Annotated in this window: 109 protein-coding genes and 3 pseudogenes (2 of these 112 only partly in view); 89 read left to right on the plus strand and 23 right to left on the minus strand. The window is 71.2% G+C overall.

Annotated features, from left to right (window positions below):
* Nucleotides 1–1,026: the 3' portion of a signal recognition particle-docking protein FtsY gene (ftsY, locus tag K338_RS0103695; protein WP_022916833.1), read on the plus strand. 186 nt of this gene lie to the left of the window's left edge; only the last 1,026 of its 1,212 coding nucleotides appear in the window; the start codon falls outside the window, past its left edge; its stop codon occupies nt 1,024–1,026.
* A 28-nt stretch (nt 1,027–1,054) separates the two neighbouring features.
* Here the strand turns inward: ftsY and K338_RS0103700 are convergent, their stop codons facing one another.
* Entirely contained in the window at nt 1,055–1,816 is a 762-nt protein-coding gene (locus K338_RS0103700; protein ID WP_169579512.1) for a hypothetical protein, read from the minus strand.
* 25 nt (nt 1,817–1,841) lie between these two features.
* On the opposite strand from K338_RS0103700, the pseudogene K338_RS25940 reads away from it, so the two are divergent.
* The 23 genes and pseudogenes from K338_RS25940 to K338_RS24280 form a co-directional block, all read left to right on the plus strand.
* Nucleotides 1,842–1,916: pseudogene (locus K338_RS25940) on the plus strand (P-II family nitrogen regulator); the annotation flags it as partial.
* Between the two features lie 203 nt (nt 1,917–2,119).
* The gene (ffh, locus tag K338_RS0103710; RefSeq protein ID WP_022916836.1) at nt 2,120–3,715 is read left to right on the plus strand and encodes a signal recognition particle protein; all 1,596 of its coding nucleotides are present in this window, start codon (nt 2,120–2,122) and stop codon (nt 3,713–3,715) included.
* A 4-nt stretch (nt 3,716–3,719) separates the two neighbouring features.
* On the plus strand, nt 3,720–4,853 hold the full coding sequence (locus K338_RS20310; protein ID WP_022916837.1) for an amidohydrolase family protein: 1,134 nt from the start codon (nt 3,720–3,722) through the stop codon (nt 4,851–4,853).
* Nucleotides 4,854–5,047: 194 nt separating this feature from the next.
* Nucleotides 5,048–5,407 carry a GntR family transcriptional regulator gene (locus tag K338_RS0103720; protein ID WP_022916838.1) on the plus strand — a complete coding sequence of 120 codons (360 nt, stop codon included), beginning with the start codon at nt 5,048–5,050 and terminating at the stop codon, nt 5,405–5,407.
* On the plus strand, nt 5,404–6,309 hold the full coding sequence (locus tag K338_RS0103725; RefSeq protein WP_022916839.1) for an ATP-binding cassette domain-containing protein: 906 nt from the start codon (nt 5,404–5,406) through the stop codon (nt 6,307–6,309). Before K338_RS0103720 ends, K338_RS0103725 begins: the two co-directional genes overlap by 4 nt.
* Nucleotides 6,306–7,100, plus strand: a complete 795-nt coding sequence (locus tag K338_RS0103730) for a hypothetical protein (RefSeq protein ID WP_022916840.1) — start codon at nt 6,306–6,308, stop codon at nt 7,098–7,100. The genes K338_RS0103725 and K338_RS0103730 overlap by 4 nt, the downstream gene beginning before the upstream one ends.
* Before the next feature lie 2 nt (nt 7,101–7,102).
* Nucleotides 7,103–8,020 (plus strand): ABC transporter ATP-binding protein, encoded by a 918-nt coding sequence (locus tag K338_RS0103735; RefSeq protein WP_022916841.1) that lies wholly within the window; start codon nt 7,103–7,105, stop codon nt 8,018–8,020.
* Nucleotides 8,017–8,787: an ABC transporter permease gene (locus K338_RS0103740; RefSeq protein WP_022916842.1), complete on the plus strand. Its 771-nt coding sequence runs from the start codon at nt 8,017–8,019 to the stop codon at nt 8,785–8,787. Before K338_RS0103735 ends, K338_RS0103740 begins: the two co-directional genes overlap by 4 nt.
* A gap of 100 nt (nt 8,788–8,887) precedes the next feature.
* Entirely contained in the window at nt 8,888–9,835 is a 948-nt protein-coding gene (locus tag K338_RS25945) for a hypothetical protein (RefSeq protein ID WP_022916843.1), read from the plus strand.
* Nucleotides 9,832–10,083 carry a sulfurtransferase TusA family protein gene (locus K338_RS20315; RefSeq protein ID WP_022916844.1) on the plus strand — a complete coding sequence of 84 codons (252 nt, stop codon included), beginning with the start codon at nt 9,832–9,834 and terminating at the stop codon, nt 10,081–10,083. The genes K338_RS25945 and K338_RS20315 overlap by 4 nt, the downstream gene beginning before the upstream one ends.
* 340 nt (nt 10,084–10,423) lie before the next feature.
* Complete coding sequence (gene rpsP / locus K338_RS20320; protein ID WP_022916845.1) at nt 10,424–10,927, plus strand: 30S ribosomal protein S16; 504 nt, start codon at nt 10,424–10,426, stop codon at nt 10,925–10,927.
* A complete protein-coding gene (locus K338_RS0103760) occupies nt 10,927–11,166 on the plus strand; it encodes an RNA-binding protein (protein WP_027286397.1) in 240 nt (79 codons plus the stop codon). Before rpsP ends, K338_RS0103760 begins: the two co-directional genes overlap by 1 nt.
* A gap of 86 nt (nt 11,167–11,252) precedes the next feature.
* A complete protein-coding gene (rimM, locus tag K338_RS20325; RefSeq protein WP_022916847.1) occupies nt 11,253–11,804 on the plus strand; it encodes a ribosome maturation factor RimM in 552 nt (183 codons plus the stop codon).
* Nucleotides 11,801–13,057, plus strand: a complete 1,257-nt coding sequence (trmD, locus tag K338_RS26550; protein WP_022916848.1) for a tRNA (guanosine(37)-N1)-methyltransferase TrmD — start codon at nt 11,801–11,803, stop codon at nt 13,055–13,057. The genes rimM and trmD overlap by 4 nt, the downstream gene beginning before the upstream one ends.
* A 169-nt stretch (nt 13,058–13,226) precedes the next feature.
* Entirely contained in the window at nt 13,227–13,583 is a 357-nt protein-coding gene (rplS, locus tag K338_RS0103775) for a 50S ribosomal protein L19 (RefSeq protein ID WP_022916849.1), read from the plus strand.
* Nucleotides 13,584–13,659: 76 nt separating this feature from the next.
* The gene (gene lepB / locus K338_RS20330; RefSeq protein ID WP_022916850.1) at nt 13,660–14,487 is read left to right on the plus strand and encodes a signal peptidase I; all 828 of its coding nucleotides are present in this window, start codon (nt 13,660–13,662) and stop codon (nt 14,485–14,487) included.
* A complete protein-coding gene (locus K338_RS20335) occupies nt 14,484–15,284 on the plus strand; it encodes a ribonuclease HII (RefSeq protein ID WP_022916851.1) in 801 nt (266 codons plus the stop codon). The genes lepB and K338_RS20335 overlap by 4 nt, the downstream gene beginning before the upstream one ends.
* Before the next feature lie 88 nt (nt 15,285–15,372).
* On the plus strand, nt 15,373–15,678 hold the full coding sequence (locus tag K338_RS0103790; protein WP_022916852.1) for a DUF2469 domain-containing protein: 306 nt from the start codon (nt 15,373–15,375) through the stop codon (nt 15,676–15,678).
* Between the two features lie 210 nt (nt 15,679–15,888).
* Nucleotides 15,889–16,245: a YraN family protein gene (locus K338_RS0103795; RefSeq protein WP_022916853.1), complete on the plus strand. Its 357-nt coding sequence runs from the start codon at nt 15,889–15,891 to the stop codon at nt 16,243–16,245.
* Between the two features lie 16 nt (nt 16,246–16,261).
* A complete protein-coding gene (locus K338_RS0103800; protein WP_027286398.1) occupies nt 16,262–17,803 on the plus strand; it encodes a YifB family Mg chelatase-like AAA ATPase in 1,542 nt (513 codons plus the stop codon).
* Entirely contained in the window at nt 17,796–18,959 is a 1,164-nt protein-coding gene (dprA, locus tag K338_RS0103805) for a DNA-processing protein DprA (protein ID WP_022916855.1), read from the plus strand. The genes K338_RS0103800 and dprA overlap by 8 nt, the downstream gene beginning before the upstream one ends.
* Nucleotides 18,960–19,085: 126 nt before the next feature.
* On the plus strand, nt 19,086–20,036 hold the full coding sequence (locus K338_RS0103810) for a tyrosine recombinase XerC (RefSeq protein ID WP_022916856.1): 951 nt from the start codon (nt 19,086–19,088) through the stop codon (nt 20,034–20,036).
* Between the two features lie 99 nt (nt 20,037–20,135).
* On the plus strand, nt 20,136–20,927 hold the full coding sequence (locus tag K338_RS24280) for a class I SAM-dependent methyltransferase (protein ID WP_022916857.1): 792 nt from the start codon (nt 20,136–20,138) through the stop codon (nt 20,925–20,927).
* A gap of 10 nt (nt 20,928–20,937) precedes the next feature.
* On the opposite strand, the gene K338_RS0103820 is transcribed toward K338_RS24280, so the two are convergent.
* Nucleotides 20,938–21,540, minus strand: a complete 603-nt coding sequence (locus K338_RS0103820) for a M23 family metallopeptidase (protein WP_022916858.1) — start codon at nt 21,538–21,540, stop codon at nt 20,938–20,940.
* Between the two features lie 365 nt (nt 21,541–21,905).
* Between K338_RS0103820 and rpsB the strand changes: the two genes are divergently transcribed.
* The 9 genes from rpsB (at nt 21,906) to K338_RS0103865 (ending at nt 30,560) form a co-directional block, all read left to right on the plus strand.
* A complete protein-coding gene (gene rpsB, locus K338_RS0103825; protein ID WP_022916859.1) occupies nt 21,906–22,952 on the plus strand; it encodes a 30S ribosomal protein S2 in 1,047 nt (348 codons plus the stop codon).
* A gap of 29 nt (nt 22,953–22,981) precedes the next feature.
* Nucleotides 22,982–23,821 (plus strand): translation elongation factor Ts, encoded by an 840-nt coding sequence (gene tsf, locus K338_RS0103830; protein WP_022916860.1) that lies wholly within the window; start codon nt 22,982–22,984, stop codon nt 23,819–23,821.
* 144 nt (nt 23,822–23,965) lie between these two features.
* A complete protein-coding gene (gene pyrH / locus K338_RS0103835) occupies nt 23,966–24,721 on the plus strand; it encodes a UMP kinase (RefSeq protein ID WP_022916861.1) in 756 nt (251 codons plus the stop codon).
* Nucleotides 24,718–25,275, plus strand: coding sequence for a ribosome recycling factor (gene frr, locus K338_RS0103840; protein ID WP_022916862.1), 558 nt, complete (start codon nt 24,718–24,720; stop codon nt 25,273–25,275). The genes pyrH and frr overlap by 4 nt, the downstream gene beginning before the upstream one ends.
* Before the next feature lie 8 nt (nt 25,276–25,283).
* On the plus strand, nt 25,284–26,321 hold the full coding sequence (locus tag K338_RS0103845) for a phosphatidate cytidylyltransferase (RefSeq protein ID WP_022916863.1): 1,038 nt from the start codon (nt 25,284–25,286) through the stop codon (nt 26,319–26,321).
* 17 nt (nt 26,322–26,338) lie between these two features.
* Complete coding sequence (rlmN, locus tag K338_RS0103850) at nt 26,339–27,490, plus strand: dual-specificity RNA methyltransferase RlmN (protein ID WP_022916864.1); 1,152 nt, start codon at nt 26,339–26,341, stop codon at nt 27,488–27,490.
* A gap of 53 nt (nt 27,491–27,543) precedes the next feature.
* Entirely contained in the window at nt 27,544–28,089 is a 546-nt protein-coding gene (locus tag K338_RS0103855) for a DivIVA domain-containing protein (protein WP_022916865.1), read from the plus strand.
* Between the two features lie 103 nt (nt 28,090–28,192).
* Nucleotides 28,193–29,545, plus strand: coding sequence for a M50 family metallopeptidase (locus K338_RS0103860; RefSeq protein ID WP_022916866.1), 1,353 nt, complete (start codon nt 28,193–28,195; stop codon nt 29,543–29,545).
* Nucleotides 29,546–29,678: 133 nt separating this feature from the next.
* Complete coding sequence (locus tag K338_RS0103865; protein ID WP_022916867.1) at nt 29,679–30,560, plus strand: GNAT family N-acetyltransferase; 882 nt, start codon at nt 29,679–29,681, stop codon at nt 30,558–30,560.
* 51 nt (nt 30,561–30,611) lie between these two features.
* Here K338_RS0103865 and K338_RS0103870 read toward each other — a convergent pair whose 3' ends face one another.
* Nucleotides 30,612–31,490 carry an Fpg/Nei family DNA glycosylase gene (locus K338_RS0103870; protein WP_027286402.1) on the minus strand — a complete coding sequence of 293 codons (879 nt, stop codon included), beginning with the start codon at nt 31,488–31,490 and terminating at the stop codon, nt 30,612–30,614.
* Nucleotides 31,491–31,577: 87 nt separating this feature from the next.
* On the opposite strand from K338_RS0103870, the gene K338_RS0103875 reads away from it, so the two are divergent.
* Nucleotides 31,578–33,350, plus strand: coding sequence for a proline--tRNA ligase (locus K338_RS0103875; protein ID WP_245542890.1), 1,773 nt, complete (start codon nt 31,578–31,580; stop codon nt 33,348–33,350).
* A gap of 38 nt (nt 33,351–33,388) precedes the next feature.
* Here the strand turns inward: K338_RS0103875 and K338_RS0103880 are convergent, their stop codons facing one another.
* The gene (locus tag K338_RS0103880; RefSeq protein WP_022916870.1) at nt 33,389–34,387 is read right to left on the minus strand and encodes a DUF4439 domain-containing protein; all 999 of its coding nucleotides are present in this window, start codon (nt 34,385–34,387) and stop codon (nt 33,389–33,391) included.
* A gap of 77 nt (nt 34,388–34,464) precedes the next feature.
* Here K338_RS0103880 and K338_RS0103885 point away from each other — a divergent pair, with 77 nt between their 5' ends.
* From K338_RS0103885 to dapB, 11 genes are all read left to right on the plus strand, one after another.
* Nucleotides 34,465–34,959, plus strand: a complete 495-nt coding sequence (locus K338_RS0103885) for a ribosome maturation factor RimP (protein ID WP_022916871.1) — start codon at nt 34,465–34,467, stop codon at nt 34,957–34,959.
* An 11-nt stretch (nt 34,960–34,970) separates the two neighbouring features.
* Nucleotides 34,971–35,993: a transcription termination factor NusA gene (gene nusA / locus K338_RS0103890; RefSeq protein WP_022916872.1), complete on the plus strand. Its 1,023-nt coding sequence runs from the start codon at nt 34,971–34,973 to the stop codon at nt 35,991–35,993.
* 195 nt (nt 35,994–36,188) lie between these two features.
* On the plus strand, nt 36,189–36,539 hold the full coding sequence (locus K338_RS20345; RefSeq protein WP_022916873.1) for a YlxR family protein: 351 nt from the start codon (nt 36,189–36,191) through the stop codon (nt 36,537–36,539).
* A 56-nt stretch (nt 36,540–36,595) separates the two neighbouring features.
* Nucleotides 36,596–39,409 (plus strand): translation initiation factor IF-2, encoded by a 2,814-nt coding sequence (gene infB, locus K338_RS0103900; protein WP_022916874.1) that lies wholly within the window; start codon nt 36,596–36,598, stop codon nt 39,407–39,409.
* Nucleotides 39,410–39,543: 134 nt separating this feature from the next.
* Nucleotides 39,544–40,047, plus strand: a complete 504-nt coding sequence (gene rbfA, locus K338_RS0103905) for a 30S ribosome-binding factor RbfA (protein WP_022916875.1) — start codon at nt 39,544–39,546, stop codon at nt 40,045–40,047.
* Nucleotides 40,028–40,942 (plus strand): tRNA pseudouridine(55) synthase TruB, encoded by a 915-nt coding sequence (truB, locus tag K338_RS0103910; protein WP_022916876.1) that lies wholly within the window; start codon nt 40,028–40,030, stop codon nt 40,940–40,942. Before rbfA ends, truB begins: the two co-directional genes overlap by 20 nt.
* Nucleotides 40,943–41,250: 308 nt before the next feature.
* On the plus strand, nt 41,251–42,231 hold the full coding sequence (locus K338_RS20350) for a bifunctional riboflavin kinase/FAD synthetase (protein ID WP_022916877.1): 981 nt from the start codon (nt 41,251–41,253) through the stop codon (nt 42,229–42,231).
* A gap of 149 nt (nt 42,232–42,380) precedes the next feature.
* On the plus strand, nt 42,381–42,650 hold the full coding sequence (rpsO, locus tag K338_RS0103920) for a 30S ribosomal protein S15 (protein WP_022916878.1): 270 nt from the start codon (nt 42,381–42,383) through the stop codon (nt 42,648–42,650).
* A 236-nt stretch (nt 42,651–42,886) separates the two neighbouring features.
* Nucleotides 42,887–45,103, plus strand: a complete 2,217-nt coding sequence (locus tag K338_RS0103925; protein WP_022916879.1) for a polyribonucleotide nucleotidyltransferase — start codon at nt 42,887–42,889, stop codon at nt 45,101–45,103.
* A gap of 6 nt (nt 45,104–45,109) precedes the next feature.
* Entirely contained in the window at nt 45,110–46,489 is a 1,380-nt protein-coding gene (locus K338_RS0103930; RefSeq protein ID WP_022916880.1) for a M16 family metallopeptidase, read from the plus strand.
* A gap of 43 nt (nt 46,490–46,532) precedes the next feature.
* Nucleotides 46,533–47,297 carry a 4-hydroxy-tetrahydrodipicolinate reductase gene (gene dapB, locus K338_RS0103935; RefSeq protein ID WP_022916881.1) on the plus strand — a complete coding sequence of 255 codons (765 nt, stop codon included), beginning with the start codon at nt 46,533–46,535 and terminating at the stop codon, nt 47,295–47,297.
* A 63-nt stretch (nt 47,298–47,360) separates the two neighbouring features.
* On the opposite strand, the gene K338_RS0103940 is transcribed toward dapB, so the two are convergent.
* On the minus strand, nt 47,361–47,906 hold the full coding sequence (locus K338_RS0103940; RefSeq protein ID WP_022916882.1) for a GNAT family N-acetyltransferase: 546 nt from the start codon (nt 47,904–47,906) through the stop codon (nt 47,361–47,363).
* A 102-nt stretch (nt 47,907–48,008) separates the two neighbouring features.
* Here K338_RS0103940 and dapA point away from each other — a divergent pair, with 102 nt between their 5' ends.
* Both dapA and K338_RS0103950 read left to right on the plus strand, forming a co-directional pair.
* Entirely contained in the window at nt 48,009–48,929 is a 921-nt protein-coding gene (gene dapA, locus K338_RS0103945; RefSeq protein ID WP_022916883.1) for a 4-hydroxy-tetrahydrodipicolinate synthase, read from the plus strand.
* Nucleotides 48,926–50,611: a ribonuclease J gene (locus tag K338_RS0103950; protein ID WP_022916884.1), complete on the plus strand. Its 1,686-nt coding sequence runs from the start codon at nt 48,926–48,928 to the stop codon at nt 50,609–50,611. Before dapA ends, K338_RS0103950 begins: the two co-directional genes overlap by 4 nt.
* Here the strand turns inward: K338_RS0103950 and K338_RS0103955 are convergent.
* Nucleotides 50,586–51,155, minus strand: coding sequence for a TetR/AcrR family transcriptional regulator (locus K338_RS0103955; protein WP_022916885.1), 570 nt, complete (start codon nt 51,153–51,155; stop codon nt 50,586–50,588). The two genes, K338_RS0103950 and K338_RS0103955, sit on opposite strands and share 26 nt — an antisense overlap.
* Nucleotides 51,156–51,281: 126 nt before the next feature.
* Between K338_RS0103955 and K338_RS0103960 the strand changes: the two genes are divergently transcribed.
* The 5 genes from K338_RS0103960 to K338_RS0103980 all read left to right on the plus strand — a co-directional run bounded on the left by K338_RS0103960 (nt 51,282) and on the right by K338_RS0103980 (nt 56,368).
* On the plus strand, nt 51,282–51,692 hold the full coding sequence (locus K338_RS0103960; RefSeq protein ID WP_022916886.1) for a hypothetical protein: 411 nt from the start codon (nt 51,282–51,284) through the stop codon (nt 51,690–51,692).
* Between the two features lie 297 nt (nt 51,693–51,989).
* Nucleotides 51,990–54,470 (plus strand): FtsK/SpoIIIE family DNA translocase, encoded by a 2,481-nt coding sequence (locus K338_RS0103965; RefSeq protein ID WP_245542892.1) that lies wholly within the window; start codon nt 51,990–51,992, stop codon nt 54,468–54,470.
* Nucleotides 54,471–54,666: 196 nt separating this feature from the next.
* Nucleotides 54,667–55,293 carry a CDP-diacylglycerol--glycerol-3-phosphate 3-phosphatidyltransferase gene (gene pgsA / locus K338_RS0103970; protein ID WP_022916888.1) on the plus strand — a complete coding sequence of 209 codons (627 nt, stop codon included), beginning with the start codon at nt 54,667–54,669 and terminating at the stop codon, nt 55,291–55,293.
* Nucleotides 55,290–55,787: a CinA family protein gene (locus tag K338_RS20355; RefSeq protein ID WP_022916889.1), complete on the plus strand. Its 498-nt coding sequence runs from the start codon at nt 55,290–55,292 to the stop codon at nt 55,785–55,787. The genes pgsA and K338_RS20355 overlap by 4 nt, the downstream gene beginning before the upstream one ends.
* Nucleotides 55,788–56,056: 269 nt before the next feature.
* Nucleotides 56,057–56,368 (plus strand): helix-turn-helix domain-containing protein, encoded by a 312-nt coding sequence (locus K338_RS0103980; RefSeq protein ID WP_027286406.1) that lies wholly within the window; start codon nt 56,057–56,059, stop codon nt 56,366–56,368.
* A gap of 6 nt (nt 56,369–56,374) precedes the next feature.
* Here K338_RS0103980 and K338_RS0103985 read toward each other — a convergent pair whose 3' ends face one another.
* Nucleotides 56,375–57,166, minus strand: a complete 792-nt coding sequence (locus K338_RS0103985) for an Fpg/Nei family DNA glycosylase (RefSeq protein ID WP_022916891.1) — start codon at nt 57,164–57,166, stop codon at nt 56,375–56,377.
* A 3-nt stretch (nt 57,167–57,169) separates the two neighbouring features.
* On the minus strand, nt 57,170–61,960 hold the full coding sequence (locus K338_RS0103990) for a DEAD/DEAH box helicase (protein ID WP_022916892.1): 4,791 nt from the start codon (nt 61,958–61,960) through the stop codon (nt 57,170–57,172).
* A gap of 61 nt (nt 61,961–62,021) precedes the next feature.
* Between K338_RS0103990 and K338_RS0103995 the strand changes: the two genes are divergently transcribed.
* The 8 genes and pseudogenes from K338_RS0103995 to K338_RS20365 all read left to right on the plus strand — a co-directional run bounded on the left by K338_RS0103995 (nt 62,022) and on the right by K338_RS20365 (nt 67,997).
* Nucleotides 62,022–62,246: a DUF3046 domain-containing protein gene (locus K338_RS0103995; RefSeq protein ID WP_027286408.1), complete on the plus strand. Its 225-nt coding sequence runs from the start codon at nt 62,022–62,024 to the stop codon at nt 62,244–62,246.
* A gap of 75 nt (nt 62,247–62,321) precedes the next feature.
* Nucleotides 62,322–63,242: an ABC transporter ATP-binding protein gene (locus tag K338_RS0104000; RefSeq protein WP_022916894.1), complete on the plus strand. Its 921-nt coding sequence runs from the start codon at nt 62,322–62,324 to the stop codon at nt 63,240–63,242.
* Entirely contained in the window at nt 63,239–64,084 is an 846-nt protein-coding gene (locus tag K338_RS0104005) for an ABC transporter permease (RefSeq protein WP_022916895.1), read from the plus strand. The genes K338_RS0104000 and K338_RS0104005 overlap by 4 nt, the downstream gene beginning before the upstream one ends.
* A 1-nt stretch (nt 64,085) precedes the next feature.
* Complete coding sequence (locus tag K338_RS0104010; protein ID WP_245542884.1) at nt 64,086–64,898, plus strand: ABC transporter permease; 813 nt, start codon at nt 64,086–64,088, stop codon at nt 64,896–64,898.
* A 275-nt stretch (nt 64,899–65,173) separates the two neighbouring features.
* A pseudogene (gene recA, locus K338_RS26350) lies at nt 65,174–66,022 on the plus strand (recombinase RecA); the annotation flags it as partial.
* Between the two features lie 45 nt (nt 66,023–66,067).
* Nucleotides 66,068–66,643 (plus strand): annotated as a pseudogene (locus K338_RS26355) (LAGLIDADG endonuclease); the annotation flags it as partial.
* A 171-nt stretch (nt 66,644–66,814) separates the two neighbouring features.
* Entirely contained in the window at nt 66,815–67,312 is a 498-nt protein-coding gene (locus K338_RS26360; RefSeq protein WP_277049386.1) for a hypothetical protein, read from the plus strand.
* Nucleotides 67,313–67,412: 100 nt separating this feature from the next.
* Nucleotides 67,413–67,997, plus strand: a complete 585-nt coding sequence (locus K338_RS20365; RefSeq protein WP_022916898.1) for a regulatory protein RecX — start codon at nt 67,413–67,415, stop codon at nt 67,995–67,997.
* Here K338_RS20365 and K338_RS20370 read toward each other — a convergent pair whose 3' ends face one another.
* From K338_RS20370 to K338_RS0104040, 4 genes are all read right to left on the minus strand, one after another.
* Nucleotides 67,998–68,906 carry an amino acid ABC transporter permease gene (locus K338_RS20370; protein ID WP_022916899.1) on the minus strand — a complete coding sequence of 303 codons (909 nt, stop codon included), beginning with the start codon at nt 68,904–68,906 and terminating at the stop codon, nt 67,998–68,000.
* Nucleotides 68,903–69,577, minus strand: a complete 675-nt coding sequence (locus tag K338_RS0104030; RefSeq protein ID WP_022916900.1) for an amino acid ABC transporter permease — start codon at nt 69,575–69,577, stop codon at nt 68,903–68,905. Before K338_RS0104030 ends, K338_RS20370 begins: the two co-directional genes overlap by 4 nt.
* 160 nt (nt 69,578–69,737) lie before the next feature.
* Entirely contained in the window at nt 69,738–70,631 is an 894-nt protein-coding gene (locus K338_RS0104035) for a glutamate ABC transporter substrate-binding protein (RefSeq protein ID WP_022916901.1), read from the minus strand.
* 52 nt (nt 70,632–70,683) lie between these two features.
* Nucleotides 70,684–71,481: an amino acid ABC transporter ATP-binding protein gene (locus K338_RS0104040; protein ID WP_022916902.1), complete on the minus strand. Its 798-nt coding sequence runs from the start codon at nt 71,479–71,481 to the stop codon at nt 70,684–70,686.
* A 63-nt stretch (nt 71,482–71,544) separates the two neighbouring features.
* Here K338_RS0104040 and miaB point away from each other — a divergent pair, with 63 nt between their 5' ends.
* From miaB to K338_RS0104055, 3 genes are all read left to right on the plus strand, one after another.
* A complete protein-coding gene (gene miaB / locus K338_RS0104045) occupies nt 71,545–73,110 on the plus strand; it encodes a tRNA (N6-isopentenyl adenosine(37)-C2)-methylthiotransferase MiaB (RefSeq protein ID WP_022916903.1) in 1,566 nt (521 codons plus the stop codon).
* A gap of 7 nt (nt 73,111–73,117) precedes the next feature.
* On the plus strand, nt 73,118–73,960 hold the full coding sequence (locus K338_RS20375; protein ID WP_084480571.1) for a helix-turn-helix domain-containing protein: 843 nt from the start codon (nt 73,118–73,120) through the stop codon (nt 73,958–73,960).
* A gap of 111 nt (nt 73,961–74,071) precedes the next feature.
* Entirely contained in the window at nt 74,072–74,566 is a 495-nt protein-coding gene (locus K338_RS0104055) for a VOC family protein (RefSeq protein WP_022916905.1), read from the plus strand.
* 63 nt (nt 74,567–74,629) lie between these two features.
* Here the strand turns inward: K338_RS0104055 and K338_RS0104060 are convergent, their stop codons facing one another.
* On the minus strand, nt 74,630–74,992 hold the full coding sequence (locus K338_RS0104060; protein WP_022916906.1) for a type II toxin-antitoxin system VapC family toxin: 363 nt from the start codon (nt 74,990–74,992) through the stop codon (nt 74,630–74,632).
* Nucleotides 74,989–75,234, minus strand: a complete 246-nt coding sequence (locus K338_RS0104065; protein WP_022916907.1) for an AbrB/MazE/SpoVT family DNA-binding domain-containing protein — start codon at nt 75,232–75,234, stop codon at nt 74,989–74,991. Before K338_RS0104065 ends, K338_RS0104060 begins: the two co-directional genes overlap by 4 nt.
* Before the next feature lie 80 nt (nt 75,235–75,314).
* On the opposite strand from K338_RS0104065, the gene miaA reads away from it, so the two are divergent.
* Nucleotides 75,315–76,226, plus strand: a complete 912-nt coding sequence (miaA, locus tag K338_RS0104070) for a tRNA (adenosine(37)-N6)-dimethylallyltransferase MiaA (protein ID WP_022916908.1) — start codon at nt 75,315–75,317, stop codon at nt 76,224–76,226.
* Entirely contained in the window at nt 76,223–77,125 is a 903-nt protein-coding gene (gene dapF, locus K338_RS0104075; RefSeq protein WP_022916909.1) for a diaminopimelate epimerase, read from the plus strand. The genes miaA and dapF overlap by 4 nt, the downstream gene beginning before the upstream one ends.
* 27 nt (nt 77,126–77,152) lie before the next feature.
* Here the strand turns inward: dapF and K338_RS0104080 are convergent, their stop codons facing one another.
* A complete protein-coding gene (locus K338_RS0104080; protein ID WP_022916910.1) occupies nt 77,153–77,764 on the minus strand; it encodes a class I SAM-dependent methyltransferase in 612 nt (203 codons plus the stop codon).
* A 107-nt stretch (nt 77,765–77,871) separates the two neighbouring features.
* Here K338_RS0104080 and hflX point away from each other — a divergent pair, with 107 nt between their 5' ends.
* Nucleotides 77,872–79,371 (plus strand): GTPase HflX, encoded by a 1,500-nt coding sequence (gene hflX / locus K338_RS0104085; RefSeq protein WP_022916911.1) that lies wholly within the window; start codon nt 77,872–77,874, stop codon nt 79,369–79,371.
* A gap of 148 nt (nt 79,372–79,519) precedes the next feature.
* Nucleotides 79,520–81,514 carry an ATP-dependent DNA helicase gene (locus K338_RS20380; protein ID WP_084480599.1) on the plus strand — a complete coding sequence of 665 codons (1,995 nt, stop codon included), beginning with the start codon at nt 79,520–79,522 and terminating at the stop codon, nt 81,512–81,514.
* On the opposite strand, the gene lexA is transcribed toward K338_RS20380, so the two are convergent.
* Nucleotides 81,492–82,187, minus strand: coding sequence for a transcriptional repressor LexA (gene lexA, locus K338_RS0104095; RefSeq protein WP_027286414.1), 696 nt, complete (start codon nt 82,185–82,187; stop codon nt 81,492–81,494). The genes K338_RS20380 and lexA overlap by 23 nt on opposite strands.
* Nucleotides 82,188–82,390: 203 nt before the next feature.
* Between lexA and K338_RS24285 the strand changes: the two genes are divergently transcribed.
* Together K338_RS24285 and nrdR are read left to right on the plus strand one after the other, a co-directional pair.
* The gene (locus K338_RS24285; protein ID WP_022916914.1) at nt 82,391–82,867 is read left to right on the plus strand and encodes a LysM peptidoglycan-binding domain-containing protein; all 477 of its coding nucleotides are present in this window, start codon (nt 82,391–82,393) and stop codon (nt 82,865–82,867) included.
* A gap of 140 nt (nt 82,868–83,007) precedes the next feature.
* On the plus strand, nt 83,008–83,475 hold the full coding sequence (gene nrdR, locus K338_RS0104105; protein WP_022916915.1) for a transcriptional regulator NrdR: 468 nt from the start codon (nt 83,008–83,010) through the stop codon (nt 83,473–83,475).
* A gap of 58 nt (nt 83,476–83,533) precedes the next feature.
* Here nrdR and mgrA read toward each other — a convergent pair whose 3' ends face one another.
* Nucleotides 83,534–84,583 (minus strand): L-glyceraldehyde 3-phosphate reductase, encoded by a 1,050-nt coding sequence (gene mgrA / locus K338_RS0104110; RefSeq protein ID WP_022916916.1) that lies wholly within the window; start codon nt 84,581–84,583, stop codon nt 83,534–83,536.
* Nucleotides 84,584–84,644: 61 nt separating this feature from the next.
* Between mgrA and pip the strand changes: the two genes are divergently transcribed.
* Both pip and K338_RS0104120 read left to right on the plus strand, forming a co-directional pair.
* Nucleotides 84,645–85,640 carry a prolyl aminopeptidase gene (pip, locus tag K338_RS0104115; RefSeq protein ID WP_022916917.1) on the plus strand — a complete coding sequence of 332 codons (996 nt, stop codon included), beginning with the start codon at nt 84,645–84,647 and terminating at the stop codon, nt 85,638–85,640.
* 103 nt (nt 85,641–85,743) lie between these two features.
* Nucleotides 85,744–85,923 (plus strand): DUF5302 domain-containing protein, encoded by a 180-nt coding sequence (locus K338_RS0104120; RefSeq protein WP_022916918.1) that lies wholly within the window; start codon nt 85,744–85,746, stop codon nt 85,921–85,923.
* A gap of 37 nt (nt 85,924–85,960) precedes the next feature.
* Here K338_RS0104120 and serA read toward each other — a convergent pair whose 3' ends face one another.
* Nucleotides 85,961–87,208, minus strand: a complete 1,248-nt coding sequence (gene serA / locus K338_RS0104125) for a phosphoglycerate dehydrogenase (RefSeq protein WP_277049389.1) — start codon at nt 87,206–87,208, stop codon at nt 85,961–85,963.
* Between the two features lie 12 nt (nt 87,209–87,220).
* Nucleotides 87,221–89,491: a HelD family protein gene (locus K338_RS0104130; RefSeq protein ID WP_245542885.1), complete on the minus strand. Its 2,271-nt coding sequence runs from the start codon at nt 89,489–89,491 to the stop codon at nt 87,221–87,223.
* 193 nt (nt 89,492–89,684) lie between these two features.
* On the opposite strand from K338_RS0104130, the gene K338_RS0104135 reads away from it, so the two are divergent.
* Entirely contained in the window at nt 89,685–90,611 is a 927-nt protein-coding gene (locus tag K338_RS0104135; RefSeq protein WP_022916921.1) for a proteasome assembly chaperone family protein, read from the plus strand.
* A 310-nt stretch (nt 90,612–90,921) separates the two neighbouring features.
* Nucleotides 90,922–91,125, plus strand: coding sequence for a cold-shock protein (locus tag K338_RS0104140; RefSeq protein ID WP_027286417.1), 204 nt, complete (start codon nt 90,922–90,924; stop codon nt 91,123–91,125).
* Between the two features lie 96 nt (nt 91,126–91,221).
* Here K338_RS0104140 and K338_RS20390 read toward each other — a convergent pair whose 3' ends face one another.
* Nucleotides 91,222–92,031 carry a spermidine synthase gene (locus tag K338_RS20390; protein ID WP_022916923.1) on the minus strand — a complete coding sequence of 270 codons (810 nt, stop codon included), beginning with the start codon at nt 92,029–92,031 and terminating at the stop codon, nt 91,222–91,224.
* Between the two features lie 129 nt (nt 92,032–92,160).
* On the opposite strand from K338_RS20390, the gene K338_RS20395 reads away from it, so the two are divergent.
* From K338_RS20395 to K338_RS0104160, 3 genes are all read left to right on the plus strand, one after another.
* The gene (locus K338_RS20395) at nt 92,161–92,556 is read left to right on the plus strand and encodes an SAV_6107 family HEPN domain-containing protein (protein ID WP_022916924.1); all 396 of its coding nucleotides are present in this window, start codon (nt 92,161–92,163) and stop codon (nt 92,554–92,556) included.
* A gap of 71 nt (nt 92,557–92,627) precedes the next feature.
* A complete protein-coding gene (gene dinB / locus K338_RS20400; RefSeq protein WP_022916925.1) occupies nt 92,628–93,875 on the plus strand; it encodes a DNA polymerase IV in 1,248 nt (415 codons plus the stop codon).
* 51 nt (nt 93,876–93,926) lie between these two features.
* Complete coding sequence (locus K338_RS0104160; RefSeq protein ID WP_022916926.1) at nt 93,927–94,304, plus strand: DUF3040 domain-containing protein; 378 nt, start codon at nt 93,927–93,929, stop codon at nt 94,302–94,304.
* Between the two features lie 23 nt (nt 94,305–94,327).
* Here the strand turns inward: K338_RS0104160 and K338_RS0104165 are convergent, their stop codons facing one another.
* Genes K338_RS0104165 through K338_RS0104175 form a run of 3 tightly spaced genes read right to left on the minus strand, consistent with a single transcriptional unit; the run spans nt 94,328 to nt 98,724 of the window.
* Entirely contained in the window at nt 94,328–96,529 is a 2,202-nt protein-coding gene (locus tag K338_RS0104165; RefSeq protein ID WP_157612202.1) for a transglutaminase TgpA family protein, read from the minus strand.
* Nucleotides 96,526–97,638: a DUF58 domain-containing protein gene (locus tag K338_RS24290; protein ID WP_022916928.1), complete on the minus strand. Its 1,113-nt coding sequence runs from the start codon at nt 97,636–97,638 to the stop codon at nt 96,526–96,528. Before K338_RS24290 ends, K338_RS0104165 begins: the two co-directional genes overlap by 4 nt.
* A 15-nt stretch (nt 97,639–97,653) precedes the next feature.
* Nucleotides 97,654–98,724 (minus strand): AAA family ATPase, encoded by a 1,071-nt coding sequence (locus K338_RS0104175; RefSeq protein WP_084480574.1) that lies wholly within the window; start codon nt 98,722–98,724, stop codon nt 97,654–97,656.
* A gap of 207 nt (nt 98,725–98,931) precedes the next feature.
* On the opposite strand from K338_RS0104175, the gene mraZ reads away from it, so the two are divergent.
* From mraZ to ftsZ, 13 genes are all read left to right on the plus strand, one after another.
* Nucleotides 98,932–99,360, plus strand: a complete 429-nt coding sequence (gene mraZ / locus K338_RS0104180) for a division/cell wall cluster transcriptional repressor MraZ (RefSeq protein ID WP_022916930.1) — start codon at nt 98,932–98,934, stop codon at nt 99,358–99,360.
* A gap of 200 nt (nt 99,361–99,560) precedes the next feature.
* Nucleotides 99,561–100,535 carry a 16S rRNA (cytosine(1402)-N(4))-methyltransferase RsmH gene (gene rsmH, locus K338_RS0104185; RefSeq protein WP_022916931.1) on the plus strand — a complete coding sequence of 325 codons (975 nt, stop codon included), beginning with the start codon at nt 99,561–99,563 and terminating at the stop codon, nt 100,533–100,535.
* Entirely contained in the window at nt 100,532–100,927 is a 396-nt protein-coding gene (gene ftsL / locus K338_RS20410; RefSeq protein ID WP_040652724.1) for a cell division protein FtsL, read from the plus strand. The genes rsmH and ftsL overlap by 4 nt, the downstream gene beginning before the upstream one ends.
* A 16-nt stretch (nt 100,928–100,943) precedes the next feature.
* The gene (locus tag K338_RS20415; RefSeq protein ID WP_051154660.1) at nt 100,944–102,713 is read left to right on the plus strand and encodes a peptidoglycan D,D-transpeptidase FtsI family protein; all 1,770 of its coding nucleotides are present in this window, start codon (nt 100,944–100,946) and stop codon (nt 102,711–102,713) included.
* The gene (locus K338_RS0104195; protein ID WP_245542886.1) at nt 102,703–104,274 is read left to right on the plus strand and encodes a UDP-N-acetylmuramoyl-L-alanyl-D-glutamate--2,6-diaminopimelate ligase; all 1,572 of its coding nucleotides are present in this window, start codon (nt 102,703–102,705) and stop codon (nt 104,272–104,274) included. The genes K338_RS20415 and K338_RS0104195 overlap by 11 nt, the downstream gene beginning before the upstream one ends.
* On the plus strand, nt 104,271–105,689 hold the full coding sequence (locus tag K338_RS0104200) for a UDP-N-acetylmuramoyl-tripeptide--D-alanyl-D-alanine ligase (RefSeq protein WP_022916933.1): 1,419 nt from the start codon (nt 104,271–104,273) through the stop codon (nt 105,687–105,689). Before K338_RS0104195 ends, K338_RS0104200 begins: the two co-directional genes overlap by 4 nt.
* A complete protein-coding gene (gene mraY, locus K338_RS0104205; RefSeq protein WP_022916934.1) occupies nt 105,686–106,780 on the plus strand; it encodes a phospho-N-acetylmuramoyl-pentapeptide-transferase in 1,095 nt (364 codons plus the stop codon). Before K338_RS0104200 ends, mraY begins: the two co-directional genes overlap by 4 nt.
* Nucleotides 106,780–108,264, plus strand: coding sequence for a UDP-N-acetylmuramoyl-L-alanine--D-glutamate ligase (gene murD, locus K338_RS0104210; RefSeq protein ID WP_022916935.1), 1,485 nt, complete (start codon nt 106,780–106,782; stop codon nt 108,262–108,264). The genes mraY and murD overlap by 1 nt, the downstream gene beginning before the upstream one ends.
* Nucleotides 108,261–109,565 carry an FtsW/RodA/SpoVE family cell cycle protein gene (locus K338_RS0104215; protein WP_022916936.1) on the plus strand — a complete coding sequence of 435 codons (1,305 nt, stop codon included), beginning with the start codon at nt 108,261–108,263 and terminating at the stop codon, nt 109,563–109,565. Before murD ends, K338_RS0104215 begins: the two co-directional genes overlap by 4 nt.
* Nucleotides 109,558–110,676 carry an undecaprenyldiphospho-muramoylpentapeptide beta-N-acetylglucosaminyltransferase gene (gene murG, locus K338_RS0104220; protein ID WP_027286421.1) on the plus strand — a complete coding sequence of 373 codons (1,119 nt, stop codon included), beginning with the start codon at nt 109,558–109,560 and terminating at the stop codon, nt 110,674–110,676. The genes K338_RS0104215 and murG overlap by 8 nt, the downstream gene beginning before the upstream one ends.
* Nucleotides 110,676–112,076 carry a UDP-N-acetylmuramate--L-alanine ligase gene (murC, locus tag K338_RS0104225; RefSeq protein WP_040652726.1) on the plus strand — a complete coding sequence of 467 codons (1,401 nt, stop codon included), beginning with the start codon at nt 110,676–110,678 and terminating at the stop codon, nt 112,074–112,076. The genes murG and murC overlap by 1 nt, the downstream gene beginning before the upstream one ends.
* The gene (locus K338_RS20420; protein ID WP_022916937.1) at nt 112,073–113,086 is read left to right on the plus strand and encodes a cell division protein FtsQ/DivIB; all 1,014 of its coding nucleotides are present in this window, start codon (nt 112,073–112,075) and stop codon (nt 113,084–113,086) included. The genes murC and K338_RS20420 overlap by 4 nt, the downstream gene beginning before the upstream one ends.
* Before the next feature lie 183 nt (nt 113,087–113,269).
* On the plus strand, nt 113,270–113,281 hold the beginning of the coding sequence (gene ftsZ, locus K338_RS0104235) for a cell division protein FtsZ (protein ID WP_022916938.1). The gene runs 1,251 nt beyond the window's last position; 12 of the gene's 1,263 nt are visible here — the first part of the coding sequence; its start codon is at nt 113,270–113,272; its stop codon lies off the right edge, out of view.

Here is a 113,281-nt window from a genome sequence, read left to right on the forward strand (position 1 = left end):
CCGGGCCCAACAGCCCCGGCCGCACCAGGGGAGGAGGCACCGGCCACCGCTAGCCCGGTGGAGACCGCCCCGGCGGTGGAGCAGCCGGAGTCCGCCGCCGGCCGGATGGTGCGGCTGCGCGCTCGGCTGGCCCGCTCCGGTGCGCTCGGTGCCACGCTGCTGAACCTGCTCTCCCGCGGCGACCTGACCGAGTCGGACTGGGAGGAGATCGAGGAGACCCTGCTGCTCGCGGACGTCGGCGCGGGCCCCACCGACGAGCTGATGGAGGCGCTGCGCACCAAGGTGAAGGTGCTCGGCACCTCCGACCCCGCACAGGTGCGAGCGATGGTGCGCGAGGAGCTGCTCACCTTGGTGAACCCGGAGCTGGACCGGCGTCTGGCCGCCAGCCCAGTGGTCGGCGACGACGGCGAACCCCACCCGGCCACCATCCTCATGGTCGGGGTGAACGGCACCGGCAAGACCACCACGGTGGGCAAGCTCGCCCGGCTGCTGGTGGCCGAGGACCGGGACGTGCTCCTCGGTGCCGCGGACACCTTCCGCGCGGCGGCCGCCGACCAGCTGGCCACCTGGGGGCAACGGGTCGGGGTCGAGGTGGTGCGCTCCGAGCGGGAGGGTGCCGACCCAGCCTCGGTGGCCTTCGACGCGGTCAAGACCGGCCGGGAGTCGGGTGTGGACGTGGTGATCGTGGACACCGCCGGGCGGTTGCAGAACAAGGCCGGTCTGATGGACCAGCTCGGCAAGATCCGCCGGGTCGTCTCCCGCGGGGCCCCGGTCTCGGAGGTGCTGCTGGTGCTGGACGCTACCACCGGGCAGAACGGCATGCGCCAGGCGCAGGTGTTCGCCGAGGCGGTAGAGATCACCGGCATCGTGCTCACCAAGCTCGATGGCACCGCCAAGGGCGGCATCGTCGTCTCCGTACAGCGTGAGCTGGGGGTTCCGGTGAAGTTCGTCGGACTGGGGGAGGGGCCGGACGACCTCGCCCCGTTCGACCCGGAGGCGTTCGTGGACGCGCTGCTGGAGAGCTGAACCGAGCCGGCGCGGCTGCCGGCTGTGCTCAGCGACCCCGGGGGCTGGGCGCCGGCAGCGGCGTGCCGTAGGGCAGACCGAGCGCCAGGTTGCGCTGGTTCGCGAGCAGCTCGAGCAGCCGTACCGGGTCGATCTCCAGCACGCCGATCGGGATCGAGACGGTTTCGTCCCGGAGCACCTCTCTGCGCACCACCAGGTGCAGCTGCTGGCGGTCGATGTACGCCGCGGCGAGGTCCCGCCAGGCCACGGTGCGGTGTGGCCGCGTCCGGGTGATGCCCTCGGGGCCGATCGTGAGCGTCGCACCACCGATGCGGTAGCGCACCCAGAACAGCAGGGCGCCCAGGGCGATCACCACGCAGCCGCCGATGAGCATCTCCACGTCCCGTTCGGTCCCGGCAACCAGTGCGACCAACCCGCCGAGGAGCACCATCACCGTGGCGAGGACCGGGATCAGTACCCGGGTCCAGGCCCGCTGGCTGCTCATGTGGATCCGGCCGCCGCGGTGCACGGCGCCCGGTGGGAAGCCGTCCAGCTGCCCGCGGGTTCGCTGCTCGGCGTGGTCGGCTCGCTCTGCCGCGGGCATCGTCCGGCGCGCCCAGACCAGCCCGGTCACGCCGAGCAGCAGCAGCCCGGCCGCGACCACCGCCGCCGGCACGGCGATCTGCCCGGAGTAGCTCCACCGGCGCAGCGTGGCGCCGAGCAGGACGATGCCGATCGTGGCGAGCGCCACGGCGAGGGTCCCGACGACGCGTCGTCGCCGGGTCCGAGGTGCACGGTGCAGATGGGGCATCGGCGTAGCCTACCCAGGCCGGCGACTGACGGTCAGCGAAGCGAGCGGGTATGGCCAGCAGAAGGGTCATACCGAGGTCTACCGGGGTGCGGAGTACGCGGCGCGCCGTGGTCCGAGCCCTATGGAGCTGCTGCGCTCCGGACCGACCCAAGTCCCGCTCTGGGAAGGTCTCGACCGGGTCGGTGTGGTGACCGGCTGGATCCCGGAGCGGGCGGGCCTGGTGCACACCCTGACGGCCAGCACCCTGGCGTGGTGCAGATATCCTGGGCGGAGCACCTGACCGACTGCCTGAGGATTCTCCCAGTGTTCGCCAGCCTCTCTGATCGACTCTCGGCCACGTTCAAGTCCCTGCGGGGCAAGGGCCGGCTGTCCGAGTCCGACATCGAGACCACGGTCTCCCAGATCCGGCGCGCGCTGCTGGATGCGGACGTCGCCGTGCCCGCCGTGCGGGCATTCACCGCCGCCGTGCGCGAGCGCGCTTCCTCGGTGGAGGTGTCCCAGGCGCTGAACCCGGCCCAGCAGATCGTCAAGATCGTGCACGAGCAGCTGGTCGAGATCCTCGGCGGCGACTCCCGGGCGCTCACCTTTGCCAAGCACCCGCCCACGGTGATCCTGCTCGCCGGTCTGCAGGGTGCCGGTAAGACCACGTTGGCCGGCAAGCTCGGTGCCTGGCTGAAGGAGCAGGGGCACACCCCGCTGCTGGTGGCTGCCGACCTGCAGCGCCCGAACGCGGTCACCCAGCTGCAAGTGGTCGGCGAGCGGGCCGGGGTGCCGGTCTGGGCGCCGGAGCCTGGTAACGGGGTCGGTGACCCGGTGGCCACGGCGCGCTCCGGGGTGGACCGGGCTCGCGAGCAGTACCACGACGTGGTGGTGGTGGACACCGCCGGCCGTCTCGGTGTGGACGCGGAGATGATGCAGCAGGCGATCGACATCCGGGACGCGGTCAGCCCGGACGAGATCCTGTTCGTCGTCGACGCGATGATCGGTCAGGACGCGGTCACCACAGCGCAGGCGTTCGCCGAGGGGGTCGGCTTCACCGGGGTGGTGCTGTCCAAGCTCGACGGCGATGCTCGCGGTGGTGCGGCCCTCTCCATCCGTACGGTCACCGGGGCACCGGTGCTGTTCGCCTCCACCGGGGAGAAGCTCGCCGACTTCGAGCGGTTCCACCCGGACCGGATGGCCTCCCGCATCCTGGACATGGGCGACATGCTCACGCTGATCGAGCAGGCGGAGAAGGCGTTCGACGAGGACCAGGCCGCTGACATCGCCAACAAGATCGCCGGCGACGGGGACCTCACCCTGCAGGACTTCCTGCAGCAGATGCAGCAGATGAAGAAGCTCGGCCCGATGAAGAAGATGCTCGAGATGCTGCCCGGGATGGGGCAGATGCGCGAGGAGCTGGAGAACTTCGACGAGTCCGAGGTCACCCGCATCGAGGCGATGGTGCAGTCGATGACGCCCGCCGAGCGGACCAACCCGAAGATCATCAACGGTTCCCGGCGCTCCCGCATCGCCCGTGGTTCGGGCACCACGGTCAGCGAGATCAACGGGCTGCTGGAGCGGTTCGAGCAGGCGAAGACGATGATGCGCTCGATGGCCCGCGGCGGCGGCGGGATGCCCGGGATGGGCGGGATGCCCGGGATGGCTGGCCTGCCCGGGATGGGGGCGATGCCCGGCAGCGGGAAGAAGTCCAAGGGGCGGATGGCGCCGCCGAAGAAGAAGAAGGGCAAGTCCGGCAATCCGGCCAAGCGCGCCCAGCAGGAGCGGGAGGCCGCGGAGCGGGCCGCCCGGGCTGCGAAGGCGCCGAGCGGTTCCTCCTTCGGGCTGTCCGGTCATGAGGACGTGGACCCGGCGTCGCTGAACCTGCCGGCTGGGTTCGAGAAGTTCCTCGGCCGCTGAGCTGATGGTCGCCGCTGCCACGTGGCACCTCACCGGGTGCGTGCTGGCTGATGTGGCGGCTCCTGCTGGCGGGGCCGAGCCGGGTGGCAGCGTGCAGGAGCTGCCCGAGGTGTGGGTGCACCAGGGCCGGTTCACGTTCACCGACCCGGGCCTGGACGCGCACGAGCTGACCGGGTACGTGCTGCCCGGCCTGGTGGACGTGCACTGCCACATCGGCCTGGGCACCCAGGGGGCGGTGGACCAGGACACGTCCCTGGCGCAGGCTCGCGCCGACCTGGAAGCCGGCACCCTGCTGGTGCGCGATGCCGGATCCCCGGCGGACACCCGCTGGCTGGAAGGGCGCAGCGACGCGCCCACGATCCTGCGCGCCGGGCACCACCTGGCCCGCCCGAAGCGGTACCTGCGCTACTACGCCCGCGAGCTGGACGACGTCGCCGATCTGCCCGAGGCGATGGCCGAGGAGGCAGGTCGCGGCGACGGCTGGGTGAAGATCGTCGGCGACTGGATCGACCGCGCGCGGGGCGCTGACAGCGTGCTCGAGCCGCTCTGGCCGCTCGAGCAGGTGCGCGCCGGGGTGGCTGCCGCGCACGAGCACGGCGCCCGGGTCACCGTGCACACCTTCGAGACCGAGACCTCTGGGCAGATGCTCCAGGCGGGGGTGGACTGTATCGAGCACGGCACGGGGATGACCGCCGCGCAGATCGAGCAGGCCGCCGCAGCCAGGGTGCCGGTGGTGCCCACGCTGCTGCAGGTCGCCCGGTTCGATGCGATCGCCGACCAGGGCGCCGTGAAGTTCCCGCAGTACGCCGCGCAGATGCGCACCATGCACGCTCGCCGCTACCAGCAGGTGCGGGACTTCTACGAGGCCGGGGTGCCGCTGCTGCTCGGTACCGACGCTGGCGGCACGATCCCGCACGGCAAGCTGGCCGCCGAGGCGGCCGAGCTGGTCCGTGCCGGGGTGCCGGTGGCCGAGGTGGTCGCCGCTGCGAGCTGGCGGGCCAGGGACTATCTCGGTGTACCCGGCATCGCCGAGGGTGCAGCTGCGGACCTGGTCGTGTACACCGAGGATCCGCGGGAGAACATCGGCGTGCTCGCCCACCCGGCGGCAGTGCTACGCGCCGGCGTGCGCGTGCGCTGAGCCCTGCGGCGGCCCACCACCCGGCACCGTGCGCCGGCGATGCCTGCTGCGCCGAGGCGATACCCGAGAGCACGTCCGGGCGCAGCAGGTATCGCCTGGATCGATTCACGACGGCGGGGCGTGCGGGGGCTGTTGACGCTCGCCTGGTTCTATGGTTCATTAGTCCAGTAATGAACCAGTGAACGGAGGTCGGCATGTTCGACGGGCGCGACCCGATCTACGTGCAGATCGCTGACCAGATCAAGGCCGACGTCATCGCTGGCCGGCTCCGCGAAGGGGACCAGGTCATGTCCACCACCCAGTACGCGCAGACCTACCGGATCAACCCGGCCACTGCGGCGAAAGCGTTCGCCGAGCTCGTCGACGACCAGGTGCTCTACAAGCGCCGGGGGGTCGGCATGTTCGTGGCTGACGGCGCCACGACGCGGCTGCGCGGCAGCGGTCGCAAGGAGTTCTTCACCGACCGCCTCGACCCCGTCCTCGCCGAGGCTCGCGACCTGGGCATCAGCGTCGCGGACATCCTCGCCCACATCCACGCCACGGAGGAACGATGACCACCCCGACCGCCAGCCCGCCGGAGGTCCGGCTGCGGCAGGTGACCGCCAGCTATGGCTCCACCACGGCCCTGGACACCGTCGACGTGACGTTCCCGGCGGGGGCGATCACCGGTCTGCTCGGCCGGAACGGCTCCGGCAAGACCACCATGCTCTCCCTGGTCGCCTCGTTGCGCCGGCCGAACGCCGGAGCGGTGCTCGTCGACGGACAGGACCCGTTCGAGGACGAGGCACTGATGGAGCAGGTCTGCCTGATCCGGGAGTCCGGAGACGTGCTGGAGGACGAGAAGGTCGCCGTCAACCTGCGCTACGCCGCGGACTCCCGGCCCACCTGGGACGCGGAGCTCGCCGGGCGGGTGATGGAGACCTTCCAGATCGATCCGACGAAGACCGTCCGTCGACTCTCCCGCGGGCAGCGTTCGGCGTTCGGCACCGTGCTCGGCCTCGCCTCCCGGGCGCCGGTGACCATGCTCGACGAGGTCTACCTCGGCATGGACGCTCCGTCCCGGTACGCCTTCTACGACCTGCTGCTGGAGGACTACCTCGCCCACCCGCGCACCATCATCCTCTCCAGCCACCTGATCGTGGAGATCGAGAACCTGCTCGAGCACGTCGTCATCCTCGACCGTGGCCGGGTGCTGGTCGCCGAGGAGGCGGAGGACCTGCGCACCCAGGGGCTGCAGGTCACCGGTCGAGGCGCGGACCTGGACGCGTTGCTGCCGACGCTGGCCGGTGTCACCGTGCTGGCCACCCGCACGCTCGGGCCGACCCGCCAGGCCACTCTCACCGGCCAGCCCGAGCTGCTCCGGGCCGCCGAGTCCGAGCTGCGCGCGGCCGGGATGGAGATAGGCGGAATCGACCTGCAAGACCTGTTCGTCCACCTCACCGGGAGGGCTGCATGAGCTCCGACGCCACCACTCAGGCTGCGCTGAGCGGCACGGTCAGCGGTGCTGGCCGCTGGTTCGGACGTCCGAACCCGCACCGGCCGCAGTGGCGCCGCACGCTGCGCTGGCTGCTCGGCATGCAGGCCTACCTCGGGCTCTGGTTCTGGGCCATCATCCTGCTGCTCGAGGTGATCGCGGTGACCATCGCTGCCCAGCTCGGGCCGGTGCAGGTCTCGATGTTCCAGTTCGCCACCCACGGTGCGCTCTGGTTCCCGTTCTCGATGATGATCATCATCTCCGCGGCGACGATCACCACGCACGTGGCCCAGGGCCGCACCCGCCGCTCGTTCATCCAGGCCAGCCTGGTCACCGCGCTCGTCGTGGCGATCGTCTACGGCGCCATCATGACGGCGGGACTCGCCCTGGAAGGGGTGGTCTACGACGCGTTCGGGTGGACCCAGGCCCACGTCTCCGAAGCGGTCGCCGGTGCCGAGCCGTCCGTGCCCTGGCGGGAGCCGGTCGCCCTGACCCTGCTCACCTACACCACCCGCACCGGTGGCGGCGCGATCGCCGGGCTGCTGGTCGGGGTCACCTACTACCGGTACCGGGCCTGGCGCGGCACCGCCCTGCTCCTGGTCACCGCCCTGCCGGCGCTCGCCGCACAGGAGTCGATCAGCGGGCTGCTGCGCGAACAGGTCCACAACGAGCTGCTGGTCACCAGCCTGGTGTCGCTCGTCCTGATCGTCCTCGGCGCGTTCGCCTACCACCTGCTCACCCGTGCCCTGCCCATCAACCTGCCTAGGAGCTGATCATGCCTGTCCTCGAAGCCCGCCACCTGCGCAAGGCCTACGGCAGCACGCTCGCCGTCGACGATGTCAGCCTGACCCTCGAGGAGGGGCAGATCGTTGCCGTCCTCGGACCCAACGGGGCCGGCAAGACCACCACGGTGGAGATGATCGCCGGGCTGCGTCAGGCCGACGCCGGCACCGTGCGCGTCCTCGGTCTGGATCCGCAGGCCGACCCGCACGCGGTACGGGAACAGCTCGGTATGCAGCTGCAGGCCGCCCGGCTGCCGGGGCGGATCACGGTGGCCGAGGCCGTGCAGCTGTACGCGTCGTTCTACACCGACCCTGCCGACCCGGCCGAGCTGCTCGAGCTGCTCGGCCTGACCGGCAAGGTCGACACGAAGTTCAAGGACCTCTCCGGTGGGCAGCAGCAACGTCTGTCCATCGCCCTGGCCCTGGTCGGCCGCCCGAAGATCGCCATCCTGGACGAGCTCACCACCGGGCTGGACCCGCACGCCCGCCGGGAGGTGTGGCAGCTGATCGAGTCCGTACGCGGCTCGGGCGTGAGCATCCTGCTGGTCACCCACTTCATGGAGGAGGCCGAACGGCTCGCGGACCGCGTGGTGATCGTCGACGAGGGACGTGTGGTAGCCCAGGGCAGCCCCACTGAGCTGACCGCCCGGGCAGAGGGTGACTACGCCTTCCAGATGCAGTTCGCCGAGCAGCTACCGGCCGAGCTGGTCGAGTCGCTGCGCAGGCTGCCGGAGGTCACCGACCTGACGATCGGTGACCACGGCTGCACGGTGACCGGGCTGCCCATGGCGCTGCCCGCCGTCGTCGGCCGGCTCGGCGCGGCCGACCGTGTCCCGACCGACATCCACACCATGACCCGCTCGCTGGAGGACGTGTTCGTCCAGCTGACCTCGGAGGTACCCGTACCATGACCGTCCTGTCCCCACTGTCCCGCGGTACCGGTGCGCTGGTGCGCAACGAGACCCGGTTGTTCCTGCGCGACGGTGGCTCCCTGTTCTTCGCGCTCGTGTTCCCCGCAGTCCTGCTGATCGGCGTCGGGCTCGCGATTCCCGGGATGGACGAGCGCATCCCAGCAGGCGCTGGCGCGGGCCTACCGATGATCGCGTTCATGATCCCCCCGGTGCTCGCTGCCGCAGTGGCCACCCCCTCGCTGTCCACTGTGCCCGCCACGATCGCCGCGTACCGCGAGCAAGGTGTGCTCACCCGGCTGTCCACCACGCCGATGCGTCCGGCCGGCGTGCTGGTCGCCCAGCTGGTGGTCGGTGTGGCGGCCTTCCTGGTGGCCACGGTGCTGGCACTGGCCGTGGGGGCGCTGGTGTTCACCATCCCGGTGCCGCAGCAGCCTCTCCTGGTGGTTGTCGCGGTGCTTCTCGGTGCGGTCGCGATGTTCTCGGTCGGGATGATCATCGCTGCGCGGGCCACGAAGGCTGCCACGGCGCAGGGGGTCGGCATGCTGGTCTACTTCCCGATGCTGTTCTTCGCCGGGCTGTGGACCCCCGGACCGGTGATGCCGGACGCGGTCGCGGCAGTGGCCACCTGGACCCCGCTCGGCGCCGCGAGCCAGGCGATCTCAGCCGGCTGGCTCGGTGGTGGCACCCCGTGGCTGCAGCTCGCGGTGCTGGTCGGCTACACCGTGATCGGGATCGCGATCTCCGCACGGGTCTTCCGCTGGAGCTGAGTCGCCCGGCCCGCCGACCCCCGCTGCGCGGGGGACTACCGCCCGCGCCGCCGACCCGGTATTTTATAACAGAGGGTTGTGAATAAAAGGAGGTAGGTCGGTGAGCGAGTCGATCGGGCACCTCGGCGTGCGGGACGGCGCCCGGGTGCAGACGCTGCAGGTCGTGGTCAAGGAAGAGACGCCGTTCCTGCCGAAGGTCGCGTTCGTGCTGATCTCGCTGGCCTCCCTCGGTGGGGCGGTCTTCACCGGCCTGGGGCTCGGTGTCGCCCCCGCCGGTCTGGGGCTGCGGTGGCTGACGTTGTGGTCCCTGGCGCTGGCGGGCGGATTCCTCCTCTGGCGGCTGGTCTACCTGCGCAGCACCGAGCCCGGGGTGGACCAGTCGCGGCTGGAGGCGCTGAACCACACCGCACTGGCCCGTGCGGACCGGGTAGCGCGCATGGTCGCGGTGCTCGTGCTCGCCGGTGCGGCCGGTGCGTTCGTGGTGCCGCACCTGGACGGGGCGCCGCTGCAGCGCGGCCTGCTGGTGGCCGGGTCCGTGCTGCTGGCCGGGCTGCTGGCCCTCGGCGTGCAGCGGCGAACGGTGGCGGCAGCGGCCCTGACCGTCGTCGCGCTGCTCCTGCTCGGCTGGGCGATCACCGACGCCGGAACCGGCTGGCCCCTGCTGCTGCGGGCGCTGCACCTGACCGCCTTCGCACTCTGGCTGGGCGGCGCGCTCTGGAACATCGCAGTGGCGATGCCGGCCGGGCGGCAGCACGCGAACGTGCCGGCCGTGCTGGCCGGTGCCAAGCAGCTGGACCGGTTCCGCTGGGTGGTGCGGTTCGCGCTGCCCACGATCATCGTCACCGGGCTGGTGATGGCCGGGGCGTTCCGTGCCTTGCCACTGGACTGGTGGACGTCCTTCCCCGGTGTGCTGATCCCGCTCAAGGTGCTCGCGATCGTCGCGCTGGTGGTGGTGTTCATCACCTGTCCGCTGTTCCGGCACTGCTCGCCGGTACAGGGCGTGTGCAACGTCGATGACCTGGACCGCTCGGAGAGGACGGAGCCGTGACTGGTGAGCGGGTGCTGCTGGACAACCGCCGCACCCCGTGCGCCGTCGGGCTGATCCGCGCGGACGAGACGATCGGCGACCTGGCGCCGGGCACGGTGCTGGAGATCTGGAGCAAGGACCGGTTCGCGCCGATGGAGATCCCGCTGTGGGCCGAACGTGACGGCCACCGGGTGCACCTGCGTGGCCGTGCCGGATGGTGGCCGCTGCGCTACTTCGTCTTCGAGGTCACCAGGGGCGCACGTGGGTGACGGCGCTCGCGACGGGTGCCCCGGGCTGCCCGGAGCACCTCGGCCCACTCCGACGGCCAGGTCATGTTCGCTGGATCCCCGGTGGCCCGATCGGCGGGACGTCGATCCGCCAGCCGGACCATAGCCACCGGCGTCGGGCGTCTGCGCACCCAACGTGTCCGAGCGCACGTCCGGTGCGGGTTGGGGTCGCAGGCCCGGACCTGGCATACTGTGCTGCTGTACTCAGCCCAGGCGGGACCCTCTCACCTGCCGGGACTGGACCCAGGACGCCGCCGGTGCCACACCCCACCAGGTCTCGCGCGCGTGTCCACCCCGAACAAGCTCAGGAGTGTCCACCACAGTGGCAGTCAAGATCCGTCTCAAGCGCCTCGGCAAGATCCGGGCGCCGTACTACCGAGTTGTCGTCGCTGACTCGCGCACCAAGCGTGACGGTCGCGTGATCGAGGAGATCGGCAAGTACCACCCCACCGAGGAGCCCTCGCTCATCGACATCGACGGCGAGCGCGCCCGGTACTGGCTGGGCGTCGGCGCCCAGCCGAGCGACCAGGTCCTCGCCCTGCTGAAGGTGACCGGCGACTGGCAGGCTCATCTGGGCCTCGACGGCGCCGAGGGCACCCTCAAGCGCAAGGAGACCGCCGAGGACGCTGCCGCGGAGGCGATCAAGGCCGCCGAGGCCGACGCCGAGCTGCGCAAGGCCAAGGCCGCCGAGGCCAAGGCTGCTGCGGAGGCAGAGGCTGCCACGGAGGAGGCTGACGAGGGCGCCGCTGGCGAGACCGAGTCCACGGACACCGAGGCTGCTGCCGAGGAGACCGAGGACGCCGAGTCGAGCGAAAAGTCTGAATGATGCTCGCCGACGCGCTGGAGCACCTGGTCCGTGGCATCGTCGACCATCCGGACGACGTGCAGATCCGGTCCAAGTCGCTGCGCCGCGGTGACCTGCTCGAGGTCCGGGTCAACCCCAGCGACCTCGGTCGGGTGATCGGCCGCTCCGGCCGCACCGCTCGGGCGCTGCGGACCGTGGTCGGTGCACTGGCCACCGACGGCCCGGTGCGCGTGGACGTGGTGGACGTCGACCGGCGCTGACCGGCGAGAACGATGAGTCGAGCGCAGGTCCGCTCCCGCGGGAGCGGACCTGCGCTCGGTTCGTCCCAGAGACCCAGGGGGAACAGGTGAACCAGCCCAGCGGTGACGAGGAGGTCTACCTGCGCGTGGCCACCATCGGCGCGCCGCGCGGACTGGCCGGGCAGGTGCGCCTGCGGCTGCACACCGACGACCCACGTACCCGGCTGGCCACCGGGACGCTGCTGAGCACCGAGCCGGCCGCCGTCGGGCCGCTGCAGGTGGCCAGCATCCGGCAGGTGCAGCAGCACTGGTACGCCACCTTCGCCGGCATCACCGACCGGACCGGCGCCGAAGCGCTGCGCGGTGTGGTGCTGCTCGCCGCACCGGACGAGAGCGAGCCGGAGGCCTGGTACCCGCACCAGCTGGCCGGGCTACGCGCCGAACGCGCCGACGGCACCCTGCTGGGCAGCATCGACGGCGTGCAGCACCTGCCCGCCCAGGACGCCCTGGTGCTGCACGAGGTCGGCGGTCAGCGCACCCTGGTGCCGTTCGTCACCGCGATCGTTCCGGTGGTGGACGTCCCGGGCGGCCGGGTGGTGCTCGACCCGCCGACCGGGCTGCTCGCCAGCGACCCTGACGAGCGCGGCGGGCAGCGATGACCGGCCGGATCGACGTCGTCACGATCTTCCCTGGCTACCTCGCCCCGCTCGAGCTCAGCCTGGTCGGCAAGGCCCGCGCCGCCGGGCTGCTCACCGTGGACGTGCACGACCTGCGGGACTGGACCACAGACGCCCACCGCACCGTGGACGACACCCCGTTCGGCGGCGGTGCCGGGATGGTGATGCGTCCGGACGTGTGGGGCCGCGCGCTGGACGAGGTGCTCGCCGCCGGCGCGGACGCCAGCCGCACCGTGCTCGTGCCCACCCCCGCCGGAGAACCCTTCACCCAGGCGATGGCCGAGGAGCTCGCCCTGCTGCTGTGCGCCGGCGGCCAGCTGGCCCTTGCCTGCGGACGCTACGAGGGCATCGACGCCCGCGTCGCCGAGCACTACCAGGGCACCGGTGAGGTCACCGTGCGGGAGGTGTCCATCGGCGACTACGTGCTGAACGGCGGAGAGGTCGCCGCCCTGGTGATCATCGAGGCGGTCGCCCGGCTGCTGCCCGGGGTGATCGGCAACCCGGACTCCCTGGTGGAGGAGTCGCACGGCTCCGCCGGGCTGCTGGAGTACCCGGTGTACACCAAACCCCCGGGCTGGCGCGGGCTGGACGTGCCCGAGGTGCTGCTCTCCGGCGACCACGGCCGTATCGCCCGCTGGCGCCGCCGCCGCGCCGTGGACCGCACCGCCGCCCGCCGCCCCGACCTGATCGACGCCCTCGGCCCGGCGCAGGTGCGCCCCGCCCGTGCTGCGGACGCCGAGGCGCTGGCCGAGGTGGCGGGCCGCACCTTCCCGCTGGCCTGCCCGGCCTCGGTGCCCGCAGCGGACGCCGCCGCGTTCGTGGCCGAGCAGCTGAGTGCGGAGATGTTCCGCCGCTACCTGCGCGACCGTCGCCGGCACGTGCTGGTGGCCGAGCTGGCCGGCGCCATCGTCGGGTACACGATGCTGGCGGTCGGTGCGCCGGAGGACGAGCAGGTGCGCGCCGCTGCCCCCGGCGCGGGTGCTGAGCTGAGCAAGTGCTACACGCTCGAGGGCTTCCACGGCCGCGGGGTGTCCGGGGCACTGCTGGCCGAGACGCTCGACCTGGCCGCACGGCTCCGGGTGGACACGCTGTGGCTCGGGGTGAACCAGGCGAACGAGCGCGCCCAGCGGTTCTACCGCAAGCACGGCTTCCAGCGGGTGGGGGAGCGTACCTTCACCGTGGGCTCGCGCACCGAGCACGACTACGTGATGGCGCGCACACTCGTCCGCCCCTGATTTCACCGGCCCGCACCGGTGTGGCAGACTGGGCCAGTCATGCCGGGCGCTCACCGCCTCTGCCACAGGGGAGCGGGATCTACAGCCCAGGCCTGACCCTCGACTCGAAGGCGGCGCACGCCGCCCGGACTAGCGCGGGTGACCTGTGGCAGCCGTGGGAAGGTACACGATGAACATCCTGGACAACGTCGACGCCGCTTCGCTGCGTGAGGACATCCCGGACTTCCGGCCCGGTGACACTGTGAAGGTGCACGTGAAGGTCATCGAGGGCAACCGGTCCCGGATCCAGATCTTCCAGGGTGTCGTCCTGGCCCGCTCCGGCGGTGGCGTGCGCGAGACCTTCACGGTCCGCAAGGCCTCCTTCGGTGTCGGTGTGGAGCGTACCTTCCCGCTGCACTCGCCCACCGTGGACCACATCGAGGTCGCCAGCCGGGGCGTGGTCCGCCGCGCCAAGCTCTACTACCTGCGCGACCGGCACGGCAAGGCTGCCAAGATCCGCGAGCGCCGCGAGACCGCCGCGAAGTGATCACCGGCTCGGGACCGCCGGTCCCGAGCCGCACGAGCACACTGGGCGTGAGCCCGCGCGAGGAGGACGGGGTGACATGGCGGCTGGCGACGAGCACGAGGACAGCCAGTCCGCCAGTGCTCGTGCGGACGACGTGAGCGAGCAGACGGGCCGGGCCCGTTCGGAGGACGCCGCCGCACCCGGCTCCTCGACACCAGAGGCCGGCGAGGCGACCAGCGCGTCGGCCAGCGCGAAGAACCGCCGCCGGCGGCACCCGATCCGCGCGTTCCTGCGAGAGAGCGTGATCGTGGTGGTCTGCGCGCTGGTGCTCTCCCTGGTCATCAAGACATTCCTCGCCCAGGCCTTCTACATCCCGAGCGTCTCGATGGAACCGACCCTGATGGTCGGGGACCGGCTCGTGGTGAACAAGCTGGTGCCGCAGGTGATGGACATCGACCGCGGTGATGTGGTGGTCTTCCTCGACCCCGGCGGCTGGCTGGACACCCCACCGCACGAGCTGAACGCTGCCGAGCAGGTGCTCACCTGGATCGGGCTGCTGCCCGAGCACGCCGACGAGCACGTGATCAAGCGGGTGATCGGCACCGGCGGCGACCATGTGGTCTGCTGCACCGCCGAAGGGCTGATCACCGTGAACGGGGAACCGATCGAGGAACCGTATCTCGTGCCCGGTGCAGTTCCGAGCGAGAGACCGTTCGACGTCACCGTGCCGGAGAGCCACCTGTTCGTGCTCGGCGACAACCGGCCGCGCTCCGCAGACTCCCGGGCACATGCCGGCGCAGTGGGCCGCGGGTTCGTCCCGGTGCGTAATGTGGTGGGCAGAGCATTCGTCATCACCTGGCCACTGGACCGCATCACATGGCTGAGCAACCCCACCGAGACCTTCGCCGACGTCCCCGACCCGTGAGACCGCCCACCCGCGCGCTGGAGCGTGAGCTGCTCGCTGCCGGGCACTCGCTCGTGGCCGGGATGGACGAGGTCGGTCGCGGGGCCCTGGCCGGGCCGGTGAGCGTCGGTGCCGTTGTCGTGGACGCGACCACCGGGCGGATGCCGGCCGGGCTGCGGGACTCCAAGCTGCTCACGCCGGAGGTGCGGCAGAAGCTGCAGGCACCGATCCGTCGCTGGTGCGTCGGTGGTGCGGTGGGGCACGCCGAGCCGGCCGAGATCGACCGGCTGGGCATCATCGCCGCCCTGCGGCTCGCCGGTACCCGTGCGCTGACCGCGCTCTCCGAGAACGGTCTGCTGCCGCCGGTGGTCATCCTGGACGGCTCCCACGACTGGCTCACCGCTCCCGGGTCGACGACGGCGCCGGGCCTGTTCGAAGGACCGTTGCCACCCGTGGTGCGTACGCAGGTCAAGGCCGACCTGCGGTGTGCAGTCGTGGCCGCCGCGAGCGTGCTCGCCAAGTGCGAGCGGGACGCGATGATGGTCGCCCGGCACGAGGACTACCCGGTCTTCGGCTGGGCGCAGAACAAGGGCTACTCCGCTCCGGACCACCTCGCCGCACTGCGTGAGCACGGCCCGTGCGAGCTGCACCGGCGCAGCTGGTCGTTGCCCACCGGTGCACCGGAGGAGCTGGACGAACCCGACGAGCATCCGGCACTGCTGCAGGAGGCTGGGGACGTGCTGGCCCAGGGGAGCACCGAGCTGGTGCTGGGCGAGCTGGAGGTCGGGGTCGCCGACGGCGGCACCGGTCGGCACTGACCCACCGGGCCCGGTGCGCCGGTCTGTCTCTGCCGCCGAGCCGGCCGACCTGCGACCCGCACCTGGCGCTGCGGTGCATCATGGAGGGGTGAGTAGTGAGGACCTGGAGAACTACGAGACCGACATGGAGCTCGCGCTGTACCGCGAGTACCGCGACGTGGTCAGCCTGTTCTCCTACGTGGTGGAGACCGAGCGGCGCTTCTACCTGGCCAACCACGTGGACCTGCAGGTGCGCTCGGCCGGCGGAGAGGTGTTCTTCGAGCTCACCCTGGCGGACGCGTGGGTGTGGGACGTCTACCGCTCCGCACGGTTCGTGAAGTCGGTCCGGGTGGTGACGTTCAAGGACGTGAACGTCGAGGAGCTGGCCAAGCCGGAGCTCGACCTGCCCAGCTGACGCACCTGTCCCAGCTGACGCACGTGGCCCGACCCGACTGACGCAGCCGGCCGCCAACTGCGGCCGGCCGGGCTGCGGCCGAGCGGACGAGCCGGGACGGTCCCCACGGCGGATGGGCTCCGCCGTCGTGCCCCGGTTTCCACAGGGGGCCCTACCCGCTCCGACGAGCCGTGCGCGCACTGCCGCAGGATCACCACAGGAGGTGATCCGATGGCCGCCAAGGACGACCTCGGTCGCACCGGGGAAGAGCTTGCCCGCCGCTGGTTGGAACGTCGTGGCTGCACGGTGCTGGACCGCAACTGGCGCTGCCGGACCGGGGAGATCGACCTGGTCGCCCAGGACGGTGACGATCTCGTCGTCGTGGAGGTGAAGACCCGGCGCAGCCTGCGCACCGGCCACCCGGCCGAGGCGGTGACCCCGCGCAAGCTCGCCCGGCTGCGGCTGCTCGCGGGGCTGTGGCTGGCCGAGCACGAGGTACGAGCTGCCGGGTTGCGGGTGGACGTGGTCGCCGTCTGGCTGCCCCGCGGTGGCCCGGCCAGGATCGACCATCGGCAGGGGGTGGCCTGAGGTGACCGGTCAGCCGCTGCGCGCCGCCCGCGCACTGTCCGTGGCCGTGGTGGGGCTCGAAGGGTTGCTGGTGGAGGTGGAGTCCGCGTTGCACCAGGGGCTGCCCGGTGTGCAGCTGATCGGCCTGCCGGACACTGCTGCCGCGGAGGCCCGCGAACGGGTCCGCGCCGCCGTGATCGCCACCGGGCTGACCTGGCCCAGCCTGCGCCTCGTGGTCAACCTTCGCCCCGCGGACGTACGCAAGTCCGGTTCGGCCTTCGACGTCGCCGTAGCGGTCGCAGTGCTGCTCGCCGCCGGCCTGGCCACCGACCGGCGTGCCGAGAACCGGGTGCACCTCGGCGAGCTCGGCCTGGACGGCACAGTGCACCCGGTGCACGGAGTGCTGCCGGCGGTCGCTGCCGCCGTGGCGGCGGGGCACCCCGAGGTGGTGGTCCCCAGCGAGAACGTGCCTGAGGCCGAGCTGGTGCCCGGCGCCCGGGTCACCGGGGTGCGGCACCTGAGCGAGGTGGCGCACGGCTACGGCGCCGAAGGGGTGCGGATGCTGCAGCCGGTCGCACTGGAACGCAGCACCCCGGCGCCGGTCGCCGAACCCGCCGCCAAGGACCTGGCCGACGTGATCGGTCAGGAACAGGCCCGGCACGCCCTGGAGGTCGCCGCCGCCGGTGGCCACCACCTGTTCCTGTCCGGCCCACCGGGAGCCGGAAAGTCGATGCTCGCCGCCCGGCTGCCCAGTCTGCTCCCAGACCTGGACGATGCCGCCGCTGTAGAAGTCACCACCGTGCACTCCGTGGCCGGCACCTACCGGTCCAGCAGCGGACTCATCCGCAGGCCCCCGTACGAAGCACCGCACCACACCGCCAGCAAGGCCGCCATCATCGGCGGCGGCAGCCGTACCCTGCAGCCCGGTGCCGTGGTGCGTGCACACCGCGGGGTCCTGCTGCTCGACGAAGCCGCAGAGTTTCCCAGGACGGTGCTGGACACGTTGCGCCAACCGATCGAGGAGGGGCAGGTGGTGCTGGCGCGAGCCAGCCAGCGGGCCATCTTCCCGTGCCGGGTGCAGCTCGTGCTGGCCGCCAACCCGTGCCCGTGCGGCTGGGCCAGCGGGAAGGCGCTGCGCTGCCGATGCACCCCGAAAGCGTTGCGGGACTACGCCGGCAAGCTCTCCGGACCGCTGCTGGACCGGGTGGACATCCGGGTGGACGTGGCGGCGGTGCCGCGGGCCCAGCTGCTCAGCAGCCGGAGGGGCGAAACCAGCGCCACGGTCGCCGCCCGGGTGGCTGCCGCCCGCGCCGCACAGGCCGAGCGGTGGAAAGACACCCCGTGGCGCACCAACGCCGAGGTGGATGGGCCCTGGTTGCGGGACTACACCGGCCGCATCGACCCGCACCTGCTCACCCCGTTGAAACGGGTGGCCGACACCCCCGAGCTGAGCATGCGCGGGGTGGACCGGGTCGTCCGGGTCGCGTGGACCCTGGCCGACCTGCACGGGCTGGAACACCCCGGGCCCGCCGAGCTCGGCGCCGCCCTGACGCTGAGGAATCGAGACCTTGATGCCTGACGACATCCCCTTCGACATCGCCGACGACCGGCTCGCCCGCGCCGCCTGGTCCCGACTCGCCGAACCCCGCGACGCAGAGGCCGGAGCCCTGCTCCAGGCGCTGGGCGCGGGTCCCGCGCTGGACTGGCTCGTGCGCGCCGCCAGAACCTGGGTCGACCCACCGGTGCTGGCAGCTGGCGCCCGCTGGCACACGGCGGCCCAGCGCTGGATCCCCCGTCTGGCCACCCTGGACCCGGTGCGGGAGCTGCAGGTGCTCACCCGTCGTGGTGGACGCCTCATCATCCCCTCCGACCCGGACTGGCCGGACGCCCTGGCCGACCTGGGCACCGACACCCCACCCTGCCTGTGGCTGCTCGGCGACGTGGACGTGCTGGCGCCGGTCGCGGTGGCCGTCGTGGGTTCTCGCGCCTGCAGCCCCTACGGTGCAGAGACCACCGGTGCGATCACCAGCGAGCTGGCTGCCGAGGGGGTGGCCATCGTCTCTGGTGGCGCATTCGGTGTGGACGCCGCCGCGCACCGCACCACCCTCGCCGGGGACGGTATGCCGGTTGCCGTGATGGCCGGCGGGCTGGACCGGTACTACCCGACGGGCAATGCTGCGCTGCTGGCCGAGGTGGCCCGGTGCGGTGCTGTGCTCTCCGAGGTGCCGCCGGGCAGCTCCCCGATGCGGCACCGGTTCCTGTCCCGGAACCGGCTGATCGCGGCACTCGCCGAGGTGGTCCTGGTGGTGGAGGCGTCCTGGCGGTCCGGGGCGCTGAACACTGCCGGACACGCCGCCGACCTGGGCCGCACCGTGGCTGCCGTACCAGGTCCGGTGACATCCTCCACGTCCGCCGGGTGCCACCGGCTGATCCGGGAGGGCGCTGTGTGCGTCACAGACGCGGCCGAGGTGCTCGAGCTGCTGCGGCCGATGGACGCAGCCGGCGGGCCCGCGCCACCGCCGGTCGCCGCCGGCCTCCTGGACGGCCTGGACCCCGCGCAGGCGATCGTGCTGGACGCACTCCCGGCACGTGCCGGCGCCGAGCTCGCCAGCCTGGTGCGCAGCAGCGGGCTCGCGGAGGGAGAGGTGCGCTCCGCGCTCGGGTTCCTCGAGCTGGCCGGCCGGGTGGAACGGGACGGTGTGCGCTGGCGCCGGGCCCGGCGCAGCGCCGCCTGACCCCAGGTTCGCGAACGTTCTGGTTTGCGGCCGCTGAACCGATTCACGTCGCGAACCAGAGCGTTCGGGACAGGGGAAGCTGCCTGCCTCCGCCTCGTGTGCCCCAGCTCGTGCCACCCTGGGGCCATGACCCGGGCAGAGGAGCAGCGTGACGCTGGGCTGCTGGACGCCTTCGCCGGCCACCTGGCCCTCCAGCGCGGACTGTCCGAGCACACTGTGCGCGCCTACTGCGGGGACGTGCTCACCCTCCTCGCGCTCCTGCCGCACGGCCCGGACGGGAACGCACCCGCCGACCTCGGCGCCCTCACCCTGGCCACGCTGCGCCGCTGGCTGGCCCAGGAGTCCGGCCGCGGACTGGCCCGAGCCACCCTGGCCCGACGGGTCGCAGCGGTGCGCTGCTTCACCGCCTGGGCCCAGCGCACCGGCCGGATCGCCACCGACCCCGGCGGGCGGCTGCTCTCCCCCGGGCCGGATGCCACCGTGCCGCAGGTGCTCACCGCCGAGGAGGCCGCCGCCGTGATGGACACCGCCCGGGAGCAGGCCGCCGCAGCAGGCACGCCCGCAGCCCGGGCGAGGGCAACCCGGGACTGGGCGGTGCTGGAGCTGTTGTATGCGACCGGGGTGCGCGTCGCCGAGCTGGTCGGTGCCGACGTGGGCGACGTGAACCTCGCCGAACGGCTGCTGCGGGTGCTGGGCAAGGGGGACAAGGAACGCATGGTGCCCTTCGGACGCCCGGCGAGCGACGCCGTCGAGCAGTGGCTGGCCGCACGCCACCACCTGCTCCCGCAGCAGACCAGCGACCCCGGAGCCCTGTTCCTCGGCGCCCGCGGCGGTCGGCTCGGGGCCCGCCAGGTGCGCGACCTTGTCCACCGCAGCACCGCACTCGCCGGCGTGCGCGACCTCGCCCCGCACGGACTGCGCCACTCGGTCGCCACCCACCTGCTCGACGGCGGGTCGGACCTGCGCTCGGTGCAGGAGGTGCTCGGGCATGCCTCGCTGTCCACCACCCAGCGGTACACGCACGTGTCCACCGAACGGCTCCGGTCCGCCTTCACCCAGGCCCATCCCCGCGCCTGACGGGTAGTCCGCCCGTGCCTCCGGGGCTGCACCGCAGGTGCTCCTGACCCGGCACAGGTCAGGGGTGCAGGCCACCGGCGGCTGGCTTAGGCTGGAGGCATGGCAACGATGCCCGCATGCTCCCCGGACGCGGCGGCTCGCTACGACCGGACCGCCGAGCCGCTGATGGCCCCGTTCGCTGCCGTGCTCGTAGACGCGGCCCAGGTCCGGCCCGAGGCAGCGGTGCTCGATCTCATCTGTGGTCCGGGGTTCGCCGCCCGGATCGCTGCCGAACGGGCCGGACCGATGGGCACTGTGGTGGGCGTGGACCACGACCCGGCCATGCTGGAAGTGGCCTCTGGCCATGGCGCCGGGTACGCGATCGAATGGCTGCAGGCGGCACCAGACCACCTGCCGCTGACCACCGACAGCATGGACGTGGTGGTCAGCCTGCACGGCATCGGCGCCCTGCGTGAGCCGCGTCCGGTGCTGACCGAGGCCCGTCGCGTGGTACGCGAGACCGGCTCCTTCGCGGCCACCGTGTGGTCACCGGTGGAAGCCAACCCGTACCTCGCGGCACACCAGCGCGCACTGGGAGAGGTGGGCGCCCAGGGTGGCCTGCAGGCGCTGCAGGACGCCACCGGGTACGGCAGCGACGAGCTGATCCACGACCTGCGCGGAGCCGGCTGGCACGAACCGGTCAGCCGCGAGGTCACCCTGCGCGTGCGACTGGCCGGGACCACGGCGGCCGCAGCAGAGCGGCTCCGCGGCATGCCGTGGGGTGCCCGGCTCACCCCGGACGAAGCTCTGGCAGCGGCCCGGTCGGTGCTCACCGCACTGAGCGAGTTCGCCGAGGCGGACGGGTCGTTGGTGGTGCCCTTCCGTGCCCAGCTGATGCATGCCTATCCCTGAGCCGCCCCGCTCAGCCTGGTGGATAGAGCCGGATCCTCACCTCCTGACCGACCAGCAGCAGCGGGTCGAGGTAGCGGTCTGTCCCCGTACGCAGACCCCAGTGCAGGCAGGCGGTCGCGCAGTGCGCTCCCGTGTCCACCAGCTGCCCGAGCACCGTTCCCGTCTCGACGGCGTCCCCCGCCTGGACCTGCGCCGTCACCGGCTCATAGGTGGTGCGCAGCCCACCGTCGTGCTGGATGGACACCACCGGCCGGCCGGCGACCTGCCCGGCGAAGACGACTGTGCCCGGCCCGGCTGCCCGCACCCGCGCTCCGGCCACGGCAGCCAGGTCCACTCCCCGGTGCCCGGGCAGCCACGGCTTTGGCGGTGGGTCGAAGACCTGCACCACCTGGGGCGGGTCGCCGGCCACCGGCCAGTCGTAGCCGGTGGCGGCGGGAGCATCAGCGGGTGGCGACAGCCACACCTGCCGCTCGATAGGGCCTAGCCCGGCGGTGGCACCGAGCGACCCCGCAGCCGCACCGACAGCCGGGCCGGTCAGCCCGGTCAGCACAGCCAGGGCGAGCACGACGCGAGCGGCTCGCCGCCCAGCAGAGGGTGGTAGGGCGGGTTCCATCCATCGAGTCCAGCAGAGGTGTGCGGGCACCCCGGGGCGACCCCGGGAGGGGGTGTGGACGACGAGGCATCGGCCGACCACCAGGTCCGCACCGGCCGCGCTCGCCAGCGGCTGCACCACTGCGATCCGGTACCATGTGCACTGCAGGTGGTGTGTCTTCGGGCATCCCGCCTGACATCGCGTGCGCACCGCCGGGGAACCCCGGGATCCTGCGGCGAGGTCCGGCACCTGGTGCCGGTGCCGTAGGTCGTGCGCACCAGGCATGGGCAGCGCCGGTACGGGCCGCCCAGAACACCAACCGAATCCGCCCGCGCCTGGTCGTGGGCACGAGCGTGTGGGCTTGCCCACACCAGGAAGGACGAGCCATGGCCGTCGTCACCATGCGCCAGCTCCTCGAGAGCGGCGTGCACTTCGGGCACCAGACCCGGCGCTGGAACCCGAAGATGAAGCGCTTCATCTTCACCGAGCGCAACGGTATCTACATCATCGACCTGCAGCAGTCCCTGCAGGACATCGACCGTGCGTACGAGTTCGTCAAGGAGACGGTCGCCCACGGCGGCACCATCCTGTTCATCGGCACCAAGAAGCAGGCCCAGGAGGCCGTCGCCGAGCAGGCCACCCGCGTGGGCATGCCGTACGTGAACCAGCGTTGGCTGGGCGGCATGCTGACCAACTTCGGCACCGTGAGCCGCCGCCTGCAGCGGCTCAAGGAGCTCGAGGAGGTCGACTTCGACGACGTCGCCGCCAGCGGGTACACCAAGAAGGAGCTGCTCATGCAGCGCCGGGAGCGGGACAAGCTGGCCCGCACCCTGGGCGGGATCCGGGACATGGCCAAGCTGCCCTCCGCCGTCTGGGTGGTGGACACCAAGAAGGAGCACCTGGCCGTCGCGGAGGCGCGCAAGCTGAACATCCCGGTCGTGGCGATCCTGGACACCAACTGCGACCCGGACGAGGTGGACTACCCGATCCCGGGCAACGACGACGCGATCCGTGCCGTCAGCCTGCTCACCCGCGTGGTCGCCGACGGCGCCGCTGAAGGTCTGGTCGCCCGCCACGGTGGTGGCGGCGCCGCTGGCAGCAGCGACGCCGAGCCGCTGGCCGAGTGGGAGCGAGAGCTGCTCGCGACCCACGAGCAGGAGAAGGCTGCTGCCGCGCCCGCCGGTGCGGAGAGCGCCTCGGGCGCAGAAGCCGTCCCGGCTGCCGAGGCTCCCGCCACCGACGCCGCCGCTGATGCCGCTGCCGCGGTCTCCCCGGCCGCAGCCGACGCCCCCGCCGCCGGCTCTGCACCGGCCGCAGAGGAGCCCGCCGCCGAGGCGGCAGCCGAGGCTGCTGCGGAGAGCCCGGCCACCGAGGCCCCGGCCCAGCCCGCTGCCGAGGCAGGGGCCAAGGACGCCGAGACCGCGCAGGACTGACCACCACCCGATCTGCGAGAGGATCATTGATGGCGAACTACACCGCCGCTGACATCAAGGCACTGCGCGAGCGCACCGGCGCCGGCATGCTCGACGTGAAGAAGGCCCTCGACGAGGCCGACGGCGACCAGGCCAAGGCCCTGGAGATCATCCGGGTCAAGGGCCTGAAGGGTGTGAGCAAGCGCGAGGCCCGTTCCGCCTCCGACGGCCTGGTGGCCAGCTCCATCACCGCCGACGGCGCCGGCCAGGTCGGTGTGCTGGTCGAGGTGAACTCCGAGACCGACTTCGTGGCGAAGAACCAGGTGTTCACCACGCTGGCCGACCAGGTCGTGGCCGCCGCTGTCACCTCCGGTGCGACCGACACCGAGGCGCTGCTCGCTGCCGAGGTCGAGGGCAGCACCGTGGCATCGCTCGTCGAGGACGCCGCCGCCACCCTGGGTGAGAAGATCGTGGTCCGCCGCGTCGCCCGGGTTGCCGGTGAGAAGGTGAGCGAGTACCTGCACCGCACCAACAAGGACCTGCCCCCGCAGGTCGGTGTGCTGGTGGCCAGCGACGAAGCGGGTGCTGCAGTGGCCCGCGACGTGGCGATGCACATCGCCGCGTTCTCCCCGACCTACCTCAGCCGTGAGGACGTCCCGGCGGAGAAGGTCGCCGACGAGCGCCGGATCGCCGAGGAGACCGCCCGGAACGAGAACAAGCCGGAGAAGGCGCTCCCGAAGATCGTCGAGGGTCGGCTGAACGGCTTCTTCAAGGAGGTCGTGCTGCTCGACCAGCCGTTCGCGAAGGACCCGAAGAAGACGGTCGGTCAGATCGTCACCGAGGCCGGCGGCACGCTCACCGGCTTCGCCCGGTTCCGCGTGGGCGCCTGAGCCGCGAGGCACCCTGGTGTGGCTCCGGTCCCGCGCGGACCGGGGCCACACCCGTACCATCACCATCAGCGGCGTGGCCGGCAGCGGTCACGCGCACCGGGTGCGCACGCACCCTGCCGTCCGCACCACTCTGGGAGGAAGCCGATGACCACTGCATCACCCGGCGCGCGCCGCGTCCTGCTCAAGCTCTCCGGTGAGGTCTTCGGCGGCGGCTCGGTCGGCCTCGACCCGGACGTCGTCGCCGCGATCGCCAAGGAGATCGCCACCGCCGTGCACTCCGGCGTGCAGGTGGCGATCGTGGTCGGCGGCGGAAACTTCTTCCGCGGCGCCGAGCTCTCCCAGCGCGGCCTGGACCGCGCCCGGGCGGACTACATGGGCATGCTCGGCACAGTGATGAACTGTCTGGCGCTGCAGGACTTCCTGGAGAAGGCGTCGGTGAACACCCGGGTGCAGACTGCGATCACCATGGGACAGGTCGCCGAGCCGTACATCCCGCTGCGCGCCATCCGGCACCTGGAGAAGGGCCGGGCGGTGGTGTTCGGCGCTGGCGCCGGCATGCCCTACTTCTCCACCGACACCGTGGCGATCCAACGTGCCCTGGAGACGCACTGCGACGAGGTGCTGGTCGGCAAGAACGGTGTCGACGGCGTCTACACCGCAGACCCGCGCACCGACCCGACCGCAGTGCGCATCGACCACCTCACCTTCGAGGAAGCCATCCGGCGCGACCTGCGCGTGGTGGACTCCACCGCACTGGCGCTGTGCCGGGACAACGACCTGACCATGCGGGTCTTCGGCATGGGCACCCCCGGTAACGTCGCCGGAGCGCTCCAAGGTGAGAAGATCGGAACTATCGTGACGTCCCAGCCAGTCCCCGAACCCACCAAGGAGCAAGCGTGATCGACGACACCCTTCTCGAAGCCGAGGAGAAGATGGACAAGGCCGTCGAGGTGGCCCGTGAGGACTTCGCCGGGATCCGCTCCGGGCGTGCCAACGCCGGCATGTTCGAGAAGATCGAGGTGGACTACTACGGCGCGCCCACCCCGCTGCAGCAGCTCGCCTCGATCACCATCCAGGAGGCCCGCACGGTGCTCATCGGCCCCTACGACAAGGGGGCGATGACCACGATCGAGAAGGCACTGCGGGAGTCCGACCTCGGGGTCAACCCTGGTAACGACGGCAACGTGATCCGCGTGGTGCTGCCCACCCTCACCGAGGAGCGCCGGCGTGACTATGTCAAGCTCGCCAAGACGAAGGGGGAGGACGCGCGCGTCTCCGTGCGCAACATCCGCCGCCGCGCCAAGGAGGAGCTGGACCGGATCGCCAAGGACGGCGAAGCCGGTGAGGACGAGGTCGCCCGTGCGCAGACCGAGCTGGACGGTCTGACCAAGAAGCACACCGACATCATCGACTCTCTGCTCGCCGGCAAGGAGAAAGAGCTCCTCGAGGTCTGAGGCGCCCCATGCCCGCTGACACCCCTAGCTCCGAGCCCGGTCCGGGCGGCACCGCTCCGGCGACCTCTCGCCGGGCTCGTCGGGCGGCAGAGCGGGCGGCCCAGCTGGAGGCCGAGCTGGCCGCTGAGCAGGAGGTGGTCAGCACCGGCCAGCTGCCGCTCGGCGAGGCGGAGCTGCCCGCCCAGCCGGCCGAGCAGGCCGAGCCGCGCGAGCTGCTCACCGAACCAGGAGCCACCTCACGTGCGGGTCGGAACCTCCCGGTGGCGATCGCGGTCGGCCTCGGTCTGGGCGCTGCGCTGCTCGCATCGTTGTTCTTCCGCAAAGAGATCTTTCTCGCCCTGGCGGTGCTGGTCTGCATCGGCGGTCTGTGGGAGCTGGACCGCGGCCTACGCACCCGGGACATCCGGCTGCCGCTGCTGCCGCTGGCGGTGGGCACTGTCGGCATGCTCGTCTCCGCCTACACCGCCGGCATCGAAGCGCTGCTGGTGGCGTTCGTGCTCACCGCGGGCGGGGTGTTCGTCTGGCGGGTGGTCGACGGCGGCGGAGTGGCGGCGCTGCGCGAGGCCACCACCGGTATCTTCGCCGCCGCCTACATCCCGTTCCTCGCCGGCTTCCTGACCATCATGCTCTCCGCCGACGACGGCCAGTGGCGGGTGCTCATGCTCATCGCCCTGGTGGTGGCCAACGACACCGGCGGCTACACCGCAGGCGTGCTGTTCGGCCGGCACCCGATGGCACCCAGCGTCAGCCCGAAGAAGTCCTGGGAAGGAGCCGTCGGTTCGCTCGTGCTGGCCGTCGCAGTCGGTATCGGGTTCGCACTCTGGCGCCTGGACCTGGACTGGTGGGCCGGTGCGCTGCTCGGGGTGGCAGCCGTGATCGGCGCAGTCTTCGGTGACCTGGCCGAGTCGATGCTCAAACGGGACCTGGGCATCAAGGACATGGGCACCCTGCTGCCCGGCCACGGCGGCATCCTGGACCGGGTGGACTCCATCCTGCTGGCGGCCCCGGTGGTGTTCGCCCTGATGCTCGTGCTGGCACCGACATGAGCGAGAATGGCCCCACGATGACTTCTCAGCCCCAGGTCCTGCCCGGCCATGCGCCAGACGCCGGATCCCGCCCGCAGCTGTCCTTCGCCGTCCCGCGCCGCGGGAAGCCGCCGCGGCACCTGGCCGACCTGACCCTGCCCGAGCGGGCCGAGGTGCTCGCCGAGCTCGGCGAACCCGGCTACCGGGCCAAGCAGCTGTCCACGCACTACTTCGCCCACCTCTCCCGCGAAGCGGCCGACATGACGGACATCCCGGTCACCTCCCGGGCGCAGATGACCGACCTGCTGCTGCCCGACCTGCTCCGCGAGCACCGCCGGCTCACCTCCGACGACGGTGCCACGATCAAGACGTTGTGGACGCTGTTCGACGACGTCAAGGTGGAGTCGGTGCTGATGGCCTACCCGGGCCGGGCCACTCTGTGCGTCTCCAGCCAGGCCGGCTGCGGGATGGCCTGCCCGTTCTGCGCCACCGGCCAGCAGGGTCTCACCCGGAACCTGTCCACCGGCGAGGTGATCGAGCAGGTGCGTCGTTCGGCGGTGATGTGTCGTGACGGCGAGCTGGCCGGCGGCCAGCGGCGGCTGACGAACGTGGTGTTCATGGGCATGGGGGAGCCGCTGGCGAACTACAAGACGGTGATCGGCGCGGTGCGTCGGATGGTCGGGCCACCGCCCGAGGGGCTGGGCATGTCCGCCCGACACATCACCGTCTCCACGGTCGGGCTGGTGCCGGCGATCCGCAAGCTCACCGCCGAGGCCATCCCGGTCACGCTGGCGCTGTCCCTGCACGCCCCGGACGACGAGCTGCGATCGGAGCTGGTGCCGATCAACACCCGCTGGTCGGTGGCCGAGGCGCTGGACGCAGCCCGGGCCTACTTCGACGCCACCGGGCGCCGGGTGAGCATCGAGTACGCGCTGATCAAGGACATGAACGACCACGCCTGGCGGGCGGACCTGCTCGCCACCGAGCTCCTCGAGCGGGGCAGCGGCTGGGTGCACGTGAACCCGATCCCGCTCAACCCGACCCCGGGCTCGATCTGGACAGCGAGCGAGAAGGACGTGGAAGCGGAGTTCGTGGCACGCTTGCGTGCTGCGGGCATCCCCACCACTGTGCGGGACACCCGCGGCAGCGACATCGCCGGCGCGTGCGGGCAGCTCGCCGCCCAGGAGTAGCGGCGGCACCGTGGCCGCGCACAGAGTCGGACCGATCGAGAGGACGAGGGCGGATGGCAGACCTGTTCCCCACAGTCAAGGGCTGGGGCAGTGGGTATGACCGGCAGGAGGTCGAAGACTTCTTCGACCGCGCCCGCTCTGCCTACGAGGACGGCTCCGAGGACATGGACGCCGGGGACGTACGTGCCGTCGCCTTCGAGCTGACCCGCGGCGGGTACGACCCTGCTGCCGTGGACGCGGCGCTGGACCGGCTGGAGGCGGCGTTCGTGCAACGTCGCCGTGCCGACCACATCGCCGCCCACGGTCAGGAGCACTGGATGGAGCAGGTCGCCGAACGGGCCACCACGCTCTACCCGCGGCTGGTGCGGCCCACAGGTGAACGCTTCGCGCCCCCGCGCCGCGGCCGAGGATACGAGGCGGCGGCGGTGGACGCAGTGCTCGACAAGCTCGTGGACTACTTCGACGCCGGCGCCCCGCTGACCGCCAGCCAGGTCCGGGCGGTGACGTTCCCAGCCGCGCGCGGCTCGCGTGCCTATGCCGAGGGGCCGGTGGACGCGTTCCTGGACCGCGCGGTGGACGTGCTGCTGGCAGTCGAATGACCCCCACGGTCACCCTCCTGGGACCGACCGGGTCGATGGGGCCGCACGGGCCGGGCAGCGGGCCCAGGTGCCTGTCAGGAACGCGACGTACTCTGGAGAGGTCATGGACTTCTTGGTAGGCGTGCTGATCGTCGCGGTGGGACTGATCCTGTCCATCGCGCTGCACGAGCTCGGGCACCTGCTGCCGGCGAAGCTGTTCAAGGTGAAGGTCTCCCAGTACTTCGTCGGCTTCGGCAAGACGCTGTGGTCCACGCACCGTGGTGGCACCGAGTACGGCATCAAGATGCTGCCGCTGGGTGGGTACGTCCGCATGGTGGGGATGTTCCCGCCGGGCCGGGACGAGCGCAGCGAGGACGCCCAGGCGGAGGACCGGATCCGGCGCACCGGCCTGCGGGGGCTGACCACAGCGCTGATCGAGGACACGCGCGCCGCCTCCGGTGCGGAGATCGCCGACGAGATTCGCCCAGGTGAGGACAAGAAGCCGTTCTACGAGCTGACCACACCGCGAAAGCTCACCGTGATGTTCGGTGGCCCGGTGGTGAACCTGATCATCTCTGCCGTGCTGTTCGCGATCATCCTCACCGGATTCGGTGTGGCCACCCCGTCCAACCGGCTCGGCACGGTCGCCGAGTGCGTCCTGCCGGCCACTGCCGATCGCGACTGCACCGCCACCGACCCGGTCTCCCCGGCCGCGCAGGCCGGTCTGCAGCCGGGGGACCGGATCGTGGCCTGGGACGGCCAACCGGTGGACTCCTGGGCGGACCTGACCGCCGGTATCGAGGCCACCGGCACCGAAGCGGTCCCGGTGCAGGTGGAGCGGGACGGGCAGACGCTCACCCTGACCGTCACCCCGGAGCTGTCCGAGCGACCGCAGGTGCGCGACGGGCAGTACGTGCTCGACGAGAGCGGCGACCCGGTGCTCTCCGAGCAGCCGTACGTGGGCATCGGTGCCAGCTACGAGCTCTACCAGCAGCCGCTCAGTGAGGTGCCGGGGTTCGTGGGCAACGTGCTGGTGGCCACTGTGGACGTGGTGCTGCACCTGCCGCAGCGGCTGGTCTCGATCACGCGGTCCACGTTCAGCGGGGGTGAACGGGACCCCGGCGTGGTGGGGCTGATCGGCGTGGGCCGGTACGCCGGTGAGATCGCCTCGATCGATGCCGACCAGTACGGGATGACCGAGCGAGCCGCCGACCTGCTCTCCCTGCTCGCATCGCTGAACATGGCGTTGTTCGTGTTCAACATGATCCCGCTGCTGCCGCTCGACGGCGGGCACATCGCCGGGGCCCTGTTCGAGGGCGCCCGTCGGCGGCTCGCCCAGCTGTTCGGCAGGCCGGATCCTGGGCACGCGGACACCGCCAAGCTGATGCCGTTGACCTATGTGGTGCTCGTGGTGCTGGTCGGGATGAGCCTGATGCTGGCCGTGGCCGACATCGTCAACCCGGTCACGCTCACCTGACCGAGCGTCTCGGCCCGTGCCCGACCTCGCAGCGGGCCACCGGGACATCTCGGGGCAGACCGGCACCGGTACGATGCCGGTCCGATGACCGCGACCGTCTCCGGACCGCCGTTGGGTGCGGCACAATCGCAGCATGCCGTCTTGGCCCCGCCACACCCGGAGCACCCCTCCAGCACCTGCGCTGGAGGTCCAGGACGCGCGCAGCCTGCGGGCGACCGACATCCGGGCGTTCTGCCTGCAGGCGCCGGTGGAGGCCGCGCTGCTCGGTGAGCACGTCGAGGCGCTGGGCCGGTACGCCTTCTACGGGGACCAGCTGTGGTGCCTGGTCAGTGGCGGACGGCTGGAAGGCCTGTGCTGGACCGGCGGGAACGTGGTGCCCTACCGGCTGCCGCCCGGCGGCGCGGAGCTGATCGCCGAGCGGCTCCGGTCCCGTCGACGGCGCTACTCCTCGATCGTGGGTCCTGCGCAGGACGTGCTCGGCCTCTGGTCGCACCTCGAGCAGGGGGCACCGGCACCACGGGAGGTGCGCGCCGACCAGCCGTCGCTGACCATCACCGGCACCCCGCTGGTGGAGCCGAACCCGCTGGTACGGCTCTCCGACCGGGCCGACCTGGACGTGCTGCTGCGAGCCTGTGTGGCGATGTTCACCGAAGAGGTCGGCTACTCGCCGCTGGACTCCGGCAGCGGGTACGAACGGCGGGTGCGGGCGCTGGTGGAGTCCGGGCGGTCCCTGTCCTGGGTGGCGGACACCGATCATGGGCGAGAAGTGATCTTCAAGGCCGAGCTGGGCACCGTAGCGCTCGGGGTGACCCAGGTGCAGGGGGTGTGGGTGAACCCGCGCTACCGCGGCCGGGGCTACGCGGCTGCCGGAATGGCCGCAGTGGTGGCGTATGCACAACAGCACGTGGCACCGGTGGTCTCGTTGTATGTGAACGCCTACAACACCGCGGCCCTCGCGGTCTACCGCAAGGTCGGGTTCCACCAGGTGGGCACCTTCGCCACCATCTTGTTCTGACGCTCCAGTCTGTCCGGCCCAGCTCGCCCGCTTCTTCGCGTGAACCGGGAATCAGCGCAGCAGACGCGACATCCGCCGGTCGGCGAGCAGCTTTCCACCGGTCTGGCAGCTGGGGCAGTACTGCAGCGCGGAGTCTGCGAAGGACACCTGCGCCACTGTGTCCCCGCATACTGGGCAGGGCTCGCCGGCTCGCCCGTGCACGGCCATCCCGGCCCGCTTGGCGTCCTTCAGCTCCGCCGCCGGTCGGCCCGCGGCGGCCTGCACAGCACGCTGCAGCACGGCGACGATCGCCTCGTGCAGCACCCCCACGTCGTCATCGGTGAGCGCGCTGGCCAGCAGGTAGGGGCTCATCCTCGCCGCATGCAGGATCTCGTCGCTGTAGGCGTTGCCGATCCCGGCCAGCACCGACTGGTCGCGCAGCACCCCCTTGAGACGGGTGCGCCGCCCGGCCAGGATGCTGGCGAGCGCCTCGACGGTGAACGCTGGATCGAGCGGGTCTGGGCCGAGCGTGGCCACCATGGGCACAGCGTCCGGGTCGCGCACGAGGTGCACGGCGAGCCTCTTCTTCGTCCCGGCCTCGGTGAGGTCGAAGCCGGAGCCGTCGTCGAAACCGACCCGCAGCGCGATCGGGGATCGTCCCGGCCGCAGCTGGGTCTTCGGCAGCTCCTCGTACCAGCGCAGCCACCCGGCGCGGGCGAGATGGAAGACCAGGTGCGCTGCGCCGTCACCGGACATCGGATCCGTGACCAGATCGAGCCACTTGCCGTGCCGGCGGGCCCCACGCACGGTGGCGCCGAGCAGGTCCTCCAGCGGTGGGTCGTAGGTCTTCAATGCCTGGATCGAGCCCAGCCGCGCCACGCTGATCCGCCGACCGGTGGCCCGGCCGGCGAGGAAGTCTACGAGCCCCTGCACCTCGGGCATCTCCGGCATGCGGTCCAGTGTGGCCCGCACCGTGCCTGCGCGCCAGCCTCGCCCACGCGCGCAGGCGACGGATAGACTCGCCGGGTGCTGATGCGGATGTCGACCCTGTTCCTGCGGACGCTGCGCGAAGACCCGGCCGACGCCGAGCTCGCCAGCCACCGCCTCCTCGTGCGCGCCGGCTACATCCGGCGCGCCGCCCCCGGGATCTACACCTGGCTGCCGCTGGGGTTGCGGGTGCTAGGCAAGATCGAGCAGGTCGTGCGCGAGGAGATGACCGCCACCGGCGCCCAGGAGGTGCACTTCCCGGCGCTGCTGCCGCGCGAGCCGTACGAGTCCACCGGCCGGTGGTCGGACTACGGTCCGAACCTGTTCCGGCTGCGGGACCGGCGGGAGAACGACTACCTGCTCGCGCCCACGCACGAGGAGATGTTCACCCTCCTGGTCAAGGACCTGTACTCCTCCTACAAGGACCTGCCGCTCACGCTCTTCCAGATCCAGACCAAGTACCGGGACGAGGCCCGGCCCCGGGCGGGTCTGCTGCGCGGACGCGAGTTCATCATGAAGGACGCCTACTCCTTCGACATCGACGACGATGGTTTGGACCGCTCCTACCAGCGTCAGCGGGACGCCTACGAACGCATCTTCACCCGGCTCGGACTGGACTATGTGATCGTCGCCGCCACCTCCGGGGCGATGGGCGGATCCCGGTCGGAGGAGTTCCTCTTCCCCACACCGGCGGGGGAGGACACGTTCGTGCGCTCCCCGGGCGGCTACGCCGCGAACGTCGAGGCGGCCCAGTCGGCGGTGCCGGAACCGGTGGACGCCACCGGCCTGCCCCCTGCTGAGGTCCGGCACACCCCTGACTCCACCACGATCGAGACGCTGGTGGCTGCTGCGAACGAGCTCTACCCGCGCCCCGAGGGCCCCTGGACGGCTGCCGACACCCTGAAGAACGTGGTGCTCGCCCTCACCCACCCGGACGGCCAGGAGGAGCTGGTGGTGGTCGGGCTGCCCGGCGACCGCGAAGTGGACCTGGCGCGGCTGGCCGGTGCGCTGGAGCCGATCGAGGTGGCACCGGCCACCGACGAGCAGATCGCCACCCGTCCCGAGCTGGTCAAGGGCTACATCGGTCCGGCGGCGGTCGGCCCGAACACCGCTGCCGGCGACGGCCCCGACCGCACGGCGCTGCGCTACCTGCTGGACCCCCGGGTGGTGCCGGGCACCAGCTGGATCACCGGTGCCGACGAGGTGGACAAGCACGTCTTCGGCCTGGTCGCCGGACGGGACTTCACCGCTGACGGCACGATCGAGGCCGCGGAGGTGCACCCCGGCGACCCGGCCCCGGACGGGTCCGGCCCGCTGGAGCTGGCGCGCGGGATCGAGATCGGGCACGTATTCGCCCTCGGCCGCAAGTACGCCGATGCGCTCGGCCTGAGCGTGCTGGACGTGAACGGCAAGGCCACCACGGTCACGATGGGCTCCTACGGCATCGGCGTCTCCCGAGCGCTGGCGGCCGTGGCGGAGAACACCTGCGACGAGCTCGGCCTGTCCTGGCCGCTGGCGCTGGCCCCCTACCACGTGCACGTGCTGGCCACCGGCAAGGACCAGACCGTGTTCGACACTGCGGAGCAGCTCGCCACCGAGCTGGAGGCGGCCGGTGTCGAGGTGCTCTACGACGACCGGGTCAAGGTCTCCGCCGGGGTGAAGTTCGCCGATGCCGAGCTGCTCGGCATGCCACTGGCGCTGGTCGTGGGCCGGTCGCTGGCCGACGGGTTGGTGGAGATCCGCCACCGCAGCAGCGGGGAGCGGGAGGAGGTGGCCCCGGAGGCTGCCGTCGCGCGGCTGGTCGAGCTGGTCCGCGCCGGCTGACCTGCCGCTGTGGCCCGAGCACCGCTGCGCTGTTGGCCTCAGTCGGTCTGCAGGCCCGGGAACGCCACGTCTGCCGGGAGCGGCGCCAGCGCTGCTGCGGCCCGGGCCTGGGTGAGCAGCAGCGTCCGGTCGCCTGGGGCAGCGGGGGACACGAGCGCCAACCAGCCGGGCAGCAGCTCGCTCTGCCAGGTCACGATCGTCTCGCTCAGATCATCGCCGACGGCGTAGCTCGCCCGCCGAGGGTCCTCCGCCGTGCCGTCGTAGCCACCCAGGACGGCCACCTGCTCCGCCAGGTCCCGGTTCTGCGCAGCACGCGCCACGGCCTGCGAGCGTTGCTCACCGTCGCTGCGTGCGGCCTGCACCTCGTAGGCGTACCCGAGACCGTCCAACGTGCGGCACAACGGTGCCGAGGCCGCGGTGAGCTCGGTGGGCAGCTCGGTCGCGGACTCCGCCGGGGCGGGGGCGTCGGTACCCAGGGCATGGGACAACCGGGCCAGGGCGCCGTCCCGGTACACCGCGATCGAGGCGAGCAGGGTAGCGGTGTCGCCGTCCCAGACCGGGTCGCCGACGGACTCCTGCACCTGGGCCGCGGCCTCCTCCAGCGCGGTCAGCACGTCCTGCGGTGTCGCCGTCGGCTGCGGAGCTGGGGTCGGGCTGGGATCGTCGGGCCGGGGCGGTGGGGTCCACAGCCCACCGAGTGCCGCCAGCTGCTGCTCGCTGGCGGTGGCCAGCGCCTCGAGCTCGGCGGCAACGTCCGGTCCGTCGGCCTGCGGGGCGCTCTGCCCGGTAGCCTCCTCGCCGCGGGCAGCCCGGGCGAGGGAGACCAGCGTCGCGGTCTGCTCGGCGAGCGCCGCGCGGGCCTGCTCGGTGGCATCGGGGGTGGGGACAGCAGGTGGAGGGGTGTCCAGGCGGACCGAGCAACCGGTCAGTGCCAGCACCAGCACCAGCACAGCGATCGCGGCGGTCGGCAGGCCGGCAGCGGCGGAGCGAGGGGCGGTGGCGCGAGCGTTGCGGTCGACCAGCATGGAGAAGCGCACGCGTTGATCGTGCCATGGACTGCGGCCTAGGCTGTACCAGACGCGGTGACCCGACAACTTCACAAGGAGATCAACCGATGAGTCCGACCCCTGGGCCCGATGCGCTCGGTACCGAGGTGCACCAGATCCTGGAACCGGTGGTGGCCGAGGCCGGCCTGTATCTCGAAGCGGTGCACGTGGGTGGACCCTCCCGGCGTCGACTCGTGCGTGTCACCGTCGACCTGCCGGACGGGCCCGGTGGGGTGTCCTCCGACCGGTTGGCGGAGGTGTCCCGCGCGGTGTCCAGCAGGCTCGACGATGCTGAGGATCTCCTTGCTGGTTCCTACCTGCTCGAGGTCTCCACCCCCGGGGTGGACCGCCCGCTGAAGACCCCCCGCCACTTCCGCCGCGCCCAGGGCCGGTTGGTGACGATCACCACGACGACCAGCACCGCCACCGGTCGGATCCGCGAGGTCACTGACGCCGAGGTGGTGCTCGTCGACGGATCGGGTAGCGTCAGCGTGCCGCTGTCACAGGTGGTGCGAGGCCGGATCGACGTGGAGCTCAAACCCGTCGACGACGCCCAGGACTGAGAGGAACCGGCATGGACATCGACATGACCACGCTGCGGATGATCGAGCAGGAGCGCGACATCTCCCTGGACACGCTGGTCAGCGCGATCGAGCAGGCCCTGCTCTCCGCCTACCACCGGACCGAGGGCGCCTACAGCAACGCGCGTGTGGAGCTGGACCGGCGTAGCGGGCACGTGAGCGTCTACGCACGCGAGGTGCTCACCGAGGCGGACGGACCCACCCCGGCCGAGCTCGGCCCGGAGTTCGACGACACCCCCGCCGACTTCGGCCGGATCGCCACCGCCACCGCCCGCCAGGTGATCCTGCAACGGCTGCGGGACGCGGAGGACGACCAGGTCATCGGTCAGTACCGCGACAAGCAGGACGAGGTGGTGGCCGGGGTGATCCAGCAGGGTCCGGACCCGCGTGTCGTGCTCATCGACCTCGGCGGTGTGGAGGCTGTGCTGCCAGCGCACGAACAGGTCCCCACCGAGACCTACACCCACGGTGAACGCATCCGCGCCTACGTGCTGGATGTGGTCCGCGGGGCGAAGGGCCCCAGCATCACCGTCTCCCGCACCCACCCGAACCTGGTACGCCGGTTGTTCGCGCTCGAGGTGCCGGAGGTCGCCGACGGCAGCGTGGAGATCACCGCGCTCGCCCGGGAAGCAGGGCACCGGACCAAGATGGCGGTCCGCTCGACCGTGGCCGGCCTGGGTGCCAAAGGGGCATGCATCGGCCCGATGGGACAGCGGGTACGGGCAGTCATGGCCGAGCTGCGCGGGGAGAAGATCGACATCGTCGACCACAGTGAGGACCCGGCCACGTTCGTGGCCAACGCCCTCTCCCCGGCACGGGTGAGCAGTGTGCAGGTCGTCGACGAGGCCACCCGGTCGGCCCGGGTGATCGTGCCCGACTACCAGCTCTCCCTGGCGATCGGCAAAGAAGGACAGAACGCCCGCCTGGCTGCCCGGCTGACCGGCTGGCGCATCGACATCCGCCCGGACACCGCCGTCGACGAGCCGGTGACGGCGCCAGCCGTGCCCGGCGACTGACCCCGGTCGCAGGGCACGCTGGTGAACGCCGGTCATCCGGCCCCCGCCCGGGGAGTAACCTCGCCCACGTCGCCGCGCCATCGAGCGTCACCAGGGCCGCGAGTAGTATAGTTTTTCCTTGGGTCACCGGCCCAAGCAGCCCACCGCGGGTCATCGACCCGTGGTCCGCCCGGGAATCGACGAGAGATCGCAGAGATGACGAGCTCCACCGCCGCTCCTGTGCGTACCTGTGTGGGGTGCCGGGCACGAGACTCACGGTCCAGCCTGGTTCGCCTCGTGGTGGATCGGTCGGTCCCGGCAGCGGCCGTGATCGTCGATCCAGACGGCGGCGCACCCGGCAGGGGAGCGTGGTTGCACCCGCAACTGCACTGCCTGGAACGCGCCATCACCCGCCGGGCCCTGGCCCGGGCGCTGCGAGTACCGGCCCCGGTCGAGCACTCGGCGGTGGTGGAGTGGTTCGACCAGAACACCACGCACGAACCGTTGGTCATCGAACAAGAGAGCGGGTCAGAAGCCGATGGGCACCCGATGAGCACCCTGCGATGAACACGCATCACTAGGACGGTCCTCCCTGCCTCGGGACGGGCCGAGACAGGAGAGTTGTGGCAAAAGTCCGCGTCCACGAGCTCGCGAAAGAGCTTGGCGTCGACAGCAAGACCGTGATGGCGAAGCTGAACGAGCTCGGTGAGTTCGTGAAGTCTGCGTCGTCGACCATCGAACCGCCGGTCCAGCGCCGGCTGCGGGAAGCGATCCCCGCCAAGACGGAGGCCGAGGAGGCCCCTGCGCAGAAGGCTGCCCCGAAGAAGGCCGCCGCGAGCGGGCCGAAGCCTGCCCCGAAGAAGCCTGCCGAGCCGGCTGCAGACCAGAAGCCGAAGGCTCCTGCCCCGGCGCCCGAGCAGCCGAAGCCCGGCCCGCAGAAGGCAGCCGAACCGGCCACACCCGAGGCACCGGCGGCCAAGTCCGACCCGCCGAGCCAGGACCGACCCACACCGACCCCGCCGAAGCCCGGTGCACGTCCCGGGCCCCGACCCGGTGCCGGCACCGCCCGTCCGGGGAACAACCCGTTCGCCTCCTCTCAGGGGATGCCGCGACCGGGTGCCCCCCGCCCCGGTCAGGGCCGCGGCGGCGCTCAGGGCCGACCCGGTGGCGGTGGCCCGCGTCCGGGGAACAACCCGTTCGCCTCCTCCCAAGGCATGCCACGGCCCGGCGGCCCACGCCCAGGCGGTCAGACCCGCTCTGGTGCGGGCGGTGGCCCCCGTCCCGGCGGCGGTCAGGGACGGTCCGGCAGCGGAGCTGCGGGACCGCGTCCAGGCGGTGTGCGGCCCACACCGGGAATGATGCCCGGACGCAGCTCGGTCGGCCGGCCCGGCGCCCCCACCCGCGGCGGTGGTGGTGGCCGCGGCCGCGGTGGCGGCGGTGGCGGCGGCTTCGGTCCGCGCCCCGGCGGTGGCTTCGGTGGCCGTGGTCGCGGTGGCCGTGGTAGCACGCAGGGCGCCTTCGGGCGCGCCGGTGGCCGCCCGGTGCGAGGCCGGAAGTCCAAGCGCGCGAAGCGGCAAGAGTTCGAGCAGCAGTCCGCTCCGTCGATCGGCGGCGTGCAGGTTCCCCGCGGGGACGGCAACACCGTCATCCGGATCCGCGCTGGCGCCTCGCTGGCGGACTTCGGTGACCGGATCGATGCGAACCCTGCGAGCCTGGTCACCGTGCTCTTCCACCTCGGAGAGATGGCCACGGCGACGCAGTCGCTGGACGAGGACACGTTCCAGACCCTGGGCGCCGAGCTCGGCTACGTGATCGAGATCGTCTCCCCGGAGGACGAGGACCGCGAGCTGCTGGAGTCCTTCGACATCGACCTGGCCGCTGAGGAAGCCGCCGAGTCGGACGAGGACCGGACGCCACGGCCGCCGGTGGTGACCGTGATGGGTCACGTCGACCACGGGAAGACCCGGCTGCTGGACGCGATCCGCAGCACGGACGTGGTCGCCGGCGAGGCCGGTGGTATCACCCAGCACATCGGCGCCTACCAGGTGCGTGCTGAGCACGAGGGCGACGAGCGCGCCATCACCTTCATCGACACCCCGGGACACGAAGCGTTCACCGCGATGCGTGCCCGTGGCGCCGACGTCACCGATATCGCGATCCTCGTGGTGGCCGCGGACGACGGGGTGATGCCGCAGACCATCGAGGCGCTGAACCACGCCCAGTCGGCGGACGTGCCGGTCGTGGTCGCGGTCAACAAGGTGGACAAGCCGGAGGCCAACCCGGACAAGATCCGCCAGCAGCTCACCGAGTACAACCTGGTGGCTGAGGAGTACGGCGGCGAGACCATGTTCGTGGACGTCTCAGCCACCCAGCGTCAGGGCATCGAGGACCTCCTCGAGGCTGTGCTGCTGACCGCGGACGCGGCTCTGGAGCTGCAGGCGAACCCGGACAAGGACGCACGCGGGGTGGCCATCGAGGCGAACCTGGACAAGGGCCGTGGTGCGGTGGCGACCGTGCTGGTCCAGTCCGGAACCCTGCACGTCGGGGACGCGATCGTGGCCGGCACTGCGCACGGACGGGTGCGTGCGATGTTCGACGAGCATGGCGGCACCCTCACCGAGGCGGGCCCTGCCCGTCCGGTCCAGGTGCTCGGCCTCACGTCCGTCCCGCGCGCCGGTGACACCTTCCTGGTGGCCCCGGACGATCGCACCGCCCGCCAGATCGCGGACAAGCGAGAGGCCGCTGAACGGGCCGCCACCCTGGCCAAGCGGCGCAAGCGGATCTCCCTGGAGGAGTTCACGCAGGCGCTCGAGCAGGGCAAGGTGGAGACCCTCAACCTGGTCCTCAAGGGCGATGTGTCCGGTGCCGTCGAGGCACTCGAGGACGCACTGCTGAAGATCGACGTGGGCGAGGAGGTCGACCTGCGGATCATCCACCGCGGTGTCGGTGCGATCACGCAGAACGACGTGAACCTGGCCACGGTGGACAACGCCGTGATCATCGGCTTCAACGTGCGTCCTGCGGAGCGGGTCGCCGAGATCGCCGACCGCGAGGGTGTGGAGATCAAGTACTACTCGGTCATCTACTCCGCGATCGACGACATCGAGAGCGCCCTCAAGGGCATGCTCAAGCCCGAGTTCGAAGAGGTCCAGCTCGGCACCGCGGAGATCCGTCAGGTGTTCCGGTCCTCGAAGTTCGGCAACATCGCCGGTTCGATCGTGCGTTCGGGCACCATCCGCCGCAACAGCAAGGCACGCTTGCTGCGCGACGGCGTGGTCGTCGCGGACGACCTGACCGTCTCCTCGCTGCGGCGGGAGAAGGACGATGTCACCGAGGTCCGTGAGGGCTTCGAGTGCGGTATCAGCCTCGGTCACCGGGACATCACCGAAGGCGACGTCATCGAGACGTTCGAGATGCGCGAGAAGCCGCGCGACTGACGTCTCCCACCACTCGCGCGGGGCAGCACCCCAGGGTCTGTCCCGCGCGAGCCTGGTACCAGGAACCACCAGCGGCACCTGGGTGCCGCACCCATGCAGGTGGCGCTGCCACCCCCAGCAGACGAGGACTCTCCATGGCCGACTCTCCGCGCGCCCGCAAGCTGGCCGACGCGATCCAGCAGATCGTGGCCACGATGCTGGACACCAAGATCAAGGACCCGCGGCTCGGGTTCGTGACCGTGACCGACGTGCGGGTGACCGGCGACCTGCAGCACGCCACAGTGTTCTACACCGTGCTCGGCGACGAGGATGAACGCGTCTCCTCCGCTGCCGCGCTCGCGTCCGCGAAGGGACTGATCCGCTCCGAGGTGGGGCGGCGCACCGGCGTGCGACTCACCCCGACGCTCGAGTTCGTCCCGGACGCGCTGCCGGAGACCGCCGCCCACCTGGAGGACGCACTCCGCAGGGCGGCAGCCGACGACGCGGCTCTGGCCGCCCGGCGTGCCGGTGCTGCCTACGCCGGCGAGGCCGACCCGTACCGGCGGTCGGCCGAGCCCGACGCGGAGAGCGCGGCCGACCCAGCCGGCGCTGCCAACAGCAGCGGATCCGACGAGGACGATGACCACCCGCAGCACTGACGTGCGCCGGGACGGACTGGTCCTGGTGGACAAGCCCGCCGGCTGGACGAGCCACGACGTGGTCGCCCGGATGCGGCGGCTGGCCGGGACCCGCAAGGTCGGCCACGCAGGAACGCTGGACCCGATGGCTACCGGTCTGCTCGTGCTCGGTGTGAACCGCGCCACCCGCTTGCTCACCTACCTGGTCGGTGCGGACAAGACCTACACCGCGACCGTGCGGCTGGGCCAGGAGACGATCACCGACGACGCCGAGGGGGAGGTCACCCGCTCCCGGGGGACCGGCGACCAGGGCGACCTGACCGCCCGGGTGGGCTCCGCCGTCGCGGACCTGACCGGAGCCATCCAGCAGGTGCCCAGCGCGGTCAGCGCCATCAAGGTGGACGGACAGCGTTCCTACGCCCGGGTGCGCGCCGGTCAGGACGTGGCGCTACCGGCCCGACCGGTCACCGTGCACTCCCTCGACATCTGCGCCACCCGTCCCGCCCTCGCGGCCGATGGCACCTCGGTGCTGGACGTGGACGTGCGGGTGGCGTGCTCCTCCGGCACCTATGTGCGCGCGCTGGCCCGCGACCTGGGCGAGACCCTCGGCACCGGTGGGCACCTGACCGTGCTGCGCCGGCACCGGGTCGGCCCGTTCGACGTCGCAGCAGCCCGCACGCTCTGCCAGCATGCCGACCAGCTGGAGCTGGTCAGCGTCACCGAGGTGCTCCGCGCCGCTTTCCCGGCTCGGGTGCTGGACGAGGACGAGGCCCGTGCTGTGCGCTACGGGCAGCGACTCGGCCCGAGCGGCCGGGACGAGGTGGTGGCCGCGTTCGACCCGGCCGGGCAGGGTATCGCGCTGCTCACCGACGAGGTCGGCCGGGCCCGCCCGGTCCTGGTGCTGGACCCGGCCTGACAGCGGCCCACCCGCTGCCACCTGCCGGTACCATCAGGGCCAGCACCGGGAGGCGAGGGGGAGCGCAGGCTTCGGGGACCGCAGACGAGCGCATCGCCGAGCTGCTCGCCGACACCCAGCCTGCCCCGACCGAGGACCCGGAGGATCCCGCGACGTTCGCGGCGAACCGCCGCGTGGAGATCGGCTACTCCGGCTGACATCGGCGGACTCACCGAGAGGCAAGTTCGCGCGATCGGTGGCGCAGTGGCACTCTTGGCAGCGGCTGCGCCACCGGCACGCGGCCGGAGGACGAGGAGATCGGAGCGTAGGTGCAACGCTGGTACGGGCTCGAGCAGGTTCCCGCCGACCTGGCTGGCAGCGTCGTCACCATCGGCAACTTCGACGGTGTGCACCTCGGCCACCAGGCAGTGCTCGCCGAGGTGATCGCCACCGCCCGTGAGCTCGACGTCCCCGCGGTCGCGCTCACCTTCGACCCGCACCCCGCACAGGTGCACCGGCCGCAGGACGCCCCCGAGCTGCTCACCGGGCTCGCGGACCGGTTGGACCTGCTGGCGCAGACCGGGCTGGACGCCACCCTGGTGGTGGAGTACACCCTCGAGTTCGCCGCTCAGGATCCAGAGGAGTTCGTCCGTCGCTACCTCGTCGGGGCGCTGGCCGTGCGGGCTGTGGTGGTCGGCCAGGACGTGCGGTTCGGCGCTGACAACTCCGGCGACCGGGCCACCATGACCGAGCTCGGCCGCCGCTGGGGCTTCGAGGTGCGCATCGCTGCCGACGTGGGTGAGGACACCGCCCGCCGGTGGTCCTCCACCTGGGTGCGGGAGCTGCTCGCGGGTGGGGACTGCGCCGGCGCCACCCGGGTGCTCGGCCGGCCGCACCGGATGCGCGGGCAGGTGGTGCACGGGGAGGCGCGTGGCCGGCTGCTCGGCTTCCCGACGGCGAACCTCGCCACCACTGCGACCGGCACCATCCCCGCAGACGGGGTGTACGCGGGGTGGTTGGTGCGTGCCGACCAGGCCGAGCCGGTGCGGATGCCCGCCGCGATCTCCATCGGCACCAACCCGACGTTCGACGGACAGGTGCGTCAGGTGGAGGCCCATGTGCTCGGCCGCACGGACCTGGACCTGTACGAGCAGGAGGTCGTGGTCGAGTTCGTCCGGCGGTTGCGCCCCACGCTCCGGTTCGACGGGGTGGAGCCACTGGTGGCGCAGATGCGCCAGGACGTGCTCGATGCCGCCGATGCCCTCGGTGTGGACCGGCCCACGGTGCTGCCGGCGCTGGGTCAGCCCTGAGGTCGGCGACCCAGGTCACACCATGGCGCCGACCGGAAGATCACGGGGCGGTGGTAACCTGGTGCAGCCGTCAGATCGGCCGCGGATGCGTCATGCCCGGGTGGACATGCCCCGGTGCTCCGCGCAACGACATCACTGAAGGAGAACCGTTGGCCCTCGAGTCCACCGTCAAGCAGCAGATCATCGCCGAGTACGCCACGCACGAGGGCGACACCGGATCCCCTGAGGTCCAGGTGGCCCTGCTCACGCAGCGCATCAAGGGCCTCACCGAGCACTTCAAGGAGCACCAGCACGACCACCACTCGCGTCGTGGGCTGCTGCTCCTGGTCGGCCAGCGCCGTCGTCTGCTCAAGCACCTGCGGGAGACCGACATCGAGCGCTACCGCTCGCTGATCGACCGTCTCGGCCTGCGCCGCTGACCTGACCGCCGGCTCGGACCCCTAGGTCCGGGCCGGTTCGTCATGCAGGTGCAGGACCCCGGGCGGACCAACCAGGCCGACCCGGCTGACAACTTCATCGCACAACTGCACACCGTTTTCCTACCCACAGCCGCGGACGCCGATGGTCCTCGGTAGTGGCCTCCGGACCAGCACCGGTCCGTGGGCCTCGATCGATGACCGCCGGGCCGCGACGAGATCACCAAAGGAGGGCACCCGTGGAGGGTCCCGAGATCAAGTTCGCCGAAGCCGTCATCGACAACGGTTCCTTCGGCACCCGTACCGTCCGGTTCGAGACCGGTCGGATCGCCAAGCAGGCCTCCGGTTCGGCCGTGGCCTACCTGGACGAGGACACCATGGTCCTGTCCACCACCACCGCCGGCAAGCACCCGAAGGACCACTTCGACTTCTTCCCGCTCACCGTCGACGTCGAAGAGCGCCAGTACGCGGCCGGGAAGATCCCGGGTTCGTTCTTCCGCCGGGAGGGACGCCCGTCCACGGAGGCCATCCTGGCCTGCCGCCTGATCGACCGCCCGCTGCGCCCGCTGTTCGTCAAGGGCCTGCGCAACGAGGTGCAGGTGGTGGAGACCGTGCTGGCCATCCACCCCGACGACGCCTACGACGTGCTCGCCATCAACGGGGCATCGATGTCCACCCAGATCTCCGGCCTGCCGTTCTCCGGTCCGGTAGGGGCCACCCGCATCGCCCTGGTGGACGGGCAGTGGGTCGCCTTCCCGCGCTACAGCGAGCTGGAGCGTGCGGTGTTCGCCATGGTCGTCGCAGGGCGTGTGGTGCCCGGTGAGGACGGCACCGAGGACGTCGCCATCGCGATGATCGAGGCCGAGGCCACGGACCACGCCTGGACGCTGATCAAGGACCAGGGCGTGACCGCCCCCACCGAAGAGGTCGTCGCCCAGGGCTTGGAGGCGTCGAAGAAGTTCATCCGTGTGCTCGTCGAGGCCCAGCGTGAGCTGGCCGGGCAGACCGCCAAGGACGTGCAGGAGTTCCCGCTCTTCCCGGACTACGCCGACGACGCCTACGCCGCTGTGGAGGCGGACGTCGCCGAGAGCCTCAACGAAGCACTGTCCATCGCCGGCAAGGCCGAGCGCGAGGCTCGTATGGACGAGATCAAGGACCAGATGCTCGGGGCTCTGCAGGAGGGCTTCGACGGCCGGGAGAAGGAGCTGTCGGCCGCCTACCGTGCCGTGACCAAGAAGCTGATCCGCAAGCGCATCCTCACCGACTCCTTCCGTATCGACGGTCGCGGCCTGCGGGACATCCGCCCGCTGTCCGCCGAGGTGGAGGTCATCCCGCGGGTGCACGGCTCGGCACTGTTCGAGCGTGGTGAGACCCAGATCCTGGGCGTGACCACGCTGAACATGCTGAAGATGGAGCAGCAGCTGGACACCCTCTCCCCGCAGACCCGCAAGCGGTACATGCACAACTACAACTTCCCGCCCTACTCCACCGGAGAGACCGGCCGGGTGGGCAGCCCGAAGCGCCGCGAGGTCGGCCACGGTGCCCTCGCCGAACGCGCCCTGCTGCCGGTCCTGCCGGGCCGCGAGGAGTTCCCGTACGCGATCCGCCAGGTCTCCGAGGCCCTCGGCTCCAACGGGTCCACCTCGATGGGTTCGGTGTGCGCCTCCACCCTGTCGCTGCTGAACGCCGGTGTGCCGCTGCGCGCCCCGGTCGCCGGTATCGCCATGGGTCTGGTCTCGGACACCATTGACGGGAAGACCGAGTATGCGGCCCTGACCGACATCCTCGGTGCCGAGGACGCCTTCGGCGACATGGACTTCAAGGTCGCTGGCACCAGAGAGTTCGTCACGGCGATCCAGCTGGACACCAAGCTGGACGGCATCCCGGCGCACGTGCTCACCGGTGCTCTCAACCAGGCCCGTGAGGCCCGGCTGCACATCCTGGACGTGATGGCTGCCGCCATCGAGGTCCCGGACGAGATGGCGCCGACCGCGCCGCGGGTGATCACCGTGCAGGTCCCGGTCGCCAAGATCGGTGAGGTCATCGGCCCCAAGGGCAAGATGATCAACCAGATCCAGGAGGACACCGGCGCCGACATCACCATCGAGGACGACGGCACCGTGTACATCGGCGCAGTCGACGGCCCCTCCGCCGAGGCGGCGCGGCAGGCGATCAACGCGATCGCCAACCCGCAGATGCCCGAGGTGGGGGAGCGGTTCATCGGCACGGTGGTGAAGATCATGTCCTTCGGTGCCTTCGTGTCCCTGTCCCCGGGCAAGGACGGTCTGCTGCACATCTCGCAGATCCGCAAGCTGGTGGGTGGCAAGCGCATCGAGAGCGTGGAGGACGTGCTCTCTGTCGGGCAGAAGATCGAGGTGGAGCTCGCCGAGATCGACGACCGCGGCAAGCTCTCCCTGCACGTGGTCACCGAAGAGCCGGCGACCTCCGGCGCCTGAGCGCTCGTGCCACAGCTGCCGTTGGGCCCGGCGGGAACACCGGGCGCAGAAGTACGTATCGACACCGGTGCCGGCGCCGAGGTGCGCCGCTCGGTGCTGCCCGGCGGCATCCGGGTGCTGACCGAGTCGATGCCCGGTCAGCGCTCAGCCACGTTCGGTGCCTGGGTGGCCGTCGGATCTCGCGACGAGACCGACGGCCACCACGGCTCCACACACTTCCTGGAGCACCTGCTGTTCAAGGGCACGCCGACCCGGGACGCGATGGCGATCGCCTCCGCGTTCGACGCTGTCGGAGGTGAGGCGAACGCCGCCACCGGCAAGGAGCACACCTGCTACTACGCGCGGGTGCTGGACGCGGACGTGCCGATGGCTACCGACGTGATCGTCGACATGGTCACCTCCGCACTGCTGGACGAGGGGGAGTTCACCAGCGAGCGCCAGGTGATCCTCGAAGAGCTCGCGATGACCGAGGACGACCCGGGTGACGTCGCACACGAACGGTTCGCCGAGCAGGTCTTCGGAACCCACCCCCTGGGCCGCCCGATCGGCGGCACCCCTGCGACCATCGAGGCAGTGCCACGCTCGGCGGTCTACGAGCACTACCAGCGCACCTACACGCCGTCCGAGCTGGTGGTCACGGCCGCCGGCGGTGTCGACCACGACGCGCTCTGCGAGCAGGTGCTCGCAGGCGTGCGCCGCGGCGGCTGGACCCTGGACGAGACCGCCCACCCGGCAGCCCGACGCGCCAACGGCGACCCGTTCACTGCGGCCCCCGCAGCCGGTCCTGGGATGCCCAGCACCGGCAGCGCCCAGACCGTGCGGCGCAGCACCGAGCAGGCGAACATCCTGCTCGGCGGCTTCGGCCTGGCCGGCAACGACGACCGGCGCTTCGCGCTCACCGTGCTGAACGCCGTCCTGGGCGGCTCGATGAGCTCTCGACTGTTCCAGGAGGTGCGGGAGAAACGCGGCCTGGCCTACGCCGTCTTCTCCTTCGGTTCAGCGTTCGCCGACGCCGGTATGTTCGGCCTGTACGCTGGCTGCGCACCGGGAAAGGTGACCCAGGTGGTCGAGCTGCTCGACGAGCAGTGGCAGCTGTTGGCCTCCGAGCCGATGGGGGAGGAGGAGCTGGCGCGCGGCATCGGGCAGATGTGCGGGGCGCTGGTGCTCGGCCTGGAGGACACCAGCTCACGGATGTCCCGGCTCGGTCGCAGCGAGATCACCACCGGTGAGTTCCTCACCATCCAGGAGAGCCTGGCCCGGCTGCGAGCGGTCACCGCTGAGGACGTGCGTTCCCTGGCTGCCGACCTGTACGCCCAACCGCGGCACCTGACCGTGGTCGGCCCGTTCGACGAGGACATCGCAGCCGCCGCGCTGCCCACTCGCTGAGCAGGCTGTCGGCACCGGCTGGCCCGCCGCTACCCTGGCGGGTATGGACGAAGCAGCAGCCAGCAGCAGCATCCGCGTCGCCGTGCTCGGCGCCGCCGGCCGGATGGGGTCGACGGTGTGCGCAGCGGTCGAGGACGCCGAGGGGATGGAGCTGGTCGCCCGGCTCGACCTCGGGGACGACGTCGCGTCGCTGGCGGGCGTGGCGGACGTCGCCGTGGACTTCACCGTGCCGAGTGCCACCGAGGCGAACGTGCATGCGCTCATCGACGCCGGGGTGCATGCAGTGGTCGGCACCACAGGCTGGCAGGCCGACGCCCTGGACCGGGTGCGTGAGCACGCGGACCGGGCCGGGCAGGACATCGGAGTGCTGATCGCGCCGAACTTCGCCCTCTCCGCAGTGCTCGCGATGCACCTGGCCACCCAGGCGGCGAGGTTCTTCGAGTCGGTGGAGGTCATCGAGCTGCACCACCCGAACAAGGTGGACGCCCCCTCCGGCACGGCGGTGCACACCGCCCAGTCGATCGCCGCGGCCCGACAGGGCATGCCCGCAGCACCGGACGCCACCGAGACGGCCCTGGACGGCGCACGCGGCGCCGTCGTGGACGGGGTGCCGGTGCACTCGGTGCGGCTGCGCGGTCTGGTGGCGCACGAGGAGATCCTGCTCGGCAACCCCGGTGAGCAGCTGACCATCCGCACCGACAACTTCGACCGCTCCTCGTTCATGCCCGGGGTGCTGATCGCAGTGCGCACCATCGCCGACCACCCTGGACTGCAGGTCGGTCTGGACTCGCTGCTCGACCTCGACTGAGATCAAGGTCACCGGGCAACGGTCACCGGTGCCCGTTCCCTGGTGACGTCGATGAGGATGCAGTCAGAGCACCGCCGACCACGCGAGCTCATGCACCCGGCTGCCGGGCACGTCCAGCACCCGCCGGATGCCCAGCGGCTCCATCCCCGCCGCAGCGAGGAAGTCCGCCCGGGCGTCGTCTCCCTCGATCGCCCAGGCGCGCACGTGGCTGGCCGCCGTGGCGCGCAGGATGTCCGTGCAGGCGGCGAGCAGCCGGGAGCCGTGCCCGGCCCGGATGTGCGCCGGGTCGACCTCGAGCGCCACGATCTCCCCGGTCTCCTGCGTCTGCGGCGCCGGTGCTAGGGCGGCGAAACCGACCACCTCCGCACCGTCGCAGGCGGTGAGCATCCGGTGCTTGGCGGAGGGCGGGGTGTCGATCGCAGCACGCCAGGCAGCGGCGAACCGGTCCGCCTCCAGCCCGGCGAGCACCTCGGCCGGCAGCACCTCGCTGAGCGCAGCACGCCAGGCGGCCACCTGGATCCTGCCCAGGAGCGGTGCATCCTCGGGAAGGGATGGACGCACGGAGACATCCGCCGTCAGTGCATGTGCATGCCCGTGCTGCTCAGCCATGCTGCCCAGCGTAGGCGATCGGCACCTGCCGCCAGCATGCCCAGATGCCCACCTGGTGTGCCTACGCCACCGGCAGCCCCTGCTTCGCGGTACCGTCGTCCCATGTCCTCCGTGCCTCCCCGCCCACCGCGCAGCTTCGGGTCGGTCAGTGTGGCCATGGCCACCCCGATGAAGCCCGGCGGCGCACTCGACATCCCGGCTGCCCAGCGCCTGGCCCGGCACCTGGTGAACTCCGGCGCCGACTCCCTGGTGCTCTCCGGCACCACCGGTGAGTCGCCCACCACGCACCAGCCGGAGAAGGACGAGCTGGTCACCGCGGTGGTGGAGGAGGTCGGTACCGAGGCGATGATCATCGCTGGCGCCGGTTCCAACGACACTGCGCACGCGACCCGGATCGCCGTGGCTGCCGAGCGCACCGGTGCGCACGGGCTGCTCGTGGTCTCCCCGTACTACAACCGCCCCTCCCAGGAGGGTGTCTACCGGCACATCCGCACCGTGGTGGAGGCCACCAGCCTGCCCGCGATGATCTACGACATCCCCGGGCGCACCGGCGTCGCTGTGGGCGAGGAGATCCTGGACCGGTTCGCCCAGCACCCACAGATCCGCGCGGTCAAGGACGCCACCGGGAACGTGGCCCAGGGCTTCGACCGGATGCGCCGCACCGGGCTGGAGTACTACTCCGGCGACGACAACCTGAACCTCGCCTGGCTGGTGCACGGCGCCTCCGGTGTGGTCTCCGTGGTCGGCCACCTCACCGCCGGCCGGTACGCGCAGATGGTGCGCGCCGTGGACTCCGGTGACCTGTTCACCGCCCGGGACCTGTCCGCCCAGCTGGCCCCTGTGGTCGAAGCAGTGATGGGTGGCGGACAGGGTGCGGTGATGGTCAAGGCCGCCCTGCAGCTGCAGGGCCTCATCGAGCACCGTTCGGTGCGCTCACCGCTGGTGGAGGCCACCGAGGCGGAGATCGCCGACCTACGCACCGCCATGCTCACCCACAACCTGCTGAAGGACACCGATCGATGAGTCACCCCCACCCCGAGCTCGACCTACCCGCACCGCTGGCGCAGGGCGCACTGCGGATCGTCCCGCTCGGCGGGCTCGGCGAGGTCGGCCGGAACATGGCCGTGCTGGAGCTCGACGGCCGGCTGCTGGTGATCGACTGCGGGGTGCTCTTCCCTGAGGACAGCCAGCCCGGGGTGGACCTGATCCTGCCGGACTTCGGGTACATCTCCGACCGGATGGACCAGGTCGAGGCGATCGTGCTCACCCACGGCCACGAGGACCACATCGGCGCGGTGCCCTACCTGCTCCGGCTCCGCCAGGACATCCCGATCATCGGGTCGAAGCTGTCGCTGGCGTTCGTGGCCGCCAAGCTCAAGGAGCACCGGATCACACCCGAGCTGCGCGAGGTGGCCGAAGGGCAGCGGGTCACGATCGGCTCCTTCGACCTGGAGTTCGTCGCGGTGAACCACTCCATCCCGGATGCGCTCGCGGTGATGGTGCGCACCCCGGCCGGCTCGGTGCTGCACACCGGTGACTTCAAGATGGACCAGCTGCCGCTGGACCGCCGGATCACCGACCTGCGTGCCTTCGCCCGGTTGGGGGAGGAGGGTGTGGACCTGTTCATGACCGACTCCACCAACGCCGAGGTGCCCGGGTTCACCACCTCCGAACGGGACATCGGACCGGTGCTGGACTCGGTGTTCGCCCAGGCCGAGGGGCGGATCGTGGTCGCCTCGTTCTCCTCGCACGTGCACCGGGTGCAGCAGGTGCTGGACGCCGCGCACGCGCACGGCCGCCGGGTGGCGCTGGTGGGCCGCTCGATGGTGCGGAACATGACCATCGCGAACGAGCTCGGCTACCTGAACGTGCCCGACGGGGTGCTCATCGACATCAAGAAGATCGGCGACGTGCCCGAGGACCGGATGGTGCTGATGTGCACCGGTTCGCAGGGCGAACCGATGGCGGCGCTGTCCCGGATCGCCAACCGGGACCACCGGGTCAGCGTGGGCCCGGGGGACACGGTCATCCTTGCCTCCTCGCTCATCCCCGGCAACGAGAACGCCGTCTTCCGGATCATCAACGGGCTGATCCGCCTCGGGGCGAAGGTGATCCACCAGGCCAACGCCCGCGTGCACGTCTCCGGGCACGCGTCGGCCGGGGAGCTGTTGTACGTGTACAACATCGTCCGGCCGCGGAACGTGATGCCGGTGCACGGCGAGATCCGGCACCTGGTGGCCAACGGTGCCCTGGCGGTCAAGACGGGGGTACCGCCGGAGCGGGTGGTGCTCGCCGAGGACGGTGTGGTGGTCGACCTGGTCGACGGCAAGGCCCGGATCGCCGGCGCTGTGCCGTGCGGCTACGTGTACGTGGACGGTTCCTCGGTGGGTGGGGTGACCGACGCCGAGCTGAAGGACCGCCGCATCCTCGGTGAGGAGGGGTTCATCTCCATCTTCGCCGTGGTGGACTCCTCGACCGGCGAGGTGGTGACCGGACCGCACCTGCAGGCCCGGGGCGTGGCCGAGGGCGAGGACCGGCTGGCCAGCATCGTCCCGGAGATCGCCAAGGCGCTCACCGAGGCCGCCCGCGGTGGCAGCACCGACACGCACCAGCTGCAGCAGGTGATCCGGCGTGTGGTCGGCAGGTTCGCCTCCAGCAAGCTCCGCCGGCGCCCGATGATCATCCCGGTGGTAGTGGAGTCCTGAGCAGCTGCTCGTAGCGGTCCGCACGCTCGGTCTCGGTACCGGGCAGCAGCCCGGCGAGCTCGAGGCTGACCAGACCGTGCACCAACCCCCACGCGCGCACCGCGTGCAGCTCCACCTCGTCCTCGGGGGCGGTGGGCAGCACTCGTGCGACGGCGGAGCTCAGGATGACAAAGGTCGGTTGCGTCAGGCTGTGGGTACCGGAGCGCACGCCGGCGGAGGAGAGCATCACCCGGTAGAAGTGCGGGTCCGCCAGGGCGCTTGCCCGGTAGGCCAGGCCGAGGGCGAGCAGGTCGGCGGCTGGCTCGTCGGTGCGCGGCACACCGCGCAGGTGCGTCTCGAACCGGGCCAGCCCCTCGGTGGCCACGGCGTCCACGAGAGCGTCCCGGCTGCCGAACAGTGTGTAGATCGCGGCCGTGGTGGTGCTCGCGCGCTGCGCCAGAGCGCGCACCGAGAGGGTGTCCACCCCGTGTTCGGAGATCTGCTCGGAGGCGAGGTCGAGGAGACGGCGGCGGAGTGCGTCGTCGTACTGGCGAGGTCGGGCCATACCGGCAGTCTACGGCCTTGACACACGTTTCCTCACAGTGTTTGCTAACACTGTTAGGAAAGTTGCTGCCGGCCGATCTGGGTCTGCGACCGCGGCACCGGCCGTGCCGTCCGAAGGAGTCCATCCATGCTTGAGCTGTCCCAGAGCGCCCAGGTGACTGCCGGGATCGTGCTGCTCGCCGCCGTCACCGTGACCTCCGGGGGCGCCTTCCTCGCCAAGGTCGCCACCGGTGGTGTGCCCGCGACCGAGTTTCAACGGTCCTTCTTCCGGGCTGGGCACGGGCACGCCGGGGTGCTGATCGTCTTCGGCCTGGTGTGCCTGCTGCTGTCCGAGGCCACGGTGCTGACCGGGTTCGCCCGTTGGCTGGCTGCCACCGGCGTGCTGGTCTCGGCCATCGTGCTGCCCGCCGGGTTCTTCTTCTCCGCCATGGGGGCGGGGCGCACCCGACCGAACCGGGCGATCGCGGTCGTCTGGGTGGGTGGCGCGCTGCTGGTGGCAGGGCTGGTCACGCTGGCGGTCGGGCTGCTCACCGCCTGAGCCGCCCTCGGGTGCTAGATCCGCATGATCTAGCCGATGAGGCGTGTTCCTGCGCGCGATCGGCCGCCCGGTCTGGTTGAGTGGCAGGGAGCAGGCTTGTCTCGGCATGCCTGAGCGAGGAGGACGACATTCATCATGGCGACCCGTACGACTTCCCCCGGACGGTCCGCCGCACCAGGACGAAAGAAGAACGCACCGGCGAAGTCCAGTGCGGCCCGAGCGAAAGGGACCAGCTCCCGTGGCCGCGCCCAGGACACCCGCCCGGCGCTGCCGATCCGGATCCTGCGCGGCCTGTGGATGGGTGCCGCGCACGTGATCGGTGGCACAGCGCGTTCGATCGGCTCCGGTGCCCGTGGTCTCGATCCCGCCCACCGGCGGGACGGCGTGGCATTCCTGCTGCTGGCCCTCGCCGTGATCGTGGCGGTACGGGAGTGGTTCGGCCTGTCCGGCTCCGCCGGCGACATCGTGCACGCAGCCGCTGCCGGCGGGGTGGGCGTGCTCGCCGTGGTCATCCCGCTGATCCTGCTCTTCCTCGCCATCCGGCTGATGCGCCACCCCGAGCGCGGCGAGGTGAACGGCCGCATCTCCATCGGGCTCACCGCCATCGTGGTGGCGGTCTGCGCACTGATCCAGGTCGGCTCCGGCCTGCCGTCCCCGCCGGACTGGTCCGGAGTGTTCGCCGCCGGTGGCCTGATCGGCTACGCGGTCGCCAACCCGCTGACGGCGGCGCTGACCGAGTGGGTCACCGTCCCGCTGATGGTCCTGCTCGGCTTCTTCGGCCTGCTCGTGGTCACCGCCACCCCGGTGGCGGCCATCCCGCGACGCCTCCGGCAGGGCGTGGACTGGATCACCGGCAACGACGTCGGACCCGAGGAGGAGGACGAGCAGCCCGCTCGCGCCCGCAGCAGCAGCCGGAAGGCCCGCAAGGGGGACGCCAAGGCGGTCGAGCCCGGTGCGTTCCACGGTGACGAGGCGTTCGAGCAGGCGCACGAGCTCGCCGCGGCCGACGGGCCTGCCGACCTTGCAGCGGCCGAGGAGGTGCCCGAGGACGCAGCTCCTGCAGCCCAGGTGGCCGCAGCCGGTGACGGAGCCGGGCAGGACACCGACGACCTGCAGGCACCACCCACCCAGGCGCTGCCCGCACGAGCCGAGCAGCTCGTGCTCGACCCGGGCCTGACCTACACCCTGCCCGGGGACGATGCGCTCATCGCCGGTCCCCCGCACAAGACCCGCTCGGCCGTCAACGACCGGGTGGTGGAGGCACTGACCACAGTGCTCACCGACTTCGGCGTGAACGCCGAGGTCACCGGGTTCACCCGCGGCCCGACCGTCACCCGCTACGAGGTGGAGCTGGGCGCCGGGGTGAAGGTCGAACGGGTCACCGCGCTCAGCAAGAACATCGCCTACGCGGTCGCCTCGGCCGATGTACGCATCTTGTCCCCGATCCCGGGGAAGAAGGCGATCGGTATCGAGATCCCGAACGCGGACCGCGAGACTGTCGCCCTCGGCGACGTGCTGCGGTCCGGCCCGGCCCGACGCAACGAGCACCCGATGGTGATCGGTGTCGGCAAGGACGTCGAGGGCGGGTACGTGGTCGCCAACCTGGCCAAGATGCCGCACATCCTGGTGGCTGGTGCCACCGGCGCCGGGAAGTCTTCGTTCGTGAACTCGATGATCACCTCGATCATGATGCGCGCCACCCCGGAGGAGGTGCGCATGGTGCTGGTGGACCCCAAGCGGGTGGAGCTGACCATCTACGAGGGCATCCCGCACCTGATCACCCCGATCATCACCAACCCGAAGAAGGCCGCTGAGGCGCTGGAGTGGGTGGTGCGGGAGATGGACGCCCGCTACGACGACCTGGCCACCTACGGGTTCAAGCACATCGACGACTTCAACAACGCCGTCCGGCTCGGCAAGCTCACCCCGCCGCCGGGCAGCGAACGCAAGCTCGCCGCGTACCCGTACCTGCTCGTGATCGTGGACGAGCTCGCCGACCTGATGATGGTCGCCCCACGGGACGTGGAGGCCTCGATCCAGCGGATCACCCAGCTCGCCCGTGCGGCAGGCATCCACCTGGTGCTTGCTACGCAGCGACCCAGCGTGGACGTCGTCACCGGTCTGATCAAGGCGAACGTGCCGTCCCGGCTGGCGTTCGCCACCAGCTCGTTGGCCGACTCCCGGGTGGTGCTGGACCAGCCCGGTGCGGAGAAGCTCATCGGCCAGGGTGACGCCCTGTTCTTGCCGATGGGAGCCTCGAAGCCGATGCGCGTGCAAGGGGCATGGGTCACCGAGTCGGAGATCCACACTGTCGTCGAGCACGTGAAGGGCCAGCTCAAGCCCAACTACCGTGAGGACGTGATCGTCCCAGCAGCGAAGAAGCAGGTGGACGAGGACATCGGTGACGACCTGGACCTGCTGCTGCAGGCCGCAGAGCTGGTGGTGACCAGCCAGTTCGGCTCCACCTCGATGCTGCAGCGCAAGCTCCGGGTCGGCTTCGCGAAGGCCGGACGGCTGATGGACCTGCTGGAGTCTCGGGAGATCGTCGGCCCGTCGGAGGGGTCGAAGGCCCGCGACGTGCTGGTCCAGCCCGACGATCTCCCGGCCACGTTGGCGATGCTGCGCGGAGAGAGCCCACCCGCGGAGGCTGAGGACACCGGCGGCGAGGTGTACGACGACACAGCAGGCGGCGGCGAGGGCCCCGGCGACCTCTACACAGGTGATCACGCCGAGCAGAACGAGTCGGAGGACGCCTGGGAGCTCACCGACCACCGCTGAGCCGACGGCACCCGCGCCCGGAGCGCGGCCCTGTGTCACGGAGGCGCTCCTGCGACACCGAGGTGCGATCTTCCTGCCTCTGTGTCCCAGGGGGGCCTCCGCAGCGGGCCGGCCGCTGAGTGGGGTACGTGAGTGCCTCGCGCTCCAGGCGTCGGTACCGCCGTCCACCGAGGGCTGCGTCCCGTAGGCTGGAGGAGTGTCCAGCACCCCCGAGCACCCCGCCCAGCAGCCCAGCACCGCGCCGGGCAACCCCATCGCGCCGGTGTGGAACCTGCCGAACGTGCTCACCATGCTGCGCATCGTCCTGGTCCCAGTGTTCGTGGTGCTGCTGTGGCAGGACACCACGGCTACTGCGCTCGCTGCGCTCGCCGTGTTCCTGATCGCCGCTGCGACCGACAAGCTGGACGGCACCATCGCCCGGCGACGTGGCATCGTCACCAACTTCGGCAAGATCGCCGACCCGTTCGCCGACAAGCTGCTCACCGGTGCCGCGATGGTGGTGCTCTCCCTGATGGGTCTCATGCCCTGGTGGGCCACGATCCTCATCCTGGTCCGCGAGATCGGCATCACCGTGCTGCGGTTCGTGATGGTGCGCCGGTCGGTGATCGCAGCCTCCAGCGGTGGCAAGCTGAAGACCGTGCTGCAGGTCGTGTTCTTGTCGATGATGATGCTGCCGGCCACAGCCCTGTTCCCCGCACCGGTGGGCGACTGGTGGGACATCGCCGCCTACGTGGTCATGGTGCTCGCCACCGCGGTCACTGTGGTCACCGGGCTGGACTACTGCTGGCGTGCCTGGCGGATCGTGCGTGAGCAGGAGGCGTGAAGCCACCCACAGCTGCTGAGCAGAGCACCGACACCCGGGGTGTCGCCGCGCAGGTGCTCGCCCGGCTCCGTGCGGCCGGTACCACGATCGCGGTCGCCGAGTCGCTCACCGGCGGGCTGCTCGGCGCCGAGCTGGTTGCCGTGCCCGGTGCCTCGGCCGTGTTCCGCGGCGGAGTTCTCGCCTATGCCACGGACAGCAAGGCGAGCGTGCTCGGCGTGGACATGGCGCTGCTGATGGCCCAAGGTCCGGTCCACCCCCAGGTCGCGGTGCAGATGGCTGACGGCGTCCGGTCGCTGTTCGAGGCCGATCTCGCCCTGGCTACGACGGGCGTCGCTGGGCCGGGCCCGGCGGACGGGCACCCGGCGGGGACGATCTACGTCGCCTGCAGCGGTGTTGGCCGCACCCCGGCAGTGCGCGGGCACCGGCTCGCCGGGACTCGACCGGAGACACGTGCCGCCGCAGTGCAGCTGGCGCTCGCGCTGCTGCTGGACTAGCTGCGCTGCCGGTCCGCACGGTCGAGCAACGGCAGCATCGTGACCAGAGTGTGGTGCCGTTCACCTCTGGAACAGAACTGACGGCAGCGGCGTTGGACAGGGTGATGATGCAGACACGTTCGCTGAACACGCCCCGGATGGCGACCGGGCCACGCGCTGGATGGTCCAGCTCCCGACCACCGCGCACAGCCAAGCGCGCACCTGTCGGTACGGCAGGGTACGGTAGTAGCACAGCAATCGACGTTGGCACCCGAGAGGAGGGACGCACCATGGTGGTACTGAGGCGCGAGATCGGTGACGTCCTTCGTGGCGCCCGCCAAGGCCAGGGCCGCACGTTGCGTGAGGTCTCCTCGGCGGCACGGGTGTCCCTCGGCTACCTGTCCGAGGTGGAGCGCGGGCAGAAGGAGGCCTCCTCGGAGCTGCTCTCCTCGATCTGCACCGCGCTGAGCATCCCGATGTCCGTGGTCCTCCGGGAGGTCTCCGACCGGGTCGCCATCGCTGAAGGTGTGGCCATCCCGGACACCATCCCGGCGGACTTCATCAGCCAGTTCGGCCGCGACGAGGACCTCGCCGCCGTCTGACCTGGCTCAGTCCGGCTGGCAGGCCGGGCAGTGGAACGCCGGTCGTTCCTTACCGGGCGGGCCGATCGGCGCGACCGCGATCGGGTGCCCGCACCGCGGACAAGCGAGCTGGTCGCGACCGTGCACATGCGTGGTCCGTTCCCGGCTGCCGGTGGCGGTGAGCACCGGCGCGTCCGCGGACCGGTGCATCAGCGCAGCCGCGGTGGCATACACCGCCCGCAGGTCGGGCACCTGGTGGACCTGGCGCCACGGGCTGATCCGGTGCCGCCAGAGCGTCTCAGCCAGGTAGATGGTGCCGATCCCGGCGGCCACGGTCTGGTCCAGCAGCACCTCACCCACGCTCCGCCCGCGCTGCCGGGCGGCGTTCGCGGCCGCCAGGTCCAGTGCCGCCTCCAGCTCGTCCCCTCGGGCCATGAGGTTCGGCCCGAGTCGGGCGAGCAACAGCTCCTCCTCCGCGGTGCGCAGCACGGTGAGCATGCCGAGCTGCTCGCCCACGCAGGTCCACGCCGGAGTGGCCAGCACTGCCCGCACCGTGGGTCGGCGCAGGAGCTCCGGTGGTGTGCGGGTGCGCCGGGCCCGCCACACGCCGTCCATCCGCATGTGCGTGTGCAAGGTACGGCCGTCGTCGAACCGGGTGAGCAGGTGCTTGCCGTAGCTGATGCTGCCCAGGTGTACCCGACCGACGAAGCTCACTCCGCCCGCTCCAGGCCAGCGCAGCTCGGAACGCACCAGCTCCTCCCGGCCCAGGCTGCGGTCCAGCAGCCGCGCCAGCCGGGCCAGCACATCACCCTCCGGCACGCCTCACCGCCTCGGGATCCGCAGTCCGCCGGGTGTGGCGATGAAGCCAGCCGCCTGCAGTGCCTTCGCAGTGGCGGAAGTGCTGCCCAGCGCGCGCTGCCCGTCTACCCGCACCACGGTGAACCGACCCAGCGCTCCGGAGGTGGCCACCGCCACCAGCTCCGTGCTCGCCTGGGCGAGCAGGTCGGTCTCGGTCTGGAACGTCAGCACCGACCGGGCTCCGCGCTCCAGGTACAGCACCAGCTGGCCGTCCACGAGGACCACGCTGGCACCCACCTTTCGCCCCGGACGGTGCTTGCTGGTCTCCTCGGCAAGCGTGATCGGCTCCGGCCAGGGCAGCGCCGCCCCGTACGGGTTCGCCGGGTCGGTGGCGGCCAGCAGCAGCGCACCGGTACCGGCCGGGTCACTGCTCCGCAGCCGGTCCACGGCCTCCGGCAGGGCAAACTGCGCCCCGCCCAGCCCCTCCACGAAGTAGCCGCGGCGCACCTGACCGGTCTCTTCCAGCTGCCCGAGCACCCGGTAGGCGGTACCGAACCCGCCGGGCAGCCGGTCGGCGGCACTACCCCGGGTGACCAGCCCGTCCCGGTCGATCAGCGCCAGTGCCGCCACCGTCGCCCGGCGAGAGGCCTCGGACCGCCGGCCCACCAGCGACCAGCGACCCAACGCCTGCTCCGGCACAGCCCGAGGCCCGCGCGCCGACCCGGCCGCGCTGGCACCGGTGCCGCCGAGGGCCCCCGCGGCGCCGACCACCGGCGTGGCCAGCCCTGCCTGCCGTAGCGCCAGCGCCCGCAACGACCGCCCCCGGGGCCGGGCCCGCGTGCGGGCGCTGGTGCCGGGCCGCGGACGGGCACCCAGCCGGGCCCGCAGCGGCGTCAGCGTGTCATTGGTCACCAGCCCTGCCCAGGCGACCTCCCACAGCGCTGAGAGCACCTCCTCGCTGGTAGGTGCGCCGTCGGGCAGCACCTCCGCCACCCCGGCCGCCAGGCCGGGGAAGAACATCCCACCCGCGCCGGCGAGCACCTGCAGCACGGCCGCAGCTACCGGCCCGGCCGCCTCCTCGGGGTCCGGTGCCAGGTCGGCCACCGCCTCGGCCGGCAGCAGCGCCACCAGGCCGTCGTTGCCCGGCCCGCCACCGGCGCCGACCCAGACCACCTCCCCGGAGCTGGTCAGCTCGTCCAGCATCTCTGGGGTGTAGTCCCGCACCCGCGCCGGCAGCACCGACGACTCCCAGGCCGAGGCCGCCACCGGGGTCCCGGCGAGCTGGTCGACCACGGCCAGCACTCCGTCCACCCCGTGCAGGGCACGTACCTGGTGCCAGCGCGGCAGGTACACGGCCAGCTGCTCGGCCGGCACCGCTTCCACCTCCGCACGGAGCGTGGCCAGCGAGCGGCGCCGGATGCGGCGCAGCACGTCCGCATCGCAGAAGTCTGGCCCGGGCAGCGCCGCAGTGGTCGCCGTGTGCGCCTCGGCCGGGCGGAGCGTGCCGCTGGCCAGCAGCCCGCGGGTCACCAGGCGTTCCAGCACCGGCGCGACCGCCGCGGCCCCCAGACCATAGTGGTCGGCCAGCTGCTGGGCGCGGAACGGGCCGTGGCTGCGGGCGTACCGCAGCACCAGGTCGGCCAGCGCCTCGGGTGCCGGTGCCAGCAGATCCTCGGGCAGCCCCGGCGGCAGCGCCATGCCCAGCCCGTCGCGCAGCCGTGCCGCGTCCTCCACCACCGCCCACCGGTCCTCGCGCGCCACCCGCACGCTGACCACCCGCCGCGCTGCGGCGAGCTGCTCCAGCCAGGCCGGTACCGGCGCGGCGTCCGCGGCCCGCTCGGCCAGCCCACTGGTGGTGATCGGCCCGAGCCGGCGGACCAGGTCGGCCAGCTGGTCGGCGCTGGTGGCCCGGTAGGCGTCGGTGCGCAGGGACACCTCCGCCTCCACCGAGGCCAGCGCCCCGGCATCCAGGAGATCGGCCACGTCCGCACCTTCACCGAGCAGGTCGGCGATCAGGCCGGCATCCAGGGTGAGCGCTGCTGCCCGCCGCTCGGCCAACGGGGTGTCCTCTCCGTAGAGGAACTGGGCCACGTATCCGAACAGCAGCGACTGCGCGAACGGTGAGGGGCGGTTGGTGCGCACCTCCACCACCTGGACCTCGCGGGCGCGCACCCGGCGCATCAGATCCGCCAGCGCCCCGGTGTCGAAGTCGTCCTGCAGGCACTCCCGAACCGCCTCCAGCATCACCGGGAACTCCGGGTGCTCTGCGGCCACCGCGAGCAGCTGGGCGGCGCGCTGGCGCTGCTGCCACAGCGGCTGGCGTTGGTCTGGGCGGCGCCGGGGGAGGAGCAGAGAGCGGGCGGCGGCCTCCCGGAACCGGGCGGCGAAGTGCGGGGAAGAGGACAGTGCAGCCATCACCTCCGCGTCGATCCGGTCCGCGTCGAGCAGCAGGTCTTCCAGCGGCAGCTCGGTATCGGCGCCGGGGGTGAGCAGGTCGTCGGTGGTCAGCGGCCCGAACGGGTCGGCCATCGCCGCCCCGGCGTCGGTGTCCGGCAGGCGCAGCACGATCCCGTCGTCGGAGTGCATCGCGGCCACGTCCATGCCGAACCGCTCCCGCAGCCGGGCCGACAGCACCAGCGCCCACGGGGCGTGCACCTTCGCCCCGTACGGGGAGTGGATCACCACCCGCCAGTCGCCGAGCTCGTCCCGGAACCGTTCCACCACGAGAGACCGGTCGCCGGGCAGCCGCCCGGTGGCCTCCTGCTGCTCGCGCAGGTAGGCGAGCAGGTTGTCCCGCGCCCAGTCGTCCAGCCCCCAGTCGGCTACGGCGCCGGGGTCGAAGTCAGCATCCGCGACCGAGCGCACCATCGCCCCGATCGCCTCGCCCAGCTCGGCCGGCCGGCCGGGCGCATCGCCCTTCCAGAACGGCAGCCGGCCGGGCAGCCCGGGTGCGGGGGAGACCAGCACGCGCTCGGGGGTGATGTCCTCGATGCGCCAGGTGGAGGAGCCGAGGGTGAACGTGTCGCCCGCCCGGGACTCGTACACCATCTCCTCGTCCAGCTCACCGACCCGCTTGCCGCCACGGGCGGTGGACTCGGTGCCGACCACGTACACCCCGTACATGCCGCGGTCCGGGATGGTGCCGCCGCTGACCGTGGCCAGCAGTCGCGCACCGCGCCGCCCGGTGAGGGTGCCGGCCACCCGGTCCCAGGTGATCCGTGGCCGCAGCTCGGCGAACTCCTCGCTGGGATACCGCCCGGAAAGCATGTCCAGCACTGCGGTCAGCAGCCGGTCGGTCAGCGTGGTGAAGGGGGCGGCGCGGCGCACCAGAGCACTCAGGTCATCCACCTGCCAGTCGTCGACGGCGCACATCGCCACGATCTGCTGCGCCAGCACGTCCAGGGGGTTCGTCGGTGTGCGCGTGGCCTCGATCAGGCCCAGCCGGGCGCGGGCGGAGGTGGTGGCGGCAGCGAGCAGGTCGCCGCGGTGCGTGGGCAGCACCACGCCGTGGGAGAGCGCCCCCACCTGGTGGCTGGCCCGGCCGATCCGCTGCAGCGCACTGGCCACCGAGGGCGGCGACCCTACCTGCACCACCAGGTCCACCGCACCCATGTCGATGCCCAGCTCCAGGGAGGAGGTGGCCACCACCGCCGGCAGGGTGCCGTTCTTGAGTGCGGTCTCGGTGGCGGTGCGCTCGTCCCGGCTCATCGAGCCGTGGTGCGGGCGGGCGATCACCTCAGCTCCCGGCTGCTCGCCCACGCCCAGGGACGTGCCGGACTGTGCCGGCACCTCCGCCGCCCAGGCCGAGCCCGGGTCGAGGTCACCGCCGGTGCCCAGCTGCCGGGCGTGGGCCTCGTTGATCCGCGCGGCGAGCCGCTCCGCACCGCGTCGGGAGTTGGCGAACACGATCGTGGCGGAGTGGCTGGTGATCTCCGCAGTCACCCGGTCGGTCACGTGCGACCAGATCGAGCCGGCCCCGTTCTCCGGGGGAGCGGCACCCTGCGCCGGTGCCGACCCGGCGATGTCGCTCAGGTCCGGGACCGGCACCACTACGTCGATGTGCAGCTGTGGCCCAGCTGCGGTGTCCGGTTGCACGATCCGTGTGTCCCGGCCGCCCTCGGCCGGGGTGCGCGCACCGGTCAGGTAGGCGGCGACCGCCTCCGGCGGACGCACGGTGGCGGACAACCCGATCCGTTGCGCCGGGGTCTCGAGCAGCGCGTCCAGCCGCTCCAGGGACAGTGCCAGGTGCGCACCGCGCTTGTTCCCGGCCAGAGCGTGCACCTCGTCCACGATCACCTGCTCCACCCCGCGCAACCCCTCCTGAGCACCGGAGGTGAGCATGAGGAACAGCGACTCCGGGGTGGTGATCAGGATGTCCGGTGGCCTGGTGGCGAAGGAGCGTCGCTCGGCGGCCGGGGTGTCCCCGGTGCGCACCCCGACCTGCACGTCCCGCACCGTGGTGCCGGTCTGCGCTGCGGCCCGCCCGACCCCGACCAGCGGGGAGCGCAGGTTGCGCTGCACGTCCGCGGCGAGTGCCTTCAGTGGCGAGATGTACAGCACCCGGCAGCGCCGGGGGCGCTCGGTCGGCTCGGGACCGGTGAGCAGGTGGTCCAGCGCCCACAGGAACGCTGCGAGCGTCTTGCCGGAACCGGTCGGGGCGACCACCAGGGTGTGCTCCCCGGAGGAGATTGCCTGCCACGCGCCCGCCTGGGCCGCGGTGGGGGCGGCGAAGGCGTTGGTGAACCAGGACCGCGTGGGCGCGCTGAAGGCCGCCAGCGCCTCTGCGGAGTCCGGTGTCGGGGCCACGAGCGCCATTGTGCCCCGTGGCACTGACAGCGCGGCGGTGCTGTCCGTGCCGGCGATTACGCTGGATGCTGTGAAGCACTCGGAGTTCCAGCAGGCGATGCGAGACACGTTCGGCGCCTACGCCTCCTCCCTGGCCGAGGACATGGTGCTTGCGCCGCTCGGTAGTCGCACCGCGAACCAGGCGCTCGCGGACGGTGAGCCGCCCGGTGTGGTGTGGGAGGCGATCTGCACGGTGAACGAGCTTGGTGACGAGATCCGCTGGCGGCACCGTCGGGCGCACCATGCCAAGAAGTAGCAGCTGCCCGGACCGTCCGGCGCCGGCAGTGGTCCGCGGGAGCGACCAGCACGGCCACGATGTTAGATTGCTAGCATGGCGTTGATCGAGGCGGCTGGGCTGCGCAAGGCGTTCGGGGACTTCGTGGCCGTCGACGGCATCGACCTGCAGATCTCCGCAGGGGAGTCCTTCGGCTTCCTCGGCCCGAACGGGGCCGGGAAGACCTCCACGATGCGGATGATCGGCTGCACGTCGCCGGTGGGTGGCGGCACGCTGCGGGTGCTCGGCATGGACCCGACCACCCAGGCCGCCCAGATCAAGGCTCGGCTCGGGGTCGTACCGCAGCAGGACGCGCTGGACGAAGAGCTCACCGTCGCCCAGAACCTCGCCGTGTTCGGCCGCTACTTCGGCATCTCCCGCGCCGAGCTGTACCGCAAGTCCGGTCCGCTGCTGCAGTTCGCCCAGCTCACCGAGAAGGCCGGCGCCAAGGTGGACACCCTCTCCGGCGGGATGAAGCGCCGGCTGACCATCGCCCGGGCGCTGATCAACGACCCGAGCATCCTGCTCCTGGACGAGCCGACCACCGGGCTGGACCCGCAGGCCCGGCACATCCTCTGGGACCGGCTGTTCCGGCTGAAGCGCGAGGGCGTCACCCTCGTGCTGACCATCCACTACATGGACGAGGCCGAACAGCTCTGCGACCGGCTCGTGGTGATGGACCACGGCCGGATCGTGGCGCACGGCTCCCCGCGGGAGCTGATCCGCACCTACGCCTCTCGGGAGGTGCTCGAGGTGCGCTTCGACGTGCCCGACCACGCCCAGAAGGCCGCCGACGTGGACGGCCTCGCGGACCGGGTGGAGGTGCTCGCCGACCGGCTGCTGCTCTACACCCACGACGGTGACGCCGCCCTGGACGCGCTCACCGACCGGGGCGTGCACCCGCAGTCCACGCTGGTGCGCCGCGCCTCCCTGGAGGACGTGTTCCTGCGCCTGACCGGCCGGAGCCTGGTCGAATGAGCGCCCCGGCGACCACCCGCGAAGGTGACGTGCGCACCCGGGCGGGCTCCGCCGTCGGCGGTGGTTGGCGCTCGGTGACCGCCTACTGGCTGACTCTCTACCGACGGATCTGGAAGTCCACCGTGATCTCCTCGGTGCTCGCCCCGCTGCTGTACCTGGCCGGGATGGGTTACGGGCTCGGTGCGATCATCGACGCACCGGGACGGACCGCCGTCCCGGGCGTGGCCTATGTGGGGTTCGTGGCCACCGGCCTGGTCGCCGCGCAGACGATGATGACCTCGGTGGCGGAGACCACCTACAACGTGTTCGGCGCGATCAAGTGGCAGCGCACCTACCACGCGATGCTCGCCAGCCCGCTGCGGGTGGTGGACCTGGTCCGCGGGCACGTGGCGTACCTGGCGCTGCGGCTGCTGATGGTCTCCACCGCGTTCGCCCTGGTGGCCCTCGCGCTCGGTGCGATGCGCGGCCCCGCAGCGCTGCTGACCATCCCGATCGCCGTGCTCGGCGGTCTGGCCTTCGGGCTGCCGGTGTACGCCTACACCGCCGGCACCGCCAGCGACGAAGGCTTCAACATGCTGAACCGGTTCGTGATCATGCCGCTGTTCCTGTTCTCCGGCACGTTCTTCCCGATCAGCCAGCTGCCGCAGGTGCTGGAGTGGCTCGCCTGGGCCTCACCGCTCACGCACGCGATCACCCTCACCCGCGCCGTGGGCCTTGGCTCGCCCGCTCCGCTGCCGGTGGAAGGCTGGCAAGCGGCGCTGCACCTGGCCTACCTGCTCGCCTGGGCGATCGGCGGGTACGTGTTCGGCGTGCGCCGCCTGCGGCGTCGGATGGTGGTCTGAGATGAGTATGACGGCGCAGCCCACCCGGCGTATGCCCCTTCCGTTCCCGATCGCCTTCCGTGCCTCGGGCGCACTCGTGGAACGCAACTTCGCGGCCGCGCGGTCCTACTGGCGCACGTTCGTCTCCGGCTTCTTCGAGCCGGTGTTCTACCTGTTCGCGATGGGCGTGGGCATCGGCGCGCTGGTCGGGGACATCCAGGTCGATGGCCGGGCGATCCCGTACGCGGTGTTCGTGGCCCCGGCGATGATGGCCACCTCGGCGATGAACGGCGCCATCTACGACTCCACCGCGAACGTGTTCGGCAAGCTGAAGAACTCCAAGCTGTACGAGTCCGTGCTGGCCACCCCGCTGCAGCCCGCCGAGGTCGCGGCCGGGGAGATCGCCTGGGCGCTGCTGCGCGGGCTGGTGTACTCCTGCGCGTTCCTGCTGGTGGCCGCAGTGGCCGGGTTCGTGCAGTCCTGGTGGGCGCTGCTGGCCATCGGCGTGTGCACCCTGATCGGGCTGGCGTTCGCCTCCCTGGGGATGGCCGCTACCACGTTCATGCGCACCTGGAACGACATGGACTACGTGCAGCTGGCGATCCTGCCGATGTTCCTGTTCTCCGCCACCTTCTACCCGCTGGACGCCTACCCTCCCGTGCTGCAGGGGGTGGTGCAGGCCACGCCGCTCTACCACGGGGTGGCGCTGGTGCGGGCGCTGATGATGGGCGAGCTGGGCTGGGGGCTGCTGCTGCACGTGGGCTACCTGCTGGCGCTGAGCGCGTTCGGGCTGTGGGCCACCACCAGGAGGATCACCCGGCTGCTGATGACCTGAGGCGAGGCAGCACCGGTGGACCGCCTGCGCGGTCCGCTCGCTCCCGGCGTGTCGGTACAAGCGTCCCAGGGCTAGAACGCGTGTTCGGGTACTGTGGAGACAGCGCGAGGACGGGTGCGCTCATCCACAGATCGTGGCTGGGTGCGCCCGGATGTCGGTGGTCGGACATAGCCTCCGTGTCAGGTTGCCGCCCGGAGAGGGCGGGTCCCTGAAGAGACCAGCCCCAGTCCGCAGGTGGCGGCTCGACCGTCCGAGAACGAAGTGAAGGTGACACCATGGCTGCTCCCGCAGCAGACCGCAGCAAGGCACTCGATGCTGCACTCAGTCAGATCGACCGAGCCTTCGGCAAAGGTTCGGTGATGCGTCTCGGCGACGACACCCGCCCACCGGTGGAGGTGATCCCCACCGGGTCGATCGCCCTGGACGTGGCGCTCGGCACCGGTGGTCTGCCCCGCGGGCGGATCATCGAGGTCTACGGCCCGGAGTCCTCCGGGAAGACCACCGTGGCCCTGCACGCGGTGGCGAACGCGCAGAAGAACGGCGGCATCGCCGCGTTCATCGACGCCGAGCACGCTCTGGACCCGGAGTACGCGAAGAAGCTCGGGGTGGACACCGACGCCCTGCTGGTCTCCCAGCCGGACACCGGTGAGCAGGCACTGGAGATCATGGACATGCTGATCCGCTCCGGTGCGCTGGACATCATCGTGATCGACTCGGTCGCGGCCCTGGTGCCCAAGGCGGAGATCGAGGGCGAGATGGGTGACAGCCACGTCGGCCTGCAGGCCCGGCTGATGTCCCAGGCGCTGCGCAAGATCACCGGGGCACTGAACTCCTCGGGCACCACCGCGATCTTCATCAACCAGCTGCGCGAGAAGATCGGCGTCTTCTTCGGGTGCTTCAACTACAACACCCGGGTGAACCTCGCCGACGGCAGCACCGAGAAGATCGGAAAGATCGTCAACAACAAGATGGACGTCGAGGTTCTCTCCTACGACGCCGACGCCGGCAAGGTCGTGCCACGTAAGATCGTCAACTGGTTCGACAACGGCGTGACCGACCACTTCCTGCAGTTCACCGTGGAGAAGTCGGGCGGCAACGGGCGCTCCCAGTTCGCCGCGACCGAGAACCACCTGATCAGCACACCCGCCGGGTGGCGCGAAGCGGGGGAGATCCTCCCCGGTGACCGGGTGCTCTCCCAGGAGACGGCTCGACTGTCCGACCAGCAGTGGCAGATGGTCCTCGGCGGTCTGCTCGGTGATGGTCATCTCGCGCCGAACACCAGGGCACGTCACGGAGTTCGCTACCGGATGGGGCACGGTCCGCACCAGGTGGACTACCTGGACTGGAAGGCGTCGATGTTCGGGAACGTCCCGCAGACCCGGAGCGTCCGTCCGAACGGTGCTGTGCACCTGGACCTGACCCCGCTGCCCGAGCTCGGCGAGCTGCGTGACGCGGTCTACTTCGGCGATGGCAAGAAGCACATCACCTGGGACTACCTCAAGGCACTCACCCCGCTCGCGCTGGCGGTCTGGTACATGGATGACGCCTCGTTCGCCCTGCGGTCCAAGGGCCTGCAAGCCCGCACGGCCGGTGGCTCCGGTCGTGCGGAGATCGGAGTGGAGTCCTTCAGCCCAGGGTCGCGGCAGCGGATGATCGAGTATCTGCGGGACACCCACGGGGTGGAGAGCACCCTGCGCACCCGCGGCCCGCGCAACCAGCAAGTGCTGCAGCTGACCACGGCGGGCACCGCTCGCTTCCAGGAGATCGTGGCACCCTACGTGCACCCGTCGATGGCGTACAAGCTGCTCGAGCGGTTCCGCGGCATGTTTGACGTCACCGCGGAGTTCCTGCCGCCGCGTCAGGTGCTGGTTCCGGCTCGGGTGCTGGACGTCCACGTGAAGCCGGAGACCCGGTCGATGCACCGGTTCGACATCGAGGTGGAGGGCAACCACAACTACTTCGTCGACGGCGTGATGGTGCACAACTCTCCGGAGACGACCACGGGCGGCAAGGCGCTGAAGTTCTACGCCTCGGTCCGCATCGACGTGCGCCGCATCGAGACCCTCAAGGAGGGCACCGACTCGGTCGGCAACCGCACCCGCGCCAAGGTGGTGAAGAACAAGATGGCCCCGCCGTTCAAGCAGGCCGAGTTCGACATCGTCTACGGCGTGGGCATCTCCCGCGAGGGCAGCCTGATCGACCTCGGGGTGGAGCACGGCATCGTGCGCAAGTCCGGCGCCTGGTACACCTACGAGGGCGACCAGCTCGGCCAGGGCAAGGAGAACGCCCGCCGGTTCCTCAAGGACAACCCGGAGCTCGCTGTCGAGATCGAGCAGAAGATCAAGACCAAGCTCGGCATCGGCGTGAAGCTCGAGGCGGTGCCGGAGTCGGAGGAGACAGCGGTCGACTTCTGACCGGTGGTGGCGCCGTCATCGAGCCGGGGCAGTGCCTGCTCTGGTCGGTGACGGCGCCGCTTCCCTCTGGTCGGGGTCCGTGCAGGAAGGAGGGAGTGCAGTGAGCCAGGCACGACGACGGTCCGCACCGGGGCAGGAGCCGCCCACCTCGGGTGCCGCAGCCGAGGACGCCGAACCCGACCAGGAGAGCGTCGCCCGGGCGATCGCACTGCGGATGCTCACCGGAGCGCCCCGCTCCCGGGCACAGCTCGCGGAGAAGATGGCGAGCAAGAACGTGCCGGACGAGGTCGCCACCAAGGTGCTGGACAGGTTCACCGAGGTCGGGCTGATCGACGACGCCGCCTATGCCGAGATGCTGGTGCGCACCCGGCACAACGAACGCGGCCTCGCCCGCCGAGCGCTGGCTCAGGAGCTGCGGCGCAAAGGAGTGGACACCGAGACGGCCAACGCGGCCCTGGAAGCCGTCCAGCCCGAGGACGAGGCGGACCGGGCGCTCGAGCTGGTCCGCCGCAAGGCCCGCTCCACCGAAGGCGTCGACCCGGTCAAGCGCCGCCGCCGACTCGTCAGCATGCTCGCCCGCAAGGGCTACGGACCGGGTGTGGCGATGCGGGCGGTGGACCAGGTGCTCGGCGAGGAGGACGAGGAGCTCTCGGCCAGCGACGACGGCCCGGACCTCCTGGAGTAGTCACACCTGACCCATCTCCGACTTCTGGATCGCCCGCACGCTCACTGCACCGTTGATGCCACCCTTCACGGTGCCGCCGCCGACCTTCCCGGAGGTGCGGCCGCCGATCCGGCGGGCTACCTTGCCGGCGATCCAGGACAGGATCGCGTTGAGCACGATGTAGATGATCGCGATCACGAAGAACGACTGCAGCACCGGGAACGGTGCATCGGCGCCGATCAGTCGTGCCGAGCGGAGCAGCTCGTTGTAGGTGATGATCGCACCGAGTGCGGAGTCCTTGAGCACCACCACGAACTGGCTCACCAGCGCGGGCAGCATGGCCATCAGTGCCTGCGGCAGCTCGATCGAGCGGATCGACTGGCCGCGAGTCATCCCGATCGCCAGGCCGGCCTCTCGCTGTCCCTTGGGCAGTCCGTGCACACCAGAACGCACCAGCTCGGCGATGACGGAGCCGTTGTAGAGGGTCAGGCCGATGATCACCCCGAGCAACGGGCTCAGTGCCGGGTCGAGCCGGAGTACCTGGGCGCAGAAGATCCACCCGCCAATCATCATGATCAGCACCGGCACGGCGCGGAAGAACTCCACCACCACACCGCAGAACCAGCGGATCAGTCGGTTGCTGGAGAGCCGACCGACACCGAACACCAGGCCAAACACCAGTGCGAGCACGATCGAGTACGCAGCGGCGACGAGCGTGTTCTGCAGGCCGGGCAGGAAGTAGTAGATCCAGGTGCGACCCTCGATCATCGGTGCCCACTTCTCCGCGGTGAGCTGGTCGTGGGCGTGCATCTGGTAGACGACGAACACGCCGATCAGCACCACCACGAGGGCACCGACGATGTTGCCGAGCAGCATGCGCCGGCGCGCCCGTGGCCCGGGGGCGTCGAACAGGACCGACTGCGCGCTCATCGGGCCACCGCCAGACGTTGGGAGAGGAGCGTCACCACGAGCCCGACGGGGATCACGATGATCACGAAGCCCGCGGCGACGGTCAGGAAGATGGGGATGACGTAATTGCCGTGCTGGTCGACCATGTACTTCATCACCAGGGAGATGTCTGCTACGGAGATCGCCGAAGCCACTGTGGTGTTCTTGATCAGTGCGATGAACGTGTTGCCTAGTGGGGCGATCGAGCCGCGGAAGGCCTGCGGGAGGATCACCAGGCGCGCTGCCGGGAGGAAGGAGAGCCCGATCGCCCGTGCCGCTTCTGCCTGACCGACCGGCACCGTGTTCACCCCGGAGCGGATCGACTCGCACACGAAGGACGCGGTGTAGACCGACAGTGCCCAGACCGCGAGCCAGAAGAAGTTCTGGTCCAGGTTCTCCGAGAACGTCACGCCCAGCTGCGGCCAGAGCGCGAACGCAGCGAACATCATCACCACGGTCAGCGGAATGTTGCGCACCAGGTTGACGTAGGTGGCGCCAGCCCACTGCAACGACGGCAGCGGAGAGATCCGCATCAACGCCAGGATGGTGCCCAGAACCAGCGAGAAGATCCCGCTGAAGAACGCCAGCTTGACGTTGAACCAGTAGGCACCGGCGATGTCGTACTCGCCAAGCACCTGCAGAAAGTCGCCCACCTGTGCTCCCTTCCTCCGGTGGACCCGCGTCGTCTGAGTCTGCGGGCCGTAGCAGCGCTGCTAGGGGCTGTAGCAGTCCTGCCGGCGCGACCCGTCACGTGCGAGGTGCGTGATCCGGGCGGATGCTCTCGCACCCGCCCGGATCGTCAGCCCTCAGGGGTCACGCGCATTCCTGTGGAGTCGGCGGGTTCAGGTCCGCATTCGGCTCATAGCCGGTGCCCTCGGTGTTGCTGGTGATGAACTCCTCCCAGCTGCCGTCCTCGATCATCGAGTTGATCGCATCGGTCACGGGCTGGCACTGGTCGGAACCCGGGGGCAGACCCACGCCGTAGTTCTCCTCGGAGAACGTGTTGCCGACCACCTGCAGCTCACCGCTGCCGTCGGCGGCGGCCAGACCGGCGAGGATGATGTCATCAGTGGTGACGGCATCCACCTGGCCACCGACCAGGTACTGGATGCACTCCGAGTACCCGTTCAGCTCGACCAGCTGGGTATCGGGGGAGAATTCGTCCTTCACCCGCTGGGCCGAGGTGGAGCCGGAGACCGAGCAGAGATTCTTCCCGTTCAGCACGTCCGGCCCGGTGATGGTGCCGGCGTCCTCGGAGCGGATCAGCAGGTCCTGACCGGCTACGAAGTAGGGTCCGGCGAAGTCCACGACCTCGTTCCGCTCGTCGGTGATCGAGTAGGTGGCCACGATCATGTCCACCTGCTCGTTCTGCAGCATCGTCTCCCGCTGGGGCGAGGGGGACTCCACCCACTCGATCTGGTCCTCGGAGTACCCGAGCTGCTCGGCGATGTAGGTGGCCACGTCCACGTCGAAGCCGGTGAACGTGTCCCCGTCCTTGTAGCCGAGGCCCGGCTGGTCGAACTTGATGCCGATGCGGATGCTGTCGCCGCCGCCGTCGCCACCTTCGGCGCCGCTGTCGCCGTTGTCGCCGCTGTCGGCTCCGGTGTCGCCGCCGCCCTCCTCTCCGCCCGGCTCAGCCGTGCAGGCGGCAAGGGTGAGGGCCCCCACGGCCGCCAGTGCGGCCAGCGCTGCTCGCGTTGTCTTCATCCTTGGTCTCCTTCGTTGGTTACTGGGGACGTCGTCCGATCGCGGTAGGCGATCAGTGCGTGAGGATCTTGCCGAGGAAGTCCTTGGCGCGGTTGCTCTGCGGGTTGTCGAAGAACGTCTCCGGTTCGGCCTCTTCCACGATCTGCCCGTCGGACATGAACACCACCCGGTCGGCGGCCTTGCGGGCGAAGCCCATCTCGTGGGTGACCACCACCATGGTCATGCCCTCCTTGGCCAGGCCGACCATCACGTCCAGCACCTCCTGGACCATCTCCGGGTCCAGCGCCGAGGTCGGTTCGTCGAAGAGGATCACCTTCGGGCGCATCGCCAGCGCCCGCGCGATCGCGACCCGCTGCTGCTGGCCACCGGAGAGCTGGGCCGGCAGCTTGTCGGCCTGGTTCGCCACGCCGACCCGCTCCAGCAGCTCCATCGCCTGCTTCTTCGCCTCGGTCGACTTCACCCGCTTCACCTTGACGGGCCCCAGGGTGACGTTCTCCAGGATCGTCTTGTGCGCGAACAGGTTGAAGGACTGGAACACCATGCCGACGTCGGCACGCAGCCGGGCCAAGGCCTTGCCCTCTGCGGGCAGCGGCTGACCGTCCAGGGTGATGGTGCCGCCGTTGATCGGTTCCAACCGGTTGATCGCCCGGCACAGGGTGGACTTTCCGGACCCGGACGGCCCGATCACCACCACCACCTCACCGCGGTGCACGGTCAGGTTGATGTCCTGGAGCACGTGCAGCTCGCCGAAGTACTTGTTCACGTCACTGAGCACCACCAGCGGCTCGCTGCTGGGCTTCGGGATGCCGGCACCGTCGTCGGTGCGCGGCGCACCTGTGTCGTCGCTCATACAGGCAACCTAACGCCAAACGCCCGTATCGGCGACGAACTTGCGATAACAGTGCGGACACGAATGACCTCCGGACTGCCCCGGATCGTAGAATCGGCTGCCATGACCGACCACCAGCGCACGTACCTGGTGCGCACTCTGGGCTGCCAGATGAACGTGCACGACTCCGAGCGCATGTCCGGGCTGCTCGAGGATGCCGGCTACGCTCCGGCCGCCACCCGCACGGAGAAGTCGCTGGTCGACCAGGCCGAGGGCGCGGACGTGGTCGTCATCAACACCTGCGCCGTCCGGGAGAACGCCTCGGACCGGCTGTACGGCAACCTCGGGCAGCTCGCCGGACTGAAGAAGACCCACCCCGGTCTGCAGATCGCCGTCGGCGGTTGTCTGGCCCAGCAGGACCGCTCCGGGATCGTCGAACGCGCCCCGTGGGTGGACGTGGTCTTCGGCACCCACAACATCGACGTGCTGCCCGCGCTGCTGGAGCGGGCCCGGCACAACGACCAGGCGCAGGTGGAGATCGAGGAGGCGCTCAAGGTCTTCCCCTCCACCCTGCCCACCAAGCGGGAGAGCGCCTACGCCGCGTGGGTGTCCATCTCGGTGGGCTGCAACAACACCTGCACGTTCTGCATCGTGCCGCACCTGCGCGGCAAGGAGCGCGACCGCCGGCCCGGTGACATCCTCGCCGAGGTGCAGGCGGTCGTCGCCCAGGGCGCCATCGAGGTCACCCTGCTCGGGCAGAACGTGAACTCCTACGGGGTGGGCTTCGGGGACCGCGGTGCGTTCGCGAAGCTGCTGCGCGCCTGCGGGCAGATCGAGGGCCTGGAGCGGGTGCGGTTCACCTCCCCGCACCCGGCGGCGTTCACCGACGACGTGATCGAGGCGATGGCCAGCACACCCACGGTGATGCCCCAGCTGCACATGCCGCTGCAGTCCGGGTCGGACGCCGTGCTCCGGGCGATGCGCCGCTCCTACCGCAGCACCAAGTTCCTCGGCATCCTGGACCGGGTCCGTCAGGCCATCCCGCACGCGGCGATCACCACCGACATCATCGTCGGCTTCCCCGGGGAGACCGAGGAGGACTTCCAGGCCACCCTGGACGTCGTCGAGGCCTCCCGGTTCGCCAGCGCGTTCACCTTCCAGTACTCACCCCGCCCGGGCACCCCGGCAGCCGACCTGCCCGACCAGGTGCCCACCGAGGTGGTCGCCGAACGGTACCGGCGGCTGGTCGCGCTGCAGGACCGGATCGCCGAGGAGGAGAACGCCGCCCAGGTCGGGCGCCAGGTCGATGTGCTCGTCGCCGACCACGAGGGCCGCAAGGACACTGCCACCCACCGCATCTCCGGCCGTGCCGCCGACAACCGCCTGGTGCACCTGGCCCTGCCGGACGACCTCACCGACGCTGATGCCCCTCGGCCCGGTGACATGGTCACCGTCACGGTCACCGACTCCGCGCCCTACCACCTGATCGCCGACTCCGCGCTCACCAGCGGCGACTTCACCCTGCGCCGCACCCGCGCCGGGGACGCGTGGCAGGCAGCCAAGACCGCGACGCACACCCACCCCACCCCCGAGCCGGGTGCCGTCTCCCTCGGCATGCCCACCCTCCGGGTCGGCGCCAGCACCTCCTGAACCGGCCATGACCCGACCTGGCGTGCCCACCCGGGGGCCGCTGCCCGGATCGGGCACCCGTGCGGGGGTGCAGCTGTTGCGCTTCGCGGTCGACGACGGCGCAGCCGCCCTGGTCCGGCACGTCTGGGTGCCGCTGTGGTCCCTGCCACCGGGGGAGCAGGTGGTCCAGGAGCTCCTCCAGTACCCGGGAGGGAACGTCGTCGTGATGGCCGACGAGGCCGGCTTCTACGGTGTGGACGCCGGTCTGGGCACCCGCGCGCTGACCGGGACCGGCTGGGGAGTGGGCGCCATGCTCCGTCCGGCCGCGGCCGGTCTGCTGCTGCGCCACCAGGCGGCCGATGCTGTGCGCGTGGGTGCTGCCCAGCTGGATGTGGGCACTGCGATCCGGGCTGAACGCACCGAGCTGGGCGCCGACTTCACTGCGGCCTGTGCCCGAGTCCGCGCGCTGATGCCCGCGCACCCGGAGGCTGCCGGACGGGCGCTGACCGACTGGGTGGTCGCGCGCTGCGGGCCCCTCGATGCCGAGGGTGAGCTCGCCAACGCCGCCGCCGACCTGGCCGAGCAGGGTGCGGTACACACTGTGGCCGAGCTCGCCGCGCGGGTCGGTGTGGGCGAACGGCAGCTGCAGCGGATCTGCCGGCGCCGGATCGGGCTGAGCCCGAAGTGGCTGCTGCAGCGCCGCCGGCTGCAGGACGCCGCCGCCCGGCTCGGGGAGGTCGACCCGCCGGCGCTCGCGGACCTGGCCACCGAGCTCGGCTACGCCGACCAGGCGCACTTCACCCGCGACTTCACCACGGTGGTCGGCCGCCCGCCGGGCCGGTTCGCCCGCGAGCACCGCCCCCACAGCTGAAGTTGCTCGTCGATCTGGCCACAGTTCGTGACCGATTCGACGAGCAACTTCCAGGGGCGGAGGTCGGGTTTCGACAAGATCGTGGGGCAGGGGCCGGCGCAAGATCGAGCCATGACCACGAACCCCAGCACGCAGAGTCCCACCGTCGCCCCGGTCCCCGCCGGCTACACCGCCCTCACCCCGTTCGTCACCGTGACCGACGGCGCCGGTGCTATCGACTTCTACCGGAACGTGTTCGACGCGCGCCTGGTCAGCCGCACCGCCGCCCCGGACGGCACCGTCGCCCACGCCGAGCTCGACTTCGGCAACGGCCGCCTGCAGCTCGGCGACGCCAACGAGGCCTACGGCCTGCTGCCGCCACCCGGAGGCGACGCCGTCACCCACTCGATCGCCTACTACTGCACCGACTGCGACGCCGTGGTGGCCCGTGCCGTGGCGGCCGGCGCCACGCTCCGCGAAGAGGTCTCCACCTTCGTCACCGGCGACCGGTACGGCTCGATCCGGGACCCGTTCGGGCTGCGCTGGTCGATCATGACCCGCGTGGAGGACGTCTCCGAGGAGGAGGCGCAGCGCCGGGTCGAGGCGTGGATGGCCGAGCAGTCCTGAACTGCCGGCTTCAGCGTCTGCCTCTGTCGACGGGGCATCAGCCGACCGTGGGGCGCAGCCGGATCATCGAATCTGGATCACCGTCTCCGACTCACCCCACGCCTGGTCCGCTGTGAGCGCTGTGACGCCCAGTCGTCGGGCGAGGGCCAGACAGAGGCGGTCGCCGAGTGCGAGCCCGCTGCCGGGTTGCCACAGGGCGGCTGCCTGCTCCGCGTCCGATGGTGTGACGGGTTCGATGCGCATCCCGTAGCTGAGCAGCAAGGCACGAACGATCGCTGGGTCGCCGCCACGAGCGCGGACCTTCTGGAGCACCTCGGACCAGTTCGCCGCACCGAGCACGGCCGTCGGCAGGGCTTCCTCCACCCGGTCGGAACCACGCTCGCCCTGGACGTAGACAAGCACCGCCGAGGCGTCCAGGACGATCACGCGGCGCCGTCCTGCTTCGCCTGCTCGCGCCGCTCGGCAACGAGCTCATCGACCAGGCTGGTACCCGCCAGCTGTGCGCGAACAAGATCCTTGACCTGGTCCCGCGTGGCCAGGACAACACCGTGCGGTGTCTCGATGAACAGCAACGTGGTGCCCTGCTCCCACTGCTGGCTGGCGCGCAGGCCGGCCGGAACCACCAGGCGGCCACGGTCACCCAACGACGCGCTGTATGTGGTATCCACCGATCCACAATACCATCGCCGGAACGCGTGTGGGAGTCAGCAGCAGGCGAGATCTGGTGCCTTCGATACCCTCGAGCCTCATGACCGCGCCCCACCCCGACCCGCCTGTGGTCGCGGTCGTCGGCCCCACCGCCACCGGCAAGTCGGACCTCGCCCTGGACCTGGCCGAGTCCCTGGGCGCGGAGATCGTCAACGCCGACGCCATGCAGCTCTACCGGGGCATGGACATCGGCACCGCCAAGCTGCCGCCCGAGCAGCGCCGTGGAATCCCGCACCACCAGCTGGACGTGCTGGAGGTCACCGAGGAGGCCAGCGTGGCCGCCTACCAGTCCCACGCCCGCGTCCAGGTGACCGAACTGACCAGGGCGGGCTGCGCCGTCGTGATCGTGGGCGGATCCGGACTGTACGTGCGCGCCCTGCTGGACCGGATCGACTTCCCCGGCACCGACCCGGCCGTGCGCGCGGCCTGGGAGGCCCGCGCCGCCGAGCACGGCCCCGGCATGCTGCACGACGAGCTCACCCGCCAGGACCCCCAGGCGGCCGCCCGCATCGACCGCGGCAACACCCGCCGGATCGTGCGCGCCCTGGAGGTCATCGAGATCACCGGCCGGCCGTTCTCCGCGAACCTGCCCGACCACACCTACGCCATCCCCGCCGTCCAGCTCGGCCTCGACCTGCCCAGCACCGACCTGGACGCCCGGATCGACGCCCGTGCCGCGCAGATGTTCGCCACCGGGCTGGTCACCGAGACCGAGGAGCTGCGCAGCCGCGGCCTGGAGCAGGGCCGCACCGCGGTGCGCGCCGTCGGCTACGCCCAGGCCCTGGCCCGCATCCGTGGCGAGCTCAGCGAGGACGAGGCGGTCGCCCAGACCGCTCTGGCCACCCGGCAGCTCGCCCGTCGGCAGCGCAAGTGGTTCCGCCGCGACCCGAGGATCACCTGGCTCACCCCCGGCTCGAGCACCCTGGAGCAGGCACGTACGCTGGTCGGGTGACGCTCCCCACCGACCTGCCCACGCTGACCAAGGGCCACGGCACCGGCAACGACTTCCTGCTGTTCACCGACTCCGAGGGCACCGGCGAGCTCTCCCCCGATGTGGTGGCCGCGATCACCAACCGGCACACCGGGATCGGCGCGGACGGTCTGATCCGGGCCGTCCCCACCGCGCTGGTCGATCCGGCCGCCGCCGAGCAGGGCGCCCAGTGGTTCATGGACTACCGCAACGCCGACGGTTCGCTGGCCGAGATGTGCGGCAACGGCATCCGGGTCTTCGTCGCCTACCTGCGGCACGCCGGGCTGCTGGACCTGCCCGACGGCGCGGTGGTACCGGTCGGCACCCGCGCCGGGGTGCTCGGCGTGCGCCGCGAGGGCCAGGAGTACGCCGTGGACATGGGCACCTGGCGGGCCACCGGCGGTGCGGAGGCGCTCGCCTCCGGGTTCGACGCCTCAGTGGTCACCCGGGGGCTGGACGAGCAGCGCCCGGGCCTGCGGCTGGAGCTGGGCAACCCGCACACCGTCGTCGCCCTGCAGGACGAGCAGACCCTCGCCGAGCTGGACCTGACCAGCCTGCCCGGTGTGGACCCACAACCGGAGCACGGCAGCAACGTGGAGTTCGTGGTGCCGCTCGGGGAGGCGGAGGCCACCGAGGACGGTGGTCGCATCGGTGTGCTGCGGATGCGGGTGTACGAGCGCGGGGTGGGGGAGACCCTCTCCTGCGGCACCGGGGCGTGCGCTGCTGCGCTGGCGGTGCGCGCCTGGTTCGGCGACGGCGCGCCGGACCACTGGCAGGTGCACGTGCCCGGTGGGCGGCTGCGGGTGCGGGTGGACGGCGACCGGGTGGAGCTGGCCGGACCGGCCGAGCTGGTCGGGGTGGTCACCCCGCTGCCGGGCTGAGTCCGGCGCCGGTGCGCGTGGCGCTGCCTACTCCTCCGGCGTGCTGACCTGCAGCACCCGGAACCCCTTCGCGCTCGCCCGCCGGCTCGTGGGCAGGCCGAGCTCGCTGGTGATCCACCGCTGCAGGGAGTCCGAGCCCAGGTTCTTCGCCACCACCAGCTGGGCGGTGGCCCCCGGTGCCAGCCGCGGCAGCCAGGTGCGCAGCATCTCGTGCAGCACCGCCTTTCCCACCCGGATCGGCGGGTTGGACCAGATCGCGTCCAGCCGCAGGTCCGGCTCAGCCGTGAGCAGGTCCTCAGGGGTGGCGGTGACCACGTTGGCCAGGCCGAGCCGTTCGGCGTTCTGGGCGGTCAGCTCCAACGCCCGGGTGTTCACGTCCACCGCCAGCACCCGCGCCCCAGGGCTGGCCATCGCCATGGTCAGCGCGATCGGTCCCCATCCGCAGCCCAGGTCCAGCAGCGTTCCCGACGGCGGAACCTCGCCTGCTTGGGCCAGCAGCACCGTGGTGCCGGGGTCCAGCCGGGCGGCGGAGAACACGCCGGCGTCCGTGCTCACCTGGACCTCCTGCCCGCGCAGGGTCACGGTCAGGGTGCGCGGGGCGCTGGCGGCGTGCGGCTCGTTGGTGAAGTAGTGACCCACAGCCGCAGCGTACGTGCCAGCGCCAGCCGTAAGCGAAATCCTCTGGCGGGAGCGCAGGGGGCGTGGGATCGTGGAGGTATCCAGATCCGGCTGCCGACAAGGACACCATGACCCGACCCACCGCCCATCCGAGGTCCGCTGAGCTGGACGCCTCCACCGAGGCCCGCGCGCAGGACGTCGTCAACCGGATCCTGGCGAGGGCGGGCACGGCGATCCAGCACGAGCAGGACGAGCACACCGGCCATGACGGCGACCAGCTGGACCTGGCCGAACGTACCGCGCTGCGCCGGGTCGGCGGGCTGTCCACCGAGCTGCAGGACGTCAGCGAGGTGGAGTACCGGCAGCTGCGCCTGGAACGGGTCGTGCTGGTCGGACTGTGGACCCACGGGACCGCTGAAGAGGCGGAGATCTCCCTGCGCGAGCTCGCCGCACTCGCCGAGACCGCCGGCTCGGTGGTGCTGGACGGGATGCTGCAGCGGCGTTCCGCCCCCGACCCGGGCACCTACCTGGGTTCGGGCAAGGCCGCCGAGCTCGCCAGCGTGGTGGCTGCCACGCACGCGGACACCGTGATCGTCGACTCCGAGCTGGCCCCGTCCCAGCGGCGCGGGCTGGAGGACGTCATCAAGGTGAAGGTGATCGACCGCACCGCGCTGATCCTGGACATCTTCGCCCAGCACGCCAAGTCCCGGGAGGGCAAGGCCCAGGTGGAGCTGGCCCAGCTGGAGTACCTGCTGCCACGGCTGCGCGGCTGGGGTGAGTCGATGTCCCGGCAGGCCGGTGGCCGGGTCGCCGGTGGCGCGGGGATCGGCTCCCGCGGACCTGGTGAGACCAAGATCGAGCTGGACCGGCGCCGGATCCGCACCCGGATGGCCAAGCTGCGCCGGCAGATCGCGCAGATGGCTCCCGGTCGCGCTGCCCGCCGGCACTCCCGCAGCGCCGGTGATGTGCCCTCGGTGGCCATCGCCGGCTACACCAACGCCGGCAAGTCCTCGCTGCTGAACCGGCTCACCGATGCCGGGGTGCTGGTGCAGAACGCCCTGTTCGCCACCCTGGACCCCACGGTGCGCCGGGCGCAGACCCCGGACGGACGCGCCTACACCCTGGCGGACACGGTCGGCTTCGTGCGCAACCTGCCCACCCAGCTGGTGGAGGCGTTCCGCTCCACGTTGGAGGAGGTCGGCGCCTCGGACGTGATCCTGCACGTGGTGGATGCTGCGCACCCGGATCCGGAGGGTCAGATCACCGCGGTACGGAACGTGCTGCGGGACATCGAAGGGGCCCGGGAGCTGCCGGAGATCGTGGTGCTGAACAAGGCGGACCTGGCCGCACCGGAGACTCTTCACCGGCTGCGCACCCGGGAGCCGGACGCGATCGCCGTCTCCGCACGTACCGGTGCCGGTATCGAGGAGCTGCGCGCACGCATCGCCGAGACCCTGCCCCGGCCGGCGGTCGAGGTGGACGTGCTGGTGCCCTACGACCGCGGCGACCTGGTGCACCGGGCGCACACCACCGGCGAGGTGATCGCCACCGAGCACCTCGCCGAGGGCACCCGGCTGGTGGCCCGCGTGGACGACGCACTGGCCGCTGAGCTGCGCCGCGCCGGCTGACGGCTGTGGACGGTGTACCGGGCTGACACCACCGGCGCGATACCGTCGGGGGGTGGGTGAGAGCGAGCAGGACGAGCGACCCGGCCCGGCCGGTGCCGCCGGGTCGGCGCACAGCGTGGACGCCGCCCTGGACGAGGTCGTGGCCACGATGGGAGGCGCCCGCCGCACCGGGCAGCACGAGATGGCCCGCGCGGTCGCGGACACCCTCGACGACGGTGCCCACCTGCTCGTCCAGGCCGGCACCGGGACCGGCAAGTCCCTGGCCTACCTGGTGCCGACACTGCTCAAGACCGTCTCCTCCGGACAGCGCGCCATCGTCTCCACGGCGACCCTCGCGCTGCAGCGTCAGATCCTTGGTCACGACCTGCCCTTGGTCACCGAGACGCTGACCCGCCACCTCGGGCGTGAGCCCGACGTGGCGCTGCTCAAGGGCTGGCACAACTACGTGTGCAAGCACAAGGTCGCCGGCGGATACCCCGACGACGAAGGTGCCCTGTTCGCTGCCACGGAGGCGGCGCCGTCGACCGCCGAAGAACACCCTGGCGAGGCCGAGGAGTCCCTCGGCGGCCAGGTGGTCCGGCTGCGGGAGTGGGCGGCGGAGACCGACACCGGCGACCGGGACGACCTGGTGCCGGGGGTGAGCGAGCGCGCCTGGCGGCAGGTGTCCATCACCTCTCTGGAGTGCCTGGGCCAGAAGTGCCCGCTGCTGGCCGAGTGCTTCCCCGAACGTGCCCGCGCCCACGCCCGCGAGGCCGACCTGGTGGTCACCAACCACGCGATGCTCGGTATCGCCGCCACCGGGAACCCGAAGGTGCTGCCCGAGCACGAGATCCTGGTGGTGGACGAGGCGCACGAGCTACCCGACCGGGTGACCGCCCAGGCCACGGTCGAGCTGTCCGCCGCAGTCGTCGAGCGCACCGCGCGCACCGCCCGCCGGCACGCAGGGCTCCCGCTGACCGGGCTGCAGGAAGCCGGCGAAGAGCTCCGCCCGTTGCTGATGGCCGTGCCGGAGGGGCGGCTGCGCTCCGGTCTGCCTGAGGAGCTGGCCCCGGTGGTGCGCGCGATCGCCGACGGCGCCCGCGAAGGGATGTCGGCGATGCGCGACCAGCAGACCTCAGCCTCGGAGGCGGGGGCGAAGTCGGTGGCGCACAGCGCCCTGCTGGCGTTGTTCGAGGTGGCCGACCGGCTGCTCTCGGACCGGATCAGCGAGCACGTCGACGTGCTCTGGTGCGAGCGGGGCCGCCGACCGGGGGAGGGGTCGCGGCTGATGCTCGCACCGTTGAACGTCGCCGGGCCGATCGCGGGGGACCTGCTGGCCGGCCGGTCCGCGGTGCTCACCTCCGCCACGCTCGCCCTCGGCGGCACGTTCCAGGCCACCGCCCGCTCGCTGGGCCTGGCCGACGGCGCCTACCGCAGCGAGCTGGTCTCCTCCCCGTTCGACTACGGCCGGCAGGGCATCCTGTACGTGGCCGCCTCGCTGGCCCGCCCCGGCCGGGACGGCACCGACGAGAAGTTGCTCGCGGAGATCGCCGAGCTGGTCACCGCCTCCCAGGGTGGGGCGCTCGGCCTGTTCTCCTCCCGACGTGGGGCGCAGGCGGCGGCCGAGGCGCTCCGCGAACAGCTCGAGTGGCCGATCCTGCTGCAGGGTGACGATGTGCTGCCCACGCTGGTGCGGGACTTTGCCGCGGACCCGACAGCGAGCTTGTTCGGCACGCTCTCGCTGTGGCAGGGAGTGGACGTGCCGGGGCTGAGCTGCCGCCTGGTGTTCATCGACCGGATCCCGTTCCCGCGGCCAGATGACCCGGTGAAGGCGGCCCGCACCGAGGCGGTCGGCCGGGCTGGTGGGAACGGGTTCATGGCCGTCTCGGCCACGCACGCAGCCCTGCTGCTGGCGCAGGGTGCCGGCCGGCTGATCCGCAGCACCACCGACCGTGGCGTGGTGGCCGTGCTCGACCCGAGGCTGCGGACCGCCCGGTACGGTTCGTTCCTGGCGGCGAGCCTGCCTCCGCTGTGGCCGACCACGGACCCCGAGGTGGTGCGCGGAGCGCTGCGGCGGCTGGCCGGGGAGGCGTTGACCACCGACGACAGCGCTGCGGCCGACGGATCGGCCGCGAGCGGGGTCACAGAGAGCGCAGCACGCTGACCACGCGGCCGAGCACCTCGGCCTGGGAACCGTCGATCGGGGAGTAGTTGTCGTTCGCCGGCAGCAGCCAGACCGCCTCGTCGGTCTTCTTCAGCGTCTTCACCGTTGCCTCGCCGTCGATCATCGCCGCGACGATCTCGCCGTTCTCTGCGACCGCCTGGCTGCGCACCACGACCCAGTCGCCGTCGCAGATGGCCGCATCGATCATCGAGTCGCCGACCACCTGGAGCAGGAACAGCTCGCCGTCACCGACCAGCTGGCGGGGGAGCGGGAAGACGTCCTCGATCGCCTGCTCGGCCAGGATCGGTCCGCCGGCGGCGATCCGCCCGACGAGCGGCACATAGGCGGCGCGTGCCGTGTCCTGCTCACCGTCGTAGGTGGTGAACGTCGTCGCACTGCCACGGACCTTGCGAGAGTCGTCGCCGACGATCTCGATCGCGCGGGTGGACAGTGCGTCTCGGCGCAGGAACCCCTTCCGCTCCAGCAGCTCGAGCTGATACTTCACCGACGACGGGCTGGCCAGACCCACGGCGGTGGCGATCTCGCGCATCGTCGGTGGATACCCCTTGGCGTCCAGGCTCGCGCGGATCGAATCCATGATCCGGCGCTGCCGCGGGCTCAGCGATGCCGGGTCGGGACGGTCGCTCTCGTCCTTCTTCGGTTCGCGGGCCATGATGTCCTCCTGCTCCACATCGCCTGGAAGTCCGCCGATGTCAGTGGTCGATGATCTGCTCTGGTCGTGGCGCTCTCCACGATAGGCGCCACCTCCCGAAACGCCAAACATGTGTTCGACTGGCGTGTCGTCGGCGGGGCGTGCTACTTTCAGCACGGACGTTCGACGTACGGGTGTTCGACGACATGAGGAGACGAGTAACGATGAGTGCAGTGGCCTTCCCCACCGCGGGGCTGACCATGCCCGTCCGGCGGCACCTGGTCGCCGTCCCCGACCTGTCTGCGGCACCGGCTGCTCCGGTGGGTGCCGGGGCGGTGGCCACCTGTCCCCCGCAGAGCCTCGAGACTGGTGCGCGGCGGCGGTCCGCGCACGCTGTGGCAGCTGCCGGACCGGTGCGGCTCACCGACCGCGGCCGCGCAGTGCTGGTGGCGCTCGCGTTCGCGCTCGCTGCTGCTCTGGGCACCGGTGTCGGTCTCGCACTCCCGGCCCAGGACGCGGCACCCGAGCAGGTGCAGAGCGTGACGGTCGGCCCGGGGGAGAACCTGTGGACCATCGCCGAGAGCGTCGCGGTCGAGGGCCAGGACGTGCGCGCCGTCATCGACCAGATCATCACGTTGAACAACCTCACGGCTGCTACTGTGCACGCGGGGCAGGAGCTGACGGTCCCTGCGGCCGGCTGATCGCACGATCCGCTGCCGCGCGGTACTTGCGCGGGTGGCCCTCCGCTGTCTAAGTTGGGACACATCTAGTAGTTACACGGATGTGATTGTCCACCATGTGGTGCTGCGTGCATCGCGTCGGAGGGAAGGGAAACCGCCTGGTGCACTGCCCGTTCTGCCGACACGGCGACTCTCGGGTGGTGGACTCGCGCACCGCTGAGGACGGCGCGTCCATCCGCCGCCGTCGGCAGTGTCCGCAGTGCGGTCGGCGGTTCACCACGGTGGAGACCACCAGCCTGAACGTGATGAAGCGCTCCGGGGCTGTCGAACCGTTCAGCCGGGACAAGGTGATCGCCGGTGTCCGCAAGGCCTGTCAGGGTCGGCCGGTCTCCGAGGACGACCTCGCGCTGCTGGCGCAGAAGGTCGAGGAGGCGGTCCGCGCCACCGGTGTGGCCGAGGTGGACGCCCACGAGGTCGGCCTGACCATCCTGGGTCCGTTGCGCGACCTGGACGAGGTCGCCTACCTGCGGTTCGCCAGCGTCTACCAGGCCTTCTCCTCTCTGGAGGACTTCGAGGCAGCGATCACGGCCCTGCGCGACGAGCGCAGCGAGACCGCGCCGCTCGAGTAGAGACGTCCGCCGGTGGTCCGGGAGGGGAAGCCCGGACCACCGGCGGCGAACAGTGGCGTTACCGGTCGCTGGACCGGGGCGCCCACAGGTTGACGCCACCGTCCTGGGCGTACCGGTCGATCTCGGCGAGCTCCTCGTCGGTGAACTCCAGGTTCGCCAGTGCGCCGAGGGTGTCGTCCAGCTGGCGCACGCTGGAGGCACCGACCAGCGCGGTGGTCACCCGCGGGTCGCGGAGCACCCAGGCCACCGCCATCTGTGCCAGGGACTGTCCGCGGCGACCGGCGATCTCGTTCAGCGCGCGCACCCGGCCCAGGTTCTCCTCGCTCAGGTACTCCGCGCGCAGCGGTCCGCCCTTCGCGCGGCGGGAGCCGGCGGGCACACCATCGAGGTACTTGTCCGTGAGCATCCCCTGGGCCAGCGGCGAGAACACCACTGCGCCCAGACCGGAGTCACCGAGCACGTCCAGCAGCGACTCGCCGGTACCAGCCTGGTCGGGGTCCTCGATCCACCGGTTGAGCATCGAGTAAGAAGGCTGGTGCACCAACAGGTCCAGTCCGAGGTCCGCAGCCACGGCCAGCGCCTCCCGGGTGCGCCGCGCGTTGTAGGAGGAGATGCCGGCATACAGCGCACGGCCAGAGTCCACGGCGGTCTTCAGCGCACCCATCGTCTCGGTCAGCGGTGTGTCCGGGTTGAAGCGGTGACTGTAGAAGATGTCGACGTAGTCCAGGCCCATGCGGCGCAACGAGGCGTCCAAGGACGACAGCAGGTACTTGCGGGAGCTGCCGTCACCGTAGGGGCCTGGGTGCATCGGGTAGCCCGCCTTGGTGGTGATCACCAGCTCGTCGCGCAGGGCGGCAAGGTCAGCCCGCAGCATCCTGCCGAAGTTCTCCTCGGCAGCCCCCGGCGGAGGTCCGTAGTTGTTCGCCAGGTCGATCTGGGTGATCCCGCGGTCGAACGCGTGAAACACGATCTCCCGCTGGGTCTCCAGCGCCGTGGTGTCCCCGAAGTTCTGCCACAGCCCGAGGGAGACGAGCGGCAGCTGCAGCCCGCTCCTCCCGCAGTAGCGCATCGGCATGGTCTCGTACCGGTCCTCGGCAGGTGTGTACATGCCCCGAGAGTAGCCTGCCGGCAAGCACCGGAGCAGTGCCCGTGCGGGGTAGGTTCGAGGTATGCATCCCCGACGCCGTGACAGCCCGGACCTGCGCACCTTCTACCCGGAGATCGACCCGCACCAGACCGGATACCTGCCGGTGAGCGACGGGCACGAGCTGTACTACGAGGTGAGCGGTAACCCGGACGGCAAGCCGGTCGTCTTCCTGCACGGCGGACCAGGCTCGGGCGTGAGCCCCGCGCAGCGAAGGGTGTTCGACCCGGAGCGGTACCGCATCGTCCTGTTCGACCAGCGCATGGCCGGCCGCTCCCGCCCGCACGCCTCCGCTGCGGACGCCGACCTGAGCACGAACACCACCTGGCACCTGGTCGCCGACATCGAGGCCCTGCGCACGCACCTGGGCGTCACCGCCTGGCAGGTGTTCGGGGGTTCCTGGGGCTCCTGCCTGGCGCTGGCCTATGCGCAGACCCACCCGAGCCGGGTCACCGAGCTCGTGCTGCGCGGTATCTTCACCCTGCGCCGCAGCGAGCTGGACTGGATGTACGAGGGGCCGCTGCGCAACGTCTACCCGGACGCCTGGGAGGACTACCTCGCGCCGGTACCGCTCGAGCGCCGCATCCCAGGGCGACTGCAGGAAGCCTTCCACGACCTCCTGTTCCACCCCGACCCGGCCGTCCACGTGCCGGCCGGCGCCGCCTGGACCGCCTGGGAGAACACCGTCATCTCCCTCTACCCCGACCCGGCAAACCTGGCCAAGGCCGATGACCGCGCCCATGCCGTCTCCTTCGCACGCATCGAGAACCACTTCTTCGTCAACCACGGCTGGCTCGAGGAGGGCCAGCTCATCCGCGACGCGCACCTGCTGGCCGGCATCCCCACCGTGATCGTGCAGGGCCGTTACGACATGTGCACCCCCGCCGTCTCTGCCTACGAGCTCGCCCAGGCCATGCCGCACGCCGAGCTCGTGCTCACCCCGGACTCCGGCCATGCCTTCAGTGAACCGGCCACCTTGGACGCCCTGGTCCGCGCGACCGACGCGTTCGCCGTTCGCTGACCCGACCGACGGGGAGTATTCGGTGGCGCCACCGGCGAGAGCGGGGCAGAGTGGGCACCAGCGCCGGGTGTCCGGCGTCGTCAGACCACCGTCAGGAGCCCCGATGTCATCCGAGAAGTCCGACGACCCGATGGCCGACGCCAAGGCGAAGATGCGGGCAGCGCTCGACCGCAAGGCCGAACGTGAGCACCTGACCGAGGAGGCGCCACCGAACACCGGACCCGTGCACGGGTCAGAGGTGGACCACAGCGGCCGTCGGGTGTTCCGCCGCAAGTCCGGCTGAGCGCCCCAGCCGCGCGCCGCAGTCGATCCGGCAGGGGTCAGTCGTCGCTGTCTGGGCGCAGCGTGCGCAGCCGCACGGTCGCTTCCATGCCCTCGATCCGGGTGAGCGTCTCGACCGGCAGGTCGCCGCTGATGTCGGTGACGGCGTAGCCCAGGCTGCCGGACGTCGCCAGCACCTGGCTCTCGATGTTCGCCCCGGCCGCGGAGAGCTCCTGGTTCGCCGCCGCCATCACCCCGGGCACGTTCTGGTGCAGGTGCGCGATCCGCCGGGTCCCAGCCCTCGGTCGGTCCAGGATGAGCGCCGGGACGTTCACGCTCAGCGCGGTCGCACCTGAGTGCACGTAGTCGCGCAGCTTCGCGGCCACGAACCGGCCGATGTCCTGCTGCGCTTCCTCGGTGGAGCCACCCACGTGCGGGGTGAGGATCACGTTCGGCAGGTTCCGCAGCTCGGAGTCGAACGCGTCCCCCTGCTTCTTCGGCTCCTGCGGGAAGACGTCCACCGCTGCCCCGCTGACCCGGCCGGCGAGCACCTGCTCCCGCAGCGCCCCGTAGTCGACCAGGAAGCCGCGGGAGAGGTTCAGGAAGATCGCGCCCGGCTTCATCGCGGCGAACTCGTCGGCGCCGAACATGCCCGCGTTGCCGGGCCGGCCGTCCACGTGCAGGGTCACCATGTCGGCTTCAGCGAGCAGCGCGTGCAGGCTCGGCATCCGCTTCGCGTTGCCCAGGGAGAGCTTCTCCGCGGTGTCGTAGAAGATCACCCGCATGCCCAGTGCCTCGGCCACGACCGACAGCTGGGTGCCGATGTTGCCGTAGCCGACGATGCCTAGCGTACGTCCGCGCACCTCGTGCGCACCGTTGGCAGACTTGTCCCAGGTGCCCGCGTGCAGCGACTTGTCCTTCTCGGTCAGCCGCCGGGTGAGCGCGATGATCTCGGCCAGCGCCAGCTCCACCACAGAGCGGGTGTTGGAGAACGGGGCGTTGAACGCCACCACGCCGGCATCGGCAGCGGCGGTCAGGTCGATCTGGTTCGTGCCGATGCAGAACGCACCGATCGCGACCAGGTCCTTGGCCTGCTCCAGCACCTTGGCGGTGATGTGCGTCTTGGACCGGATACCGAGCACCTGCACCCCGTCCAACGCGGCGATCAGCTCGTCCTCGTCCAGCGCCCCGGACCGTGTCGACACCTCCATCCCGGCAGCATCGAGCACCTCGGTGCCCAGAGGATGGATGTTTTCCAGGAGGAGTGCCTTGACCACGGCCCTATGGTGCTCTTCTTGTGCCCGGATACAAAAACGTGCTCAGTGCGTGGACGCCAAGGGTGCGGGCAGCTGCCCCGTGTGCACCAGGTGCAGACGTTGGGTAGCCCGGGTCATGGCGACGTACAGGTCTGCTGGAGCTCCGCCGTCGAGCAGCTCTTGGGGTTCGACCACGACCACCACGTCGAACTCCAGCCCCTTGCTCCCCGCTGGGTCCAGCACCACCACCTCGGCGCGCAGGTCCGAGCCATCACCGGCCCCGAGGGCCTCGATGAGCGCCGCGTGCCGCCGCTCGTCGGCGATCACGGCGAGCGTCCCGTGCCCACGCGCCCGGTGCACCACCTGCTGCACACCGCCCACCAGGTCGCTGACCTGCTCGCGTACGACGGCGTCTGGCACGTCCCGCGCAGAGGTCACCGGGGCAGGGGGGAGGTCCGGGCGCCAGGTCTGCATCGCCTGCTGCGCCAGCGCCATGATCGAGGCCGGAGTCCGGTAGTTCACCGTGAGCGTCTCGGTGCGGAACGTCCGTCCCAGCGGCCGGGAGAGCATCTGCTCCCAGTCCCGGGCACCGGCTCGGCTGGAGGTCTGCCACACGTCCCCGACGATGGTCATCGACCGCCGCGGGTTGCGCCGCCGCAGCGCTCGCCACGCCATCGCGGACAGCTCCTGCGCCTCGTCGACCACCACGTGCCCGTACGTCCAGGACCGGTCCGCAGCGGCACGCTCGGCGGTGGTCGACGCAGTCCCGCCCCCGGCGAACCTGCCCGCGACCATCTCAGCGGAGACCAGGCCGCCGCCGGCACCGGAAGCGGAGAGCATCTCCCGGGCATAGGCGACCTCCTCCGCCCGGCGGGCCTGCTCCGCCTGCGCCTCGGCACGGCTGGCCTCGTCATCGGCGCCGAGCAGCTCGGCCAGCTCGTCCAGCAGCGGTACGTCCGCAGCGGTCCAGGCCGCGCTGCGGTCGCGGGCGAGCCGGGACCGTTCGGCGGCGGACAACCGTGGTGCGGCCTCGGCGAGACGGTGCGGCTTGGCGTACAGGTCGGCGAGCAGGCCGGTGGCGGTCAACGGCAGCCAGCACAGGTTCAGCGCCACGCGCACGTCCCGGGCGGAGCGGAGCTCCTCGACGATGTCCGCGTGGTCCTCGGTACCGGCACCGACCTTCTCGGCGTACTGCGCGGCGAGCGCGTTCAGCATGTGCCGCACGAACGTCACCCGCGCCAGGTTGTGCGGCTGTCGGGAACGCCGGGCACGGGTCTGCGCCTCGACCATGTCCTGGGTGCGCAGTCGCAGCCGTAGCGAACCGACCTTGAGGTCCTGCTCGGGCAGGACGCGCTGACGGGCGCGCACGGCGTTGGACAGGATCCGCGCCCACAGGGGACGCCCCTTGATCTGTGCGACAGCCGGATCCTCGGTGCCGGTGGCCTCGATGCCGGGCAGCAGGTCCCCGATCGTCGTGGACACCACGCCGGTCTCGCCGAGCGCCGGCAGCACCTGCTCGATGTAACGCAGGAACACCCGAGAGGGGCCGACCACCAGGACCCCGGAGCGTTCGATCTGCTCTCGGTGGGCGTACAGCAGGTAGGCGGCCCGGTGCAACGCGACCGCGGTCTTGCCGGTCCCCGGTCCGCCCTCGACGACCAGCACCCCGTCCAGCGGGGAGCGGATGATCGCGTCCTGCTCCGCCTGGATGGTGGCCACGATGTCGCTCATCCGCCCGGTACGTTCTGCGTTCAGCGCTGCCAGCAGGGCGCCTTCGCCGCTGAGCACCACGTCGTCGGCTACCGCATCGGCGTCCAGCAGGTCGTCCTCCAGCCCGACGACGGTGCGCCCCTTGGTCTGCAGGTGTCGGCGCAGCACCACCTCACCCGGCTCCGCTGCAGTGGCCTGGTAGAACGGGCGGGCCGCCGGGGCACGCCAGTCGGTCAGGAGCGGGTGGTGCTCGGCGTCGGAGATGCCGATGCGGCCTACGTACCGGCGCTGCCCGTCCCGAAGATCGAGACGACCGAAGACGAGCCGGTCCTCCACTGAGCCCAGCTGCGCGAGGCGGTCCTCGTACAGTGTGGCGAACGCGTCCCGCTCGGACCTGTTCTGGTGCGTGCCCACTGCGCCGGTGCGCCGTACCTCAGCGAGGCGGCGCCGGGTGTGCGCACGCAGCTCGTCCAGCCGGGTGTAGACGGCGGTGACGTGCCGCTGTTCCTGCTCCAGCTGCCGCCGCTGGTCCTGCGCAGCCTCGAGGCCCCTGTGGTGGGAACCAGGCAGATCGACACCGGGCTGTGACGTCGATCGATCGGGTGCCATGTCGCTACTGGTCACCGATGGGTTCTCCTAGCGTGCGGACCGAACAAGGCGAACGATTATTATCCACTGTTTCGACCTGCTGCGGGTGCCTGAGCACTGTGATCTGCCTCCCGCAGGAGGGGACACTGCGACTGTCGCTGTTCGGTCGTGCGGACGGGAATGTCCCCCGCCCGGCCGGTGTTCAACCCACCGAGGTGAGAAATTGACGATGAAGGATCCACGAGAGCTGTACCGCTGGGCTGGCGACGCTCCCGCCCCGGAAGAGGGCGAAGCGCCGGTACTGGTGCACGCCCTGCAGGGGTCGATGGACGCCGGCAGCGCGGGCCGGTTGCTCGCCCAGCACCTGACCAGCAAGCTGCCGTCCGTGCGCGTGCTCAGCTTCGACATGGACGAGCTCCTGGACTACCGGTCCCGGCGTCCGGCGATGACCTTCAACGACGGTGCGTGGACCAGCTATGACGAACCGGAGCTGGTGCTCGACCTCATCCGTGACGACGACGGTGCGCCCGTGCTGCTGCTGCACGGGCTGGAGCCGGACCTGCGCTGGGAGCAGTTCGTCGCTGCGGTGCAGTCGGTGATCGAAGAGTTCGGGGTGCGGCTGACGATCGGGGTGCACGGTATCCCGATGGGGGTACCGCACACCCGGCCCATGACCGTGACGGCGCACGCCACCCGGCCAGAGCTGATCGAGGCCTATCCGAACTACCTCTCCACCGTCCAGGTGCCCGCGAGCGCTGCCGCCCTGCTGGAGCTGCGTCTGGGCCGGCGCGGTCGCGACGCGATGGGCTTCGCGGCGAACGTGCCGCACTACCTCGCCCAGGCCGACTATCCGCAGGCAGCGGCTGAGCTGGTCCGGCAGGTGGCCCGCGCCGGTGACCTGAGCCTGCCCGTAGGCGACCTGGAGGCCGCTGGCGCGCGGGTGCGTGGTGAGATCGACCGGCAGGTCGCGGAGTCCGAGGAGGTCACCGCAGTCGTGGCTGCGCTGGAGCGACAGTTCGACCAGTTCAGCGCGGCGGCGGAGAACGAAGGCCGGTCACTGGGCCGCACCCCCATGGACGAGCTGCCCAGCGCGGACGAGCTCGGTGCCCAGCTCGAGGCGTTCCTCGCCGGCCAGGACGGTGAGTCCCAGGACTGATCCGACCGGCGGAGACGTGCTCGGACCTGGGCAGGAGGAGGCTGGTCTCGGTGCACCACGCGCCTGCACCTAGAGCCAAAATCGTGATACCGCTGGCGCTGCGGTCACCGGACATGCCAGACTGGCTCGCGTTGCAAGCGTTTGACTTACGTAGGACCCGGGGCACGCACACTCCAGTGCAGGTCTCACGGGCGGCCATCGCATCCCGGTGGTGCCGGCCGCTCGCGCTGACGTGGGGCGAAGCATTGCGGCACCAGCGGAGCGAGCACAGGGCTCGCCCCAGAGGAGTCCCCGGAAGGACATGCACGACATGGCACAAGGAACCGTCAAGTGGTTCAACGCGGAGAAGGGCTACGGCTTCATCGCCCAGGACGGCGGCGGTGACGACGTCTTCGTCCACTACTCCGCCATCCAGTCCGAGGGTTACCGCACCCTCGAGGAGGCGCAGCGCGTCGAGTTCGAGATCACCCAGGGTCCCAAGGGCCCGCAGGCGGAGAGCGTCCGCACGGTCTGATCGAGGCTAGCGACGGCCCGCATCCCGCTCCGGGGTGCGGGCCGTCGCCTTCTGGCCCCGCACGGCACCTGACCGCGTAGGGCGAACCCGGCCCGCTCAGGCGACCTCGTGCGGTGGATCGGTGAACGGCTGGAACGTGCCGATGAACTCCCGCGATGCTGCCCGGTCCAGCACGGTGGCCGGCACCGGCAGCGCTCGCATCCGTCGGTCCAGCGCAGGTGCGGGCAGCGCCCGGTCGGCAGCGGCGATCACCACGTTGCCGTACCGGCGCCCCTTGAGCACACCCGGTTCGGCGATCACCAGCACGTGCTCGAACACCTCCGCCACTGTGGCGGCCTCTCGCCGGGCAAAGGTCAGTGGCGGCCGGTCCGCGGTGTTCACCAGGTACACCCCGCCCTCGGCGAGCGCGGATGCCACGGCCCGGGTGAACTCCACCGTGCGGACGTGCTCCGGGGGCTCGCGCCCGACGAACACGTCGCGCAGCACGACATCTTTGCTACCAGCGGTGATCGACTCGGTCGCCTCGCGCGCGTCGGCCACCCGGATGCGCAGCAGCGGGGCCCGCGGCAGGTCGAACCACTCCCGCACGTAGCGGGCCAGCAGGGCGTCCCACTCCACGGCGATCTGTCGGGACCGCGGCCACCTGGCGGCCACGGCCCGGGGGAGTGCACATCCCGCACCACCGAGGTGCACAGCCCGTACCCGGTCAGGAGGCATCGTCTCCTCCAGGACCGCCATCATCTGCTGCATGTACTCGAACACCAGGTGGGTGGGGTCGGACAGGTCCAGGTAGGAGCTCTCCGCGCCATCGATCAGCAGCATCACGCCGTTCGGGTCCGTTTTGTCGGTGGTCAGCTCTACTGTGGCGTGCGAGGTGCTGATCGGACCGGAGGGCAGACGGTGCACAGGCCTGAGCGCAGAGGATCGACGAGGCATGACCCGACGCTAGCGTGAGCCGGCCGCTAGGTCCGCACCCGTTGACAGGATAGAACCGATGTTCGATGATTGAGTCAGGCTGAGGGACGGAGGTCACCGATGAGGATCATGAGTGCGGCACGGCTGATCGCCCGGGCCGAGCAGGAGCTAGCCCAGGTGACCTCCGGACAGGAACCGCAGGAGGCCTTCCTGCACGCGCACATGGCAGCCCTGCGTGCCGCGGCCGCTGTGCTGGAGCTGCAGGTGGTCCCCGGTGGTCGCCGCCGGCGGGTGCGCAGCGCCTGGGAGCAGCTGGCAGAGGTCGGCCCCCAGTGGCAGGAGTGGGCCGACTACTTCGCCCAAGGGGCCGCCGTGCGTGCGGCGATCGAGTCCGGTCGCAGTGCGCACCTGAGCCCGGCCGAGGTCGATGAGGTGGTGGCAGCCGCTGCCGACTTCCTCGAGCAGGTCCGGGCCGCAGTCTCCATCTCGGCCCGTCCGGCACGGCTGGCCTCGTGACCGCCGGTGCGCTCGCGGGCGCAGGACGGGACACGCAATGAGGGGCAGCCACCGATGACCGGGACCCTGCGGTGAGCCGGGGCCCACGCAGCGCAGGCGCGCGCCGGGACTGGGGCGGCGACGACTCGGGTGCACCGATCCTGCATGTGGACATGGATGCGTTCTTCGCCTCTGTGGAGCTGATCGACCGGCCGGAGCTGCGGGGAACCCCGGTGATCGTCGGCGGCCAGCACCGCGGTGTGGTGCTGGCCGCCACCTACGAGGCACGAGCCAGCGGGGTGCACTCGGCGATGCCGATGACCCGCGCCCGGGTGCTGTGCCCCCAGGCGGTGGTGATCAGCCCGGACCACGATCGCTACCGGGACGTCTCCCGTGCGGTGATGGCGATCCTGGCGGAGATCACCCCGGTGCTGGAACCGGTGAGCATCGACGAGGCCTTCCTGGACGTCTCCGGCGCGCGCCGCCGGCTCGGGCCTCCCGCCGAGATCGCTCGGCGGCTGCGGGAGCGGATCGCCGCCGAGCTGCACGTACCCGCCTCCGTAGGCGTAGCCGCCACGAAGTTCGTCGCCAAGCTCGCCTCCAGCCACGCCAAGCCCGACGGTCTCCTGGTGATCCCAGCGCCGGCGACGGTGTCCTTCCTGCACTCGTTGCCGGTCGGGGCGCTGTGGGGAGTGGGCGAGCGGACCGCCGAACGGCTCTCCCGGTTGGCCATCCAGACCGTGGCAGACCTCGCGCACACCCCGCTGCCGACACTGCAGCAGGCCGTTGGCCGTGCCGGCGGGCAGCGGCTGCACGACCTGTCCTGGGGGCGCGACCCTCGGCCGGTGGAACCGGTGCGGCGGGAGAAGTCCATCGGGCACGAGCAGACCTTCGCGACCAACCTCACTGACCGGGCGGAGCTCGCTGCTGTGCTGCTCGACCAGGCGCACCGGTGCGCCGCCCGCCTGCGCACCGGTGAGCTGCTCGCCGGTGGGGTGGCGATCAAGGTCCGGCACGCCGACTTCACCACGCTGACCCGGTCCCGCGCGCTCGAGGCACCTAGCGACGTCGCCCACCAGCTCTACCTCACCGCCAGAGAGCTGCTCGCGGGAATGGACCTCCCGCGGGCGGGGGTCCGGTTGCTCGGGCTGCGGTGCGAGTCCCTCAGCGACGCAGCCACCACTGCAGTGCAGGTCCGCCTGGACGAGGACGAGACCGGACGCCGCCAGGCAGAGCGCGCGATGGACGTGATCCGGCAGCGCTACGGCGTCGATTCGCTCACAGTCGGGTCCTTGGTTCGTCCTACAACTACCGAGAATGCTCCGGGCGACATATCCTGAGAGGAGAAACCTCACACCGAGGCGACCCTGGACAAGAATTGGGAGGTGACCATGCCTCTCTCCGAGTACGAGCAGCGCGTGCTGGAGGAGATGGAGCAGCAGCTGCGCTCCGATGATCCCAAGCTCGCAGACGCCATCTCCGGGGCTGCGGTGCGGCGTCCCCGCAACGTCATCCTCGGCACCCTTCTCGGGCTGGCTGGTGTCGGACTGCTGATTGCCGGACCCCTCACCAGCTATCTGGTGCTGAGCATCATCGGCTTCCTCGCCATGTTCTCCGGCGTGATGCTGGCGATCTCCCGGCCCAAGCGGGTCCCGGCACCGGCAGCCGAGCACAACAACGTGCACGAGCTGAAGCGCAAGCAGAGCGGTGGCTTCATGTCCAAGCTCGAGGACCGCTGGGACCACCGTCGCGAGGACAACGGCCGCTGAGCGAACGTAGTCCTGCCGGCTCCTCAACGGGAGCTGGCGCGGGCCTTCGAACGGTCTCTGCCGTCTCGTGAGCCGGCACCGGTCGCCTCGCCCGCGCGGTCGCGACCGCTCGACCTGATCACCTGCACCCACCCGCGCACCGTCTGCGGACCTGGGCGCTGAGCATCGTCGCTCCCATCCCGGGTGTAGCGGGACCGTTCCACTGCGGTTGCGAGCTCGCGCAGCGCGGCCCGCGCCGGCTCGGTCGCCAGCGCCTCGTCCGCCACCACCACGACAGCCCGAGGGGTCGCCCCCGGCGGCACGTGACCACCCGCTGCACGTACGACGCCGAGAGCCTGTTGCCAGGCGGTCTCCAGGTCTCCGCTGGAGCGTGCGCGCCGGCGCCGCACGAGCAGCACCGCGGCGGCGACGACCAGCAGCACGACCGCCCCGACCAGACCCAGCAGCGGTGACGTGCTCCGAGCCAGGCCGTCGGCTTCGGCGGCGCCGGCCTCGCTGGTCTCTTCGGCGGACTCCGCCGACGAGCTGCTGGCCGTGGCAGTCTCCTCCTCGGCCTCGCTGGTCTGAGCCGGTGCCGAGGTCGCTTCCTCCGGCGACTCCTCCTGCGGCTCCGGTGCCCACGACGGCGCGGTGCCGGACTGGGTGCCCGGAGTGGGCTCGAACCGGACCCAGCCGACCTCTGGGAACAGCACCTGCGGCCAAGCGTGCGCCTGGTGCGCGGTGATCCTCCCGGTGCCCTGCTCGGTGAGCTCACCGGGCAGGTATCCGACGGCCAGCCGGGCCGGCAGGTCGAGGGTGCGGGCCATCATCACCATCGCTGTGCCGAACTGCACGCAGTAGCCCCGTCGATCGTGCAGGAAGTCCCAGACCGCGTCGCGGGTGCGGGCGCTGGTGACCGACTCGGTATAGGTGAACACACCTGGGTCACGGAGGTAGTTCTGGATCGCGAGCAGCTGCTCGTACGGGGTCTGTGCCCCAGCGTCGGTGACGATCTCGCGGGTCAGGTCGGTCAGGTCGGCACCGTACCCGGTGTCCGGAAGCCGCAGCAGTGCCGGGTCCACGTCCAGCGTGCTGGGGTCGAGGTCTCTCAGGTCAGCCGCGGTCAGGTCCCGTGGGCGGACGGTCACCTCGTAAGCGAGCTCGCCCGGCTCCGCCTGGTCCAGCCGCACCTCGTCCGTATGTGGTGCGTACGACGCCTGACCATCCACGTCGACCAGCCGAGGCTCACCAGGGATCGGCAGGCGGTCCTGGCCCAGGTCGTTGATCGTGATCGTCACGGTCCGTGGCTCGTCCGTGTCCACCTGGCCGGGCCACAGCACCTGACCGTCGACCGTCTCCCACTCCCCGGCCGAGCCCCGGTCCCAGGTGGCGCCGTCAAACTCGGTGAGGGTGTAGGCGTGCAACGGGCCCAGCTGACTCGGCAGCGCACCGGTGTAGGTCATCACGACAGCGTCCTGGGGTCGGTTCAGGTCGGCGCGCAGGTCGAGGCCGAGGTCCAACCGGGTGGCGTCGGCGTCGGCCAGCTCGGCTGGAGCGTGCCAGCGCACCGGGCTGGGGATCGCCAGGACCCATGGCGCGGCGACCAGCGCCACACCGAGCACCGCAGCGGTGACCACGCCTAGCGCGCCCATCCGGCGCCGGCTGGTCCGCCCGCCTGGTTCTCGCCACGCCTCCGCCCCGGTGGCCAGCATCGTGATGAACCCCGCCCCGGCGAGCACCACGGTCCAGCTGTGCACCGGGGCCAGCAGCAACACCGGCAGTGCCCAGAGCACCAGCGGCGGCAGTGCCGCCCAGGCTGGTGCGCGGCCGGGCACCGCGAGCAGGTCGGCGATCAGGTAGAGCACCGCGACACCTGCGGTCAGCAGCAGGCCGACCCCCGGGACATCAGCGATCGGCGGCAGCGCGACCTGGATCGCCGCCACACCCTGGTGCACCAACCGGTCCAGCGTCCCGATCGCTGCGCGGGTGGGGAGCACCCCGAGAAGAGCGTCGTCGTGGGCATACCAGGCAGTGATCGTCACGGCAGCGGCCAGCAGCGCACCGAGGGAGGGCACCAGCCCCCTGCGGGTCCACCGCCGCAGCACCGCCAGCACACCTACCATCACCAGCACGGTGGCGAGCACGGGGGCAAGCCACAACGAGGGGGCGACCAGGCGGTCGACTGCGAAGGTGCTGACCACCACGGTGAACGCGGTTGCCAGGCTGACCAGGACAGCCCGTGTCACTGCCGCCCCCAGGTGACCAGCGTGCGGTCCCACATGGCACCGATGTCCTCCCCAGAGCCGGTACCGGCCACCAACCAGCCAGCGGAGGTGAGGCTGTCCGCGACCACCGGGTCCGCGTCGACCACGAGCGCGAGGCACTGACGGGTCGAGGCCAGGGGACAGAGCTCGTCGAGCAGCCCCTGGTCGGGTGTCCGCAGCACTGCGACCAAGGCGTCGTGCCCGTTCTGGTCGGGCGCCGGCGGACGGCCGTGGTCGGCGCGTGCGAACGCGTCCAGGGCCGATGCGGCGTCTGACACCGGCACCGGCAGGCGCATCGGCGCGAGCGCAAGGTGGGCTTCCTGCCCGTCTGCGACCAGTGCCACCGCCAGCGATGCGCTCGCACTGACGGTCCACTCGGTGGCCGCCGCCGGGGAGGACTCCTTCGGGCCGAGGTCGACGATGATGCTGAGGCTGGTGTCGGTCATCGGGTCGTCCTGCCGGACCAGCAGCTCACCGTGCCGCGCCGAGGAGCGCCAGTGGATCCGGCGCAGGTCGTCTCCCCGCCGGTAGTCGCGCAGCGTCAGGTCGTCCAGGCTGCGTTCCGGCTGCCCGGCCTCGCTCGGGCGTGGGTAGCGCTGGGGCCAGAGTCGTACCAGGTCTGCCACATCGACCGTTGCCGGCCACACCAGCACCTCGGTGCTGCTGCCCGCTACGTGCCGCCACCGCACCAGCCGCAGCGGATCGGTCCGCAGCACCACTGCCGGGCCGAGCTGTAGTGGTCCGCGCCGGAGCGGGCGCACCCGGTACCCGCCACCATCACCCCCACCGCGCTCCACCTGCCCCCGCAGACGCTCACGCAGCGTGGTCCACGCCGGCAGCCGGGAAGGCACGGTCTGCAGCTGCACCTGAGCCCACTGCCCGACCACCGGACGGCGGGGCTGCACGACGCGGTGCAGGTCGATCCGCGGCCAGCCGAGCCGGTGCAGGCCCACCCAGACCAGTGCCACCAGCAGGGTCGCCAGGGGCAGTGCAGCCAACGAGCCGACTGTGCTGGAGTGCATCGACGTCGCGATGAACGCCAGCACGGCACCGGCGGCCAGCAGGCCGAGGCCGCGAGCGGTGGGACGCATCAGGTCACCCGTCGCTCACGAGTGCACAGGCACCCGGGTGAGGATCTCGGCGACCACGTCCTCCGCGGCCGTCCCCTCCACGCGGGCTGACCGGGTCAGGGTGAGCCGGTGGGCCAGCACTGACACGCCGAGCGTCTGCACGTCGTCGGGCAGGACGTGGTCCCGTCCGTCCAGGTAGGCGAGCGCCTTGGCCAGTGCGACCAGGTGCAGACCGGCCCGCGGGGAGGCCCCCAGCTGCACCCCGGGGTGCTCCCGGGTGGCCCGGAGCACAGCCAGGACGTACCGGAGCGCCTCGTCGGAGACGAACACGTGGCGCACCGCCGCACCGGCTGCCTGCACGTCCTCCGGTCGCATCACCGCCTCGATGCCGCTGAGCGGGTCGTGGAACCCGCCGGTGGCGAGCATCGACAGCTCGTCCTCGTCCGGCGGGTAGCCCAGGCTCACCCGCGCCATGAACCGGTCCTGCTGGGCCTCCGGCAACCGGTAGGTGCCATCCATCTCCACCGGGTTCTGGGTGGCGATGACCATGAACGGCTCCGGGAGCCGGTGCGTGGTCCCGTCCACCGTCACCTGCCGCTCTGCCATGCACTCCAGCAGTGCCGACTGGGTCTTCGGCGAGGCTCGGTTGATCTCGTCCCCGATGACCACCGTGGCGAACAGCGGACCAGGGTGGAACTCGAACGTCCCCGTCTCCTGCCGGTAGATCGTCACTCCGGTCAGGTCGCTGGGCAAGAGGTCCGGGGTGAACTGGATGCGCCCCAGCGTTCCGGACACCGACGCGGCGAGCGCCTTGGCCACGGTCGTCTTGCCCACCCCCGGCACATCGTGCAGGAGCAGGTGCCCCTGGGCGAGGAAGGTAGCCAGGATCGTGCGCACCGAGTCCGGCCGCCCGGGCAGCGCCTGGGTCATGTTCTGCTCCAGCCGTCCGATGGCCGCCTTCGGTGCGGCAGCCGCCGGCTCCTGCCTCCCTGCGACGCCAGCTTCTGCCCCAGCCGACGGTGCGGGCACCACAGTGGCTGCAGCAGTCGGTGGCACCGACTGCCCAGGTGGTTCGTCCGGCAACGGAGCGGCGGGCTGAGCAGGCATGTCAACGAGCCTAATCGTGGCTGGCCGGATGGCACGACGAATCCGCTCGCACCGACCTGTGCCGAAGATTCCCTCCACTTCTCACCACCCCTGCTGACCTGCGGGTTTAGTGCGCAATCCGTCGCCAGACCCGCAGTTTGTCGTTGCATGTGGTGGATTGTGGAGTAAAGTGGGGTCATCCGGAGCGCGTAGGAAGGGGGTGGAACCTTGTTCCTCGGTACGTACGAGCCCCGCCTGGACGACAAGGGCCGCCTGATCCTGCCTGCGAAGTTCCGGGACCAGATGGCGGCCGGGATCGTCATCACCCCAGGTCAGGAGCGGTGCCTGTACGGCTACACGATGTCGGCGTTCGAGGAGATCGTCGGCACGATGAAGACCGCTTCGACCACCTCGAAGGCGAACCGGGACTTCACCCGCTTCTTCCTGGCCGGGGCGAGCGACGAGATCCCGGACAAGCAGGGCCGGGTGACCATCACCGCCAAGCTCCGGCAGTACGCCGGGCTGCAGCGGGAGGTCGCCGTGGTCGGTGCAGGCAACCGGATCGAGATCTGGGACCTGACCGCATGGAACGACTACCTCGCGGCGAACGAGCAGGCATTCGCCGACATCAGCGAGGAGGTGATCCCGGGCTTCTGACCTCCGTCCGACGTGGTCTCTCACCGCAGTCTCTGACGCACTTCCCCGGCGCCAGAGCAGGCGGGGAGAGTCCAGGCCGGACGGCGGAGAAGAGCTCCACCGCCCAGCCGCTCCACTTTCCTCCACCAGGCCGCTCCACCCCCCTCCACCCACCGCAGCACCGCCCACCAGCCCAGATCCATCGACCGACCAGGAAGGCCATGACGCAGATGACCACCTCAGCCCGGCACACACCCGTGCTGGCGCAGCGGTGCCTCGATCTGCTCGCCCCAGCGGTCCAGGCCGACGGTGCAGTGCTCATCGACGCCACCCTCGGCCTCGGTGGGCACGCCGAGGCGGCACTGCAGCGGTTCGGCGGGCTGCACCTGGTCGGCATCGACCGGGATCCGCAAGCACTCGCACTGGCCACAGAGCGCCTGGCGCCGTTCGGCGACCGGTTCACCCCCGTGCACGCGCGCTACGACGCGATCGGTGCGGTCGCTGCCGAGCACGGTGTGGCCGGCCGGGTCCAGGGCATCCTGTTCGACCTCGGCGTCTCCTCGTTGCAGCTGGACGAGGTCGACCGGGGCTTCTCCTATGCCCAGGACGCTCCACTGGACATGCGGATGGACCCCACCACCGGCAGCACCGCGGCTGACCTTCTCGCGAAGGCGGACGAGCGTGAGCTGCGCCGGATCCTCAGCACCTACGGTGAGGAGCGGTTCGCCGGTCGGATCGCCGCCGCTGTGGTACGGCGCCGGGCGAGCGCACCCCTGAGGCGTACCGGTGAGCTGGTCGAGCTGGTGCGGGAGAGCATCCCGCACGCCGCCCGGCGCACCGGTGGCAACCCGGCAAAGCGGACCTTCCAGGCGCTGCGCATCGCCGTGAACGCCGAGCTGGAGGCGCTGGAACGGGCGCTGCCCGCGGCGATCGCCGCACTTGAGGTGTCCGGCCGGATCGTCGTGGAGTCCTACCAGTCGCTCGAGGACCGCATGGTCAAGCGCGCGCTGGTCGCCGGCGCCACCTCCTCGGCACCCGAGGGGCTGGTGCTGCCGCTGCCGGAGCACGAACCCTACCTGCAGCTGCTCACCCGCGGGGCGGAGGAGGCTGACGACGCCGAGCGAGCGGCCAACCCTCGTGCTGCGTCGGTGCGGCTACGGGCAGCGGTGCGGATCCGAGAAGGAGGCCCGTCATGAGTGCAGTACCCGGCCGATTGACCGCACCGGGTGCCGCGACCAGCTGGCGGCCCCGGTTGCGGATCGTGCGCGCACCCGCTGCAGGCCGCGGCCGCGCCGGATTCATCCTGCTGTGCGTGTCGATCCTGGTCGGGGCGTTGCTCGCCGTGCTGATGCTGAACACCGCCATGGCCACCACAGCGTACGAGATCCACGACCAGCAGGTCCGCCTGGCCAGGTTGTCAGAGACCGAGCAGGCGCTCGAGCAGGAGGTCGAGCGCCTGTCCTCGCCGGTGCTGCTGCAGCAGCGTGCCGACGAGCTGGGCATGGAACGTGCCGACGGGATGCGCTACCTGGTCCTCTCCGACCAGCGCGTCCTCGGCGGGGACGTCCCGTTGGTCGGTGAGGACTAGAGCAGGAGGAGGGCAGATGTCGAACGCGTTCACCCGGGTGGGGCAGCCGGAGAAGCGGCAGTCCGCGCTGCTGGTCGCCCTGCTGGTGGTGGTGCTGGCGATCAGCGCACGGCTGGTCTACGTGCAGATGATCGCGGGGCCCTCGCTGGCCGCCGCTGCTGAACGCGAGTACACCCGCACCTATACCGAGCACGGTGCCCGCGGGGACATCGTCGATGCCAACGGCAACGTCCTGGCCACCTCGGTGCAGACCTACCGGATCGTGGTGGACCAGCGCTTCGTACCGGAGTACCGGGCCCGGGACGACGAGGGTGAGGTGGTCGGTTACGGCGCCGCAGCGGCTGCGGAACGGCTCGCCCCGCTGCTCGACGCCGACCCGAACGACCTCGGCGCCCGGCTGGTCGGCGACGACGGGTACGTGGTCCTCGCCCGGCACGTGGCTCCGGAGGTGTGGCGGGAGATCGCCGCACTGAACATCGCTGGCATCAGTGCCGAGGAGACCTTCGAGCGGGTCTACCCGAACGGCAACACCGCCGGTCAGATCCTCGGGTGGGTGAACGCCGAGGGTGACGGGGCAGCAGGTCTGGAGTCCAGCCTGAACAACCGGCTGCTCGGCACCGACGGTGAGTTCAGCGTGCAGATCGGGGCCCAGGGTCAGGTCATCCCGACCGGTCAGCGCACCGGCACCCCCGCCCAGCCCGGCTGCACCGTGCAGCTGACCATCGACACCGACCTGCAGCACTTCTCCCAGAACGTGATCGACGAGGCTGTGGACACCTACGGGGCGGAGTGGGGCGCGGCGGTCGTGCTGGACCGGGACGGCAACATCCTCACCCTCGCCGACTCCGACGTGGTCGACCCGAACGACCCGGACACCTCCCGGTACACCGGTGCGCACTCGATCCAGGACGTCTACGACCCGGGCTCGACCGGGAAGGTGCTCACTGTGCTCAGTGCCCTGGAGGAGGGGGAGGTCACCCCGACCTCCGCCGTCGAGGATCCCTATGAGCTGACCACCGAGAACGGGCAGGTCTTCCACGACCACACCTGGCACGAGGACCAGGTGCTGACCACCACCGGTGTGCTCGCGCACTCGGCGAACACCGGTACGGTGAACATCGGCTCCCAGCTCAGCGACGAGACCAGGTACGAGTACATGCGGCTGCTCGGCTGGGGGGAGCAGAGCGGGATCGCGATGCCGGGGGAGACTGCCGGGATCCTCGAGCACCCGGACCAGTGGGACGGCCGTCAGCGGTACACGACCATGTTCGGCCAGGGCCTGAGCGTGAACCTGCTGCAGAACACCGGCGTGTTCGCCACCATCGCCAACGACGGGGTGCACATGCCACCGCAGCTCGTCGAGGGCTATGACTGCAACGGTGAGGAGATCGAGCCGGAGCGGGGCGAACCGGTGCGGGTGGTCTCCGAGGACTCCTCAGCGCAGATGATCCGGATGCTGGAGAGCGTGGTCGCCTCCGAGGAGGGCACCGGTACGCACGCGGCCATCGACGGCTACCGGGTGGCCGGCAAGACGGGAACTGCACAGATGCCCGGGGACGACGGTCAGCTCACCGAGGTCGCCGCCTCGTTCGTGGGCATCGCCCCGGCCGACGACCCGGCGATCACCGTCGGTGTGGTGATGTACAACCCGAGCAGCGGTATCTACGGTGGCACGATCGCGGCGCCGGCGTTCCAGGAGATCGCCTCGTTCGCGCTGCAGTCCCTCGGTGTGCCGCCCAGCGGTGAGCCAGCCGACCCGTACCCGCTCACCCCCGATGAGTCCTGAGCTGGGCCAGGCGGTAGATTTCGACATCATGAACACCACGGCAAGTCCGTCTGCGCGGACGACGGCGGAGCTCGCCTCCGCGTTCGGCCTCACCACCTCCGGTGGTGCGGTCCAGATCACCGGTGTGGCCCTGGACAACCGGCAGGTGCGGCCCGGCGACGTGTTCGCGGCGCTGCCCGGCGCCCACCAGCACGGTGCCTCGTTCGCCGCCGCCGCAGTGGCCGCCGGTGCCCGGGCGGTGCTCACCGACCCGGCTGGTGCACAGCTGCTGGGCGAGCTCGGTGTCCCTGTGCTGGTGGCCGACGATGTGCGCGCCGTGCTCGGGCAGGTGAGCGCCTGGGTGTACGGGGACCCGGCGGAGGGGCTGCGCACCTTCGGGGTGACCGGCACCAACGGCAAGACCACCACCACCTACCTGCTCGAGGAGGTCCTGCACCGCACCGGCCGGACCACTGGGCTGATCGGCACCGTGGAGCTCAAGGTCGGCCAGGAGCACGTGCCGGCGCGGCTCACCACCCCCGAGGCACCGGCGATCCAGGCGCTGCTGGCGCGGATGGTGTCCCGCTCGGTCACCGACCTGGTGATGGAGGTGTCCTCGCACGCCCTGGCCCAGCACCGGGTGGACGGGATCGTCTACGACCTGGTCGCCTTCACCAACCTCACCGCCGACCACCTGGACTTCCACGGCGGCATCGAGAACTACTTTGCCGTCAAGGCCGACCTGTTCACCCCGGAGCGCGCTCGCCGTGGCGTGGTGCTCGTCGACGACGAGTGGGGCCAGCGGATGGCGCGGGAAGCGCAGGTTCCGGTGGTCACCGTCAGCACCCGCCCGGACGGCCCCGATGCGGACTGGCAGGCATCGATCACCGTCGGCCGCGCCGACCACACGTCCTTCGCCCTGACCCACCGGGACGGGCGCAGCCTGTCCACGGCCATCTGGATGCCGGGCCGGTTCAACGTGGCCAACGCTGCGCTCGCGCTGGTGATGGCGCTGGAGTCCGGCCTCACCACCCGGGAGGTGCACACCTCGATCGGCGACGGGCTGCGCGCGCACGTGCCCGGCCGGATGGAGCAGGTGGCCACCCAGCCCCGCTGCATCGTGGACTTCGCGCACAATGCGGAGGCGCTCGAGCTGGTGCTGCGGGCGCTGCGCCCGACCACCAAGGGGCGGCTGCTCGTGGTCTTCGGTGCCACGGGGGAGCGGGACGTCGCCAAGCGACCGGAGATGGGCCGGGTCACCGTCGCAGGGGCGGACGTGGTGGTGATCACCGACGACGACCCGCACGACGAGGAGCCCGGGACCATCCGGCGGCAGGTGCTGGCCGGAGCCCTCGGGGCAGTGCCCGCCGCGCAGCGCGCTGGCCGCACAGTGGACGTGTTCGAGGTCGCCCCGCGCGCCGAGGCGATCCGCCGCGCTGTGCTGTCCGCCGGCCCGAACGACACGGTGCTCGTGGCCGGGCGGGGGCACGAGACCGTGCAGGAGGTCGCCGGGGTGGAGCACCACCTGGACGACCGGGCCGAGGTCCGCGCTGCGCTGGCCGAGCGCGAGTCGCACCGATGATCGCGCTCGCCCTGTCCGAGGTCGCTGCTGCCGTCGGGGCCGCCGAGCCTGCGGTGGCCGGTTCGACGCAGGTGACCGGACCAGTGGTGGTCGACTCCCGGCAGGTGAGTGCCGGCGGGCTGTTTGCTGCGATCGACGGGGAGCACGTCGACGGGCACGATTACCTCCGTGCCGCCGCCGAGGCGGGTGCCGTGGCCGCTCTGGTCTCCCGCGCGGTGCCGGACGCCCCGATCCCCGCTCTGCACGTGCCGGACGTGCCGGCCGCGCTCGGGGCGCTCGCCCGGGAGGTGCTCTCCCGGCTGCGGGAGCGGACCGGTCTGCAGGTGGTTGCGATCACCGGATCGGTGGGCAAGACCACCACCAAGGACGTGCTCGCCCAGCTGCTCGCCCCGCTCGGTCACGTGATCGCCCCGGTCGGCTCGTTCAACAACGAGATCGGCCTGCCGCTGACCGTGCTCCGCGCGGACGAGAGCACCCAGGTGCTGGTGCTGGAGATGGGGGCGGACGCTCCCGGCAACCTCACCTACCTCACCTCGATCGCCCCGCCCGACGTCGCCGTGGTGCTCGTCGTCGGCCGCGCCCACCTGGGCGGCTTCGGCAGCGTCGAGGGCATCGCGGCTGCGAAGGCCGAGCTGGTGCAGGGGCTGCGCAGCGACGGTGTGGCGGTGCTGAACGCCGACGACGCCCGGGTGGCTGCGATGGCCGAGGTCGCTGCTGGTCGCGAGGTGCTCAGCTATGGCACCACGGCTGCGGCCCAGGTGCGCGCCGAGAACGTGCGCACCGATGCTGCCGGCCGGGTGTGCTTCACCCTTCGCACCAGCTCCGGCTCCGCCGAGATCGCCACCGGGCTCGTCGGCCTCCACCACACCACCAACGTGCTCGCCGCCGCCACCGCAGCGCTCGCGCTCGGTCAGCCGCTGGACCAGGTCGCCCAGGCTGCAGGTGGGGCCCGGCCGCTGAGCCCGCACCGGATGCAGGTCACCGAGGCCGGTGGGATCACTGTGGTCGACGACGCCTACAACGCCAACCCGGACTCGATGCGTGCCGCGCTCCAGGCGTTGGCGGTGCTCGGTGCCCAGCGGCGTACGGTCGCCGTGCTCGGCGAGATGCTTGAGCTTGGCCCCACCAGCGCCGAGGAGCACGCCGCGATCGGCGTGGAGACAGCACGCACCGGGGTGCAGCTGCTGGTGACGGTCGGCTCCGGTGCCGAACCGATTGCGGACGCTGCGCGCGCGGCGGGCGTGTCCCAGGTGCATGCGACCGCTAGCCTCGAGGAGGCCGAGGGGCTGCTGGCAAGACTGATCACGGAGGGCGATGTGGTGCTGGTGAAGTCCTCCAACGGTGCCGGGTTGATGCACCTGGCCGACCGCCTGGTGGCCGGGGAGCTCGCGGCAGGCGGGGAGGACCGTCGGTGAAAGGGATCCTCTTCTCCGGTGCGGGCGCACTGATCATCTCGCTGCTGTGCACCCCGTTGTTCATCCGCTTCCTCGTGCACCGCAACTACGGGCAGTTCATCCGCCAGGACGGCCCGACGGCACACTTCACCAAGCGCGGCACCCCCACGATGGGCGGGGTGGTGATCATCGTCGCCACCCTGGTCGCCTACGCCTTCGCCAGTGCCCTGACCGGCAACGTGCCCAGCGCCTCCGGGCTGCTGCTGCTCTTCCTCATGGTCGGCCTGGGGGTCGTCGGCTTCCTGGACGACTTCACCAAGATCACCCGGCAGCGTTCGCTCGGCCTGAGCCCGACCTGGAAGATCATCGGGCAGGGAGTGGTCGGCGTGCTCTTCTCCGTGCTCGCCCTGCAGTTCCCGAACGATCGGTTCCGCACACCTGCCAGCACGCACATCTCCTTCACCCGCGACCTCGGCCTGGACCTCGCGTTCGCCGGCACCGTCGTCGGACTGATCCTGTTCGTCATCTGGGCGAACTTCCTCATCACCGCCTGGTCCAACGCCGTCAACCTCACCGACGGGCTGGACGGGCTGGCCACCGGTGCGAGCATCTTCGTCTTCGCCGCCTACACGTTGGTGAGCATCTGGCAGATGAACCAGAACTGCCAGGTGCTGGCCAGCGTCGGCCCAGGGTGCTACGAGGTCCGCGACCCGCGCGACCTGGCGATGATCACGGCCGCGATCGTCGGCGCCTGCTTCGGCTTCCTGTGGTGGAATGCCTCCCCGGCGAAGATCTTCATGGGGGACACCGGTGCGCTGGCCCTGGGGGGCGCGCTGGCCGGGCTGACCATCCTCACCCGCACCGAGATCCTCGGGGCGATCATCGGCGGGCTGTTCGTCATCATCATCATCTCCGACGTGATCCAGATCGGGTTCTTCAAGGCCACCGGCCGGAGGGTGTTCAAGATGGCACCGTTGCACCATCACTTCGAGCTGATGGGCTGGGGTGAGGTGACCATCGTGATCAGGTTCTGGATCATCGCCGCCCTGTTCGCCGGCGCCGGCTTCGGGCTGTTCTACGCCGACTGGGTCTGGGTCACCCAGGGCACGTGATGGGACCGACGACGATCGACGAGCTGCGCGGCCGCCGGGTGCTCGTCGCCGGCCTCGGCGCTTCCGGCCGCTCCGCGGTCGACGTGCTCACCGAGATCGGCGCCGACGTGGTGGCTGCTGACGCCGACCCCACTGTGGCCGACCGGGTGGAGCTGCCACCGCAGGTGGCCCTGGTCGCCGATCCCCACCCGGACCGGCTCGCCGAGCGCGCCCTGCTCACCGAGCCGGACCTGGTGGTCACCTCGCCCGGATGGAACCCCCGCACCCCGCTGCTGGCCCGCGCCCGGGCCGAGGTGATCAGCGAGGTGGAGCTGGCCTGGCGGATCGCACCCCCGGGGATCCGTTGGCTCACGTTGACCGGCACCAACGGGAAGACCACCACGGTCGGGATGCTCGCCTCGATCCTGGCGGCGCACGGCTGGCAGGCCCCGGCCGTGGGCAACGTGGGCACCCCGATCGCCGCCACGGTGCTCGCCGCCCGTAGCGCGGAGCGGCCGCTGGATGCGCTCGCCGTGGAGCTGTCCAGCTTCCAGCTGCACTACACCCGCACGCTCGTCCCGCTCGCCGCTGCCTGTCTGAACGTTGATGCCGACCACCTGGACTGGCACGGGTCGATGAACGCCTACGTGGCTGCGAAGGCCCGGATCTACGCCCGCACCCGGGTGGCCTGCGTGTACAACACCGCTGACCCGTGCACGCGGCAGATGGTGGAGCAGGCGGACGTGACCGAGGGGGCCCGGGCGGTCGGCTTCACCCTGGGTACCCCGGCCGTGGGGGAGGTCGGGATGGTCGAGGACGTCCTGGCCGACCGGGCCTTCGTCCCGCACCGGGCCAGCCACGCTGCCGAGCTGGGCACCCTGGCCGACCTGGCGCACCTGGCCGAGGCCGGCGGCGGGGCCGCCGGGCCCGACGGCCGGGACCGGCCGTCGGTGCCGCGGCACGTCGTCGCCAACGCCCTGGCCGCCGCCGCTCTGGCTCGGGCAGCCGGAGTGGGACCGGCGGACGTGGCCGCAGGACTGCGCACCTACACCACCGGTCCGCACCGGATGCAGACTGTGGCCGAGATCGACGGTGTGCGGTACATCGACGACTCCAAGGCCACCAATGCGCACGCCGCTGCCGCGGCGCTGGCAGCCATGCCCGAGGGCGGGGCCGTGTGGATCGCCGGCGGGCTGGCCAAGGGTGCGCAGTTCGACGAGCTGGTGGCGACCTTCGCGAGCAAGCTGCGTGCCGCCGTCGTGATCGGTACCGATCCGGAGCCGATCACCAGCGCACTTTCCCGACACGCGCCCGACGTCCCGCGCCTGGTGGTGCCCGCTGGCGACACTGAGGTCATGACCACCGCCGTGACCCGCGCCGCCGGTCTCGCACGCCCCGGCGACGTGGTCCTGCTCGCGCCGGCCTGCGCCTCGATGGACCAGTTCGTCTCCTACGCCGATCGCGGTGAGCAGTTCGCCACCGCCGTGCGGCAGGTGCGGCCATGAGCACGCTGACCGCCCCGGCCCGACGTGCGCGCCCGACCGGCTCCCGCCGCACCCGGCCGCCCGCCCGGAAGCAGCGCCGTGCCCCCTGGGCGCAGAGCGTCGCCTGGCAGTCGCCGGTCACCACCTACTACCTGATCGGCGGGGTGAGCATCCTGCTGCTGGTGCTCGGCCTGGTGATGGTGCTCTCCTCCTCCTCGATCTACGCGCTGAACGCCACCGAGGGCACCAACCCGTTCGCGGACTTCGTCGGCCAGGCCAGCTATGCGCTGATCGCCCTGCCCGTGGCCTACCTGATGTCTCGGTTGCCGGTACGTGCCTACCGGGCGCTGGCCTGGCCGGCCATGCTCGGCACGCTCGCGATGCAGGTGCTGGTGTTCACCCCGATGGTGCTCGCAGACGGTGGCAACGCGAACTGGGTGGCCATCGGCCCGATCGTGCTGCAGCCCTCGGAGTTCGCCAAGTTCGGGCTGGCGCTGTGGCTCGGTGCGGTGCTCGCCACCAAGGGCAAGCTGCTGAAGCACTGGTCGCACGTGATCTTCCCGGCACTGCTGGTCTCCGCACTCTTCCTCGGCACCGTGCTGTACTCCCACGACCTGGGGACCGCACTGGTGTTCATCGCCCTGGTCGCCGGAGCGCTCTGGGTGGCCGGTGTGCCGACCTCGAAGTTTGTCGTCGCCGGATGCGCGGTCACCGCCCTGGTCGCCGCCCTGGCGGTGTCTTCGGAAAGCCGTACCCGGCGCATCTTGGACTTCCTCGGCATGGGTGCTGAGACCGACGCCCACGACACCGGCTACCAAAGCGTGCGCGCCCTGTGGGGGCTGGGGTCCGGCGGGCTCTCCGGAGTGGGTCTGGGAGCCTCGAAGGAGAAGTGGCTGTGGCTGCCGGCCGGGGACAACGACTTCATCTTCGCGATCATCGGCGAGGAGCTGGGTCTGCTCGGCGCCCTGCTGGTGCTCGCCCTGTTCGTGGCCCTGGCGGTCGGGCTGTGCCGCCTGATCGCCCGGCACCCAGACCCGTTCGTGAAGATCACCACCGCCGCCGTCGGCTGCTGGATCCTCGGTCAGGCGATGATCAACATCGGTGTGGCGATCGGCCTGTTCCCAGTGATCGGGCTCCCGCTCCCGCTGGTGTCCAAGGGCGGATCCTCCCTGGTGACGACGATCGCCGGGCTGGCCATGGTGCTCGCTTTCGCGCGGGACGAGCCAGGCGCCCGGGAGGCGCTGGCCGCCCGCCGCGGCTCCATGCGCCGTTCTCTGGCGGTGATCTCCGGACGGGTAGGTACGAGGCGCAGGCGTGGCTGAGCGCATCGTCCTGGCCGGTGGCGGCTCGGCGGGACATGTGAACCCCATGCTCGCCACCGCAGCAGAGCTGCGCCGGCGCCGTCCGGACACCGAGCTGGTGCTGCTCGGCACGGCCGACGGGCTCGAGGCCGAGCTCGTGCCCGCCGCCGGGTTCGAGCTCACCGTGATCGAGAAGGTGCCGCTGCCGCGCCGTCCGTCCGCCGACGTGCTGCGCTTCCCGCGCCGCTGGCGCGCAGCCACCGCCACCGCTCGCAAGGTGGTCGCCGGTGCAGCTGCCGTCGTCGGCTTCGGCGGGTACGTCGCCACCCCGGCCTACCTGGCCGGTCGCGCACTGGGCGTACCGATCGTGGTGCACGAGCAGAACGCACGACCCGGGCTGGCCAACCGGCTCGGTGCCCGCTGGGCCGCCGCCGTCGGGATCACCTTCGAGGGCACACCGTTGCCGAAGGCGCGCCTGGTCGGCCTGCCGTTGCGCCCAGCGATCGCTCAGCTGGTCCGTGACCGGGCCGTCGATCCCGAGGCACGGGCCCGCGCCGGTGCTGAGGCCTGCGGGCTGGACCCGGACCGGACCACTGTGTTGGTCACCGGTGGCTCCCTGGGCGCGGCGCGGCTGAACGCCACCGTGCCCCGGCTCGCCAGTGCCCTGGTCGAGGCGGGCGCCCAGGTGCTGCACCTGACCGGGAAGGGTAAGTCTTCCGCTGTGCTCGATCTCCTCGAAGCGGCACAGCCTCCGGTGCGGGAGCACTACCACGTGCGCGAGTACCTCACCGAGATGGAGCAGGCGCTCGCCTGCGCAGACCTGGTGGTCAGCCGCGCCGGCGCCGGGATGGTCAGCGAGCTCGCCGCACTGGGCGTCCCGGCGGTCTACGTGCCCCTGCCGGTCGGCAACGGTGAGCAACGGCTCAACGCCCGCCCAGTGGTCTCCGCCGGTGGCGGGCTGCTGGTGGCCGACCACGAGCTGACCCCGGACTGGCTCCGAGCGCACCTGCTGCCACTGGTCAGCGATGCCGACCAACGTGCCCAGATGGGGGCCGACGCCGCCCGTGCCGGGATCACCGACGCCGCCGCCCGGCTGACCGACCTGGTCCTCGACGTGTCCAGGAGCCGGTGATGCGAGCACACTTCGTGGCCATCGGTGGTGCCGGGATGTCGGTGATCGCCGAGCTGATGCTCGCCCAGGGGCAGACGGTGAGCGGTTCGGACCGGGCGGACTCGCCCGTGCTACGCCGCCTGGCCGGCCTCGGTGCCACCGTGCACGTGGGACACGATGCCGGCCACGTGGCCGGTGCCGACCTGGTGGTGGTCTCCACCGCGATCGCCGCGGACAACCCCGAGGTCGTCGCGGCCCGGGAGCAGGGCATCGAGGTGGTGCACCGCTCGCAGGCGCTGGCCCGGGTCGCTGCGGGTCAGGACTTCGTGGCCGTAGCCGGTGCGCACGGCAAGACCACCACCTCGGCGATGCTTGCCCTCGCCCTGTCCGACCTGGGCCAGGACCCCAGCTACGCGATCGGTGCCGGGCTGCGTGGTCGCGGCAGCGGCGGACACCTCGGCACCGGTGGCGTGTTCGTGGCCGAGGCAGACGAGTCCGACGGCTCGTTCCTGGCCTACCACCCGCGGGTCGCCGTGGTGACGAACATCGAGCCGGACCACCTGGACCACTACGGCACACCAGATGCCGTGCACCAGGCCTTCGCGGACTTCGCGGACCGGATCGTGCCCGGTGGCCTGCTCGTCGCCTGCACCGACGACCCTGGTGCTGCCGCCCTGGCCCGCCAGGCCGCAGCCGTCGGCACCAGGGTGCTCGGCTACGGGACGATGCCGGTGCAGGGCGGTCCGCCCGAGCAGGTGCAGGTGCGGGTGCGCGAGCTGCACGGCAGCGGCTCTCGTGCCGAGCTGGTCGCCACGGACGTCTCCGGACGGACCAGCGATCCGGTCGAGCTGGTGCTGCCGGTCCCCGGTGAGCACAACCTGCGCAACGCCACCGCCGCCTGGTGCGCGGGCCGGGAGCTCGGCGCCGACCCGGTGGCCCTGGCCCGGGCGCTCGGGTCCTTCACCGGAACGGCGCGGCGGTTCGAGGACCGGGGGAGTGCCGGTGGCGTGCGGGTGGTCGACGACTACGCGCACCACCCGACCGAGGTGGCGGCGTTGCTGGCCACCGCCCGGCAGGTCGCCGGAGCCGGGCGGGTGCTGGTGCTGTTCCAGCCGCACCTGTTCTCCCGCACCGAGGCGTTCGCGACCGACTTCGCTCGCGCGCTGACGGCTGCCGACGCCGTGGTGCTCACCGCGATCTTCCCGGCACGGGAGGAGCCGCGCCCCGGCATCACCTCCGCGCTGGTCGCCGAGCGCGTCCCCGGGGCGCGGTACCTGGCCGACCACGAGGCTGCTGCGCACGCCGTCGCCGACCTGGCCCGCCCCGGTGACCTGGTGCTCACTGTCGGTGCAGGTGACGTCACCGCACTGGCGCCGGTGATCCTGGAGCGGATCGAGGCACGGGCTCGGGAGCGATCGTGAGGGCACCGACGCAGCCGAAGGTCCGCTCCAGCCAGCGCCGACCGGCAGCCGAGCAGACACCAGCCCAGCGCCGGCGCACCGCCCGCGCCGGCACGGCGAAGCCGCTGAGCGCAACGGCCTCCAGGACCAGGGGGAAGGGCACACCGGAGACTCCCCGGAAGGCTGCCCGTGCCAGCGCCGCGAAGACCACCCGCAGCACGACGCCGGTCCCCGTCGCGCCGCGGTCCGCCGAGCTGGCGGCACCGCTACGGGACCGACCGCGGGTCTCCGCCCAGTTCGCCGATCGGCTCGCAGAACGCAAGGCCGCAGTGCGCCGGCTGCGGTGGCGTACGGTCGCACTGGCCGTCCTCGGTGTGCTGCTGGTCACCGGCTGCGCCTACGTGCTGCTCTTCTCCTCGCTGCTCGCGCTGCGCAGCGGTGAGATCGAGGTGCAGGGCACGAACCAGATCGTCTCGGAGGAGGAGGTGCTCGCCGTCGCTGCCGGGGCGGAGGGCACGCCGCTGGCGCGGCTGGACACCGCCGGTCTGGTGGAGCAGCTGCACGAGATCGTGGGTGTGCAGGACGCGCGGGTGCAGCGGGACTGGCCGCACGGGCTGCAGATCACCATCGAGCCGCGAGTGCCGGTAGCGGTGGTCGCAGACGGCCAGGAGGTGGTGGTCCTGGACGATGTGGGTGTCGAGCTCCGCCGTCAGCAGGAGGCGCCGGAGAACCTTCCCCTGGTGGACGTGCCGCTGGGGGAGGAGGGCACCGCCGGTTCGCTGGCCGCGGTGCTGGAGGTGCTCGGTGCACTCCCCGAGGACCTGCTCGCGGAGGTCACCGCGGCCAGCGCCCCCTCCTCGAACCAGGTCCAGCTCGAGCTCGCTGACGGCGTCGAGGTGTTCTGGGGCGGCTCGGCGGAGAACGCGCTCAAGGTGCAGGTGCTGCAGACGTTGCGCCAGGTGGAGGCCACCGGGTACGACGTGTCCGCCCCGCGTGCACCGATCACCATCGGCGAGCCGGATCCGGACTGAGGACACGCCGACGTCCAGACACGCCGGTCGGTCGGCGACACGCGCGACACACCCGCCGATGTCGTTGCCGAACCAGGGCGTGGCACCTAGCGTCATCAATGCCAGAAAATGACATAACTCTAAGCCTCAGGTTGAGGTTGAGGGTTGAGAGTAGCAACCGAGCACCGAACGAGAGGGATCGACGTGGCGGCACCG

Origin of the sequence: Ruania albidiflava DSM 18029, assembly GCF_000421225.1 — a bacterium.
In the GTDB taxonomy this organism is placed as follows: Bacteria; Actinomycetota; Actinomycetes; order Actinomycetales; family Beutenbergiaceae; genus Ruania; species Ruania albidiflava.

What these genes read in the sequence shown, in the direction of transcription:
- K338_RS0103700 (WP_169579512.1), bottom strand. Translation starts at nt 1,816, where the DNA reads ATGCCCCATCTGCACCGTGCACCTCGGACCCGGCGACGACGCGTCGTC.
- K338_RS20310 (WP_022916837.1), top strand. Translation starts at nt 3,720, where the DNA reads ATGGTCGCCGCTGCCACGTGGCACCTCACCGGGTGCGTGCTGGCTGAT.
- K338_RS0103720 (WP_022916838.1), top strand. Translation starts at nt 5,048, where the DNA reads ATGTTCGACGGGCGCGACCCGATCTACGTGCAGATCGCTGACCAGATC.
- K338_RS0103725 (WP_022916839.1), top strand. Translation starts at nt 5,404, where the DNA reads ATGACCACCCCGACCGCCAGCCCGCCGGAGGTCCGGCTGCGGCAGGTG.
- K338_RS0103730 (WP_022916840.1), top strand. Translation starts at nt 6,306, where the DNA reads ATGAGCTCCGACGCCACCACTCAGGCTGCGCTGAGCGGCACGGTCAGC.
- K338_RS0103735 (WP_022916841.1), top strand. Translation starts at nt 7,103, where the DNA reads ATGCCTGTCCTCGAAGCCCGCCACCTGCGCAAGGCCTACGGCAGCACG.
- K338_RS0103740 (WP_022916842.1), top strand. Translation starts at nt 8,017, where the DNA reads ATGACCGTCCTGTCCCCACTGTCCCGCGGTACCGGTGCGCTGGTGCGC.
- K338_RS0103760 (WP_027286397.1), top strand. Translation starts at nt 10,927, where the DNA reads ATGCTCGCCGACGCGCTGGAGCACCTGGTCCGTGGCATCGTCGACCAT.
- trmD (WP_022916848.1), top strand. Translation starts at nt 11,801, where the DNA reads ATGACCGGCCGGATCGACGTCGTCACGATCTTCCCTGGCTACCTCGCC.
- rplS (WP_022916849.1), top strand. Translation starts at nt 13,227, where the DNA reads ATGAACATCCTGGACAACGTCGACGCCGCTTCGCTGCGTGAGGACATC.
- lepB (WP_022916850.1), top strand. Translation starts at nt 13,660, where the DNA reads ATGGCGGCTGGCGACGAGCACGAGGACAGCCAGTCCGCCAGTGCTCGT.
- K338_RS0103795 (WP_022916853.1), top strand. Translation starts at nt 15,889, where the DNA reads ATGGCCGCCAAGGACGACCTCGGTCGCACCGGGGAAGAGCTTGCCCGC.
- dprA (WP_022916855.1), top strand. Translation starts at nt 17,796, where the DNA reads ATGCCTGACGACATCCCCTTCGACATCGCCGACGACCGGCTCGCCCGC.
- K338_RS0103810 (WP_022916856.1), top strand. Translation starts at nt 19,086, where the DNA reads ATGACCCGGGCAGAGGAGCAGCGTGACGCTGGGCTGCTGGACGCCTTC.
- K338_RS24280 (WP_022916857.1), top strand. Translation starts at nt 20,136, where the DNA reads ATGGCAACGATGCCCGCATGCTCCCCGGACGCGGCGGCTCGCTACGAC.
- K338_RS0103820 (WP_022916858.1), bottom strand. Translation starts at nt 21,540, where the DNA reads ATGGAACCCGCCCTACCACCCTCTGCTGGGCGGCGAGCCGCTCGCGTC.
- rpsB (WP_022916859.1), top strand. Translation starts at nt 21,906, where the DNA reads ATGGCCGTCGTCACCATGCGCCAGCTCCTCGAGAGCGGCGTGCACTTC.
- tsf (WP_022916860.1), top strand. Translation starts at nt 22,982, where the DNA reads ATGGCGAACTACACCGCCGCTGACATCAAGGCACTGCGCGAGCGCACC.
- pyrH (WP_022916861.1), top strand. Translation starts at nt 23,966, where the DNA reads ATGACCACTGCATCACCCGGCGCGCGCCGCGTCCTGCTCAAGCTCTCC.
- K338_RS0103845 (WP_022916863.1), top strand. Translation starts at nt 25,284, where the DNA reads ATGCCCGCTGACACCCCTAGCTCCGAGCCCGGTCCGGGCGGCACCGCT.
- rlmN (WP_022916864.1), top strand. Translation starts at nt 26,339, where the DNA reads ATGACTTCTCAGCCCCAGGTCCTGCCCGGCCATGCGCCAGACGCCGGA.
- K338_RS0103855 (WP_022916865.1), top strand. Translation starts at nt 27,544, where the DNA reads ATGGCAGACCTGTTCCCCACAGTCAAGGGCTGGGGCAGTGGGTATGAC.
- K338_RS0103860 (WP_022916866.1), top strand. Translation starts at nt 28,193, where the DNA reads ATGGACTTCTTGGTAGGCGTGCTGATCGTCGCGGTGGGACTGATCCTG.
- K338_RS0103865 (WP_022916867.1), top strand. Translation starts at nt 29,679, where the DNA reads ATGCCGTCTTGGCCCCGCCACACCCGGAGCACCCCTCCAGCACCTGCG.
- K338_RS0103870 (WP_027286402.1), bottom strand. Translation starts at nt 31,490, where the DNA reads ATGCCGGAGATGCCCGAGGTGCAGGGGCTCGTAGACTTCCTCGCCGGC.
- K338_RS0103875 (WP_245542890.1), top strand. Translation starts at nt 31,578, where the DNA reads ATGTCGACCCTGTTCCTGCGGACGCTGCGCGAAGACCCGGCCGACGCC.
- K338_RS0103885 (WP_022916871.1), top strand. Translation starts at nt 34,465, where the DNA reads ATGAGTCCGACCCCTGGGCCCGATGCGCTCGGTACCGAGGTGCACCAG.
- nusA (WP_022916872.1), top strand. Translation starts at nt 34,971, where the DNA reads ATGGACATCGACATGACCACGCTGCGGATGATCGAGCAGGAGCGCGAC.
- K338_RS20345 (WP_022916873.1), top strand. Translation starts at nt 36,189, where the DNA reads ATGACGAGCTCCACCGCCGCTCCTGTGCGTACCTGTGTGGGGTGCCGG.
- rbfA (WP_022916875.1), top strand. Translation starts at nt 39,544, where the DNA reads ATGGCCGACTCTCCGCGCGCCCGCAAGCTGGCCGACGCGATCCAGCAG.
- truB (WP_022916876.1), top strand. Translation starts at nt 40,028, where the DNA reads ATGACCACCCGCAGCACTGACGTGCGCCGGGACGGACTGGTCCTGGTG.
- dapB (WP_022916881.1), top strand. Translation starts at nt 46,533, where the DNA reads ATGGACGAAGCAGCAGCCAGCAGCAGCATCCGCGTCGCCGTGCTCGGC.
- K338_RS0103940 (WP_022916882.1), bottom strand. Translation starts at nt 47,906, where the DNA reads ATGGCTGAGCAGCACGGGCATGCACATGCACTGACGGCGGATGTCTCC.
- dapA (WP_022916883.1), top strand. Translation starts at nt 48,009, where the DNA reads ATGTCCTCCGTGCCTCCCCGCCCACCGCGCAGCTTCGGGTCGGTCAGT.
- K338_RS0103950 (WP_022916884.1), top strand. Translation starts at nt 48,926, where the DNA reads ATGAGTCACCCCCACCCCGAGCTCGACCTACCCGCACCGCTGGCGCAG.
- K338_RS0103955 (WP_022916885.1), bottom strand. Translation starts at nt 51,155, where the DNA reads ATGGCCCGACCTCGCCAGTACGACGACGCACTCCGCCGCCGTCTCCTC.
- K338_RS0103960 (WP_022916886.1), top strand. Translation starts at nt 51,282, where the DNA reads ATGCTTGAGCTGTCCCAGAGCGCCCAGGTGACTGCCGGGATCGTGCTG.
- K338_RS0103965 (WP_245542892.1), top strand. Translation starts at nt 51,990, where the DNA reads ATGGGTGCCGCGCACGTGATCGGTGGCACAGCGCGTTCGATCGGCTCC.
- K338_RS0103980 (WP_027286406.1), top strand. Translation starts at nt 56,057, where the DNA reads ATGGTGGTACTGAGGCGCGAGATCGGTGACGTCCTTCGTGGCGCCCGC.
- K338_RS0103990 (WP_022916892.1), bottom strand. Translation starts at nt 61,960, where the DNA reads ATGGCGCTCGTGGCCCCGACACCGGACTCCGCAGAGGCGCTGGCGGCC.
- K338_RS0104000 (WP_022916894.1), top strand. Translation starts at nt 62,322, where the DNA reads ATGGCGTTGATCGAGGCGGCTGGGCTGCGCAAGGCGTTCGGGGACTTC.
- K338_RS0104005 (WP_022916895.1), top strand. Translation starts at nt 63,239, where the DNA reads ATGAGCGCCCCGGCGACCACCCGCGAAGGTGACGTGCGCACCCGGGCG.
- K338_RS0104010 (WP_245542884.1), top strand. Translation starts at nt 64,086, where the DNA reads ATGAGTATGACGGCGCAGCCCACCCGGCGTATGCCCCTTCCGTTCCCG.
- K338_RS26360 (WP_277049386.1), top strand. Translation starts at nt 66,815, where the DNA reads ATGCACCGGTTCGACATCGAGGTGGAGGGCAACCACAACTACTTCGTC.
- K338_RS20370 (WP_022916899.1), bottom strand. Translation starts at nt 68,906, where the DNA reads ATGAGCGCGCAGTCGGTCCTGTTCGACGCCCCCGGGCCACGGGCGCGC.
- K338_RS0104035 (WP_022916901.1), bottom strand. Translation starts at nt 70,631, where the DNA reads ATGAAGACAACGCGAGCAGCGCTGGCCGCACTGGCGGCCGTGGGGGCC.
- K338_RS0104040 (WP_022916902.1), bottom strand. Translation starts at nt 71,481, where the DNA reads ATGAGCGACGACACAGGTGCGCCGCGCACCGACGACGGTGCCGGCATC.
- miaB (WP_022916903.1), top strand. Translation starts at nt 71,545, where the DNA reads ATGACCTCCGGACTGCCCCGGATCGTAGAATCGGCTGCCATGACCGAC.
- K338_RS20375 (WP_084480571.1), top strand. Translation starts at nt 73,118, where the DNA reads ATGACCCGACCTGGCGTGCCCACCCGGGGGCCGCTGCCCGGATCGGGC.
- K338_RS0104055 (WP_022916905.1), top strand. Translation starts at nt 74,072, where the DNA reads ATGACCACGAACCCCAGCACGCAGAGTCCCACCGTCGCCCCGGTCCCC.
- miaA (WP_022916908.1), top strand. Translation starts at nt 75,315, where the DNA reads ATGACCGCGCCCCACCCCGACCCGCCTGTGGTCGCGGTCGTCGGCCCC.
- hflX (WP_022916911.1), top strand. Translation starts at nt 77,872, where the DNA reads ATGACCCGACCCACCGCCCATCCGAGGTCCGCTGAGCTGGACGCCTCC.
- K338_RS20380 (WP_084480599.1), top strand. Translation starts at nt 79,520, where the DNA reads ATGGGAGGCGCCCGCCGCACCGGGCAGCACGAGATGGCCCGCGCGGTC.
- lexA (WP_027286414.1), bottom strand. Translation starts at nt 82,187, where the DNA reads ATGGCCCGCGAACCGAAGAAGGACGAGAGCGACCGTCCCGACCCGGCA.
- K338_RS24285 (WP_022916914.1), top strand. Translation starts at nt 82,391, where the DNA reads ATGAGTGCAGTGGCCTTCCCCACCGCGGGGCTGACCATGCCCGTCCGG.
- mgrA (WP_022916916.1), bottom strand. Translation starts at nt 84,583, where the DNA reads ATGTACACACCTGCCGAGGACCGGTACGAGACCATGCCGATGCGCTAC.
- pip (WP_022916917.1), top strand. Translation starts at nt 84,645, where the DNA reads ATGCATCCCCGACGCCGTGACAGCCCGGACCTGCGCACCTTCTACCCG.
- K338_RS0104120 (WP_022916918.1), top strand. Translation starts at nt 85,744, where the DNA reads ATGTCATCCGAGAAGTCCGACGACCCGATGGCCGACGCCAAGGCGAAG.
- K338_RS0104135 (WP_022916921.1), top strand. Translation starts at nt 89,685, where the DNA reads ATGAAGGATCCACGAGAGCTGTACCGCTGGGCTGGCGACGCTCCCGCC.
- K338_RS0104140 (WP_027286417.1), top strand. Translation starts at nt 90,922, where the DNA reads ATGGCACAAGGAACCGTCAAGTGGTTCAACGCGGAGAAGGGCTACGGC.
- K338_RS20395 (WP_022916924.1), top strand. Translation starts at nt 92,161, where the DNA reads ATGAGGATCATGAGTGCGGCACGGCTGATCGCCCGGGCCGAGCAGGAG.
- K338_RS0104160 (WP_022916926.1), top strand. Translation starts at nt 93,927, where the DNA reads ATGCCTCTCTCCGAGTACGAGCAGCGCGTGCTGGAGGAGATGGAGCAG.
- K338_RS24290 (WP_022916928.1), bottom strand. Translation starts at nt 97,638, where the DNA reads ATGCGTCCCACCGCTCGCGGCCTCGGCCTGCTGGCCGCCGGTGCCGTG.
- K338_RS0104175 (WP_084480574.1), bottom strand. Translation starts at nt 98,724, where the DNA reads ATGCCTGCTCAGCCCGCCGCTCCGTTGCCGGACGAACCACCTGGGCAG.
- rsmH (WP_022916931.1), top strand. Translation starts at nt 99,561, where the DNA reads ATGACGCAGATGACCACCTCAGCCCGGCACACACCCGTGCTGGCGCAG.
- ftsL (WP_040652724.1), top strand. Translation starts at nt 100,532, where the DNA reads ATGAGTGCAGTACCCGGCCGATTGACCGCACCGGGTGCCGCGACCAGC.
- K338_RS20415 (WP_051154660.1), top strand. Translation starts at nt 100,944, where the DNA reads ATGTCGAACGCGTTCACCCGGGTGGGGCAGCCGGAGAAGCGGCAGTCC.
- K338_RS0104195 (WP_245542886.1), top strand. Translation starts at nt 102,703, where the DNA reads ATGAGTCCTGAGCTGGGCCAGGCGGTAGATTTCGACATCATGAACACC.
- K338_RS0104200 (WP_022916933.1), top strand. Translation starts at nt 104,271, where the DNA reads ATGATCGCGCTCGCCCTGTCCGAGGTCGCTGCTGCCGTCGGGGCCGCC.
- murD (WP_022916935.1), top strand. Translation starts at nt 106,780, where the DNA reads ATGGGACCGACGACGATCGACGAGCTGCGCGGCCGCCGGGTGCTCGTC.
- K338_RS0104215 (WP_022916936.1), top strand. Translation starts at nt 108,261, where the DNA reads ATGAGCACGCTGACCGCCCCGGCCCGACGTGCGCGCCCGACCGGCTCC.
- murC (WP_040652726.1), top strand. Translation starts at nt 110,676, where the DNA reads ATGCGAGCACACTTCGTGGCCATCGGTGGTGCCGGGATGTCGGTGATC.